Below are 115343 nucleotides of genomic sequence, written 5' to 3'. Positions count from 1 at the left end.
ATATTCAGAACAAACGCACCCCGTTTAGTCGCAGTAGTACTAGTCACCTTGATATGTTGGTTTCACACTATGCTAACCATGCTGAAGTCGAGCAGTTTTTATTATCCCCGCCGGAAGATGTCAATCTTTGGCACATTCAACCAAAACACGAACTCTCTTCGAAAGGGCTGTTGAGCCAAAAAGACCAAATATTGGAAGACTACGAACACGGCAGTGCTGTTGCTGCCGACTTTTTAGCACAGCATCATTTCACTCGCTCATAACGAACTCAGGCCGCCGTTGAATTGGATAGTAACCAAAACTAGTGAAAATTGAACGGCGATCCAAATACTTAACGTTACTCATATGATTTTAGTTGAGTATTTGTTTGCTGCGGCTTGGGTCACAGATATTCTTTTTCGCTTCTCATACACTCGCGATAAATTTCGAACGAGCATTAATTTGCTCGTTCGAGCGTTGTTGTTATATCGCTCAATAATGAGGTAGCTATGTTCGGAATATTTAAGCCCAAGGCACATATCGAACGTTTAGCGGGCGCCCAAGTCGACCGCACCTATTCACGTCTAAGATGGCAGTTGTTTCTCGGTATATTTGTTGGTTACGCCGGTTACTACCTAGTCCGTAAAAACTTTAGCTTGGCCATGCCATATTTGATCGACCAAGGGTATAGCCGTGGTGATCTTGGTGTGGCGTTGGCGGCCGTATCGATTGCCTACGGACTTTCTAAGTTTCTTATGGGCAGCGTATCAGATCGCTCAAATCCGAGATATTTCTTGAGTGCTGGCTTGTTGATGTCGGCGATCGTGATGTTCTGTTTCGGCTTTATGCCCTGGGCGACGGGCAGCATCACTGCCATGTTTATTCTGTTGTTCCTCAATGGCTGGTTTCAAGGCATGGGGTGGCCTGCTTGCGGGCGTACTATGGTGCACTGGTGGTCACGCAAAGAGCGGGGTGAAATCGTCTCGGTGTGGAATGTGGCGCATAATGTAGGCGGTGGATTAATTGGCCCACTGTTTATTCTTGGCCTATGGGCGTTTAACGATGACTGGCGCACCGCTTTTTATGTTCCTGCTTTTTTTGCCGCTCTCGTTGCTGTCTTTATCTGGTTTACCTTGCGTGATACGCCGCAGTCATGTGGCTTGCCGCCTATTGAAGAGTACAAGCAAGACTACCCGGATGACTATGACAATTCACACGAGAAGGAGATGACGGCGAAAGAAATCTTCTTTAAATATGTATTTTCTAACAAGCTTTTGTGGTCGATAGCGATTGCCAACGCCTTTGTCTATTTGATTCGCTACGGAGTGCTCGACTGGGCTCCGGTTTACCTGAAAGAAGCCAAAGACTTCTCGGTGGACAAATCATCTTGGGCGTATTTTTTGTATGAGTGGGCGGGTATCCCAGGAACACTTTTGTGTGGTTGGATATCGGATAAACTATTTAAAGGCCGACGTGCTCCAGCGGGCATCTTATTCATGGCACTCGTCACCGTTGCAGTCATGGTTTACTGGTTTAACCCAGCAGGAAATCCAGCGGTAGATATGATGGCGCTTGTTGCGATTGGATTTTTGATTTATGGCCCAGTAATGCTCATTGGTCTTTATGCTCTAGAACTGGCACCTAAAAAGGCAGCAGGCACGGCAGCAGGCCTGACAGGGCTATTCGGTTATCTAGGTGGCGCAGTGGCAGCCAATGCCGTGCTTGGTTATACCGTGGATCACTTCGGGTGGGATGGTGGTTTCATCTTGCTGATTGGCTCGTGCGTTGTTTCCATCATCTGCTTAACGTACGCATTATTGGGCGAAAAAGCGCACCATGAGGCTAAGCTTAAGGAGTCGCAGCAACAGGATGCAAAACTGGAAGAAAAACAGGCGCTGTCATAAGACTAAAAAGGAGTTTTGATGAAAACCAATACGTTTATTGTCTCTGCCGCTGCGCTTTGTTTCTCGATAAGCGCGGTGGCGAAACCTTTGGTGATCGCCCATCGAGGCGCATCAGGCTATTTGCCCGAGCATACGTTAGAAGCCAAGGCGCTCGCTTATGCGATGAAACCGGACTATATCGAACAAGACGTCGTGATGACCAAGGATGATCGTTTAGTGGTATTGCATGATCACTATTTAGATCGTGTCACCGATGTGGCCACTCGTTTTCCGGATCGGGCAAGAAGTGATGGGCGCTATTACGCGATAGACTTTACTCTGGCCGAGATCAAAACCTTGCGGGTTACAGAAGGTTTTAAGATTGATGAGCAAGGTAACAAAGTTGCGGGTTATCCGGATCGATTTCCAATGTGGAAGTCAGACTTTACCGTGCCAACGCTTGAAGAAGAAATTGAGCTGATTCAAGGGCTCAATAAAACCTTGGGCTACGACATTGGCATCTATCCTGAGATCAAAGCACCTTGGTTTCATCGCTATGAGGGTAAAGATATCTCAATAGCGGTGCTCAATGTACTCAAGCAATACGGTTATGACTCAGTCGACGACAAGGTGTACTTGCAGTGCTTTGATGCGTTAGAGCTTAAACGTATCAATGATCAATTACTTCCGAAGATGAACATGGATCTGAAACTGGTGCAGCTCATTGCTTACACCAACTGGAACGAAACCATGGTTTATCAAGGTGATGTGAAGCAGCCCTATAGCTATGATTGGATGTTCGAACCCGATGGGATGGAGCAGGTAGCCATTTATGCTGATGGGATTGGCCCTTGGAAGCCTATGCTGGTGGACTCGTCATCAACACGCGATAACATCATTGTTAAGCCATTGATGGCGAGTGCGAAAAAGGCCGGCTTAGAGGTGCATCCCTATACCTTTCGAGCCGATAAAGGACGTATTCCCGCCTATGCAAAAGACTTTAATGACATGATGGACATTTTCTATCATCAAGTGAAAGTCGATGGTTTGTTTACCGACTTTCCTGATAAAGCGGTAGAGTTTCTAAACCGCCATTGAGTGAGTTGGAAATGTAAGATCAAATGATGATAAAAAAGCGGTGCACCCGATGTCTCTTACTAGAGATAACTATGAGGTGCACCGCTTTTTCAGTTTATATTGGTCTTGGCTATTGGGAGTTAGCGCTTAGGCTGTGCGTCAATACACTGACCGTTGACATTCGTTACGCTTGGATCCATAAGGTGCAGATAAAGCGGCATAATATCCAGTGGCGTTTTCAGTGTGTTGGCATCCTCGCCAGGGTAGGCTTTTTCACGCATACGAGTACGTGTCGCACCAGGGTTAATCGCATTGACGCGAACAGCGGTATCGCTTAGTTCGTCAGCCAGGATTTGCATCATACCTTCGACCGCGAACTTGGAGATTGCATAGGTACCCCAGAACGCACGGCCTGAATGGCCAACGGTTGAAGAGGTAAAGACGATGCGAGCCGCGTCTGCTTTTTTCAGAATTGGTAGCAAAGCCTGCGTCATCAGAAATTCCGCCTTGACGTTGATTTGCATAACGTCATCAAACGTCTCTTCATCGATTTGGTCGAATGGGCTCAGCGTGCCAAGTACGCCAGCGTTGTGCAGAACGCCATCGAGTTGACCGAATTGACTTTCAATCGTTTCTGCCATATCGACATAGTTTTGTTTGGTTGCGCCTTTTAAATCGAGCGGGATGATAGCGGGTTGAGGGCAGCCACGCTTCTCGATTTCATCGTAAACCAACTCTAGGTTGTTAACGTTGCGGCCTAGCAAAATTACCGTGGCGCCATGTTCTGCATAGCTTAATGCGGCCTGGCGACCAATACCGGCACCCGCGCCGGTAACCAAAATCACTTTGCCTTGCAAAGCGTTAGGAGCGGTTGAATATTCCACGTGACACTTCCTTGGGTATAATTCTTGTTGGTAATCGTGACAAGTTGGTTACAATACACTAATTCGTCGTACAGGGGATAAGACATTGGAATTTTTATTAGACTACGGATTATTTTTAGCCAAGATCGTGACAGTGGTCGTCGCGATTGTGGCATTAATCATTGTTGCCAAATCAGTGGGTGGGCGTTCAGGCGCCGCGAAGGGCGAGCTTGAGGTTACTAACCTTACCGAGCAGCGTAAACACACCGTTGAACATCTAGAGCATCACCTTCACGATGACGCGTTCCTTAAAGCACGTAACAAAGCGGAAAAGAAAGCGCAAAAAGAGAAAGACAAGCAGCGTGAAAAAGAGGTGAAGAAAGCCGCAAAAGATGGCGAGCTTGAAAGCCAACGCGAACCGCATCTGTTTGTACTGGACTTTGTTGGCAGTATTGATGCCAAAGAAGTGGCTTCGCTACGTGAAGAAGTGAGTGCTATTTTGGCGGTTGCTAAAGAGGGTGATGAAGTACTGGTGCGCCTTGAGTCTGGTGGCGGTATGGTTCATGCCTACGGTTTAGCATCTTCTCAGCTCGATCGCATCAAAGCGGCGAATCTGCCACTGACCATTGCGGTGGATAAAGTGGCGGCGAGTGGTGGCTATATGATGGCTTGTATTGCCGATAAAATTGTCTCAGCACCGTTTGCGGTTGTTGGTTCTATTGGCGTGATTGCTCAACTACCAAACTTTAATAAGCTTCTGAAAAAGAATGATATTGAGTTTGAACAGCTAACCGCAGGTGAGTACAAGCGTACACTGACTATGTTTGGTGAAAACACCGATAAGGCGCGAGATAAATTTAAGCAGGAGCTGGAAGAGACTCACGGTTTGTTCAAAGACTTCATTCGTGAGCACAGACCTGAACTTGATCTTGATAAAGTGGCGACTGGCGAACACTGGTTCGGTACTCAAGCTAAAGAGCTTGGCCTTGTTGATGAGATCAAAGCATCAGATGACATCGTAATCGAAGCGTGCAAAGACAAAACCGTATTGGCTATTTCTTATGTTCAAAAGAAAAAGCTTACCGATAAGCTATCGGGTGTCGCGGGCGATGCGGCTGATAATGTACTGATGAAGCTGATTAACCGAGGTCAACGCCCGATTGTCTAACTAAGGCATGGCAGTACAATTGGTTAGCAATTGAAAGCGAGAATGAAAAACAGCGACGATGACGTCGCTGTTTTTGTTTGTGCTCTGAAATGAACGTGTTCTGGGGTTATCGTGTGTAGTTAGCATCCAAGCTGACAAACCAACGCGCCAGCTGTCCATTGCCTTTATCTGCCCATACATCGTTATGAAATTGATGAACACGACCACGCAGTGAAATATGGATTGTTTGACCGCCAGTGACCGTGACTTTAGCAAATTGATCTGAAGTGACCAAGAACGGCGCTTTCTCATCAACAGGGCGCTCTCCGGCGACAATGAAGTAGGCGAACTTGCTGTTGGCATCAGGATCGGTGGATAACACACGATAAGCCTGAACCGTAAACTCATCACTGAGTGTAACGATATTGGTTTGAGGACCAAGACGTTCATGGTTGGGAATGAAAACCCAGGCGAGTAGGGCGATAAGAGCAGCAAGTAGTGCTGTCACAGATAAAAATATTTTCTTCATACTAATCGTAAATGAGTGAACCTAGTTGTTACCTTCGCCTTTATATCACGTATACTTAAGCTCAGGCCGAAAAAATTAAGCGGATTACTGCAAGGCAGTAATCCGCTTAGGCTCAGGTCACGTCCTAAGGGGAATAAGGGGTTACCTGATTCGTTAAATACTGGCGTTATATGGCTCCCGTTTAGGGCATGTCGCCAATATTTCTCGTCGGCCTGAATCTTTCACTTCTTCCAAAATCACGTCAAAGCCCCACAAACGGTATAAGTGTTTCAACACCTCTTCGTGCCCCTTATCGAGAGGAATGCGGTTATGTGGAACGTGCTGTAAAGTGAGAGAACGGTCACCTCGAACATCGACATTGTAAACTTGGATGTTCGGCTCTAAGTTGCTTAAGTTGTATTGTGCAGCGAGTTTTTCTCGAATCTGTCGATAGCCCATTTCGTCATGAATCGCGGACACTTCAACGAAGTTTTTACGATCATCATCAAGTATCGAGAAGAACTTAAACTCACGCATCAAACGAGGTGATAGGTACTGGCTAATAAAACTCTCGTCTTTGAAGTTGTGCATCGCAAAGTGCACCGCCTCTAACCAGTCGCTTCCTGCGAGCTCTGGGAACCACTCTTTGTCTTCGTCAGTCGGATCTTCACAAATACGTTTAATGTCCTGGAACATGGCAAAGCCAAGCGCATAAGGGTTAATACCGCTAAAGTATGGACTGTTGTACGCAGGTTGTGCGACAACACTTGTGTGGCTATGCAGAAACTCTAGGATGAACTTATCCGAAACCAAACCTTCATCGTAGAGATGATTCAAAATGGTGTAATGCCAGAATGTCGCCCAGCCTTCGTTCATCACTTGGGTCTGCTTTTGTGGATAGAAGTATTGGCTTACCTTACGCACAATGCGTACGATTTCTCGTTGCCAAGGCTCCAGTAATGGTGCATTTTTTTCAATGAAATAGAGAATGTTTTCTTGAGGCTCTGAAGGGAAGCGTACCTTCTGTGTTTCCTCTTTGGTGCGATTTTTAGGTACGGTTTTCCAAAGCTCATTGACCTGAGATTGCAAGTAGGATTCGCGCTCTTCTTGACGGGCTTTCTCTTCCGCGATGGAGATCTTCTCAGGTCGCTTATAACGATCCACGCCAAAATTCATCAGAGCGTGACAAGAATCGAGAGTCTGTTCTACCTCTTCAACGCCATACTTTTGCTCGCAATCTGCAATGTACTTTTTGGCAAACAGCAAGTAGTCGATGATCGAACTGGCATCTGTCCAGGTTTGGAACAAGTAATTGCCTTTAAAGAATGAGTTATGCCCATAACAAGCGTGTGCCATAACGAGCGCTTGCATAGTGACCGAGTTTTCTTCCATTAGGTAGGCTATACAAGGGTCTGAGTTAATGACGATTTCATACGCCAGACCCATTTGACCGTGTTTGTAGCCTTGTTCGGTTTGGATAAACTTCTTACCAAACGACCAGTGATTGTAGTTAATGGGCATGCCTATGCTGGAATAGGCATCCATCATTTGCTCCGAGGTGATAACCTCGATTTGATTTGGATAGGTGTCCAATCTGTAATGCTTAGCAACACGTTTGATCTCAACGTGATAACGCTCAAGCATATCAAAGGTCCAATCTGGACCATCGGGCAGCACCTTAGAATTTGTCTTAGTCTCTGTGGTCATAGCACGTCTCCCTATGCTGTCTCTTTTTGAAACAACTCCCTAAACACAGGGAATATGTCGTCTACCGAACGAATATTCTTCATCGCAAAGTTGTCAAAATCATTTTCGAGCTTCTCGTACTCATGCCATAACGTTTGGTGAGTTCGACGAGTGATCTCGATGTATGAATAGTACTGACAAGCTGGCAGCAGTTTGTTGACCAGTAAGTCGCGACAACGCGGTGAATCGTCGGCCCAGTTATCGCCATCGGATGCCTGCGCAGCATAGATGTTCCACTCTCCGGTTGGGTAGCGGTCTTCTACGATTTCTTTCATGAGTTTTAATGCGCTAGAAACGATGGTGCCACCGGTTTCTTGGGAATAGAAAAACTCATGTTCGTCGACTTCTTTGGCTTGAGTATGGTGGCGAATGAACACCACTTCGACGTTTTCATAGGTTCGTGTTAAGAACAAGTACAGCAAGACATAGAAGCGTTTAGCGATGTCTTTTGTTGCTTGATCCATAGAGCCTGATACATCCATCAAACAGAACATAACTGCTTGGCTGGATGGGACAGGACGTTTTTCGTAGTTTTTGAAGCGTAGGTCGAAGGTGTCGATAAACGGCACACTGTCGATTTTTTTGCGAAGCGATGCGATCTCTTCTTTGAGTCGCTTCTCTTCCATGGGTTGAGCAGGCTCGCTGATTTTAATCTCATCAAGCTGCCTGTTGAGCTCATCAAGCATCTTACGCTTGCCAGCGGTCATCGCCGTTCGACGCGCGAGTGATTGCTGTAGTGAGCGCACAATAGCGATATTAGAGGGCATACCCGCTGTTTGGTAACCAGCGCGATGAGTTTTCCACTCTTTGATTTTGTTGATTTGGTTTTTCTTTAGATTAGGCAGAGCGAGATCTTCGAACAAAATATCGAGATATTCGTCTTTCGAAATCTGGAATACAAATTCGTCTTCACCCTCACCATCAGGACTGGCTTCGCCTTGACCCGCACCACCTCCTTGACCGCCTTTAGGTGGACGTTCAATTTTATCACCGGTAATAAATTGGTCGTTACCAGGATGGACGCGCTCTTTTACGCCTCCTTGCCCTTGATGAAAAATAGGCTCGTTGAGGTCTTTGCTTGGAATAGAAACGTCTTCACCCGTTTCCGTGTTCGTGATCGAGCGACGATTGACGGCATCGGTCACTGACTCTTTGATTTTCTGCTTATGTCTGCGCAGAAAACGCTGTCTGTTAACGGCGCTTTTGTTCTTGCCGTTTAAGCGTCTATCAATAAATTGTGCCATGAGTAACTCCCTGTCTTCCCCTCACCATACAGCACCCGAGCACGCGCTCGGGGCTGCAACTTATCAGTCAGGTGGGGCTATGAGGATTTACGAACTCTCAAGTACCACTCAGACAGCAATCTGACTTGCTTCTCGGTGTAGCCTTTTTCCATCATGCGATTGACGAAATCATCGTGTTTGCGCTGGTCTTCTGAAGACGTTTTCGCGTTGAACGAGATAACAGGAAGCAGCTCTTCAGTGTTCGAGAACATTTTCTTCTCGATAACGGTACGTAGCTTCTCATAGCTCGTCCAAACCGGGTTAGAGCCATTGTTATTCGCACGCGCACGTAGCACGAAGTTCACAATCTCATTACGGAAATCTTTCGGGTTACTGATCCCTGCTGTCTTCTCGATCTTCTCTAGCTCTTCGTTAAGAGAAGCACGATCAAATAGCTGGCCTGTTTCTGGATCTCGATACTCTTGGTCTTGGATCCAGAAGTCAGCGTAGGTGACGTAGCGGTCAAAGATGTTTTGGCCGTACTCAGAGTATGACTCTAAGTAAGCGGTCTGAATTTCTTTACCGATGAACTCAACATAGCGAGGTACTAAGTAACCTTTCAAGAACTCAAGGTATTTCTCACCCACTTCTTGTGGGAACTGTTCGCGTTCGATTTGTTGCTCAACGACATAGAACAGGTGAACCGGGTTTGCGGCAACTTCTGTTTGATCGAAGTTGAAGACGCGAGACAAGATCTTAAATGCGAAACGGGTAGAGAGACCGGACATGCCTTCATCCACACCCGCATAGTCGCGGTACTCTTGATAGCTCTTCGCTTTCGGATCGGTATCTTTCAGCGTTTCACCATCATAAACGCGCATTTTCGAGAATAATGATGAGTTTTCTGGCTCTTTCAAGCGAGAAAGGACACTGAACTGACCAAGTAACTCTAAAGTACTTGGTGAGCAAGGTGCTTTAGATAGCTCACTGTTTTCAAGGAGTTTTTGGTAGATTTTGACTTCTTCTGAGACTCGCAAACAATAAGGTACTTTAACGATGTAAACACGGTCTAAGAACGCCTCGTTGTTTTTGTTGTTACGGAACGTCTGCCACTCGGACTCATTCGAGTGAGCGAGGATCATGCCATCAAATGGTAGGGCAGATAGACCTTCGGTACCGTTGTAGTTGCCTTCTTGAGTCGCGGTTAGAAGCGGGTGTAATACTTTGATTGGCGCTTTGAACATCTCAACGAATTCCATCAAGCCTTGGTTGGCTCGACAAAGTGCACCGGAATAACTGTAGGCGTCTGGATCGTCTTGAGAGTAGTGCTCTAGTTGGCGAATATCGACTTTACCAACTAATGCTGAGATATCTTGGTTGTTTTCATCGCCCGGCTCAGTTTTGGCTATGGCGACTTGGTCTAGAATTGATGGTCGTACCTTCACTACTTTAAACTTAGTAATGTCACCACCGAATTCATGTAGACGTTTTGCTGCCCACGGCGACATGATAGAGCGCAAGTAGCGCTTCTCGATGCCATACTCGCTTTTCAGTAGGTCACCGTCTTCGTTTACATCGAATAGACAGAATGGGTGATCACTGACTGGACTGCGTTCTCCGTTTGCAGAAAGCACATAGATTGGCATCTTCTGCATGAGCGCTTTAAGTTTCTCGGCGAGAGATGATTTACCACCACCCACAGGGCCGAGTAAGTATAGAATTTGTTTGCGTTCTTCAAGACCTTGCGCAGCGTGTTTTAGATACGACACAATTTGCTCAATGGCGTCTTCCATGCCATAAAAGTCTTCAAAGGTTTTGTAACGAGAGATAATACGATTTGAGAAGATACGACTTAAGCGTGGATCTTGCGCCGTGTCGATGACTTCAGGCTCGCCGATAGCGAGTAGAAGACGTTCGGCAGCGTTGGCATAAGCACTTTTATCGTCTTTACATAGAGCTAAGAATTCCTGAATTGATAACTCTTCATCTTTTGCGGCTTCATAACGCGTTTGATAATGATCGAAAATACTCATAGCTGATTCCCCTTAACCTGCAAAGCTGACTGTCAACACATATACAATGCGACTCCATGTCAATTTAAAGACTAGTAGGGTTTTCAGATTAATGCTTAACAATTATGCATTTATTTACAAAGTCCCTTGGTAATTGCAGGAAAAATCACCCCAGTCTCACTAATAGTACGTAAGTCCTAACTATGGGAGATGACCGTGTGATTAGAAAAAAAATCTCAAAAAAATACCCGCTCATAATGGCGGGTATTTTTCATAAAATACGACTTAAGTCGCTTCAAAAACGTCTTAAGCGTTAAAAATCTGACGGAATTCTGCGCTTGATAGGTGATATTGACGTGGGCAGTTTCTCCACGTAACCAGCATACGACGGTATTTGTCGAGCATAGGAACATGGCTGTTAAAGTGGTGGTCACCCTTGTCGAACTGAGGGTATAGGCCTTCAGAGTCAACTAGGAATCGAACATAGTTCACTAGTTGTGCTTCTGTTGCGATATCGAAGCCTAAGAACTGCAGACGACGCTGGTCTACATCTTTACGGTCTTCTTCAGAAAGCATTTTGTTTGATTCTTGCATCGCGTGGTACATTTCCATGATGTCTATAACTTCACGACATTCATCTTCAACAAGGCAGCCGAACTCTTTGTTCATCTCGCGCATTTGCAGCTCATAGCCACGTTCTACAATGGTTTGAAGGCGATGGTACTTCGCCGCATTCTCAGGCGTTAGTTTCGCCATCAGGTAGTATTGGTTAGATAGGATTAGACGTTGAGCGTTTGTCATTTCCATGTTGAGAGCCTCACTAAATTCTTTCTAATAAGTTTATGTATGAATACGAATTATCGACAGATTAACAGTATATGTATGACTTATAACATGATCTCAACACATATTTATGACAAAAAACGCGCCTTCTAGCGCGTTTTTTTCGTGTCAAAGCCTTACAGGTAAACGCGTGGCGCGTTTGGGTTCAGATTAGTATTTGACGGTGTCTGTGTACTGAAGCAGGATACTTTGAATTTCATCCATCACTTCTTTTTTCGGTGGCTGTACACCTTCCAATGGGTAATCAAAACCAAGCGCTTCCCACTTGTGCGCACCGAGTTTATGGTACGGCAAAAGCTCAACCTTCTCGATGTTGTCCATGTCTTTGATGAATTCACCCAGCATGTGAGCCGCTTCAGGATCGTCGGTGTAGCCAGGTACAACCACATAACGGATCCACGTTTTTTGACCAATTTTGTGAAGGTAGCGAGCAAAGTCCAACACGCGGCGGTTTGATACGCCAATGAAATCTTGGTGGATTTCATCTTTCATGTGTTTTAGGTCAAGCATCACAAGATCGGTCGCTTCAAGGACTTCGTCTACGACATCGGTGTGTTTGCGGATATAGCCGTTAGTATCGAGACAGGTATGGATGCCTTCCGCTTGCGCTGCTCTAAAGAAGTCACGAACAAATTCTGGTTGAAGCATGGCTTCACCCCCAGAGCAAGTCACACCACCGCCAGATGCATTCATAAAGTGGCGGTAAGATTTCGCCTCTTTGATTAGCTCATCGACGTTGATTTCTTTGCCGTCATGCGTATCCCAAGTATCACGGTTATGGCAATACTTGCAGCGCATAAGACAGCCTTGCATAAAGACAATAAAACGAATACCCGGTCCATCGACAGTACCACAGGATTCGAATGAGTGAATGCGACCTGTTGTTGACATATGCTCTTCTCTACTAACTTATTTTTACCGGTCATTTTATTACAAAACCACACCCTACAACAGGAAAAGTGGACTCCCATTCATAGTCTGTATCGATCAATAAACGGCTTCTGTTGCTCATGGAGTGATAATGTTATAGCGTTGTTAATTATATTATTAATAAGTGGTACATAGATTGCTAGTTTGCTTAGTCTAGACCAATTTGATTGGTTGTGAATGCCGCCGTTTGTTTTGGTCGCTAGGCCAACACGCTTGTCGCTATAAGGGGTACACATGGAAGTTGCTTTATCACAAAAACAAAAAACCTTATTCTCGATGCTCACTCTGTGGTCAGGGTTCATCATTTTGGTGCTGTTTATCTTTAACTCGCTCGCCAGTTTAAATGACAAATTTACCACCAGTAGTGGAATGAATAGAGCCAGTGCACATCTTGCTTCGACTCAAGTTCTACTCATGGATACGGTCAATCGCCGCACGACCCTATCTGCTGAAGGAATGGACGCGTTTGAGAACAGTATGGATGAGCTAGAAACGAGTGCGGAGCAAGATTTAGCTGTGTTGCAAAGCGCGGGCTTACAAGCGGAAAGTGATACGATCTCTAGTTCGCTCGAGTCGTTTATCTTCAACTTGAGCCCTTGGTTAACCTTGAAGTCTGAGTTAGGTTTTTCGATTAATGATGGCTTGTTGGAACAGCTTCAGCAAAACAATGTCAAAATCGATGCGGCGATTAAAGAGACGGGCATGGTGACATTGACGTCGGACTTTCAAAAAGTCGTCACCAGTTTGCAAGAGTATCTAATCGACCCAAATGAGCAGAATGAGAAAGGTTTTAAGCGTGCATTGGCTGGGTTTGTTAACGCTTCAAATACCTATGCCATGCTTGAGTTGTACGAGAGAGAAGTCAAAGCCTTAGAGCTTGGCTTTACTCGAGTTGTTGAACTCTCGGGTACTTTAGTTGGCCTTGAAACTAAGCTCGATCAAGCACAAGCTACGACGTTAGCTGCATTTGACAGTGCCGCATTAGCGCTCAATCAACAAGCTCAGACGTTAAACCAAGAGGCGAACCAGGTTTCAAGCATGACCCAAATCTCGGTGGGTATTGCCTGTGCGCTCCTAGCACTATTTACTACAGCGATCTTTTTAACGATGAATGTATCTTTAGCTCGCTCTTTAAAGCAGACGTTGAATGCGCTCAAGAAGGTAGAGAAGGGCGACCTATCAACGCGACTTCCGGTCAGCAGTAATAGTCGCGATGAGTTTAATCAATTGAAGAAAGCGATTAACGTTAGCTGTGAAAATCTAGGTACCTTGGTCGATGGAGTGAAGGTCAATAGTCAGCAGTTGTCTAACAACTCGGGAGAGCTGGATACTGGCATTAATCAATTACGCCAGCATCAGAGCCAAGTTATTGAGCAAACCCAACTGCTTGCTTCTGCAACCGAAGAAGTGAGTGTCACAACGCAAGAAATCTCGGGGTCACTAGAATACGTGGCAAGCATTAGTAAAACGTCGGCTGAGTCCGCTCAGGCGGGTGGTGAGATTATCGTGGATACGATTGCCTCCTTTGAGCAAGTAGGCGCCATTTTAGAAGATGCGGCCACTCATATTGAGCAGCTAGAGCAGGCATCGCAAAAGATTGACTCAGTAATGGAAATCATTAATGGCATTGCAGAGCAAACCAACTTGCTGGCGTTGAATGCAGCGATAGAAGCGGCAAGGGCTGGGGAGCAAGGCCGTGGTTTTGCCGTTGTTGCGGATGAAGTGCGAAGTCTTGCTGTAAGAACGGTTCAAGCGGTGGAAGAGATATCTGGCACCATAGACACTATGAAGCAAGAGAGCACGCAGGTGATACAGTTCATTGCTCAATCCGATTCCTCGATGCAATCAGGAAGAGAGCAAGGCAACCAAGCGAAAGCTGCGCTTGAAGAGATCATGAATAAAGCGCAAGAAGCGAGCGCCCAGACGGAAGTGATTTTTTCCTCGGTGAAAGAGTTAGCGACTACATCTCAATCAATGGCGAGCAACATGTCTCAAATCAATGAGTCTATGGGTGAGCTGGAGACAAGTAGCCAAAGCCTAAAACAAACTAGTGATGGTGTTGATAAGCGATCGACGGAGCTTTATCAAGAGTGCGAACGCTTCAAGACTGTTTAGGTGAACATAAACAGCAAAAAGGGCATACATGTGGATGTATGCCCAACTGATGAGAATGACAAAACGGAGTGCATAAAGATATTAAGACTAACTTAAGTCTGTGGTCATACTAACGATTGAAAAAATAACACCCCAGCAAAGTAGATCATCACCCCACCTGCTAGTCGATTGACCCAGCGACCGAATCCCGAACTTTTGATATTACCGGTCATTTTTAAAACTATTCGTGAAAGCAGATAGAACCAAGTAAGTAGCATGAAACCATGTATGGCGACTAAGGTATACGCTTCAAGGTAAGAGAAGTTATCAAAATTTAGAAATTGAGGAAATGCTGCCAAATAAAACAGTATTCCTTTCGGGTTTGAAAACTGAGTGATAAACCCTTCGAAAAGCGACTTTCGCCTTTTCGGAGGCGCGTAATGTTTAAGGTGTGTTGGCAATTCGGTGTCAACGGTTCGAAAAGACCCGATAAGCATTTTTGAACCAATATATAGAAAGTACCCACCGCCGATATACCTTAACGTATCAAAGACGATGGGGGCGCTCATCAAAATGGCGGAAATCCCAAACACTCCCAAGCTCGCTTGCAAAGACATGGCTAAAATGAAGCCGAAAATAGTAAAAAGTGCTGGTTGTTGTCCATACAACGACGTTGTTCGGAGGATTAGTACACCGTTAGGGCCGGGTGACATCACTAACAGGGCAACGATCAACGTAAATGCTAAGATATCTGGCATGAACCCTCGTATTTCTTATTTTCTTGGGTTAACTCAGTGTAAAGTGTTTTTCATAACGATTACAAATGTTAAATAGTTGTTTTGCGTATGACACAGTTCTACTAATACCTAGTATCTGAGCATAAAATTTCCTGCAGTATTAAAAAAACGCAAACATTGAAATCCCACCGTTGCCATACAGTGATTTCGACGCTTCTTTGTACTCGGCGGATTTCGCTCCTGCAAAGACGTTTACCCCTACATAGGCGTTATACCATGTTGCACCTAACACAGCTTCGCTTTGAATTGGTTGAAGTGTCACGTCATAGGCATCACTTGGTTCTGGTATACCAGGACGGTCACCCTCGATAGTAATATCATTGAATCGATAACGGGCTTTCACGCCGAAGTAAGTAAACCAACCGCGGTTCGAAGCACCGATCATACCGGCTTTAAATGGGTTTTCTGTACCGATGTTTGCCGCACCGAAGTTGCCACCAAGCTCTGAACCAAATCGAACCATCATCCCAGTTGAAACATCGCTTCTAAAATTACCCAAGTTGGCTTCGGTGACATTCGAGACTTCCCAGCTAGTATTACCAAACAAAGGATCTCGCTTTAAGTTTAGGTGTGTTAGATAACCGACACTGCCAACGACTCTATCTTCAATTTGATATGCCCAACCTTTCGGCTCCTTCGAGCCTACAAGGGAGTGGACTAACTGCTGAGCTCTTCTTGCAAAAGAGCCTTCACCAGTACTACCTAAAGTCACGTTAAATCGCTGTGCCTGCTGCGGGTGCAAGCTAATGTAATTTAACTCACCATGAAAATAGCCAGCGTAAGGGCGGTCGTTAGCGATGGGAACCTCTGATTCTATATCGGAAGGTGTCCACATCTTGTGACCAAGCTGGAATTCAACTTTATCAAGTGAAGCAGCCCCCCAATAGGAGAGACTTAGGGGTTTAAAAATCGACCAGGGCGTGATGGCACCACTGGTATAGGAAAGGAAAATTCCGTTAGTGTAGTCTTCATCGGTACCCCAAATTCCATCGTTGTCTAGAGAAAATGAAAGGGTAGATCGCTCAGAAGCAAGCACACAGCTGCTGGCGAGAAGCACAGGCAAAGCGATTAAGATTTTCATGATGTGTCGACTCTCTTCAAATACGGCTAGTAGAGATGTAGTTATGTAAAGTAATTGTGACACGTTTAGAAATGAGACGTCAGTGATCTATGAGTCATAAAGGTCTAACAACGTCGATTATTTGTAACGAATTCTTAGTGGGTAAGAATGGATGTAAATGATATACGAGGGGCATAAAAAAACCTCGCCGAAGCGAGGTTTTTATCTCAATCAGTATAATCGGGGATTATAGAGATTCAGTGAACGTACGTGCGATTACGTCAGCTTGCTGCTCTGTAGTTAGAGAGTTAAAGCGTACAGCGTAACCAGATACACGGATTGTTAGCTGAGGGTACTTCTCAGGGTGCTTAACTGCGTCTTCTAGAGTTTCACGGTTAAGAACGTTCACGTTTAGGTGTTGACCACCTTCAACGCCAGTTTCGTGGTGGAAGTAACCATCCATTAGACCAGCAAGGTTAGAACGTTGTGAATCTTCTTCTTTACCTAGTGCGTTTGGAACGATAGAGAAGGTGTACGAGATACCATCTTTAGCGTCAGCAAACGGTAGTTTACCTACAGAAGTAAGAGAAGCTACAGCACCTTTCTCGTCGCGACCGTGCATTGGGTTTGCACCTGGAGCGAATGGAGCGCCTGCTTTACGACCGTCTGGAGTAGTACCAGTTTTCTTACCATAAACCACGTTTGAAGTGATAGTAAGGATAGACTGTGTAGGTACTGCGTCACGGTAAGTCTTAAGCTTACGGATCTTGTTCATGAAGCTAGTTACTAGCTCACAAGCCATGTCATCAACACGTGCGTCGTTGTTACCAAATTTAGGGTAGTCGCCAGAGATGTCGAAGTCGATTGCGATACCGTCTTCGTCACGGATAGGCTTAACTTGGCCGTATTTGATAGCAGATAGAGAGTCAGCTGCAACAGATAGACCAGCAATACCACATGCCATAGTACGACGTACGTCACGGTCATGAAGTGCCATTAGAGCTGCTTCGTAGCTGTACTTGTCGTGTGAGTAGTGGATAGCGTTCAGTGCAGTCACGTATTGTGTTGCTAGCCAATCCATGAAGTTGTCTAGACCAGCCCAAACTTTGTCGAAGTCTAGAACTTCGTCAGTCATTGCTTCAGTCTTAGGACCAACTTGGATCTTAAGCTTCTCATCTACACCGCCGTTGATAACGTATAGAAGAGTTTTAGCTAGGTTTGCACGAGCGCCAAAGAACTGCATGTGCTTACCGATAACCATTGGCGATACACAACAAGCGATAGCGTAGTCATCGTTGTCGAAATCTGGACGCATTAGGTCATCGTTCTCGTACTGGATAGAAGAAGTATCGATAGATACCTTCGCACAGAACTTCTTGAAGCCAACAGGCAGCTGCTCAGACCAAAGTACAGTGATGTTTGGCTCTGGAGAAGGACCCATAGTGTATAGCGTGTTTAGGAAACGGAAGTTTGTACGCGTAACAAGCGTACGACCGTCAACACCCATACCACCCATAGATTCTGTTGCCCAGATTGGGTCGCCAGAGAATAGCTCATCGTACTCAGGAGTACGTAGGAAGCGAACCATACGTAGCTTCATTACGAAGTGGTCGATCATTTCCTGAGCTTGTTCTTCAGTGATAAGACCTGCAGCGATATCACGCTCAACGTAAACGTCTAGGAAAGTCGAAGTACGACCTAGAGACATTGCCGCGCCGTTTTGAGATTTAACAGCAGCTAGGTAACCGAAGTAAGTCCACTGGATTGCTTCTTGTGCAGTCGTCGCAGGACCAGAAATGTCGAAGCCGTAAGAAGCTGCCATTTCTTTTAGTTGACCTAGTGCGCGGTGTTGCTCTTGAAGCTCTTCACGCAACTGCATAGTCATTTGTAGATCGTCGCCAGCTTCTAGTTTCTCTTGAGTAGAGTGGAACTGAGCAACTTTGTCCTTCATTAGGAAGTCTACACCGTACAGTGCTACACGACGGTAGTCACCGATGATACGACCACGGCCATATGCATCTGGAAGACCAGTCAAAACGCCAGACTTACGACATTTTAGGATGTCAGGAGAGTAAACATCGAAAACACCTTGGTTGTGTGTTTTACGGTACTCTGAGTAGATTTTAGATACTTGTGGGTCAAGCGTACGACCGTATGCTTTACAAGAACCTTCGATCATGCGCACGCCGCCGTTAGGCATGATTGCACGCTTAAGAGGCGCTTCAGTTTGTAGACCAACGATTGTTTCTAGGTCTTTGTTGATGTAGCCCGCATCATGTGAAGTGATGGTAGAGATAACAGAAGTATCAAAATCAACAGGAGCGTGAGTGCTGTTTTCCTGCTTGATACCTTCCATTACTTTAGCCCAAAGCGTGTTAGTCGCTTCAGTACCTTCAGAAACTAGGAAAGACTCGTCGCCTTCATAAGGAGCGTAGTTCTTCTGAATGAAGTCACGTACGTTTACTTCGTTTTGCCAGTCACCTGCAGCAAAACCTTCCCAAGCTTTAGCAAATTGCTCTGCCATGACATACCTACCTTTTTAGTAGAAAAAACACGTACTGTGCGTTTTATACGCATGCCCTTCAGAGGAAGAGCCAGTACCATTGAATAAAAATATCGTATAACCACTTATGGTTAGTATGGTTATAGATATTGTCATTCCTGACGTTAAAATCAAGCCTACACTAAAAATAAATTGTAAAACTTAAACTAAATCAATAAACCTTAAAAAACTGTGATAAAAATTTGGGCAGTGAATGTCACTGCCCAAATAATCAACTAGATATTATAGGAAAGCTGGAATACCGTACTGGCCTTCTAGCATACCTACAGCAAGCATTGCTACTAGACAGATTACAAATACACCGACTGGGATGACAATCTTATCTACAAAAGATAGACGAGAAGCACGCTCTTTGTCACCGATCAGGCCATTATTATCTAGGAACATGGTCAGAGCCCATGCTAGTACTGGGTTTGCAACTACCGATGCAAAGATACAGATACCCGCAGCTTGAGAATCTTTAGTCTCTTTAACCATCTGCATGCCCGCTTCTAGTAGCGGAAGGAATACACCTACCAGTAGAGCAATACGCATTACTGGTGGCCATACCGCAACGTCCATTGGGAAACCAAGGATTGCCACGATGATACATAGTGAACCAAGAAGGATCGCACCGCCTGGAATAGGACGCTTAGCGATAGCAGCTGGGATCATGTAAGTACCCCAAGAAGACGTGATGTTACCACCACCCACTGCCGTACCAACCATCTGACGCACAGAACACATAGTCATAGTGTCATCAACGTCCATAAGAACTTTTTCAGTCTTACGTGGGTAGTTCAGCTCTTGGAAGATACGGTGACCTAGGAAGTCAGGAGACCACATCGCTACAGCAAGAATCGCAAACGGTAGAGAGGCAATGAAGTGTTGTAGGTTAGGAAGACCTAGCATCCAACCTTCTTCTGTGCTGCCCCACCAGTAAACTGGGTTAAGGTTAGGTAGACCCATTTCCGTTTCAAACGTCAAGTCGAAGCCTGCACCTAAACCAAGTGCAAGAAGTAGACCTGTTACCGCACATACTGGGATTGCCAACCAACGCATGTTGATTTTTGCAAGGTATGCGTAAACAGCAATGTTGATGCCTAATACGATTAGACCAATGTAACCCATGCTGCCAGCTTCAATGTCCGCAGACTGAAGACTTACCGCCCACTCTTGGATTGAACCGATTTGGCTCATAGTACCGGTAAAGCCTAGGAAGATTAAGAGGCCACCTGCAGTACCTTGAGAGGTGAGGTTAACCAGCTTAGAACCACCTTTAAAGTAGCTAAGTAGCAGACCGAACACACCAAGAAGAATAGCAAGAGCAAGAGGGTGAGCACCGGCAAGCGCGATAGAACCGATAAGCGGAATCATCGGGCCATGGTTACCTGCAAGGTTGGCACGTGGGTTGATGAAACCTGATGCGAGAATACAGAACAATAACGCTGGGATTAGCATTTCAACACGAGCTACCTCGATGGCAAATTCTTTGCCAAGGTTTACGTGATCCCAAGCGGCGGTTAGACCGTCTGCCCATGACATCATTACCGCTGAGTACATTGCGATAATGCCGATAGTACCAGCTAGAGCAGGTACCAAATCTTCGAGTTCAAAGCGGAAGTCGCGGCCTGGTAGGTTAAGACCAAAGCGGCGCGGTTTCATGATTTGAAGTTCGTGGTCTAGGTATTCAGAGCGGCTGGCAAACTCAGATGCTGGACGGTGAAGCTCTTGATAGCTCTTAGTCTCGATATCCGAATCAGAATGCGCTTTGTTAACTGCGTCTGACATAGATTCCTCATTTATATATAAAGTTAGTCGTTTGGCTTGATATGCGAACTCAATTCACCGTTCGCCTCGGCTAGGAGGTGCACGTGGTTAACGTGCTAAGGATAGACAACATTCTAAAAGTCGGGTGAATAATTCGTGCTATATCAATGCTGCCGAGTCTAACAAGCAACACTAACGCCTTGATTGATCTTGATCACTTTAAGAAAAAATGTGAAAGAAAACTACAACAGTTGTTTGAATTGGCGCACTTTATTAACAATCTCCGTAACTGACTTTCAGTAACTTTCCCTACATTCCAATTACATTCATAAAGTGAATTGCACGTTTTATCGTCGCTAGAAAAACTTGGCACAGAGTTTGCGACACTGACAGCATATGAGAGAGAGTGGCAACACTTTGCCGCCAGGATATGAATTAGGAATGTAACTATGAAAAAAGCAGTAATGTTGCCACTCGTCGCAGCAATTTCAGGAGCCATGGTTGGCTGTGGTGGTGGCGGTGGTGGTGGTAGTTCAGCACCTGCTCCCACGGTCTATACGATATCTTTTGTAAAATTAGAGAGAGATCTAGGAAAAAACATCCCTTCTAATTGCGCAATCTATGGTGAATACGAGCAGCCGGGTATAGTGAGTAGTATGCTAACTGCGATGAACGCTGTTGATGAAAAAACTTATGTATACGGAGTGGTGGCCGATAGTAACTTCAATATCCTAATTCATGACGAAAATGGCAACATTACAGATTCAACAAGCTATCGCCCAAATGGTAATGGTCAAATTAGCTTAAACATGTCTAAAGTTCCCACCAATGGATTCCTTACAATTGAGGAAGAGAGTGGCACTACTGTAGAAGACCTGTCTGTCCACTCTTTATCAGTTCATAGAGACTTGCTGCAGAACATGACAATAGCGGTTCGCAATAATCAAGCTTCATCTAATCGATGTGTTACTGGTAGCGGTGATGATTTGTTCCGTTCAGCGGATCTAGATGATACAGCAGCAACCAGCGTGGTCGTTGTTGGAGCTACGCAAGGTTATTTAGCGAATGGTTCGCGCTTAGGCGAGATTACAAGCCATACAGATTCTGCTCGTGATATTCCTGTTGTATCTAAGAACCCAAACAGTCAAAAGGTTCTTTTGACCGCGTATGCGCAAAGTACACAATCTAGTTCTGGTAACGGGACTTCTTCAAGCTTGAAAGGTATGAATGGTTTTGCATTTGTTGATTCGAAATCTATTTATTTTAACGGTAACTCTTCTGGTGCAACTCCCGTAACATTAGATGAAGTAGGTGCTCCTAGTGTCAGCTTTAGTCACAGCGGTTTAACAGCTTTCGAAGGTGGTCAAGTCGTCGTTCAAAATGATGGTGACCTGTATAAGTGGCAACCAATCTACGGTGATTCTTCGTCGTATGCTTATGCTGATATCGCTCCTATTCAAAAATGGGCATTAGATGTCGAAGGCACTACAACGAGCAACTGGAACTTTAACGGACTTTACAATATTGATGGCACAGCAATTAATTTCAGTGCACCGTCACATGGAAGTAGTTCAGCACTTACAATAAGTTCATGTAGCAATACGGGATTTGGCTATTGTTTCTCCCAAGCTAGCTTTGATTCGACATACAAGTTGGCTAGATATCAAGTAAGAACATACACTACAACGTCTATCCCAAGGCCATTTTCACAGACTATCTACGCGATGGCAGGCACACAACAACCAATGATGAAGCCTTCTAATAATAATGTAGACATTAACTTCACTGCTGCTACGGATATCGTAGAGGTTTCATTGTTAGCTTCTACAGTTGACTCTAAAGACGCAGGTCAGTTCTTTATGACTAATCATTCTGACTACGCGAAAATGACTGATCTGTACGACTTCCAAGCTGATGAGTTCGTAGATTACACGGGGGTAGTTCCTGTGTTTAGCCGGGTTGTACAGTCATATTCAAATGTTATGGGTGGAAATGTAAGTCAAGTTCAAGGCAGTACACGCTAAACAAAGTTAATAAAGCGACAAGCCCTCTCACCACGAGAGGGCTTTTTTTGATCTAACTATCAAAAAACTCAACTAGACCATTCTATGTGCTAATGGTCTATTAGTTAGGCTAATAAACTACTTGGCTTCACTTAGTTGGATGATCCATCTGTTTTAGGCTTCTTGTCCGTAACAAAGATGCAATAAAACGCACAAAAGAACAAAAAATCACCAGTGACTAAATGTGCAGCATTCAGTAAACTTTATTCACATTTTCCAGCGATAAAAACTTCAATTTGCATAATTTGTCAGATACAATGCCTGCGTAGTCAACAAATACAGGTTAATAGTTTGTTGCAAGTTATACTTTCTAGTGCTAGCTTGTATCGAATAAATAAAAGGTCGGAGTACCTTTGCCTAGCAAATAGGCTTAGCAGTCAATAATATACAGGGAGCACAAGCGCATGAATGAAGTACCCGCGCTGGACATAAAAGAACTGCACAAGACCTTTGGTCAAAATGAAGTTTTAAAAGGGATTTCCCTTGCTGCACATAAAGGTGATGTCATCTCAATTATTGGCTCATCAGGCTCCGGGAAGAGCACCTTTCTACGTTGTATCAACCTACTGGAAACGCCAACAGAGGGTGAAATTTGGGTTAATGGTGAATTGATCCAAATGAAGAAAAACCGTCAGGGCGAGTCACTTCCTGCTAATGAAAAACAAGTTCAGCGAATCCGTTCTCGCTTGGCGATGGTTTTTCAGGGTTTCAATCTTTGGTCGCACATGACCGTTCTTGAGAACATCATTGAAGCGCCAATCCACGTTTTGGGTGTACCAAAAGCGCAAGCTATCGAAAATGCAGAACTACTTCTGAAGAAAGTAGGGCTTTATGAGCGCCGTGATTACTATCCAGGACACCTTTCAGGCGGTCAGCAGCAACGTGCAGCGATTGCGCGCGCATTGGCGGTGGAGCCAGAAGTAATGCTGTTCGATGAGCCAACCTCGGCTCTTGACCCTGAATTGGTCGGTGAAGTCTTAGGCGTTATGCAAGATCTGGCGGAAGAAGGCAGAACCATGCTCGTAGTAACACACGAAATGGCGTTTGCTCGTGACGTATCTAACCACGTGATGTTCTTGCACCAAGGCCGAGTAGAAGAGCAGGGCGACCCAGCAAAACTGTTCACCAACCCAGAATCAGAGCGTCTACAACAATTTATTTCATCTATCTACTAATATAGAAGATGGCCTTCTGGGCTAAGACCCAGAAAAATCGATAAAAACACAACACAAAAACAAAAATTTCAATCACAGGAGTATGGAAATGAAAAAGTGGTTAATGGTAGCAGCACTGGCTGCAACAGCTGCAACTGGAGTAGCACAAGCTAAGGAATGGAAAACTGTGCGCTTTGGTATCGAAGGTGCGTATCCTCCATTTAGCTGGACTGAAGCCGATGGTTCTTTAAAAGGTTTCGACGTTGATATGGCTAACGCGCTTTGTGAAGAGCTAAAAGCGAAGTGTGTTATCGTTCCTCAAGATTGGGATGGCATCATTCCTTCACTACTTGCTCGTAAATACGACGCAATCATTGCTGCGATGTCTATTACTGAAGAGCGTAAGAAGAAAATTGACTTCACTGGTAAATACGCTCAAATCCCGAACAAATTCATTGCTAAAAAAGGCGCAGGTCTTAACTTCGACAACCTTAGCGGCGCGAAAATTGGTGTACAACGTGCAACAACGCACGACAAGTACCTAACAGACAACTATGGCGATCAAGTAGAAATCGTACGTTACGGTTCATTTGACGAAGCTTACCTAGACCTTGCTAACGGTCGTATCGTCGCGGTACTGGGTGACGCCTCTGCTCTAGAAGAAGGCGTGATCAACAAAGATGGCGGTGAAGCTTATGAGTTCGTAGGTCCATCTCTAACTGACGCTAAGTGGTTCGGTGAAGGTATGGGTATTGCGGTACGTAAGCAAGACAAAGACCTAACGAAGCAACTTGACGCTGCAATCACTTCTCTACGCGCTAGCGGTAAGTACGACGAGATTGCATCTAAGTACTTCAACTACGATGTTTACGGTCAATAATCAGACTGTTTAACAAAAGACGAGGGCTTGAGCTAGTCTCAAGCCCTTTTTACTAAAGGGCGAGTCACAGGCCTTTTGGTAAGACTGACCAACAATTTTGCTGTGCTGTTGGAAGGAACTATGCTCGATTTACAAGGATATGAAGCCTCAATACTAAAAGGGGCCGTACTCACCATAGAAGTGGCATTATTGTCACTGATTCTCGCTATGGTGCTGGGTATGTTAGGTGCGCTTGCTAAGATGGCACCTTACAAATGGGCGCGTGCGATTGCGACCCTTTACACGACTATCATCCGAGGCATTCCAGACCTCGTACTTATGATGCTGATTTTCTTCGGCGGACAAATTCTTCTCAACAACAGTTTGTATGCGACAAACGAGTGGTTGAATGAGTGGTTTGCTTCAAGCGACCCTAACCATGAGTGGACATCGTATCTTCCAGATTATATTGATGTGTCGCCTTTCATCGCCGGCGTTCTGACTATTGGCTTCATTTTTGGCGCCTACATGGCAGAAACCTTCCGCGGTGCGATCATGGCTGTGGACAAAGGTGAACTGGAAGCAGCAAAAGCCTATGGCATGAGCTCCACACTGGCCTTTCGACGCATTCTACTGCCGCAGATGATTCGCCATGCCTTACCAGGTTTTGGTAACAACTGGCTGGTACTACTTAAAACCACAGCGCTAGTCTCGATCATTGGTCTTGAAGACATGGTGCGTGTGAGTTCGCTCGCGGCCGGTACCACGAAGATGCCGTTTACGTTCTACATGGCCGTTGCCATCATCTTCTTAATCTTCACAAGTGTCTCTACCGGATTTCTAAAATTGGTTGAGCGCAAATTTAGTATTCACGTGAGGTAGGCTATGGACTTTTCTCTGATTATCGACAGCTTGCCTATCTATTTTGATGGCCTTTGGACCACAGTTTGGCTGGTGCTATCAGCACTTGTCATTGGCTTGTGTGTTGCCATCCCACTTGCGATAGCACGTAACAGCGACAATTACTTGTTAAGTTTGCCTTCATGGGGCTTTATCTACTTCTTCCGTGGCACGCCGCTGCTGGTTCAGCTTTACCTGATTTATTATGGTATGGACCAATTCTTCCCAGTGAAAGATACCCTTTGGGAACATGCTTGGTTCTGTGCGCTGGTGGCATTTGTTCTTAATACCTCTGCTTACACGGCGGAAATTATCCGTGGTGCCATTAACGGCTTACCACGTGGTGAAGTTGAAGCGGCAAAAGCGTATGGCATGAGCAGTTGGAAAACATATCGCCGCATCATTTTGCCATCGGCATTAAGACGTGCACTTCCTGCTTACAGTAACGAAGTGATCTTCATGCTTCACGGCTCGGCCGTGGCGGGTATTGTGACAATCATGGATCTTACCGGCGCTGCTCGCTTGGTAAACTCTCGTTACTACGCGCCATTTGAGTCGTTCTTGGCGGCGGGAATGTTCTACATGGCACTGACGTTTATTATTCTTTGGTGCTTTAAGAAAGCAGAGAAGCGTTTTTTAGCGTACTTGAGACCGCTTTCGTCTTAATGACTGAACATGGAATATGTTGGCATCGTAGAACCCTCAGTGGGTGCTAACGCAATAACTAGTTTTTTTTGTGCCATCAACCTAGCATTAGGTTTATAGGCTAGAGAAAGAAAGAGCGCCTTTTAGGCGCTCTTTACGTTTAACAAATCTAGTTAGGCAATTCCAAAATCGCCGTCAAACGAAGCGTCTGTGTAGATGATCACCTCTTTACCTCCCCCCTTGGTAAAGGTGTACGCGGTAATCGCTTCAGTTCCATCTAACCCGAGCTTTTCGAGCATGTCATCATCTAGCGAGGCCGCTACTCCGACACCAACTTGACTATAACCTTGATTATGTAAATTTATATTCTCGACACCAATCGCATAGAACTCAGCTTGATTATCACTACCTTTTGCTCGTTCACCTTCTAAATCCCAGTTCTGATTAAAGGTTTTTCCAAGTGATAGGGACAATGTGTCTTCGCCTGTGGTTCCTATGACAGCCTCAATGCCATTGATACTTTCTCCTTTGGTCATATCAATGTTGACGCCCTCAGGCTCGGCATCGCTAGGGTCTCCGAGCATATCTTTGTCACTGGCGACGAGAACGTCAAATCCCTTGCCACCATGAATTAGGGTATCGTTCGCATCATAAGCGATAGTGTCGTTGCCAGCACCGCCGCGGATTTCATCTGCGCCACCACCGCCAACAATGACGTCGTCACCCTTACCACCTTTGAGAACATCGGCACCATCGCCACCATCTAACCAATCGTCGCCTTTGCCGCCTTTTAGAAGCTCTTGTGCTGGGGAGGATGTGATTTTAACTAACACATCATTAAAGTCTTGGTCTGTGTAGCCTGAGCCTGGATGGGAGTTGTCATTCCAGAATTGGTGTACGACGTTTTCGTTGGCTCCGCTAGTTGCTTTGACTGTACCATCATCAAGGTGGCGGACGGAGTCGGAGATTTTACCAATAGCCGCACTAACACCCGCTGTGGTTGTATCGATTAGTCCATCGTTATTGTCACCATTGGTAGTAAAAGTATCCACATCTCCGACCAAAAGATCCCCTTGTTGGACAGCGTTGTTATTTCCACCGTCCGGAATAATGAAGAACCCGATGGTATGATCGCCGCAGCCAGAGTCGACATTGATCGTCGCATCGCTTACTCCATTGTCTTGAGCGGTTTTTACGCTCTTAACAAGCACCTCTGCTTTTATTAAGTTACCGTCACTGTCTAAGCTAAAGTAACCAAATGAGCTATCCCAGCCAGCAGAAGCGTTTGTGCCATCAAGGGTGTTGACGATATCTAAATCCAACGTGCCAGTAAAACCACTGACATCATAGGTACCATTCCCTGAGTTGTAGGTAATGTGATCGTTGTTGTCACCGCCCAAAATAACATCGTCTCCGCGGCCGCCATAAAGCATATCGGTGCCGTCGCCGGTTAATCCATCAGTTGTAACGGAAGTCACGTAATAGTCGCTGGAGTCGGCGTTTTCGTTCCCTCCTTTGTCATATGCCGGACCAACAGCAGTAAATTGAAGCTCATCAAATGCTTTAAAGCCAGTATCATTCGGGCCTATGTTCAGATAGCCACTGTTGTTGTCATTATCCAACAAATCACTAGCGGTAAAATCACCCTCAGCGACCAGTATGCCTTCTCTAAATGCTGCCCAATGACCGGTCTCATCGACACCATTATCACCCTCATTCAAGTACAGATTAGAAATACCAACCTTAGCCACCATTGAGTGTTCATCTAAGCAAACAGAGAACATCTCCGATGAACCTTGGCCAGTATTGCTGTCATAACTGAAGCCTATCTGGGCAAGAACTCCACTTTCCCCAGCCCCTTCTACGCCATAGCCAGTGCCTCCCGATTTGGCATTGCCAGTATCAACGTCGCCGAAACTACCATCTGGATTGTAGGCGGTCGAATCTGTTGATAGATCGACGGAGGTTGTTGGCTCTGCTAATTCAAATTGACCATCGTCTTCATTGAACGAAAGCGCCTCAAAGTTATCACCTATGATAACGTCTGCGCCTTTCCCTCCACGAATGATGTCATTCCCGGCAGACTCCGGGTCTGGACCATTATCGCCGATCAAGACATCGTTGGTTAAATATTGTTTGAGCGAAACGTTATCAATTAATGCACCAAAGGTATCTTGGTCTCCTGTTGCCTTAAAACTTAGAACGTGGTCGCCTTCACCAAGGTCTAGGGTGAGGGATGCGGTTTCCCAGCTGGTAGAAGTATTGTCGCTGTCATAAACAACTTCATCGTCAATAAGAACTTGGAATGGACTTGTGTCGTTAGTTTCACCTTTAAGTCTATTAGCAAAGCTGAACGCTAAAAGAAAAGTTCCGGCCTCTGATAGGGTTACCGTTTGTGAAACGGTCGAATTAGAATTGGCGCCATGAGAGTCAAGTTCTAGAAAATTGCCATCTGCAACTTCCCCCCCATATCCATCGGAGGGCACGCCTCCGTGTAATTGTTCCTGTATTTCGATGCTTCCCACTTCGGCTTCCCAGCCATCGATAGCACTGTACGTTGCCCATGAGCCTGGACCGTCAGCAGGAGCACTAAAATCGCCATTTTGAATCAGCTCATCGCCGAACTCATGTTGCCCCTTTGCTCTATCACCATAAATGATGTCGTTGTTCGCTCCGCCTTCGACGTAATCATTGCCAGCTCCGGCGACAACAATATCGTCAACACAGTCTTCACCGAGGGCATCGACATCTTTTTGTCTCGCTGCGCTTGTATCACGATTTGTACCTACTTCATCTCCGGCATCAAGTGTATGATTCCAAGCTTCGATTACATCATTACCTGCGCCAGCTTTGATGGTGTCAGAGCCGCGACCGGCGGCAATAAAATCGTCACCAGAGCCAACTTCGACTATGTCGTCACCTTTACCTGCTCGAACTTCTAGATTATTCGTGCCGATTTCCGTTAGATTATTATCTACGTCTCGTGAACCATTGCTTTGGGTAGGTCCATCAACAAGTGTGCCCGCGGTATCAGCAGTGGTGTTTGTTACATTTACGTCTGCCATTATTTTTTCCTCATATATCATTCGATACATAGAGGTAGCCCAGCCATCTCTGGATCATCCATGAGACCTGCAGCTTTCCGTCCTTACCTCACGATAAGTTTGGCTTTGTCATCCAAAGATTGTTGCTAACTGTGTCGTTGTTAATAACGTTCCTATTTCTTTATCTGTCTCCTATCGTTAACCTACATTTCGCGCATAGCGTTGTATGAAGTTACCGCCAACGGATTGACTAAATAATCCAAGGGGGTTTGTTCTGATAGCAAGATCATGACCTCAGCGGGCATGCCGGGGTAGAGCACGACATCGGCACTTAGTCTTTCCAAGTCGGACTGATTCAAGGTGACTCTTGCTAAATAAGCAGAGGAGCCCGTTGCTTGATCACTAATGCGATCCGCAGAAATATGAATGAGTTTCCCTGAAATTGGAGGCGTTTTTCTAAAACTATACGCAGTGAGTCTGATTTGCGTATCGAGACCGATGTGTAACGCTTCTATATCTTCAGGTTTCACGAGAGCCTCGACGATTAACTCGTCTTCCTGTGGAACGATTTCCATCAGAGTTTCACCAGCTGGGACAATAGCGTTGTTGGAGACGACGGTTAGTCCAACGACAACGCCGCCCTGAGGCGCCCGTATTTCTACCCGCTCTAATACATCTTGGGCATTGATCATTGCCTCTCTGGTTTCATTAAGCTTTTGCTGCAGATCTTGTATTTCTTCGCCGAGAGTTTTGGCATAGGTATAGTCAAAGTTGGTCAGTTCCATACTTGCCTCAGAAATCCGCCTGTTTGAGCGTCCAATCTGAGAGCGTAACTCCGCTGTTTGTCCTTTTAATTGAGACAGCTCTCTCTGTAAGTCAAGGTAGCGAGATTTTGAAGTGTTACCTGACTCGAGTAGTTGTTGGTGCATGGTAACTTGTTCGGTTAAATAGACGAGACTAGAGCGCCCGGCCTGGTAACGCTGTTCCAAACCTTGCTTTTCTAATTTGGCTTGCTCCACCTTTTCTTGAAGAATATCTATTTCACCTTGTCGTAGGGCGAGGCGCTTTTCAAATAGACGGATTTGGGTCTGGAGTATGGTTGCTATTTCATCGGTTTGAGCCCTGGAAAGCAGTCTTTGGTCGAACTGGATTTCAGGATGGGACGCAAGCTCTGATTGTAAACGGTTGAGACGGGCTAGATCGCTCTGCCACTGAGCTCGTAGTCGATAAAGGGATGCTTCTGCTCGTGTTGGGCTTAACGTAATGAGTAAATCGCCAGTTTTTACTGAATCCCCATCTCGCACGTGGACTTCTTCAACGATTCCGCCTTCGAAGTGCTGCACTGGCTTTCGCTTTGATTCAACAATAACCACGCCCGGTGCGATGGCAGCTGAACTTAAAGGTGACAAGGCTGCCCAAGCAAAAAAACCACCGAGCATAACAACAAGGGTGAGTGTGGCGAGGCTGATGATTGTTGAAGTGCTTAATGACAGAGAGCGACCGTCTTCATAGGTAATGCGATGTTGAGTGAATGGCGTGTTAGACATTGGACGCCTCCTGTTTTTTAGCCGTGTTCACGTTCATCATCGAACGCAGTGCTTTGCTTGCTTCTGAGGCGCTAGCAATTTGTCCATTGTTTAGCTCAACAACCCAGTCAACATGGCGCAGTAAATGGGGCTGATGCGTAACCATTACCACGGCAACGTCATTTTCAGGGCAGCGTGAAAGGGTGTGAACCAAGAACTCTTCACCCTCTTTGTCCATATGTGAATTAGGTTCGTCAAGCACTAAAAGCTTAGGATTGAAACATAGGGCTCTAGCCAAGGCCAATTTTTGAGCTTGGCCACCAGACAATGCATGCCCATTATCTCCAATGACTGTTTCATAACTGTTTGGCATTTTGAGAATGCTATCGTGTATGCCTGCTTTCATGGCAGCCTTGACGACCTGTGTGTCTGTGGCGTTGGCATCAAAGTGGGCGATGTTCTGTTTGATAGTACCGCGTAAGAACTGGATCTGCTGTGGTAGGTATCCGACCGTGTGTTTAAATTGGTCACTGTTCCAATGCAGAACGTTTAAGTTGTCGATGCAAACTCGCCCGGAAATAGGTTCATGAATGGCAGCGATAAGCTGACACAATGTGGTTTTCCCTGAACCACTAGGCCCTATGATAGCGACACGGTTACCTGGCTCTAATCGTAGTTTTATCTGTTTTAAAAGAGGCTCTCCGTGATGCTGAGCAGGTGCCCAACTTACGTTGTCGAATTGTAACTGTCCTGTGATGTTCGGAAGCGTTGTGCGCTCCAGCGCTTGAGTTGAATGAATGAATACGTCTTTAAGTCTTTTGTTCGCGGCGAGTCCAGTTTTCCAACCAAGTAAACCAGAGGTTAGCTGTTCAATAGGTTGTAATGCTCTTGCCATTAAAATCGAACCAGCGATCATTCCACCAGCGCTCATAGCATTGTTAATAACGAGCGCTGCACCAATACCCATAATCGCAAGTTGAAGGGCCATGCGAACCAGTTTCGTAATGGATGTTAGGTTGATGGCGGTTTGGTCAAGCTTGTTTCGAAACCAGAGCTTTTCTGCCAACACTGGTAGAAAGACGCTTTCAAGACCTGAACCAGCGTGTTGAGAGAGAATGGTGTTTTGTTTGACGACCATTTCGTCCACTTTTTGATTGGTCGCTAATTGCGTTAAGTGAGCATTGTCGAAGTGTTTCTTCTTTAACCAATAAGACAACAACGCTACACACAGAATGGTGATAACTGCAACGAGGCCAACCAACCCTATGACGGGGTGGAGGAAAAACATAACCAGTAAAAATAGAGGTGTCCAAGGCAAATCAAAAATTACAAAATAGGCAGGAGACATAAGAAGAGCCCTGACTTCAGCAATGTCGTTGAACGTATATCGCGACATGCTTTGTCGAGTTCCGACCCCTGACGAATACAAAAGCTGGGTGCTTTCACTTTCAAAAATGAGTGCTTTTTTTTGCGAGTATTTTTGTCGGAGTGCGTCCAGTAAAGCTTGGGATACAAGTAGAAATATGGCGATACCAGTGAGGAGGATGAGCGTATCGACACTCCTACTTGAGAGTACGCGATCAAATACTTGTAGGCTGTATATAGGTACGACCAGCATAAGTACGTTTATCGCGGCGCTGACGATTGTCATGGGCCCCAAAATTCGAACCGAAAAGGGGCTGATCGACTTCCATGTTTTAGTTCGTTCCATTGCTTACTGCTGACTGAATTGATTGAATTGTCAGTATAGGCGACGAGACGAAACCCGATGTCTCATCAATGAGACATCGGGTTTAAGTTTAGATTATGAGATACTAATGTAGTCTAGTAATAAACCGCTCAATATCCAAGTTAATGACTAAAATCAACAATATTCAGCAGTTAGAAAGGGGGTCACTTAAACGTAGACCAAATCGGCGCGTGATCAGACGGCTTTTCAATGCCGCGTAGCTCGTAATCGATGTCCGCTTCCACACACTTTGCTGCAAGGCTTGGTGTTGCTAAAACTACATCAATGCGAAGACCGCGATTGTCATCAAAGCCGCGAGAGCGGTAATCAAACCATGAGAACTTGTCGTCTGCATCTGGGTGAAGTTGACGGAAGGTGTCCACGAAGCCCCAATCAAGTAGCGTTTTTAGCCACTCACGCTCTTCCGGTTGGAATGAACACTTGCCTGTTTTCAGCCAACGCTTACGGTTAGGCTCACCGATACCAATATCAAGGTCGATTGGGCTGATGTTAATGTCACCCATCACGATGACTTGCTCATCGTTGTTGTGGTACTCGTTCAGGTATTTCATAAGATCTTGGTAGAACTCACGCTTGTAAGGGTACTTAGTCTCGTGAGCGATGTTATCGCCTTGAGGGAAGTAGCCGTTAAGTACCGTGACTTTCTCACCATTCTCATCCTCAAACGTCGCCATGATCATACGCTTCTGATGGTCTTCGTTATCGGTTGGAAAACCTTTTTGCACCGAAATAGGCTCTTTCTTGCAAAGCATAGCCACACCGTAGTGTGCTTTTTGACCGTGAAAGTAAACTTTGTAGCCCATCTCTTCAACGGCTTCGACTGGGAAGGCTTCATCGTGAACTTTGATTTCTTGAAGACCGATGACATCTGGCTGATGCTTGTCAATTAGGGCTTGCAGTTGATGCAGTCTTGCGCGCAGACCATTGATATTAAAGCTGATGACTTTCATTTCTCACTAATCCTGTGATTTTTGAATCGAAAGCAAAATACTAGCATTCTGGCTCAAACACATCCATCGAATTACTTTAAAGACAGCAATATCTAGGTTGAGCTAAAGATGTAAAAATGATGTAATAAAACGCTCAATAAATAAGACCGTTGGTCGATATAAAAACAATACATGCCCCCCGTTTGCAAAAAGGATGTACTATGCGAACTCTCTCCGTGCAGTGGAAAATCACGGTACTAGCAGGCTTATGCTTGCTGTTCACCTCTATCGCCTTAATTGGCTTTTCACTTTATAACGCCGTTAATAGCCAGCAGTCGATTCAAGCTATGAGCTCACAGTCAGTTTCTGAGAAATCGCAGGCACTGTTAGAAGCGCAAGCTGAGATCAACGCTCGCGAGGTTAAAGCCTACTTCGATGAAGCGGTCTACCGAGCCGAAATGCTCATTGCGAACGCCAAGTTTCAAAAGTTCAACGCTGAAGAGAACTTCTTGCCAAGTGAAGACTTGCGAGTGGCACTGGATGAGATGGTACGTCAGGCCGTGATTCAGTTTTCCTCCATACAAGGCGCGTACTTGGTATTTAAGCCAAATCAACTCGACGGCGAGGACAGCAACTATGAGGGAGCCGATTACGTAGGTTCCAACGAAATCGGTCAGTTTGCGACGTATTGGCAAATTGCTGCAACGGGTGAAAACGCAGTCCGTACGGTGCTAACTAAACAGATTCAAAACGCGATGGAAAATGCCGAGCGTTTTTACTGCCCATTAGCAAGTGGCGCTGCGTGTGTGAGCACACCTAGGCTTACCCAAGTGGGTGAAGCCCAGCATCTGACTTCTTCTTTGTCACTGCCTATTGACGTTGATAACCAAGTGATTGGCTTTTTGGGTATTGATTTGCAGCTAACACAGCTGGCGAAAACGGTGCTTGATTCGGATTCTAGCCTGTTCAATGGCAGTGGGCATGTCAACATTATCAGTTTGGATGAAAGCGTCATTGCCAGTGATAATACGGATGTAGCCGTAGGCTCGCGTTACCAAAGCCAGGTGCTAAGCGCAGATCAAATTACTGACCTAATGTTTGGTGAGCAAGCTGAGACACTGTGGAGTGCGGACAATCAATGGTTGACCGTATTTAGCCCGGTGAGTATTGCCAACCAAACTTGGGGCGTTTTCTTTGATATGCCACGTGATAGTGTGCTTTACGATGCGATTACACTCGATAGTATTATTTCTCAGCAGTTAAGTGATGGCATTGTATTTGAGGTCATAGTAGGGGCAGGTTTCGTCCTCATCGGTCTTATTATCATCAGCGTGATGTCATCGCGTCTGGTGAAACCGATCCGCGAAGTGGTTACTCGTCTAGAGGATATTGCCAGCGGTGAAGGCGATCTTACCCAACGTTTGGATGTGAAATCACAAGACGAAATTGGCCAACTAGCGAAACAATTCAATGCGTTTCTAGCCAAACTGCAAACCACAATCCAGCAAGTGGCCGTGACCACGGAGAAAATCAGTGGCACTGCTGAATCAGCGAACCAAACCGCAATCGCAACAAGAGAGAGCAGCGAAGCTCAGTTCCGCGAAGTAGACCTAGTCGCAACCGCATCAGAAGAGATGACGCAAACAGCCGCGTTGGTGGTCCAAAATGCGGAAGTGGCGGTAGAAGCGGCATCAACAGCCAACGAATCGGCAAGTCAAGGTCAAGAAGTGGCGGAGCTATCAGCGAGCGAAATGGTTCGTTTGGTTGAGCAGATGAAAGTGACTGTGCCAGTAGTGGAAGAGCTTGCCAAAAATAACGCCAATATCACCGAGATTTTGGCGGTGATTGAAGGCATTTCTGAACAAACCAACCTACTTGCACTTAATGCTGCTATCGAAGCTGCACGTGCTGGTGAGCAGGGGCGTGGTTTTGCTGTTGTTGCTGATGAGGTTCGTAGCCTTGCAAGTCGTACCCAAGACTCGGTAGGCGAAATTCAGCAAGTCATCGAGCGCGTTCAAAAAGGCACGGCAGATGTGGTTGCTGCGATGCAAGAGAGCTCCAACCTTGCTGACTCAACATCCAATCATGTACAGCAAGCGGTATCTGCACTGAGCCGCATTTTCGAGTCGATCTCTGCCATCAACGACATGAACTCACAAATCGTTCGCGCTGCGGAAGAGCAGCAATCGGTATCGAGTGAGGTTAACCAAAACGTAAGTAACATTCGTGATTTGAGTGCTAAGATCCTTGAAAACGCCGGTGAAGCGGAAAAGGTTGGACAAGAGATCAATACGCTGTCGGATACACAGCAATCATTGATGAATCAGTTCAAAGTGTAAATACAGCCTGTGACAGGATAATCTGTCTCGTCCTAAAATAAGCAAAACATAAAAGGCGCACTTCTTTAGGAGTGCGCCTTTTTTATGATTGAGAGTAGGGGCGTCAATTAGCTTGTTGTGGTTATGCCGCTTTCTCTGCTTGGGTGTTCACCTTGCCAAATCGTTCACGCATACGCTGAAGCATGACCCACACAACAGGCACAACCAAGCAGCCTAGTACCGTTGCCGCCAGCATGCCGCCAAAAGTACTGTAGCCGACCGCACGGCGAGCACCGTCACCAGCGCCTGTCGCAATCACCAAAGGCACGACACCTAAAATGAATGAGAAGGCTGTCATCAACACCGCACGAAAACGCAGTTTAGTCGCAGAGACGGCAGCATGGACAATCGATACTCCCTTAGTTTCACGTAGCTCTTTGGCAAATTCGACAATCAATATCGCATTTCGACTTGCCATACCAACCATGAGTACTAAGCCTACTTGGGTGTAGATATTGATGTCACCGCCCATAATCCAAGTGTGGAACAGAGCGCCAAAAACGGCGGTCGGCACACAAAGAATAATCGCGAGTGGCGTCACCCACGACTCATATTGCGCCACCAAGAACAGGAAGGTAAACAGCATCGCCATACCAAACATAATCGGTGCTGCGTTGCCTGCTTTTTGCTCTTGATAGGTTAAGCCGGACCAATCGTACTTGTAACCACTAGGTAAGGAGCTATCCGCAATACTTGCCATTGCCGCCACTGCCTGACCTGAGCTGTATCCTGGCGCTGCGACGCCATTAATCATCATTGAACTGTAGAGGTTGAAACGCTCTACCGCTTCAGCACCTAGCACATTGCTGATCTCGATAAGCGAGTTGAGCGGCACCATTTTTCCATCGTTTGAGCGCACGTAGTAGCTAGAGATGTCACTGCTGTCTGAGCGGCTTTGTGCTTCCGACTGCAAGAACACCTTATAGTTACGACCAAACTCAGTGAAATCGTTCACATACAAACCACCAAGGTAGGTTTGAAGCGTCATGTAGACTGATTGCAAATCCACATTGGTCGATTTGATTTTGTCTCGTTTCAGCTTTACCTCAACTTGTGGCGTGTTAGCGCGGAACATGGTGTAAGTAAAATCAATAGCTGGATGTGCCATCGCTTTCGCCATTAATTCATCGCCTACAGCGGCAAGCTCTGCAGGAGAGCGCCCCAAGGTATCTTCAAGGCGCATTTCGAAGCCAGAGTTCATACCAAGCGCGGGAATTGGCGGCGCGAAGAAGCTAATGATATCGGCATTTTTGATTTGGTTGAGCTTGTCCTGTACTCGTCCCATGATGGCTTTCATGTGCAAGTTGGCATCGGTACGCTCAGACCAGTGGTCGAGGTTAACGATCATCATTGCAGAGTTCGAAGCCGCTGCGTTGCCAAGCAAGCTAAAGCCCGGCGCAGATACCACGCTTGCTACGCCTTGTTCTTGAAGAACCATCTCAATGGCATCACGGGTGATCTGCTCGGTACGCGCCAGTGAAGCTGCTTGAGGCAGCTCAATATTGACAAAGAAGTTGCCGGAGTCCTCATCGGGTAAGAAGCCGCTTGGCATCTTATAGCCCATAAGCACAATGGCAATGATCATTACGCCAAAGCCAATCATGCTAAGTGTGAGTCGCTTAATCATCAGCGTGACGCTGTTACCAAGCCCTGTCGTTGCCTTATCTAAATATTTGTTGAAGGCTTGCAACCATTTGCCCGGTTTAGGACCGCCCGGACGCATCAAAATTGCGGCAAGTGCAGGCGTCAACGTAAGAGCGTTGACAGTAGAAATCGCAATCGAGACCGAAAGCGTAATACCAAACTGCTGATAAAGCTGACCAGTCAGTCCTGGCATCATAGTCACGGGACCAAATACCGCGAACAGCACTAAGGCAGAGGCCAGGATAGGCCCTGTGACTTCTTGCATCGCTTTGATAGTGGCATCCATGGCAGAAAGATCTTCTTCTGCCATCAAGCGCTCAACGTTTTCCACGACGATGATCGCAGCATCCACCACTGCACCAATAGAAAGTACCAAGCCCAGCAGTGTTAGCATGTTCATTGACATGCCCATCGCTTGCATAACCGCAAATGTCGCAATAACCGAAACAGGAATGGCAATCACAGGGATGATAGTCGTACGCCAATCTTGTAGAAAAATGTAAGTCACTGCGGTCACCAAGATAATGGCAATCACAAGCGTTTCCATAACTTCGGCGATGGATACTTTAACAAACTCGGTTTGGTTATATGGAATTTGGTAATCAATACCTTGGGGGAAGCGCGATTTGAGCTCTTCCATCTTGGCGTAAATGCCTTCCGATATCTCTAGTGCGTTGGCGCCAGGCGCTTGATAGATGGCGAGTAAGGCAGCATCTGACTGGTCGTACATGGCTTTTACAATGTACTGCTGTGAGCCAAGCTCTACGCGTCCAAGGTCGGAGATGCGAACCAGCTTACCTGAGGTATCGGCTTTGACGACAATGTCTTCAAATTGCTGTTTATGGCGAAGGCGGCCTTCTGTGCGCACCACCATTTGGAACGGTGAAGTTTCAGTGGCGTAAGGCGCTGCGCCAACGCTACCTGCAGGGCGAATCACGTTTTGCTCACCAATCGCACTAGCGACGTCTTCTGGCACAATGCCAAGACTTGCCATCTTCATTGGATCGAGCCAAATACGCATTGCGTATTCCATGTCACCAATATTGCGAACCTTAGACACGCCATTAACACGTGCCAGCTCGTCTTTGATGTTCATGTTGGCGTAGTTGTTGAGGAACAGGCCATCTTTGGATTGGTCAGGTGAGTGCACCATCACAGCCATCATGATGTTAGACGCGGTCTTTTCAACTTTAACACCAGAGCGTTTCACTTCCTCCGGAAGTTTTGCCATAGCGCGGTTAACGCGGTTCTGAACTAGAATTTGCGCTTTGTCAGCATCAAAGCCCACTTCGAACGCAACTGTGAGAATGTAGTTTCCATCACTGGCAGATTTAGAGCGCATGTATATCATGCCCTCTACACCGTTGACTTCTTTCTCAATTTCAGTTGCAACCGTGTCACGCAGTACTTCGGCGTTTGCTCCGGTAAATTCGGTGGAGACTTCGATCTCCGGTGGGGCAACGTTAGGGTACTGTTCGACCGGTGCCTTGAGCAGCGCAATTAGACCAATAATGGTCATGATGATGCTCAGTACAATGGCAAACTTAGGGCGACGAATGAAATACTCAACCATGCGTTAGCCCTCAGTTGTTGCGCTAGCTACAGTCGAGCTATCAGTAATGTTGGTAGATACGCTTGAGCCAGGTTTTATTTTTTGCAAACCTTCGCTTACAACCTGCTCTCCCGCTTCGACACCAGATTCTACAAGGAAAACTGCGTCTAGTTGCTGGTACCACTTGATATAGCGCTTTTCGATAAGGTTTTTGCTATCGACAACATAGACAAAGTGACCTCCTTGGTCGAACTGAACCGATTCGCTTGGTACGGACAGTGGCGTGAGTGAGTCATCGACGACTTCAACAGTGACGTATTGGCCTGGCAGTAGCAGTAAGTCCGGGTTCGGGAAATTAAGGCGAACCGTGATGGTGCCGGTTTCAACGTCCACACGGTTATCGACGAAGCCGACTTGGCCAAGGTATGGATAGGTTGCACCGTTCGCGAGTTTCAAGTGCACTTCAAAGTCGCTAGCGTGTTTTTCATCAAGTAGCATGGCTTCTTGAAACTCAGCAAGACCCGAGGTTTCGTTTACTGCGATATTCACCCAAGTGGTATCGAGCTTAACCACGGTCGTCAGTGGTTGGCCTTCTGGTGTCACAATGTCACCGATGCTGTAAACAGAATTGCTGACACGGCCATCGATAGGGCTGTAGATCTTGGTCCAGTTCAGTTCAAGCTGCGCGTTATCGAACTCAGATTTAGCGATCTCAAATGCAGCAATGGAAGTGGTTTCTTCTAGCTCGACTTCTTCGAACTCAAGAGGAGAAAGAGAGCCTTCTTTATAAAGCTTGACGGCGCGCTGCAGTGTGCGCTGCGCCTGGAGCATTTTCGCTTTTGTTATAGCAAGTTCGGCTTTGGCGGCATTTAAACGTACTTGAAATGGCTGTGGGTCGAGTTCGTATAAAAGCTCACCTTTTTTCACGTCCGCACCTTCCGCGACCGCTTTTGTGATCAATCGACCAGAAACCAATGGGCGAATTTGTACATCTTCAGGAGCACGAGTTCGGCCAACATATTCAGTCGTTGGAAACACATCGCTGTGAGTGACAGCGACGGTGCTGACTTCAACAGAAGACGGCAGTAAATCGGTATTTTGTTCAGCACCACATCCAGAAAGAAAAAGAAGTGAAAGCGAGAGGGCGGTGCTTATTGCGGTTTTGGTCATAAAGATCTCCGACGTGCAAACCCGGGGCAGTAAAAGTGGGCGATTGATGAGCACCGCTTTTGGCTATAGCCCCCGAAGTTTGCGAAACAGTGATGGTTTTATTGCATCATTTAGGCGCGAGCATCCTAGACGCAAAGACCTAAGCCACTGAGTGAAATGATACAAATATCAATTTATATCGAAAAAACGTCACGACACGGATGTTAAGGAGATACGCAGTACTAAAACAGTCTAATTGTTAGTTAAGTATCTGAATTGTCGTGGTAATGTCGTTGCGATGAGAGGTTTTATAAAAGCTGGAATTGAAGTGGTGAATGTGAATGGTTTTGGTATTTTTGACTTAATTTGGCTAACTAACTGAATTCATTGATTTATATTTCTATTTGAATTGTTTGGAATAGTTTTGAGGGGGCGAATAGAAAGTGTGAGCTTGATCGCCAGGGTTTAGAAGTGGCTAATGTTTTAGGACAAGGTTTTTGATAGCACTTTATAGAAAAAACAAAGCGCTCAGGGTGAGGAGCGCTTTGTAGATGCTTTCAGATTGACGAGCAGATTGACGAGTTCGTTTAAGCGTCTTCGGCGTGACCGAACATTTTCGCTGCGTACTCGACACGTTCTTCTGGACTAGGATATTCAAAGGGATTTGGCGTACCCAATGACTCGATGTGCTGTAGCCTTGGCAAAATACCACAGCCGTTAGCAATTTGAATCGCAAGTCCTGGACGCGCGTTAAGCTCAAGTACCATTGGACCTTCTTCTTTATCGAGAACCATGTCCGTTCCCATGTAACCTAGGCCTGTCATTTCATACGCGCTAGAGGCAAGCGTGAGCAGTCGTTTCCAATGAGGAACGGCGAGTGTTGCAAGCTCTTTGCCTGTATCAGGGTGAAGGGTGACAGGGCGGTCAAACTGTACCGCACGCACTGCTTTACCGGTCGCAATGTCGATACCTACACCGACAGCGCCTTGGTGAAGGTTCGCTTTGCCGTCAGAGGCTGAAGTAGACAAACGCATCATCGCCATAACAGGGTAGCCCTGGAATACAATAATACGAACGTCTGGCACACCTTCATAACTAAAGCCATCAAAGCAGTCGTCAAACTTAATCAGGTTTTCAACCACGGCAACATCGTTCTTACCACCAAGTGAGAACAGACCTGCAAGAGTGTTACTGATATGACGCTCTACATCTTCTTTGTTAATAGTCGCACCAGAGGGCTTAGTGTAAACGCCATCCTTGTGGCTCACTATCACCAAAATGCCTTTACCACCACTGCCTTGCGCTGGCTTAATCACAAAGCCGGGCCAATCTTTAACCATAGCATGGATGTGTTTTGCTTCCGCTTGGTTGTTAACGACGCCGATTAGAGCTGGCGTTGTCGCGCCAGCTTTCTCTGCAATGATTTTGGTTTTTAGCTTGTCATCCACAAGTGGATACTTTGAGCGGTCGTTGTATTTACCGATATAACCATGGTTACGTTGGTTCATACCCATGATGCCGCGATCACGAAGCTTAAAAGGACTGGTTAGCTTTCCAAGCATAGATTAGTCCTCCGTCAGTGGTTTAAAGCGACGCAGTTCAGTGAGTCGGTAACCTGTGTAAGTACCTAGTAGCAAGATACCGCCAAGGATAACCAGCTGCAGACCGATAAAGTTAAACGTTAGGTGCTGAATGTAAGGGTTGGTCATCGCTAGGTAGACAAGTACCGCTGTGAGTAGCGAACCACCACCTTGCAACACAACTTCCTTCGCTCCCTCTTCTTCCCAAAGGATAGACATACGTTCGATTGTCCAAGAAAGGATAATCATTGGGAAGAAGGTAATGGATAGACCTTCTGTCAGACCAATCTTAAATGCGACAACCGTAAAGACAGAGATAATCAAGATTACGGTAATGATTACCGCGGATATCCGAGCGACGAGCAACAGATTGAGCTTGGATAGATAGCTACGAATTACCAGACCCGTACCGACAATCAATAGGAAACCAACAATACCGGTTACTAGCTGAGTTTGTACGAACGCCACCGCAATCAGTACCGGCATGAAGGTACCAGAGGTCTTTAGACCAATCAGAATACGTAGGAACACGACAATCAGCGCGCCGATTGGAATCAGCATGATGGTTTTAAACATGGCTTGCTCTTCAAGAGGCAGGCTATGAATTGAGAAGTTCAACAGACCGTCAGAATCCACTTTACTGTTCGTTGCTTCTTGAGGAGATACCTCTTGAGCGATCATAGTGAAGTGAACTTTACTGTCTTTACCGCCAACAACATCAAGTAGCGATACGTTAGATTCGTCCCAAACAAGCAGATTGGCTTGTTTTTTACCTTCTGTGGATTCTGGAGAGAAGATTTGCCACTTAGCACCGTCCCACACACTCAACATTTGTTGAATAGATTGACGTCGACGACCATCTTCCAGTTCGATAACGCCCACAACCTTGCTTGGTACTTCAGCAAACGCCAGCAGTTTTGCAGCGGCTTGAAGTTTGGTCATGTTGTTAAGAATAAGTGCAGAGTTTTGGCTATCACCATCGTTCAGTGCTTTGATAAGCTCGCGTGTGAAGGTGATGTTGTCAGAGGAGCGAGATTGAGCGCGATCCATCAGGGCAACAGCTGCAGCTTCTTCTGGGCCATCAAAGGTTGGCTTAATCACGTCTTCCGCTGGAGGAGTAGAGCTTGCCAGCGCTTGGTCGTCCACAAGAAATTGGGTTTTGTAGTAGATGGTTTGCGGACCTTGTGCCTCGCGGATTGACCACTCTGCACGGCGACCTGCATCAGAATCGACATAAGAGACACCGTAACCTGGAGAAGAGGCTGATTCACCAATAAGTGTGAATCCTTCTTGAGTGTATGGTGCCGCGAGTGAAACCTTGGCCGGTTTACCAATTGCATTAAACTCGACACGAGCCTCAATGTCCCAAACTTGGCGAGTTTCGCCTGGAGTCCATGGTACGCCGTAGGTATCGTGTCTGATGACACTCAGCGCGATACCCGCTGCAATGAGTAATCCTACAGATAGGAAAAATGGAATACGTGAAGTCATAAACAACCTTATTATTGTAATTGCTTCCCTGAAGGAGGTGTTATTTTAAAGAAAACTACTTGTTAGATGAAAGTATATATTGCTGACTTACATCAACTAAAGCAATATCTTTGATAAATTCTCTTCCTAGTAATATAGGGTGGGTCATTTGTGAGCGATCTGCCAGTGTAAATTGAGCTTTTTCATGGATTTTTCCAACACGGATCCAAAGTTCAACCACCGCTCTACGTTCCATTTTCTCACTGGTTGACTGACGAATTTTCACATATCGAATTACTGGCGCTTCTATCCAGCGATCATTTTCTTTGCGGGACTTATCATCAAGAAGTTTGAATTTTACCCACTGCTTACCATCTCTTTCGAATGCTTGAATATCCGATGCACTGAGTGAAGAAGTCACCGCGCCGGTATCCACACGCGCATCAAAACTGCGGTCGAGTATATCGAGGTGGACTTGTTCGACGGAGCCTAAAACAACAGGAGTAGAAGAGGAGGATTTAGGAGCGATAATTGGCAGTGGCTTATTTTGCTTTTCAGCTTGGTCTTCGCCAAGTTGTGCTTGCTTCAAAGCTTCGACTTCTTTAGTGAGTGCGATGACTTCGGTTTCTAAGCTATCAATGTAGTCAGCGTTGTTGCTTAACTGCAGTGTAAGGTTAGTCAGTTTGTTGTCGAGGCGCGCTTCAGATTCTTGAATTGCGCTGATGGTGTTTTGATGAAGTTCTTGGTGATTGACTGTAGAACAACCCGAAAGTAGGCCGATGGCGACAAGAGATGCCAAGCGTTTATACATCTTAAACCCTAAAAAACAATAAAATGGAACTGGAAGGCTAGGGATTTTATCGTAACCAATAGGGAGTGCGATACTCCCTATTGTCAGAGCTGCGTCAGACTTATAAAAGCTCGGTCAAAGTTGCTGTATTTGGCAACAATTTCTCAAAGATTGAGACTATTTGTTTGGGTTTTCAGCGACTAACACAGCACGTCTAGGTGCTGGATACCCTTCGACAGTTTTGCTTGGGTCGTTAGGATCTAAGTATTCAGGGAGTGAATTATGTGTCATCCAACCTGTGGTGCGTTGCTCCTCTGTAGAGGTAACGTTTTCATCTACAATACGAACATTCACAAAGCCAACTTTTTCTAACCATACTTTTAGCGCGCGCGCAGATGGGAAGAAGTACACATTACGCATTTGCGCGTAGCGATCGACGGGGACAAGCACGGCATTTTCATCACCGTCGATAACTAAGGTCTCTAATACGAGCTCACCGCCCGCGACCAACTGGTTCTTCAATTGGATCAGATGATCAAGAGGAGAGCGGCGGTGGTACAAAACACCCATGCTAAATACCGTATCAAAGGCTTGAAGTTCCGGAAGCTGCTCGATACCTAATGGTAAAAGGTGCGCACGCTGGTCGTCGCCCATCAGCTTACGAATTGCTTCAAATTGCACTAGGAATAGATGTGAAGGGTCGATACCCACACAAAGACGCGCGCCTTCACCTAGCATGCGCCACATGTGGTAACCATTGCCGCAGCCTACATCCAATACTGAACGGTTTTTAAGTGGGGAAATGTGCGGTAATACGCGATCCCACTTCCAGTCAGAGCGCCACTCGGTGTCGATATGAATATCGTGAACGCGATACGGGCCTTTACGCCACGGGTGGAAGGTGCGCAGCAGGTTTTCTAGCTTCTTCATTTCACCCATCGCAAGCGGTTCATTGTTCGCGAGTGACACTTCCGATTTCAGTTCAACATTATCAGGTTGACCGGTTGGAATCTTCGCGAGCGCACGCAACCAGCGGTCAAAATCACCGTGCTCGGCATTCTGCCAGTCGGTGAGTTGCTGTGGCAGGATGTTAAGCCAAGGCTGAAGTTTGGTATCTTGAGCGATGAGCTGATAAAAGTTAGCAAAGTTAAACATGAAACTCTCAACAATAATGGGTGACAATAGCTAGGGTAAAAATAGTATGCAGGTTATTTATAGATTGCAGACTACTTAATGGCGAACATAGATCCGAAGTTAAAGCATTGGAACCAGACTTCGTAGCTGGTGAAACCGATCTCTTTAAAGCGCTCTTTGTGCATTGTGATTGAATCAGGACGCATCACATTTTCAATCGCACTGCGTTTTTGACTGATTTCCAGTTCGCTGTAGCCGTTGGCGCGTTTGAAGTCATGATGCAGGTCGATAAGGAGCTCGTTTGAGTTCTCATCTTCAAACACATACTTCTCAGACAGAATTAGAATGCCGCCCGGGCGCAAACCGGCGTAGATTTTTTCAAGCAGCGTCCGGCGATCGTCTGGCGATAGAAACTGTAGGGTAAAGTTAAGTACCACAACAGAGGCATCTTTGATTTCAATATCGCGAATGTCTGCCTCGACAACAGCAACTGGCGTGTCTGAGCGGTAGGCGTTGACGTGCAACTTACAGCGCTCAACCATCGCTGATGAGTTATCAACGGCAATGATCTGGCAGCCTTCTTGGCTGATATTACGGCGCATGGATAGCGTTGCCGCGCCAAGTGAACAACCCAAATCGTAAATAGTGGAGTGTGGCTTAGCAAAGCGCTCTGCCAACATACCAATTGCAGAAATAATGTTGCTGTAGCCAGGTACGCTACGCTGGATCATATCTGGAAAGACTTCTGCTACTCGCTCATCAAAGGTGAAATCACCAATTCTGTCGATAGGAGCAGAGAAAATAGTATCTTTATTCTGCATGTTAAGATTCCCCATTGCCGATTCGGACGGACGCAATAAAAAAGGCGCGCATTTTACGTCATTTAACCTGAAATGTCATTATTGCTTTTACAGGCGGTGTCGTAGGGTTTTAGAGCGACTAAAACATGGAGATTTGATGATCATCTCGAAGACAAGGAAAGGTCGGTTTATCGCTTAAAGTAATGTTGCCGGCTAGTGATGCTTTGAGCTCCTTATATAGCTTGATTGCCAGTTCCGGTGCTTCCACATTGTCAGGCGTGTGGATCATCAAATAGGGCTGCTTACCTTGTTCAATCCACTGTTCCAGTTTCTTCTCCCAGGGTTTAAAAAACGCTAAGTTAGCTTCCATATCAGGGTGGCCAATAAAGCGGATCATTGGATGATCCGCTGTGGCAATGGCATGCACTGGTACTTTGGGCTTTTTGTCGTGAGCATCAATAACCGCTGCGGTGGTAGGCGCCGCGGCAAAAACGGGGCGAGAGTCCATAATAATGCGGTCGATGTGATGCTCCATGAGCCATTGGTTGAAGACTCGCTCTTGTTCGGATTTATTGAAAAAGCCTAAATGCCTCACTTCAACCCCAAGTTTCATCTCAGATGGAAACTTGGCGCAGAACGCTTGCAGGGCAGGGAGATCGGCAGGTGAAAACTTACTTGGCAGTTGAATGGTCCACATACCCACTTTGTGGTGCAAAGGTGCCATGACCTGCAAGAACGCAGTAAGCTCATCTTGGCATTGGTTGAGCATTCGTTCATGAGTAATCGATTTAGGAAGTTTAAAGGTAAAGCGGAAAGCATCAGAGGTAGAATCATTCCAACTGGTGACAGTCTTCGCGCTTGGTGTGGCGTAAAACGTTGTGTTGCCTTCGACCGTATCAAATACAGACGCGTAGCGCTCTAAGCGTTCCCCAGGTTTAGTACCTTTTCCGTAGAAAGAGTGCTGCCAGTCATTGTGAGACCACATGGTTAATCCAAGTCGCAATGTCGGTTCACTCATTTCTCATCCTTTCTATGCAAGTCAACAAAAGCCAATAAGGAATAGGATTTGTTGATATTTTGTCCGTTTCAAGTGTTCTAGCTTAGCAACAGGCAATTAAACACAACAATTCTATCAAATTAGGTCGATTTTAGACGATTTTCCGAGTATAAATGAACCTTTGATTTTGTGGGTGGATTTAGTATTGGCGACTTTTCATGCCATCACCCACAATATAGATTTCATATAAACGTTTTCATATAAACAATCGGAAATTGGGAAATTCATTATGCGTAGCCATTACTGTGGTCACCTGAACAAGTCCCTTGCAGGACAAACTGTAGAACTGTGCGGCTGGGTAAACCGTCGTCGTGATTTAGGCGGTCTTATCTTTATCGATATGCGAGATCGTGAAGGTATCGTTCAGGTTGTTGTTGATCCAGATATGGCGGATGCTTATGAAGTAGCGAACCAACTTCGTAACGAATTCTGCATCAAGCTAACTGGTGAAGTTCGTGTACGTCCAGAGAGCCAAGTAAACAAAGACATGGCAACAGGTGAAGTTGAGATCCTTGCAAAAGGTCTTGAAATCATCAACCGTAGCGACGTGCTACCTCTAGACTTCAACCAAACGAACACTGAAGAGCAACGTCTGAAGTACCGTTATATCGATCTACGTCGCCCAGAGATGAGCGATCGTATTAAACTGCGCGCTAAAGCATCAAGCTTTGTTCGTCGTTTCCTAGATGACAACGGCTTCCTAGACATCGAAACGCCAGTACTAACGAAAGCGACGCCAGAAGGTGCTCGTGACTACCTAGTACCAAGCCGCGTGCACAAAGGTTCGTTCTACGCACTTCCACAGTCTCCACAGCTATTCAAACAGCTGCTGATGATGTCTGGCTTTGATCGTTACTACCAAATCGTTAAGTGTTTCCGTGATGAAGACTTGCGTGCTGACCGTCAACCAGAATTCACTCAGATCGATATCGAAACATCATTCATGTCGGCTGACCAAGTACGTGAAGTAACTGAAAAAATGGTTCGCGACATGTGGCAAGAGCTACTGAACGTAGACCTAGGTCAGTTCCCAGTGATGCCATTCTCTGAAGCGATTCGTCGTTTCGGTAGCGACAAGCCAGATCTACGTAACCCACTAGAGCTAGTGGACGTTGCTGATCTTTTGAAAGACGTTGAGTTCAAAGTGTTCTCAGGTCCTGCAAACGACGAGAAAGGTCGCGTAGCGGTTATCCGTGTACCAGGCGGCGCTAAACTGACTCGTAAGCAAATCGACAGCTATGCTGAGTACGTAGGTATCTACGGCGCGAAAGGTCTAGCATGGATGAAGGTTAACGACCGTGCTGCTGGCATGGAAGGTATCCAATCTCCAGTCGCTAAGTTCCTAAACATCGATGTGATCAATGGTATTCTTGAGCGTACGGACGCAGAATCTGGCGACATCATCCTATTCGGTGCAGACAAAGCAAACACAGTTGCAGAAGCAATGGGCGCGCTACGTCTTAAGATTGGTAAAGATCTTGAGCTTACGGACGAGTCTATGTGGGCTCCACTATGGGTTGTTGACTTCCCAATGTTCGAAGAAGATGGCGAGGGTAACCTGCACGCAATGCACCACCCATTCACGTCTCCTCTTGGCATGACGGCGGAAGAGCTAAAAGCGAATCCAGCAGCTGCAAACTCTAACGCATACGACATGGTTCTAAACGGCTATGAAGTCGGCGGCGGCAGCGTTCGTATCCACAACGCAGAAATGCAAGCAGCGGTATTCGAGATTCTTGGTATCGATGTAGAAGAGCAACGTGAGAAGTTCGGATTCCTACTAGACGCACTGAAGTTCGGTACACCACCGCACGCAGGTCTAGCATTTGGTCTTGACCGTCTAGTGATGCTACTTTGTGGTACAGAGAACATCCGTGACGTTATCGCATTCCCGAAAACAACCGCAGCAGCATGTCTACTAACAGACGCACCAAGCGCAGCAAACCCAGCAGCACTTGAAGAGCTAGCGATTGCAGTAACGGCAGCGAAAGAGAAGAAAGACGCTTAATCTTTCTCGTGTGTTGCGGCGATGCGCAGCGAGCCTTTAGCTCCTCCCCTTTATAAGGGGAGGCTGGGAGGGGTGCTCTTTTCTTGCTTATTGATTGAAATAAAGCAAGAAGATCAAGAGCACCCCCTCTAACTCCCCCTTATTAAGGGGGAGAACATCAGGCTCGTTACTACGTAACATCGCCGAGCGACGCGCAGCGAGCTTTTTAGCTCCTCCCCTTTATAAGGGGAGGCTGGGAGGGGTGCTCTTTTTCCTGCTAATCAATTGAAATAAAGCAGTAAGATCAAGAGCACCCCCTCTAACTCCCCCTTATTAAGGGGGAGAACAAAACAGGCTCGTTACTGCGTAACATCGCAAAGCCCAACACACAACAAAAACTCCCGCATTCGCGGGAGTTTTTGTTTCTAAATTCTGTATAGTTATACCACCCTATAAAAGTCCAAATTCATAGAACTCAAAGGATTAACCATGGCAGGTCACAGTAAATGGGCGAACATTCGTCATCGTAAAGCCGCGCAGGACGCTAAGCGTGGCAAAATCTTCACTAAGCTAATTCGCGAAATCGTCGTTGCCGCAAAAGAGGGTGGAGGCGATATTGACAACAATCCAAGACTTCGCGCCGCAATCGATAAAGCACTGTCTAACAACATGACTCGCGACACAGTAAACCGCGCGGTGTCTCGTGGTGCTGGTGGTGAAGGTGATGACAACATGGAGACCGTCATCTACGAAGGTTACGGGCCTGGTGGCACAGCTGTGATGGTGGAGTGTATGACGGACAACCGCAATCGTACCGTTTCTGGTGTTCGTCACGCGTTCTCAAAAGCGGGTGGTAACCTAGGTACTGATGGCAGTGTTAACTATCTGTTCGATAAGAAAGGGGTTATCTCATACGCACCGGGTCTAGATGAAGACGAGGTTATGGAAGTCGCTCTCGAAGGCGGTGCCGATGATATCGAAACCGGTGAAGATGGCGCGATCGATGTATACACCGATCCTACCGAATTTGGCTCGGTTAAAGACGCACTGGACGAAGCTGGGTTTGACGCGTCAAACGCGGAAGTAACCCTAGTGCCTTCAACGAAAGCAGATCTAGATGAGTCTACAGCACCAAAATTGTTGCGACTTATTGACGCATTGGAAGATCTCGATGACGTCCAAGAGGTATACCACAACGGTGATATCTCTGATGAAGTTGCAGCGACGTTAGAGTAAATAGCGAGAAACAATGTCTATTATTTTAGGAATTGACCCAGGCTCACGAATCACAGGCTACGGCGTGATTCGTCAGCAGGGTCGACATTTGCAGTATTTGGGGAGCGGCTGTATCCGCACCTCAGAAAAAGAATTACCCGGTCGACTAAAACAGATATACGCTGGTGTCAGTGAAATCATTACTCAGTTTCAGCCGGATGTGTTCGCTATTGAGCAGGTCTTCATGGCCAAAAATGCCGACTCAGCGCTGAAGTTGGGTCAAGCAAGAGGCAGTGCGATTGTCGCTGCGGTAAACCACGATTTACCCGTTTACGAGTATGCGGCAAGGCTTATTAAGCAGGCAGTCGTGGGTACCGGCGCCGCAGACAAAGCCCAGGTGCAGCACATGGTGATGGCGATGTTGAAGTTGCCTTCTAAGCCACAAGCAGACGCAGCCGATGCGCTCGGCGTTGCTATCTGTCATGCCAACACCAACAAAACGCTCGTCGCGCTTGCTGGTAAAGCGAGTGGTGCAAAGAAAGGGCGCTATCGTTAATCTTGAGGATCGTCTCTTTAAGGCGTTACCGTCTTGGATACCGATAGTTTTAACGATAACCAGCCCACAGTTTTAGAGCTTTTTACCTAGTGCGCCTTGTTAATTATTTGTTAACTTTCTAAGATTGGTCTGATGAGTGAGTCAAAGGACCAATAATAAGGAAAACAAAGGCATGTGGCACAACTTAATAAATAACGCTCAAAGTCTCTCCCGTAATACTCTTCGCAAAGCTGAAATCACCGCTGTATTTACTGTTGTCGCGCTGATCGTTGGTCTGTACAGCGCTATTAAGTGGCAATCTAACGGACATGCATTGCTGTTTTTAACGTCGGTACTGCTTATTGCAATCGAAGTTATTGGCTTGGTGGTGTTGCGATTTACCAAGCAAATCACGCTAGCGCTCAATATCGGCTTCCTTGGGATGGTGGTTCATGCAGTGAACATCATTTATCAAAGCGGCGGCATCGTAGATTCTACTCAGGCATTTTGGGCCCCTTTGCTCATTGTCGCTTTCTACCTCTCGGCTTCTAGAGCGATGGCGCTGACTTGGAGTGTCGGTATTCTGCTGGTCGCGGGCGTTATGACTTACCTTCACACTAGTGGCTTTTCATTCCCAACGATTTCACTATCGGCCTCTAAGCAAAATGTAGAAATTTGGTCTGGCATGCTGCTGCCACTTTGCGTGATTTGTTTTGCCCAGAGCTTTACCGCGAAGCAAAAAGAGAGTGCAATTCATCGTGCAGAAAAAGCGATGAAAGAGAGCAAACTGCAAGCCGAAAAAGCCTCGCAAGGTGAAAAGCGCATGGATGGCATGTTAGTGACCGTAAACGCCAGTGTGAAAGAGCTCGATGAAGTGATACATCAGGTAAATACGCAATCGTCGCAGCTAAACTCAAACGTACAGTCGCTTGGCATGAACAGTGCTTCACAGGCGAGCGCTGCAGAAGAAATGAGCCAGCAACTAGAACAGTTGTCTTCGTTTACTCAAGAGTCTGTGAACTTCATGGAGCAAGTTATTGGTCAAACCGACGCAATCAAGCAGCAAGCGGAAAGCAGCTCGGAAATGCTTAGTGCGTCCACTGAGGCGATTGCCAATATCGATAGTAGTAACCAAAAAGTCGTGTCTGTCATTGAGCTAATCACCTCAGTGGCTGAACAAACCAATTTGCTGGCACTCAATGCAGCCATTGAAGCTGCGCGAGCGGGTGACCATGGCCGCGGCTTTGCGGTCGTTGCTGAGCAGGTGAGGGAGCTCTCTTCGAAAACCAGTAACTCAGTTGAGGAAATTCGCACCCTAATCAGCAACAGTCAGCAGCAGATTGACTCAGGGCAACAGACAATCCAGACCACAGTGAAAGAGCTCAGCCAGATGATTGAGCAAGTCCAAGTCATTTCAACTGAAATCACCGACCTCAGTCACTTAGTTACCCAGCAAAACCAAGCAATAGGCGAGCTAGATCAAGCGAGTAGCGATGTGGCACGCTCGGTAACAGGGAGCAAAGCAATTGCTGAGGATATTCAAACCATCAGTGACGAGCTCAATCAACAGATAGCAGAAGGCACTGAGCTCTCCGAGCGACTGCGCTCGGCTATGAGCTAAAATGTGAAGAGAATAACTGGATACCCATCCAGTTATTCTATATCCTAAGCCCTATTGCAACGAACAATGAGACATAGACTGTGATAGGACGACTGCGTGGCACGCTAATCGAAAAACAACCTCCTGAACTACTGATTGAAGTTGGTGGCGTAGGGTACGAAGTTCAAATGCCAATGAGCTGTTTTTACGAGCTGCCAGAAATTGGTCAAGAAGCCATTATTTACACCCATTTTGTCGTTCGTGAAGACGCACAGCTTCTTTACGGATTCAATACCGTGCGAGAGCGCGCTTTGTTCCGCGAAGTGATCAAAGCCAACGGTGTCGGTCCTAAGTTGGGTTTGGGTATCCTATCTGGTATGTCTGCCAGCCAATTTGTCTCGTGCGTTGAGCGCGAAGATATCTCCACCCTTGTTAAACTGCCTGGCGTGGGTAAGAAAACCGCTGAACGTCTCGTCGTTGAAATGAAGGATCGCCTTAAAGGTTGGGGCGCTGGTGACCTGTTTACGCCAGCGACGGACGCTGCGCCGATGGACAGTGCTGGTGCGATGTCTAGCGAAAGTGCCGAAGAAGAAGCGGTAAGCGCGCTGCTTGCACTGGGTTACAAACCAACGCAAGCATCGAAAGTGGTTTCTCAAGTAGCGAAGCCAGACATGACCAGTGAAGCGCTGATCCGTGAAGCACTGCGTACTATGGTTTAATGACCAAGCGGTATTTTTAGAGAGACAGTTAGATGATTGAAGCCGATCGCTTAATCGCCCCAGAAAACCCAGTTTTCCGTGATGAAGACGTCATCGATAGAGCTATTCGTCCTAAGAAGTTGGCTGACTATGAAGGTCAGGATCACGTTAGTGACCAGATGGAAATTTTCATCAAGGCCGCACAGCTACGTAACGAAGCGCTCGATCATTTATTGATATTCGGACCTCCTGGTTTGGGTAAGACCACGTTGGCGAATATCGTTGCCAACGAGATGGAAGTAAACATCCGTACCACTTCTGGCCCAGTGCTTGAAAAAGCTGGCGACCTTGCTGCGCTGTTGACCAATCTTGAAGAAAACGATGTTCTGTTCATCGACGAGATCCACCGTTTAAGCCCAATGGTGGAAGAGGTGCTGTATCCGGCGATGGAAGATTATCAGCTGGATATCATGATTGGTGAAGGGCCTGCGGCTCGCTCAATCAAGATTGATTTGCCGCCGTTTACGCTCATTGGTGCAACGACGCGCGCGGGCTCATTGACGTCACCGCTTCGTGACCGATTTGGTATCGTCCAGCGTCTTGAGTACTACAAGATTGCCGACCTTCAAAATATCGTGCAGCGCAGTGCTCGTTGCTTGGGCTTGTCGATGGATCCAGAAGGGGCGCTAGAAATTGCCCGTCGAGCTCGTGGTACACCTCGTATTGCTAACCGACTGCTACGCCGTGTGCGTGACTATGCAGAGGTGAAAGGTAACGGGCATATCTGTGCTGACATTGCAGACAAAGCTCTGAACATGCTAGATGTCGATAACCAAGGTTTCGATTACATGGATAGAAAACTGCTGCTCGCCATCATGGAGAAGTTCTCTGGTGGCCCTGTCGGGTTAGATAACCTAGCGGCAGCGATAGGTGAAGAGAAAGACACTATCGAAGATGTCATTGAACCTTATTTGATTCAGCAAGGCTATCTGCAACGAACCCCGCGTGGGCGTATTGCCTCAGATAGAGCCTACTTACACTTTGGAATCGATAAAGTTTAAAGCCGCGATGTAGGACTGTAATACGCAACTCATGTTCTACATCACAGTAATGAAATTTGCCAGACCAATTATTGAGCTGCATATTTGTAAAGTAATATTGCGAATATGCAGCTTTCTTTTATTTACATTTTCTATCACTAAAATCTATCAATTTCGTGATTTTCGTTCACACGGTTACGCACATTGTTTATAATCCCTTGCCACTAAAGGGGTATTAGCGGCTGCTAATTTTCTTTTTTTGCACACCACATCAAACTCTCTTTCCAAATAAATTTGATCTGAATCAGTGTGATTAAAGATCGTACAATTCACTTCTTCTATTTATTGACTTACATCAAAGCATTTTCCTGAATAAACCTTTTGAAACCGATTCAATTTCCCAGTAATATTAGCTCCAGCTATATTAGCGCAAGCTTAACAATTAACTAACCATTGAGGTACATTTTTGCAACAAGGATGCTGATTTGCTCAACAAGTTTAATTTCCATTAAACAAGTATCCTCGGCGCATAATGTAGAACGTGTCGTTCAGCCGACACAAAAGGAGTTATCATGATAGACGTTGTTGATCTGTCGAGATTGCAATTCGCAATTACGGCAATGTATCACTTCTTGTTCGTTCCATTGACTCTAGGTATGGCATTCTTACTTGCCATCATGGAGTCCCTCTACGTAATGACCAACAAGCAAATCTACAAGGACATGACCAAGTTCTGGGGTAAGCTATTTGGTATTAACTTCGCCCTAGGTGTGGCTACCGGCCTTACCATGGAATTCCAGTTTGGTACGAACTGGTCCTACTATTCCCATTACGTGGGTGATATTTTCGGTGCGCCGCTGGCGATCGAAGCCCTCGTTGCCTTCTTCCTCGAATCCACCTTTGTCGGACTCTTCTTCTTCGGATGGGATAGGCTTTCAAAACGTCAACACTTAGCCGTTACCTGGTTGGTTGCACTTGGTTCTAATTTCTCAGCACTTTGGATCCTAGTTGCGAACGGTTGGATGCAGCACCCTGTGGGCGCAGAGTTCAACTTCGAAACCATGCGTATGGAAATGGTTAGCTTCGCAGAAGTGGTACTCAACCCAGTTGCTCAAGTTAAGTTTGTTCACACAGTAGCGTCAGGCTATACCACAGGTGCGATGTTCGTTCTGGGTATCAGTGCGTACTACCTACTGAAAGGCCGTGATGTAGCGTTTGCTCGTCGTTCATTCGCGATTGCAGCGTCGTTCGGTATGGCTTCTATCCTTTCTGTTATCGTTCTTGGTGACGAATCTGGTTACGAGCTTGGTGACGTACAGAAAGTGAAACTTGCGGCTATCGAAGCAGAGTGGCATACAGAGCCAGCTCCAGCAGCGTTCACTGTGTTTGGTCTTCCAAACCAAGACAAGATGGAAACTGACTTTGCGCTTAAGATCCCATACGTAATGGGTATCATCGCAACACGTTCTATCGATACACCAGTTCAAGGTCTTCGTGACCTACGTGAAGAGCACGTGGATCGTATCCGTAACGGTATGTACGCTTACGAACTTCTAGAAAAACTGCGTGCAGGTGAACGTACAGACGCAAACATAGAAGCGTTTGATGATGTGAAGCAAGACCTTGGTTACGGTCTACTGCTTAAACGTTACACCGACAAAGTTGTTGATGCGACAGAAGATCAAATCCAAGCGGCTGCGGATGACTCTATCCCAACAGTTTGGCCACTATTCTGGTCGTTCCGTATCATGGTTGCGTGTGGCTTCATCATGCTATTCGTCTTCGGTGCGGCATTTATTCAGACATGTCGTCAGAAAATTGAACAGAAAAAATGGATCCTTAAAGCGGCACTATTTAGCATTCCACTACCATGGATTGCAGTAGAAGCCGGTTGGTTTGTTGCTGAATTTGGTCGTCAGCCATGGGCCGTAGGTGAAATCCTGCCTGTACACGTGGCAGCATCAGCACTGACAGCAAGTCAGATCTGGACATCACTATTCGCAATCATCGCTCTATACACGGTGTTCCTAATTGCAGAAGTTTACCTAATGGTGAAATTTGCACGCAAAGGCCCGAGTAGCTTGAAGACAGGTCGCTACCACTTCGAACAAAACGTCGAAACGGTAGAGAACAAAGTTAGTCGTCAAGTAGAAGCGTAAGCAAGGAGAAAAAGAATGTTTGATTACGAAGTCTTACGATTCATCTGGTGGATACTGATCGGCGTACTGTTTGCTGGTTTCGCTATCACCGATGGTTTTGATATGGGGGTAGGTGCACTTGTACCTATCCTAGGTAAAACGGACACTCAGCGCCGTGTAATGATTAACTCTATCGCCCCACACTGGGACGGTAACCAGGTTTGGCTAATCACCGCTGGTGGTGCGTTATTTGCTGCTTGGCCGCTAGTGTACGCAACGTCGTTCTCGGGTTTCTACCTAGCAATGATCCTTACTCTAGCAGCGCTTTGGCTACGTCCAATCGGTCTAGATTACCGCTCTAAGCTAGAAGACAAACAGTGGCGTAACGCTTGGGATATCGGTATCTCAATCAGTGGTTTCGTACCACCACTTATCTTTGGTGTGGCGTTTGGTAACCTACTACAAGGTGTACCATTCCAGTTAAGCGACTTTATGATGCCGACTTACCACGGTTCATTCTTCGGCCTGCTTAACCCATTCGCACTATTGTGTGGTCTGGTAAGCCTGTTCATGATCCTGCTTCAAGGTTCAACATGGCTACAAATGAAGACGACAGGTGATATCCATACTCGCGCTCGCAACACAGCGCAAATCATGGGTCTACTCACAGTAGTGGCATTTGTAGGTGCAGGTTTCTGGATCCAAGGTATCGATGGTTACCTAGTAGTAAGCAGTATCGATGGCAACGCGGCTTCAAACCCACTAGTTAAAGAAGTGGTTCGCGAAGCCGGTGCGTGGATGACGAACTTCGAGAAGTACCCACTACTATGGATTGCGCCAGCACTAGGTGTGGTTATGCCTCTACTAGCGGTTCTAGCGTCTCGTCTTGAGAAGTGCGCAATTTCATTTATTGCTTCTTCTCTGGCCAACGGTGGCATCATCTTTACTGCTGGTTTTGCAATGTTCCCATTCGTAATGCCAAGCAGCCTGAATCCAAACCACAGCTTGACTATGTGGGATGCGACGTCAAGTGAATTGACTCTGAATCTAATGACAGCGGTAGCGTTTGTTATGGTTCCAGTAATTCTTAGCTACACAGCTTGGACTTACTACAAAATGTTTGGTCGTCTTGATGACAAGTTCATCGAAGAAAACAAGAATTCACTTTACTAAGGAGCATTTAACATGTGGTATTTCGCTTGGATTTTAGGTGTTCTTTTGGCTTGTGCATTCGGTATCATCAATGCACTTTGGCTTGAACACAGTGAGATGATGGACGAAGACAGTGAGTAAGCTTAACCAACAGTTAGAGCAGATTCACAAGCCTATGGATAAGGTGCTACTTCGCGCCTTATCACTGGTGCTTGGTTTTGCCAACGCAGGTCTGTTTATGTGGAGTCCAGAGGGCTACGACGCAGCCATCGGTGGCTTTGCACCATGGTTAGGACTTGCGTTTGTATTGTCTCTCTGTTCAAGTATGGTCTACGGCATCGGCTTCAAACCTAGGTTTTGGCTGTGGCAACTGGTGTTTAGCCCGTACTTGTCACTAACTGTGTTGAGTTACTTAACGTTAATGTACGTTTTTTAGAATAAACCCGAGCCATTGCTCGGGTTTTTTACTTTTTGAAACAATGAAAAGCGAGTAATCGCTAATATCTTCATCAATTAAGTGTAAATTTTGGCACTTTAATCAAAAATTCTTGTCAGCACTTATAACAATCACAATGAGTTGCGTTATATTAATGCGTAGTTTTATTTAGGAAGTGATCAGTTTGTCTCAGTTATCATCGTATTTCGAATTTCCTGTGACCGTTTATTACGAAGACACGGACGCGGGAGGTGTCGTTTACCACTCGAACTACCTCAATTTCTTTGAACGTGCCCGCACCGAGCTACTTAGAAGCAAAGGTGTCAATCAGCGTGTGTTGCTAGAAGAGCATACTGGCTTTGTGGTTCGTCATATGGATATCGACTTTATCCGTGGTGCACGCTTGGATGACCAGCTCACCGTAAAAACCTATATTGAAGAATTTAAGAAAGCGTCGCTAACCTTTGCTCAAGAAATTGTCGACCAACAAGGTGTGACAATAGCGAAAGCACTGGTTAAAGTGGCATGTATAGATAATGTTAAAATGAAGCCGAAGGCCATTCCTTCGTCTATCGTAGTGGAGTTAAAACACAGTGACGGCTGATATTTCATTTGTAGACCTCATACTCGAGGCAAGCCTACTTGTTCAATTGGTCATGCTGATTCTGATGGGCATGTCAGTCGTATCTTGGGCGATGATCATCAAGCGCAGCAAAGTGCTAAAAGAAGCCACCAAAGAATCTGAGGCGTTTGAAGACCGTTTTTGGTCAGGCGCTGATCTTTCTCATATCTACCAAGATGTGAAAAAGCGCAAAGATGAGCTTTCAGGTACAGAAGAGATTTTCTACTCTGGTTTTTCCGAGTTTTTGCGCCTTCGTAAATCGAACGCCGACTCGCCAGCTTTCATTATGGAAGGGACTGGTCGCTCAATGCGCGTTGCTGTTTCCCGTGAAGTGGAAGAGCTAGAAACTAACTTACCATTCCTAGCGACCGTTGGCTCTATCAGCCCTTACATCGGTCTGTTTGGTACGGTTTGGGGTATCATGCATGCGTTTATCGCGCTTGGCGAAGTAAAACAAGCCACACTTGCTATGGTAGCGCCAGGTATCGCGGAAGCGTTGATTGCAACGGCGATGGGTCTATTTGCGGCAATTCCAGCCGTTATGGCATTTAACCGTTTGAGCAACAAAGTGAGTAAGCTAGAACATAATTACGCTACCTTCTCAGAAGAGTTCCACAGCATTTTGCACCGTCAAGCGATGGCCGCTAGGGAGCAATAATGGCTGGCTACCAACCGAAAAAACGCAAGCTGACCTGTGAGATTAACGTCGTACCTTATATCGACGTTATGCTGGTGTTACTTATTATTTTCATGGTGACGTCGCCTTTTGTTACTCAAGGGGTGGATGTTGAGCTGCCAAAGACCTCAACGGCACAACCCGCGTCTGAACTTGCCGGTGATACCGATGCGAGTTTTATCATTGTTGAAGTAGACCGTGACGGGAACTTAGGGCTAAGCGTTAACAATGAGGACGTGAAACGAGGTTTGAGTCTGCAAGACATTATTGTACGAGTTAAAGCTGAGCTTTCGATTAATCCTAACTCTCCAGTCGCAGTGGGTGGTGATGCGTCCACGCCATACGCAGAGGTGGTGTTACTGTTGGACGAGCTTAGCCAAGCCGGTATTCCAAAGGTTGGCCTACTCACGGATCTAAGGGAATAGTTGTCGCAGCCGTATGAAAAGCAATAAGCACACTAAAAACAGCTACGGAAAGCCAATTGCGATCTCTTTGCTTGCTCACGCATTGCTTGTCGCCGCATTACTGTGGGGTACCGACTTTAACATGGATAAAGCGGAGCCAACCGGAATGGTGCAAGCCGTGGTGATCGATCCAGCGCGCGTTCGTCAGCAAGCGGCAGAAATCCGCAAGCAGCGTGAAACCGCGGCTAAAAAAGAGCAAGACCGTCTTGATAAATTGCGTCGTGAAAGTGAACAGCTAGAACGTAACCGCAAAGCTGAGGAAGAGCGCATACGTAAGCTGAAAGAGCAGCAAGCGAAAGATGCTCAAGCCGCTCGCGAATCAGAAAAGCGTCGTAAGGTAGAAAAAGAGCGTGCCGAAAAAGCCGAAGCTGAGCGTAAAGCCAAAGAAGAGGCGATTCGCATAGCTGAGAAAAAACGCATAGCTGAAGAAGCCGCGATTGCTTTAGCCGCGCAGGAGCGTCTAGAACAAGAGCGAGCTGTAAAAGAAGCGCAAGAAAAAGCTCAGCGTGAACGTGAAGCCGCAGAGCGTGCCGAGCAAGAACGTATAGCCCAGGAAAAAGCCGCGGCTGAAGCAGCCGAAAAAGCGCGTATCGAGAAAGAGCGACTTGAGCAAATAGAGCGCGATCGAAAAGAGCAAGAGGCGGCGCTGAACGATATTTTTTCAGGACTAGAAAGTGAAGCCGCGAGTAACTCCGCGGCTCGTTCCAGTCAGGTCGATATCGAACTTGCCAAAATGGGTGAGATCTACAAGCAGCTTATCCAGCAGCACATTCTCACCGACTCCAGCTTTCGCGGTAAAGAATGCCGTGTAAACCTGCAATTGATTCCCGCTGGTAGCGGTGCGATTGCAGGGACAGTAAAAGTATTAGAGGGCGATGCTCGCTTGTGTAATGCCACCAAAAGTGCCATTTCACAGGTTCGTTCGTTTCCTCTCTCCGAATTTCCTGAAGTTAATGCTCAGCTAAAGAACATTAACTTGACATATAAGCCACAGTTATAAGGAAAAACCTGTGATTAAGCGAATATTACTAGGAATGGCAATGGTCATGAGTTTTGCTACTCAAACTGCCAACGCCGCGTTAGAACTTGTTATCACCGATGGTATTGACTCAGCAAGACCGATTGCCATTGTGCCTTTCAAATGGGAAGGTGAGGGCAAATTACCGCATGATGTCTCGGCGGTGATTGCTTCTGACTTGCAGCGCAGTGGTAAATTTAGCCCTGTTGCAACCAGCAAAATGCCGCAAACGCCTTATGATGCATCGGCAATTAATTTTGAAGCGTGGACTGGCCTTGGCGTTGATTCACTTCTTACCGGCACTATCGTTAAAAATGCTGAAGGCAATTATGAAGTGAGCTATCAGCTCGTTGATGTAGTTCGTGGTCAGCTCACCGGTGGACAGTCAAAAGCACTGAGCGACGATGGCCAATTAGTGCTATCTAACGACCATATTCTATTCAAGAAGAAAGCGACCGTTCCCGGTCCACGTCTTCGTGAATATGCACACCGCATTTCGGATCTTGTCTACGAAGAGCTTACAGGCGAGCGCGGTGCGTTTTTAACTCGCATCGCTTACGTAGTGGTTAACGACAAAGACGCGTACCCATACCAAATGCGTATCGCGGATTACGACGGCTACAACGAGAAGATGGTACTTCGCTCAAAGCAGCCGTTGATGTCTCCAGCTTGGTCACCAGATGGTAAGCAATTGGCTTACGTTAGCTTCCAAAATGGCCAAGCAGAAATCTTCATCATGAATATCTACACAGGTAAGCGTGAGAAGGTAACGTCATTCCCTCGTCACAATGGTGCGCCAAGATTCTCTCCGGATGGGAAGTCTCTCGCAATCACCTTGTCGAAGACTGGGCAACTGCATGTATATACGCTAAATCTGGAAACCAGAAAACTGCGCCAAATTACCCGCGGCCGATCAAATAATACAGAACCGTTCTGGAAACCAGACGGTAATTCCCTTATTTTTACGTCGGATAGGGGTGGTAACCCTCAGATTTATGAAGTAAATTTGTCTGATGGTAAAACCAATCGTATCACGTGGCAGGGTAGCCAAAACCTCGGTGGGCAGATCACCCCTGATGGTCGTTACCTCGTGATGGTGAATCGTTCCAACTCTGGATTCAATCTTGCAAAACAAGATCTAGAAACAGGCTCGGTACAGATCCTCACCAAAACACTGCTTGATGAATCACCAAGCATCGCACCAAATGGTGGCATGGTGATATACAGTTCCATCTATAACAAAACTAACGTCCTTTCGATGGTATCTATTGATGGGCGATTTAAAGCTAGATTACCGGCTACAAACGGGCGCGTAAGAGCTCCTGCATGGTCACCGTTTTTATAGCAATTAAATTTTTTAGGTTAAGGAAATAACAATGCAATTAAACAAAGTTTTTAAGGGGTTGCTAATCGCACTGCCAGTTCTTGCAATGACGGCGTGTAGCTCAAGCGACGACGCTGCGTCATCAACAGGTGCAGAGACGAACAACCAAACGCAACAAGAAACAACAACTGTTGCGACACCAATTGATGAGAATGCACAGCTAACTGAACAAGAGCTAAAAGAAAAAGCACTTCGTGAAAACCAAACGATTTACTTTGCATTCGATAACTCTACTATCGCTGGTGACTACGAAGATATGCTTGCAGCACACGCAGCATACCTAAGCAAAGATGCATCACTACAAGTGACTATCGAAGGTCACGCAGATGAGCGCGGTACACCTGAGTACAACATCGCACTAGGCGAGCGTCGTGCACAAGCTGTTGCTAAGTACATCCAAGCTCTTGGCGTACAAGCAGACCAAATCTCTATCGTTAGCTACGGTGAAGAGAAACCACTAGTACTAGGTCAATCTGAAGACGCGTACGCGAAAAACCGTCGCGCAGTGCTAGTTTACTAATCCAATCTGCCCAAGATTGAACATGTTGCAGCGTTCGCGCTGCAACATTGTCGTTTTAGGGCTCGGCTATTAAGGATCCTACCTTTATGACAAGTAACATTAAGCGCGCTGTTACGCTTACGTTACTAGCCGGAATGGCAAGCTCAGCGCTTGCTGCGAAAGCACCGGTTACCGACTTGAGCGCAACATCTTCTTCGGCAACTGCTGCCTCTATTACAGCGGCATCTGCTGCTAACGAAACCGACGTTCAGCGCCTAGAGCGCCTATTGCAAAACCGCAACCGAGTGCAACTGCAAATGCAGCAGCAGCTCGATGAAATGACGCAAGAGATTGCCACCCTTCGCGGCCAGCTAGAACGCAATACTTATGACATGAACCAGATGGTTCAGCGTCAACGTGAACTGTTTATTGAAATCGACAAGCTTCGCTCACAACAAGGCGCAGCCGCCGTCGCAGTTCCTGTCGCGACAGACAAGGCGAAACCAGAAGGCAAGTTCACCACCAATGTCGACGAACAAACGGCATACCAAAATGCAGTCGACTTGATTTTGAAAAAGCGCGACTACACAGGCGCAATCACAGCCTTCAAACAGTTCCAGGCTGATTTCCCAGAATCGACTTTCATGCCAAACAGCCACTACTGGCTAGGCCAGCTTTATTTTGCTAAGCGCCAAGACGCAGAAGCAGAAAAGAGCTTTAAGGCTGTAATTGGTTTTGCAAAATCCAACAAACGAGCGGACGCTCTAGTGAAGTTGGGTGACATTGCCAAACGTGGCAACAAAACTGATGAAGCAAAGAAGTACTATGAACAAGTGATTAGCGAATACCCAGGCAGTTCTTCTGCCAAGGTTGCTAAGTCTAATTTACAGTAAAGCGATTTCGTGAGGCTAGGCGATGTGCTTAGCTCTCAACACGCTTTCAGTAGACCCCTGCCTGCGCAGGGGTGACGACTTCTTTGGATGAGAGGTCGCTAAAAGGTGATTTCAACACAACTGAAAGCCTCAAAAAGCCCGTTATTCCACTGGCCGAACGCCTACGCAGGCAGGAGTCTACTCATCACTAACTCAAAACCCAATTCAGAAACCAAACCCAGTTAAAATACAAATCGATTAATGCCACTTTAACCACGAATGCCAACCCAAAAGCTGTTATTCCACTGGCCGTGCGCCTACGCAGACAAGAATCCACTCACCGCAAGCAACAATCCCAAAAAACGCAAACTATCTCCTCGATAGCCTGTTCAGGCCACTTTCTATTCAACTTTGGTCGATTCCTGCCCTAGTGCCTTTGTTCTATCAATAATATCCGTGTACAATGCTCGGACTATTTGGAAGTAGCATAGAGCAACCGCTATGAGCCACATCTTAGACTCAATTGATACGGTATATCCGTTTCCCCCTAAGCCTGTTCCGTTATCTGATAACGAGAAGCAGCAGTACATCGCAAGTATCAAATCGCTACTAAAACAAAAAGACGCGGTTCTGATTGCACACTATTACACCGATCCAGAGATCCAAGCTCTTGCAGAAGAGACGGGTGGATTTGTGGGTGACTCGCTAGAAATGGCGAAATTCGGTAACCGTCACGACGCATCAACGCTGATCATTGCTGGCGTTCGCTTCATGGGTGAATCTGCGAAGATCTTAACGCCAGAAAAGCGCATCCTAATGCCAACACTGGAAGCAGAGTGCTCGCTTGATCTTGGCTGCCCAGCAGACAAGTTCTCAGAGTTCTGTGACGCGCACCCAGACCACACAGTTGTGGTTTATGCCAATACATCGGCAGCGGTGAAAGCACGCGCTGATTGGGTAGTAACATCAAGTATCGCGCTTGAAATTGTTGAAAGCCTAGATGCTGAAGACAAACCGATTATTTGGGGGCCAGACCGCCACCTAGGTTCGTACATTGCGAACCAAACCGGTGCCGACATGTTACTGTGGCAAGGTGAGTGTATCGTTCATGACGAATTCTCATCAAAAGCACTGAAAGACATGAGATCGGTTTACCCAGATGCAGCCATTCTGGTTCACCCGGAATCGCCAGCAAGCGTTGTTGACCTCGCTGATGCAGTAGGCTCAACCAGCCAACTTATCAAAGCGGCGAAAGAGCTACCGAATAAGCAGCTTATCGTGGCCACAGACAAAGGCATCTTCTTCAAGATGCAGCAGTTAGTGCCAGAAAAAGAGCTAATCGAAGCACCAACGGCAGGCAATGGCGCGACATGTCGCAGCTGTGCACACTGCCCTTGGATGGCAATGAACGGTCTTAAAGCGATTGAGAAAGCGCTACGTGATGGTGGCGAAGAGCACGAAATCTTTGTTGATGAAGCACTTCGCGTGAAATCACTGATCCCGCTAAACCGCATGCTTGATTTTGCTGAGCAGCTACAAATTAAAGTGAAAGGCAACGCGTAACTCGCTGATTCATTCACATTAATGATCAAAAACCAGTCTTCGGACTGGTTTTTTCGTATATGCTTATTACAAAACGTTCACAAGGAATCACGTGGTTATCTGGATCCAGCTTCGCAAGTGGTTACACAGCCATTTGTTTGAACTTAAATTTCGAACTTTGATGATGGCGTTGCTGCTTTATGTTGTCGCGTCCTGGGCGCTGTTGTCGCTCAGCGGCGAAACAGAGCTCACAACGCCTATATCACAGTTTATCTATTTTATTGTCGTGACGGCATCGACCGTGGGCTATGGCGATCTCTCGCCAACCACAGAGGCCGGCCGATGGGTTGCTATATTATTTATTATCCCTGGTGGGTTAATGTTGTTTGCAGCGCTGCTTGGCCGAATGGCAGCGTTAGGCTTGGAATCTTGGCGCGCAGGTCAGTTGGGAAAAAGGAAGGTAAGAGTGGATAACCATATTTTGATGTTAGGCTGGAATGGTCAGCGAACAATTCACCTTATTCGTATGCTACAACATGAAGAGACGGGTAGAAGACCCATTGTGTTGTGTAGCCGCTCTGATATTGAAAATCCGTTGCCGGGCGAAATTGCGTTCGTTAAAGTAAACAGCTATACCGATGGCCGCGAGATGGAAAAGACCAACATTGAGTCTGCTAGCTGTATTCTTATCGACAATCCAGAGGACGACATCACCTTGTCCGCCGCGCTCTATTGTGCAAACCGCAATCCAGAGGCGCATTTATTGGTGTATTTTAAAGACGAAGCACTGAGCGATCTACTTCACCAACACTGTCCGAACTCTGAGTGTATTCCTGCCGTGGGCGCAGAAATGCTTGCCAAAGCCGCAGTCGACCCAGGTTCGAGTGCGCTTCATCAAGAGCTACTGAGCTCCACTCGTGGGATGACCCAATATTCCGTCCGCTACCCAAGCTCTGCCAAAGCAACTAAGGTGAACGCACTGTTTCAATGGATGAAAGCGGAATACCAAGCCACGTTGATCGCTGTGGACGTAGGGCAAGGGATAGTCCTCAATCCCGAGTTGGATTTGGATATTGAACCGGGTACCAAACTTTTTTACATCGCCGATGAGCGAATTGATTCTTTCCATTGGGAGTCGAGATAGCCCGCCAATACAGGCTTTGTTTGCAGGCTTATTCTTACGACAAGATAACGTAATCGATACCATACAAAATATTTATTGATACAAAAATACATACTGTATATTATGCGCGCGTTTTATGAATTTAGTGAATGAACGTTCATTCACTAAATGTCATTTTGTTGATTAAGGTGTCCTTGTCCATGCGTGTTCGTTTGTTGTCGGTTTCTTTGGTTGCTGCACTAGTGTCCAGCTCGGCGGCTTATGCTGCTAACCTAGAAACTTCCAATGCTCCCCACTCTCTGCCAACCTCGAAACAGGACATGGTGTTCGAGAGCGATATCGATAAAGCCAATGCGCGAGTCGATGAGTACCAAAACGCCATCGACTATCTCAAGTCCCAAGACAATGGGGATGATCAAGCGAAACAAGATGCCAACAGCCAAGTCTCCAACAAACAGGCCGTGAGCGATTTGAAGTACGCTAAAAAGTACTATCAAGAAATTAATGGCCTGCCTATGTTTAGTTTTCTTGGCGGTCCGGCTTATACCCCAGAACAAGGACTATTGGTCGCTTTGGGCGGATTGTATTCGTTCAAGACTGATCGCGTGCAAAGTGCGCTGCAGCGCTCGAGTTTATCGGCGTTCTTGATTGGCAACTATGGTGATTCCGAAGTGGGCTATGGCCTAAGTGGCCATCATGAGCTGTATTGGAACAACAACGATGTTCAGTTCAAAGGCAACTTTAATCTTGGCTCTCAGAGCAAGCATTATTGGGGTATTGGTTATGACGCAGCGAACGACTTTGAGTTCGGTGAGGTAACAAAATACTCAGCTATCGAGAACAACTACAAAGGCAACCTCATCTATCGCTTAACCGGCAACTGGTTCGCAGGGCCTGCTGTAAAACTGAACTACTACAGCCCGACCTCTGAGCCTGAAGCGGCCTTTATGGATGAAAACTTTAACACCTTTAAAGACAAGCCATTTACTTGGGGTTTGGGTGCGAGTCTGCAATATGACAGCCGTGACGTGGCCGTGAACCCATGGAGTGGTTCGCTGTTTCGCAGTGAAGTGCTGCTATACAGTGAGGCACTGGGCAGTCAGGCGGAATACCAAAAACTCGATATGGAGTACCGTACTTTCCATAGCGTCGCCGAAGGTAGAGTGATTGCACTGCTTGCTCATTATCAGCAAGCATTTGGTGATGTGCCGTATTACGACATGCCGGAAATCGGTGGTGCGAGTTCAATGCGCGGTTATTACCAAGGACAGTATCGAGACAAAGTAACGGCGGAAGTCACCGCGGAGTACCGCCATACGTTTCGTCGTGACTCTGGCGTACTATCAAACCATGGTATGACAGCGTGGGCGGGTGTTGGCTCTGTAGGCAATTCTATGGATGACTTGACTGGGCATGCCATCGTCTCTTATGGGGTAGGATATCGTTATGAACTCCAGCCTCGAATGAACATCAGACTCGATCTCGGTATGGGTCGACACGGCTCAGCGTTCTACTTCAACTTTACTGAGGCCTTCTGATACAAAAACGCCCTCACTATCGTGAGGGCGTTTGACTAGCAATACTGTTGGTAACCATAGCTGTTCAACCAACTATTGATTTTCTGCTACTTACTGGTTCTCTGCTAAAACAGCGCCTTTTTGCGTAATACCACATAGCATCACTGGCATGGCTGCATAGATTTCATTGAACTGTTCGAGACCTTCAATGCCTTGCGCTTGCAATGTCGCAATCGAGGTTTCTGGATCGTACAGCATGCTTAGTGAAAGCAATACGCCGCCAAGTAGTGCATTATCTTCACTGTTTTCCGGCATCAGCGTTTCCCAGTCATCACGAGCCAGTTGCCATCCTTGTAATACGCCTTCACAAAAGTCTTTGGCTTCTTGAGTAACGATCTCTTCTTCATCCAAATCGCAACCTTCTGGCCATTGCCATTCGCCATCTAAAAGCGCTGGACGGTATTGATTCCAAAGCGTAATCACCGCTTGAGCGTAGTCTTCTAGCTGCTCGCCCGAAGTAAAGGGTGCAACTTCTTCACCGCCCCACAAAAACGGTAGCCATTCTTCTGGTGGCAAGGTGTGTGGAGCCGATGCCATAGAAGTGACGAAGCCTTGAGTTTGCGCGTTGTTGAGTAGTTTTCCTTCTAGCTCAGGAAGGGAAAGTATGTCTTTTAGTTCCAAAATGCTTTACCGTTAGGGCTAAATTATGAATATCTTGAGTATAGTAGCAAGCTAGGCTTCAATTACCTATAGCTATACTAAAGTAACGAGACATCTCAAGAAGATGCAGTTCATGCACACGAAGAAAGGAAGTCTTCTCTCGCTATGGTTATCAAAGAGTCGCTTAAAAAGAAAAGCATTATTGCACTCGCCGTATACCTGGCCGTGTTTATTGCCATCTTTGGCACTATCACTTATTGGGTGGTAGAGTCGCCCGTTCGTGCCAAGCTAGAACAAAACCTTGATATTCGAAGTGAATTCCTTGCCGCTGAGATCTCAGCACCTTTACATAGCTCCCTTGGCGTTTTAAAAAGCATCGTGGCCATGGGGGAGACCATTAGTGATCGCCAATCACTCGACAAAGCCCTATGCCAAGTCTTTAAACTGAATGATGGCATTGCCGTGAGCGGCGGTATATGGCCTGAGCCGTATTCCGTTGACCCCGATGTTAAGCTCTCCAGCTTGTTTTACAACCGTACCAGCACAGGCGAAGTCGATAAAATCGACTTGTGGAATAATCCTCAAACTGCGGGGTACCATATAGAGCCTTGGTATACCTCGGTAAAAGACACGCCAAGCAATACCATCAGTTGGTCTGAGGTTTATGTTGACCCTTATACCCACGTTCAGATGATCACCGCCTCCGCGCCTTACTATATCGACGGTGTGTTCGCCGGTGTCGCCACCGTGGATCTTTCGCTAGAAAATTTGATTGGCTTTGTAAAAAGTAAAGCGAGAGAGCACGATCTCGGCGTGATTGTTCGAGATGCCAATCAGCAAGTTATCACTGAACACAACTTTAGAGTTGAGCGCGGTATCTACATTAGCCAGCTGAGTTTCGGCGACTTTAACTGGAGTCTGGAAGTGGTCAACGCCAGAAGGCTGGTGGCCGATGAAGTGGCAGACATCGTTAAGAGTGTTGAGTTGGGTATTGTTCCTGTCATGCTGCTGTGCTTAATGTTTGGCTATTACCTTATCAACCAATACCTCATCAAGCCGATTGCGATCATTGCTAAAGAGGTGGATGAATCGCGCCATGGCGGCAGTATCGATATTAATTATCGCAGTCCAGACGAGATCCGTTATCTGATAGACAGTTTTAATCAAAAAACGGTGTACCTAGACCAGGAGCGTATGAAGGCGCAAGCCTCCACCAAAGCCAAAACCGCGTTCCTTGCAACACTGTCTCATGAGATCCGCACCCCAATGAATGGTGTACTCGGTACCGCGCAGATCTTGCTTAAAACCGATCTTTCAGTAGAGCAAAGAAAGCACCTCAAAACGCTGTATGATTCAGGCGATCATATGATGTCGCTACTCAATGAGATCCTCGATTACTCCAAAATTGAGCAAGGCCATATTGAGCTTGATAGCCACCCGTTTCCACTCAACTCCATTATTGGCAGTATACACAGCGTCTACCACACCTTGTGTAACGAGAAAGGCCTAAAGTTTAGCGTCTATTCCGATATTGAGGATGAGCGTTGGTACCAGGGTGATAAAGCGCGCCTGCGACAGATCCTGTTTAACCTGCTTAATAATGCCGTTAAGTTTACCTCTCAGGGCAACATTGAAGTGTTCTTGTCAGAGAAAATTGGAGTGGAGAAAAACACCCTAACGATTCGGGTAAAAGACACAGGTATTGGCATTGCGCCAGAAGCGCAAGCACGTATTTTCAAACCTTTTGAACAAGCCGAGTCGAGCACTACCCGCCGTTTTGGCGGAACAGGGTTAGGTCTTGCTATTGTGAAAGAGATTGCGCTGGTCATGGGTGGTGATATTAAACTGACCAGCCAAGAGGGTATTGGCTCTGAGTTTGAAGTCACGGTGAGGCTCGCAAGCTGTAAACCAAAACCGCTGGATGTACACATAGAGCGCAACCTCGACTATCGTGGTCTTAAAGCACTGATTGTTGAAGACAACCGCACCAACACCATCATTATAGAAACCTTTATGAAGCGGAAAGGCTTCATTACTTATTCCGTAGTCAATGGCGAAGAAGCGTTAAAAGCCGTTGCCACCCAAAACTACGACTTAATCTTAATGGATAACCACATGCCAGTGATGGACGGTGTGGAAGCCATCGCTGGTATCCGCAATATACCAGGCAAAGAAAAAGACACTCTTATCTTCGGCTGCACCGCCGATGTATTCAAAGAGACTCGTGAACGCATGATGGGTGCAGGCGCAGACTTTATTGTCGGCAAGCCTATTGATGAACGGATTCTCGACGACGCGCTTTATCAGTTCGCCAATAAACTGTTCCAGTTCAGCGGCCGAAAAGGCAGCAACGTGACGTCTCTAGGCGTTTCCAAATAAGGCGCTTCTAAATAGCCCACCTAACCGGTCGCCTAACTGGCGACTGGATTGCAAAAAGACCCCCTCTCAACCTTATCTACCCGCTAAGTAGCGATAGTGATCGCTAAACCGTTCACATATCAGTCCCTCTTATGTCATTAACCTACGAAAACATAACGCTAACTCCCTGATGAAAGGGGGTTTAGCGTTATGTTTGTAATTAAACTACAACAAATAGCGAGTTTGACTACTTTGAACGCCAAAATTGGTGATAAATTTACCTTTGAGTTTGAAATACGGTAGGTAAATCTGCCAAATTGGTGTTCTAATAGCGCCGTTATCTGGATGGTGGTAAATATCCAGTCATATGAGTCGATATTCGATTTTATGTTAGTTTATTGTCCTGTGAGATTGTAAGTGAAACCGAAAGCTCCTTTCTGTATTCGTAACGCGGCCGCTGATACCTTTGCAATGGTCGTGTTCTGTTTTGTGTCTGGTATGTTGATTGAAGTGCTTGTCTCAGGCATGACCTTCGAACAGTCATTGGCATCACGTTTGTTGTCTATCCCTGTGAACATCGCCATCGCATGGCCATATGGTGTATTCCGTGACTGGGCACTACGCCAAGGCGCGAAAGTATCGCCTTCTGGTCCTATGAAAGCGTTCTCGGATCTGGTCGCGTACGTCGCGTTCCAATCGCCAGTCTACGCAGCGATTTTGTTTACGGTAGGTGCATCAACAGACCAAATCATTACCGCAGTGTCGAGTAATGCGATTGTGTCTTGCGGAATGGGCGTCCTATACGGCTACTTCCTAGATCTATGTCGCCGCTGGTTCCGAGTACCGGGCTACTACCAAAGCGTATGATTTGCCGATCATTTGATCGAATTAATCACAAAGTAAGCAAACAATTAAAAAAGCGCAGCTTTTTTCCCTTTTAGGGTTGACCAAGCGGGGCGGAATCATTAAATTACCACCCCGTTAGCCAAGAGCGCTAACCAAATCAAAATACGGTGAGTTGTCCGAGTGGCTGAAGGAGCACGCCTGGAAAGTGTGTATACGGCAACGTATCGAGAGTTCGAATCTCTCACTCACCGCCAAATTCGAAGCCCCAGCAGAAATGCTGGGGCTTTTTAGTTCTCGCCGCTTGATACCCCCCTCAAGGGTTTTTACCAATCACCTGCTTCAACCTAGCCAACGTCTTCATAGACTCATTCGCCAACATCAAATCATAATCAGGATTATTCGCTTTCAACCAATACTGGCCTTGCTTGTCCTTCTGAACCACTCGTAGCAAATACTGGTTGTCACCTGACTCATCTTGAACTTCTACAGCCATCGTCTTACCAGTAATCGAGCCGGCTGAAGTCGACGTTACAAATTCAAAAAGAAGCAGGTCACCATCTAGAATCGGCGTTTTACCCCCATTCATTGAGTTGCCCGATGCACGCGCTAAAAAGTGCTTTTCTGGATTGAGGTTGGGAAGATCGATAGCCATCGACTCCATCTCATCGTGGGTGCCGGTTTTGAAGTGACCGCAGGCGATTTTTAGGTTTGGGAAATAGGGGAGTAGAGTCCCTTCATTGGCCGCTGGAGGTAGAGGTTCGGTTTGAACCGTAACTTGTTCGTCCTTTTGTAGAGCACGTTCGGCGTATTTTGCTAAATGGAAATCGATGAGTTCCTTGGTGAAGTCATGAAATGCGTCTCGAAGTGACGGCTCCACTGAGAAATTAGCTGTTAGCTTTCCGTCAACCTCTGCAAACCAGGTTTCGGCTTTGTTGCTGTTACCGCCAACGAAAGCGTTTATGGGGTTGTCACGCCAATACTTTATCCACGTTGCAGAGTTTGGCGCTAATTGTTGATTTGTCATGGAAAGATCTACCGCTTTTAAGTGCGGGTACCTTGCGAGCACGTGCCAGCTTTTTTCTGCTAGAACTTCGACTGTTGGAGGGTTGTTAAAGCCATCTAGTTCCAAATAGGCTTCGAGCAGTATCGCTTTAAAGCACTTGCTCATGCTCATTTTCTGGATGGCATCGAAAAAGAACTTTCCGTGTGGCTCGATTAACTGTTGAAGGCTTGAGTCATCCTCGACATTTGCGACGAGTTCGAGCCAACTACCATGTTGTTTGTTGACCTTTGAAAAGTCATACCCAGCTCGAAAGTACTCTACCGCTCTTGGTCGGAGGCCGAGGTGGTTGGTGAGTCGGTCGAACTCTTCTTTTGCGCTGAGGCGCATTTGTTTAGATATCTGTTGCCAGAAGTCGATGATTTCCGGGTCTAGGTTGACAAAGCAGCCTTTACCTAGGCTAGGTGTTTGCACAGTCTTTCCTCCTTGCCCTTCGATAGACTGTGGGGAAGCAATGCCTAACACTTCTTGTTTGTTTAAAAACGAGCGGTGATTTCCAATAAAGTCGAGCACAACTAGGTGACTTTTATTTTCGTGACGGCGAAGGCCGCGTCCTAGCTGTTGAAGAAAGATAATGTTTGACTCAGTCGGACGCAGCATTAAGACGGTGTCAATTGAAGGTAGATCCGTCCCCTCATTGAATAGATCGACCGAGAATAGGACTTGAACTTCCCCTTTATCGAGTTGAGTTAATGCTTCATTGCGTCGCACGGGGGAGTCGCTGTGTACAGAGAGTGCTTTTAGACCTTGGGATTCGTAGGTTTTGTTAAACTGCTCAGCCATGAAATCAGCATGTTTTTTCGAGACGCAGAATGCCAGCGTTCGCGATTGCTGCTTTTGTTGCCAGTGATTGAAAACGTGTTTTGCTCTTTGTGCGGTAGCAAACTGGGCATCGAGAGCGGCGGGGTCAAACTTACCATTTCGCCAAGGGATTTCCTGGTAGTCGACCGAATCATCCCAAATTCCGTAGTAGTGGAATGGGGTTAGAATTCCACTATCAATCCCGTGCACCAAATTGCGTTCAAATACCAAGTTGTCGTGACATAGAGAGAGTATGTTAGCTTGGTCGGTACGCTCCGGCGTTGCAGTCAATCCAAGCAGAAACTTAGGGTCAAAGTAATTGAGGATGTTTAAGTAAGTCTTTGCGCTCGCATGATGAAATTCATCCACCACGATGTAGTCAAAATAGTCCGGCGCAAAGTTCTTTAGGTGTTGTTGTTTACCCAAGCTTTGTACCGAGGCAAACAGCATCTCCTTGGACTTATCTTTGCTTTTGCCATGATAGTAGCCAGCGGATTTTTCTGGCCATAGCTTAGCAAAGGTATTGAATGCTTGAGTTAAGATCTCTTCTCGGTGCGCGACGAAAAGTATTCGCGTTGCCTCAATTTGTTTGGCATCGAAGGCAGAAAGCCATGTTTTACCCATGCCTGTACCCATAACAACAAGTCCGCGAATGTTTCCTTGCTTTCGTGTCTCACTGAGTGCGGCAAGCGCTTCTAATTGCGCTGAGTTGGGCGAGTAGTTGTCCTCGTCCAACAGAGTTGAATCGCCGACGGCGGATAGCTTAGGTGGCTGTCTGCGTTTTATGTAGGTATCAATCCACTCATCGTTGAGTAGCATGGCTGAGCGGTGGTGAAATAGCTTATCGAACTCATTGCGAATGTTTTGAAACTGTTTCGCTTGAGTGGATTCTTCAGGTTGCTGATAGTCGAACCTTAAACACCATTCATGGGCATCGGTCAGTGCCGACTTGCTGATGTTGTTGGAGCCAACAAAGGCTGTACCTTGGAACTCCGATTGATCCTCATCGCCCCGAACAAAGATGTATGACTTTAAGTGAAAACTGCGGTTTTGAGCCTCAAAAATCTTAACTTGTACGCCTTCTCCTTCCAACTCAACCAATGATCGTAAAGCGATAGGGTGGGTGATATGAAGGTAATCTGACGTTAAGATCCGTAGCTTTAATGGGCGTTCTTGGAGCAGACCTCGTTCAATGGCCTCATAGATACTCGGCAGTAGTAAATCTAACCCAGATGGCTGAATGAAAGACACTGCGATTTCAATCTCTGTCGCGTGGTTTATCGCATGAATGAGTTGCGGCAGTAGAGGGTCATCGCCTCCGGTGGTCAGAAGGTTGTCTTTGAGTATCAGTGATTGATGAGGCATGTTTGGTCTCCGAGCTCGAGGTTAAGCTTTAATCAGAATGGCATTTAACCACTTTTCCGATTCTCTACCTGGTCTCGCGTCAGAAGTTTTCCACGTTTTATCTATGACTAGTCCGGTTTGCGATAGCACGTCTTCGAGCTTTTTCTCGTTCATATCCGTGAAGTAGCGGCCATTGCGAACGAGTGCGGATTCGCCGTATTTGAATGAGCAATAAAAAACGCCATTGGCCTTGAGCAACTTACCAAGGTGGATAAAGGCGCTTGGTAGACTCTCAGCCTCGACATGCAAAAGAGAAGCGCACGCCCATATTCCATCAAAGCTATTAGGTTCGCCTGCGAAGGTATCAAATCTGGCGAGGGTGACAGGTTGTCCTAGATGACTCGATGCAAGACTCACCAGCGCCTCATTGGCATCAAATGCACTAACCTTAAAGCCAAGTTCGAGAAAGTGTTTACTGTCTCGGCCAGAGCCACAACCGGCATCGAGAATATTACCTTTCTGCTTGATAGTTGGCAGAAAATGCTCATACAGCTTTTGAACGTCAACACCAACAGTTGAATCAAAGAAATCTTGTGCGTGTTCGGTGTAGTAGTGGTTGGTAATGTTCATGGAGATGCTCGATTGTTGCTATTAGTCATAGTGTGCATCATCTATGTTTTTAGGTCTACTGTTGTAAGCTTTCGTCGTGATGTTAACTATCTGATTTTGTTAGTCTCAGAGTCGACTCTACACGTTAAGGCTAATCACCCCCACAACCATAGGCCACCACTAAGACCCCTCATAAGAATGAGTATCATGACGAATGTAATCTTTGGCCAAATCTTCTGTTCGGGTACTGGTGATCCAACATTTTACTTCCTTGATGTCGCCGTCGTCTTCTTTTGTGTACATATCAGACACTGCAAACGGCGGGATGACAGCGACAGAATCGATGGCAACGGCTTGTTCGCTTTCATCAAATGCGACGCAACGAACCTTAACGGCTTCAGCGTACGAGACTTTAATTCGCCAGTGAGTATCCGAGAGTGGTTGAATCTCATCACCAGTGATCACGAATGGTTTGTTTGGCCGCTTTGCTTCTGTATCAGGCGTAGCGGTCTCTTTTGCAAGTGCATGGGTGCAGGTGAGTGCAGCAAGCAAAACTAGGATTTTGTTAAATGTCATATTAACAACCCTCAATGGTTGGCCGTGTAAGTAACTGGAACATTACATGGATTTTCTAAAGAGATTAACTAGGACTTTCCCTAGTCCGAGCTTTACCCATTTACGCGGGGTTGATCGGTTTCAGTCGGTACTTCGCACGCCACTCTTGTCTTATTTCATTCGTTAACACCCATACCACCATGCTGCGCTTTAACCGCCAGTGACCTTGTTTGTCGGTGTAGACGCCGTTTTTCAGTGTCGGGTAATGGTTTAGGTCATGAATGCCACGATGATCCAGCCAGTGATAGAGTGCTTGCCGAGAACGTTTGTTTGTACCCATAGCAACCCAAAAAATGGTTGTTAGGCGCTGCACTGCAGAAGAGTGAATGGCAGTTTGAATCTGCACTTTTAACGCTTTCCACAAGTGAGAGAACCTAAAACGTAAACGCCATAAGCCAATCACAAGTAACACGCTTACAATGAGATTTTTGCGTTGTGCGTCCAGCCACTGCTTTGTATTTGAAGTCCAAAGCTCAATGCGCTGATCCAAAGGTAAAGGAGGTGCCGAGTTGACCATCACCGTAATGGCTGGCAGCGTAATGTCTTCTGCTGCATTTGTTGTTGTGTTCCACCACTGGAATGACAGTTCGGGTAGAGTGTATTGCCCTTTGTGAACAAAACGATAGTGAATATCAGTGCTGCGGGTTCCCGTCATATCTGCGCGGAATGATTGGGTTGTCGTTTGGCTGTTGCCGGTGCGAATTTCAACGCCTTCAATCTGGTTGATAAACGGCAGTTCTGAAATATATCGCCCCGGTAGATCAGTCACATTGAGCGAGACCGAACGGGTTACCGCGCCACCTTCGGTGATTTCTACGTCACTGACAGTTTGGTTTGCCGTGACCTTAGGAGAGGCAATCTTACCTTTTGCCGCCTCAGGAAGTGCGTTCACCGTGATCGCTAAGGGCTGTGTTGGAATAGTTATTATGTTGTCACCGCGGCCAAGGGTGATGTTGATGCTTGGCAAAGTGAACTCTCCAGGTTTGGCTGGAAATAATTCCAACTTTAATGCCGCTTTTTCAACGCGTTTGCCATTTTCTATAGGTCTGGTGTATTGCCAAAATGTGGTGGTTTGTTCAAAAAAGAGATCTTTGGCTGAAACAGCGTCAACGTTGATAACATCAGTAATCGCTGTGTCACTCACAAGCTCCAAGAAAACGGTATGGCGTTGCCTCTCTGTTAAGGTCTCTTTACCCAGCGTCCAGCGGGCATGATACTGTGTGTTCACAGTGCTTAGCTGCTGTGCGGGGGTAATAGAGAGGGGATCATCTGTCGTGATTGATGCTTTCGCATTGAAACTTGCCATGAGTACCATGCTAAATACAATGGCGCTACCTAGTTGACTGATGAGGCGTGTATTGCGAAATAACGTGCTCATTATTTCACCTCCTGTGGAGAGTGTTCGCTGTGAAGCTCTGGTTCCGCCATTTGCTGAAGTTGGATGGAGAATTTATTGCGTAGGAACACTTCAGGGTTGGATTTCACTTGTTCCAGCCAAATTTTTGTTAAATGCTCTTCCGCCATTAAATCTGCACTATTGATGACTTCAATTTTGTCTTCAGGCTCTTCAATTCCCATATCTTCTTCTAGGGTGGAAATAACATCGGCGGTCATGTCTTCGCCTGCAGTGCCTTGGCCTTGCGCACGATCAGCCATGAGGTCGAAAATCTCTTGAAGTAGAGCGAGGTTATGCAGCGCTTGTGGGTGCTGCGGTTCTAATTCCAGCACTTGTTCGAACCAACGCTCTGATGAACGAAAGCGGTCGATATGCAAATAGCTCAGAGCCACCTTGAAGCGTTTTTCGACAGAGTCTGGCTGATTGTTGAGCATAGTCAGCGCCCATTCCCACTGCTGATTGCGCATGAGGGATTCAATTTTCCAATCAGGATCGATAAAGGCTTGCGCCGCGCATGCATAATTGCCTTGATTAAAAAACCATTGTCCTTGCTGATCTGGAGTGAGGAAGAGCCTCATCGACAGAGAATCACAGGTAGCGAGATCCGTTGACGTATTTGCGAAAGCGGGCTTTGGTTGAAAAGCACTGAGTGCAACAACGCTGACCAAAACGCTAGGAGCCCAACGGATACTCCAGCCTCGGCGAAACCAAAGTAAGCTAAACAGCAGTGCAGGGAACACGAGATAAAATCCGGCTTCTTGCCATTGAATATCTTCATCCATTGGGTCGAAGTAACTGAAGCTGTCGATCCAGCGGGTAATGCTTTGAACGTCGCTGCTGTCTGGCGTGTTTTGAATCAGGCGGACACCCGAAGGGGAATCGACGGTTTCGTTGTAACCAAACTTCCAAACGATCATTTGATCACTGTAGGTACGCTCATAATTCTCTATGGCTTGAACCGCACTGTTATCAAGGCTGTCTGTGACAACGACAATGCTTGCAGGGATGCGATTCTCAGTGTGTTGCTGAGCAATCTGATCCAAGACAGCAGGCAGGTTTTTCCCTTGTCTAGGAACAAGGTTTGTTGATAAAGAAGAGAGATACAGCTCCAGCACTTCTCGGTCTTCTGTCGGTGGAATGAGCATATGAGCGCTGCCAGCATAGACATACGCACCAATAATCCCATCAGATTTGTACTCTAGGAGATCGGATAACTTCAGTTTGGCGTTTTCAAGGCGATTTGGCGCGATGTCGGATTCACCCATTGAACGAGATAGATCAACCACAAATAGAATCGGTGATTGGTTTTTTGCATGGGTATCCGGCTCCGGCTGCCATGTTGGACCAGCCACAGTGATAATCAACAGACCTAGGAAAAGTGGTAACAAGTTCTGAGGAGAAAACCAGCGTGTTTGGCTTCCTCCTGTATTAAGAAATGGCAACAAATGAGCGGCGATAGGAAGCTGCTCACTGTTGTCTGCTTTTCGCTTGAGGATATAGACCAAAATGCCTAAAGGAATGGCCAACAAGAGTAACCATGGTCGAATGAAATGAAATTCAGCCATTTAGGTCTCCTTTATTTGTATTACTTTGCCCGCGCAGTGCAGCAACAACTAGCGCTAAGATGTTGAGGATTAAACTGACAATAAGTGGCCAGTAATAGAGTTCTACTTTTGGTCGAATGGTATAGCTATCGAAAAGGGTTTCTTCGAGCTCGTTAAGTGCCTTGTACACGTCTACTAAATCTTGTCCGTTTAGTGCTTCAAATACCTGACCGCCAGTGTAATTAGCGATACGCTCCAACATATCCAAATCAATGCCATCCTCACCCACGTTGGTTGCGTCACCAATGGCGATGGGGTAGATAGTAATGTCGTTTTCACCGGCAAAATGAGCGGCGTCAATGGGAGGGTAATTGCTGGTGGTATCGCGCCCATCCGTCATTAGAATGAGGACTTTATTGGTACTTTCTGAATGCTCAAAGTGATTAACGGCAACGCCAATAGCATCACCGAGTGCCGTTCCAGACCCAGCCATGCGAACGTCCATTTCACTGAGTAACTGGGTAATAATAGAGAAATCATCAGTAAATGGGGCTTGTAAATACGCATCGTCACCAAAAGCAATAAGGCCGATCCGGTTGCCTTCACGCTGCACGAGGAAATCGTCGAGCAATAGTTTTACACCATCAACACGGCGAACATGGATGCCATCTGGGTCGACAAAGTCACGAGCCTCCATTGAGCCAGACAGATCAACGGCCACCATCATTTCACGACCACTTTTTTCTATTGAAACGGGCTCACCGAGCCAAACCGGCTTTGTTGCAGCGATAACCAAACATAGGTATGTCACGACAATAAGAAGACGTTGCCACCAAATAGGTGAAATCACCACAGCGCCAGAAGTAGGTTTAGAGCCTGTGACTTTAACTAATTTATCAAAGTGGCTAAAACGCAGTGCGGCGTGACGAGTGAAGTGTTTGGGGCTTAGAAACATCACCAACGGTAGCAAAATCAGTAGACCGAATAGAGGGTAAGAGAAGGTTAACATGTCACCTCCTTAAACCACTGTTTGATCGCTTGTCTATCGCCGGCAGTGAGATTAGGCGATGCGCGATAGCTGCTCTCCATTAATTGAGATACCTGTACTGAATGCAAAGTGGTCGCGCTGCTTTGACAGATGAATTGAGCAAACTCGTGGTTGGTCATTGTGCCGACATTGGATTTAGGCCAGTGTTGGTGTGCCAATTGCTTCATCAAATGCGCGATGGCGGCAATGTTCTGCTCGTAATCGTATTGTTGAAACAGCGCCCAAGCTTCGCGTAAGTAGGTGCGTTTAAGATACTGGTGATAGCGATGAGCAATATAGCCAAAGACCACGGTGATGGTGGCGAGCCCAATAAGCTGCCACATCAGCGTTTGTGGAAACCATGAAATAGCTTGAGGTGGAGAAATCCATTCAGCCCGTTTTACGAGGTGACTACCAAATTCGACAATTTGGCCTTGTGTAGAATTGCCCATAAAGTGCCTATTGTTTGGTCAGTGAAAGTAATTGTGTCCAAGTATCGTGTTGCGTGGTCATATCAAGCAATGCTAAGCGATGGCGCATAAAGTGCTCAGACAGTGAATGCTTTTGCTCTTGGACGTACTGCTCATAACGATCTCTGGTGGAGTGATCGCTTGTCTTTAGTTCGACTTGATGGCTTTCATTACCGATGACGAGATTCTGGTTCGGGAACTGTTCCTCCAGCGGGTCGGTAATTCGGATACCCACTAGGCTATTTCGACGAGCCAATCTATCAATCATTACGCTCGAATGTCGTGGGTCGTAGTCGCTAAAGTCACTAAAAATAAAACACTGGCTCTCTTTTAATCCAAGATCGACCAAGTGCTTTAATGCTTGCTCTAAATCTGGGGCATTTGGGGACACTATCCAATTTGGGAGTTTGTTTGATTGCTCTACGATTGCAGACAAAAGAGCCATGAGTGCTTTTTCACCACGTCGAAAGGGTAGCGTGACTATGTCACTGTCGGTGAGAAGGACCGCACCGACGCGATCACCATGATGACAAGCTGCACCCGCGGCGATGGCTGCGGCTTCGCAAGCAATGGCAGATTTCATGTGGCCGTCAGAGGCAAAAAACATACGAGTTCTAAGGTCGATGAGCAGAGCGATATTTTTGTCGTTTTCTTCCGCGTAAACGCGCAAATAGGGTTGACCCGTCCGTTGAGTCACTTTCCAGTCAATACAACGAACATCATCACCTGCGTAGTAGTGACGAAGTTCGATAAAATCCAACCCTCTGCCACGTTGCTGACTGCGATGCTTACCTGTGAGAGGCGTTAACTTTTGATAGGGTGGCTGCCATGAAATCTTACGCCCCAGCAATGATAGCTCGGCAAGTCTTTCTGAAGTCGGATAGATACGAAGGTCGACGGTCATAAGGCCTCCTCGCAATTAAGAAAATGCAACGCTATGTAGAAGTCGATCGATGACTTGTTCAGCATCCACGCCGTGATTTTGAGAAGTAAAACTCAAAACGAGACGGTGGCGAAGCACTGAATGAGCCACCGCTCTGACGTTGTCTGGCGTCACGTAATCTTGGCCGTTTAACCATGCGTGAGCACGTGAACATTTGTCTAGTGCGATGGTTGCACGCGGGCTAGCCCCTAACTCAATCCACTGGCTAAGCTGTTCGTCACAGTTCTCTGGGTAGCGAGTCGTATCGATAAGGTCGACAATGTACTGGTCTACATGTTCTGCGACATGAACCTTGTCAATCTGACGACGAGCCTCTAACACTTGTTCGATGGTCATGAGCGGTTCGCTGTCGTTGGAGCCTTGGTTCTCAATGCGCAACAGTTTAAGCATGTTCTTCTCGGCGTCTTTGCTTGGATAATCAATCAAGATCTGCATTAAGAAGCGATCCATCTGTGCTTCCGGTAATGGATAGGTTCCTTCTTGTTCCACCGGGTTTTGTGTGGCGAGAACCATGAAGAGTTCGGGTAATGGGTGTGTTTCGCCTGCTATGGAAACTTGGCTTTCTGCCATCGCTTCAAGCAGCGCTGATTGCACTTTAGCCGGCGCACGGTTGATTTCATCGGCCAGCAAAAGGTGAGTAAATACCGGACCTTTTTTGAATGTCAGTGACTGAGTGTTGCTGTCGTAGACTTCGCTACCAGTGATATCAGTAGGAAGCATATCTGGCGTAAATTGAATCCGATGGATCTGCGAATCCAGTTGCTTGGCCAAAACGGTGACACTGCGAGTCTTGGCAAGTCCAGGCAAGCCTTGTAAGAGAACATGGCCATTCGCAAGCAGGGCAATAATCAGTTGCTCTACAGATTTTTCTTGCCCTAATACTTGTTGGTTTATCTGTTTCTGAAGTTCGATAAATTCTTGCATTGTATTGCCCATATCGTTACCGGTTGCTGCCAAGGATTTGAAGTTAGGATATGAAAAGGGAGCGAACTTGATAACTAGGACTATTACTAAACAGGGTTGAGTTTCGATACTTGGAATAAAGAAAAGGTGTGCCATGCACACCTTTTGAGTTTTCCCAGACTGAAGAAGTTAATTATTTGGCTTCACGGTATGGTAACGAAGACAGTACACGGTCTAAGTTGAATGCAGTTGGCTCTTGACGCAGTGGGAATTCATTAAACGTCTGTAGTAGGCCAGCCACTTCAACTTGGATTGGAACGAAGTGGAACATACGTTCAGCATACCAACGTAGGTATAGACCTGAGTGTTCTGGCGCTTCTTCGTATGGGTCTGCACGTAGGTCAACCAATTCTGGCCAAGTCGAGGCTAGACGCGGAGCAAACCAACTCTCTTCTGTTGGATGGATAAATGTTGCTTTGATTTTACCAACTCGTACCGCTTCTAGGTTGCCGGTTTCAGCAAAGTAGAAAATCTCGTTACGCTCAGTGTCTTCGTTGTTGAACCACGCGTTAGTATGGTCGTAGCCATCAATGTAAACGTCATGTTTTTTCTTGAACGACTCATGAACATCTTTAACACCAGCAATGGTTGCTAGAGTCGTGAACAAGTCTTCGTGAGACTGGATACCGTTGTTACGAGAACCTTCTGGGATGTGACCAGGCCAGCTAACCATAAATGGTACACGTACACCACCTTCAGACGTTAGACCTTTCTCACCTTTGAATGGTGTATTACCACCATCTGGCCAGGACATTTTCTCGGCACCGTTGTCGGTAGTGAAGATGACAACGGTGTTATCACGTTGCCCCGTTTCGTCTAGCTTGTCTAGAATTTCACCCACGTAGTGGTCTAGTTCAGCCATACCATCTGCGTATAAACCGTAGCCGGTCTTACCTTGCCACTCTTCGCTTAGATGTGTCCAGACGTGCATACGTGATGGGTTATACCACATAAAGAATGGGTCATCTGTCTTTGCGAAGTCGTCTAGGTAATCTAGAGCCATGTCAGTTAGTTCACGGTCAATGGTCTCCATGCGTTTCTTAGTGAGAGGTCCCGCTGATTCTGTAGGGCCATCGGCTGTTCCAGTGACAATACCACGAGGACCAAAGCGTTCGAAAAACTCTGGATCTTGCGGGTAATCAGGGTGCTCTGGCTCTTCTTCAGCATTTAGGTGGTAGAGGTTGCCGTAGAAGAAATCAAAACCACGGCGATGAGGCATCATGTGTTCGCGATCCCCCAAGTGGTTTTTACCAAGTTGGACATTGAAGTAACCTTGCTCTTTGAGAACCTCCGCCAGCGTTGGATCGTCTGGGTGAATACCTACTGGAGATCCAGGCAGACCCACATTTAGTAGTCCTGTACGAATAGGAAGCTGGCCAGTTAGGAATGCAGCACGACCCGCAGTAGAGCTTGGTTGGCCATAGTGGTCAGTGAAAAGCATACCTTCATTTGCAATACGGTCGATGTTTGGCGTTTTGTAGCCCATCATGCCTAGGTTGTAGGCTGAGGTGTTTGACCAACCAATGTCGTCTGCCATGATGACGAGTATATTCGGTTTTTCAGAGGTGTTTTTTGCCACTGCTGGTGCAGCAGCAACGGTCGCTAAAGCAGCAGTGCTTAGCACGGTTTTCTTTAGTAAGCTTTTAGAAAAGGTTTTCATAACATGCTCCTGGAATAAGACGAGCACAGTATGTTTTTTTTCCAAAATTAACTGAACTAGGATAATTCCTAAACCCATTAAAGCTGAGCTACTGGCTTTAAAAACTACTAGGCATTTGGCGAATTGCTGTTTATGGTAATGACGTTCATCAATGAAAAGGGGTTTGAAAATGCTCTCTGATTCAATCACGTCAGCATTAATCTCAATGTCTAGCCGGTTATTAAATTCTCCAACAGCACAAATGGAAGAAACCATCATTGAGACTCTCCATGAATGTCGAAATGCTTTAAAAGTCGACCGTGTTTCATGCCTGCCTATTGAACAAACCAGAATGCGTGACTGGCGATTTTATGAGGCTGCGGGAGAAGGTGTCCCCAGAGTTAAATCCGAGCTGCCAGCATCGTTGATATTAGAGTATCGTCGGCATATCCAAGCGGGAGTCGTTGTATCAAGTGATGAGTCTCCAGAACTGCTTGATCTCGCGAGCCACTTACAGGATGAAAAACCGCTGCGTCATATACTGGTTCCGATAACTGCAATGGGGAAACCATGGGGCTTATTGGCCTGTGCAAACTTCAGTGAGGTGGACAGTTATTCCGAAGAGTTTGTCGATGCGGCGACTGTACTGGGCAATATGATTGCATCCAGTATCGAGCGTGTAAGACATTATGAGCAGCTGATAAAAAGTCGCCAAGACGTCGTTGAGAGAAACAAACGTATCATTGGTGAACGAGAAAGAGAACGACAGAATATTGCGCGCGATCTGCATGACGATTTCAGCCAACGCCTCGCTTCTTTGGGGATTGAGCTCAGTCTTGCTTCTAGTATTTGTGATGACGTAACAAGACCTGCGCTCATGAAGTGTGCCAATGAACTCGCATCAATTACCAAAGATGTTCAACATTTGTCTCGTCATCTGCATCCAGTGGTCATCGAAAAAGTGGGGCTTAATACCGCCATCCAATCTCATGCTGAACAAGTTGCCGAACGTTTAGGGTTACACTTATCGATTGAGCTTGATGACGATATCTCTTTTACTAATGATGTTTCATTGCATGTCTATCGCATTATCCAAGAAGCGTTATCCAATATCGTGAAACATGCGAATGCTTCGGCGGTCACCATCACATTGCAGCAGGTTAGTGGTGGCGGGATGGAACTATCTATTCGAGACGACGGCATAGGAATTGCCCAAGAACAAGCATACACACAGTCACCCTCGCTAGGTCTTCAATCCATGGTTGAGCGAGGGGAATTGATTGGCGGGGAATTGGTCATTAAACGCAATGATCCAAAAGCAGGAACTACAGTTAAATTATCAATAACAACAAGTGAGGCATAAATGGCAACCGTCGTAATTGCAGATGATCACCAGATAGTCAGTGAAGGTATTGCCCGCTTAGTGGACTTAACCCACCAAGTTGTAGGGATTGGCGTTGACGCAACAGAGTTACTTCAGCTAGTAAAGAAACATCAGCCCGACTTAATCATTACCGATATTTCTATGCCAGGTATGCAGCTAAATACTACGCTTTCACTGCTTAAGCGGACTTCGCCCAACAGTAAACTGGTTTGCCTATCGATGCATGATGAACCCGAGATCGTTAAGGCAGCGTACCAGTATGGTGCTGACGGATATGTACTTAAACATCAAGCAGGCTTTGAGCTCGCAACGACGATGACCAAGGTACTCGCAGGAGAACGCTACATACCCGATGAGCTGAAAAGTATTATTGAGCAAAAGACAGATTTGACGGCGAGGCAAGTTGATATTCTCAAGCTGTTGGCGCAGGGCCTTTCTGCTAAGAAAGTGGCTTTGGAGCTCAATATTTCTTCTAAAACAGTCGAGTATCATAAATACAAAATGATTGAACAACTTGAACTGGCTAGTGCATCCGAGCTGATTGCCTGGGCGCATAGTCGAAAGCTCATTTAACTTACCTTCCGCTTTCTAATCCATATCTCCTCTCGTTAGGAAATGTCCTAGTGGTCTAATTTAGGCCACCTAAGGATAATTATCCTAAATCCAACGGGAGCGCAGATATGACGATGACATCACCACACCCATTCCACCTATTGGTTAAGCCTGTTGGCTCAAAGTGTAACTTAGACTGTCACTATTGTTACTACTTGAGAAAAGAAGAGCGCTATCAGCCAGGGGCGACAATGCAGATGTCGGATGCTCTTTTGGAAACGTATGTACAGCAATACATCGCAGCCCAGCCAAAACACATTAAGTTTGTCGATTTCAGTTGGCAAGGTGGTGAGCCTGCACTGCGCGGTCTTGAGTTTTACGAAAAAGCGGTCGCTTTACAAAAAAAATATGCTCGCTCAGGGATGACGATCTCCAATACTTTCCAAAGTAATGGAACGTTGATCAATGAGAAATGGGCGAAATTCTTCAAAAAGAACAACTTCTTGATCGGACTTAGCATCGATGGCGATGAACTTAATCACAACTTAGGCCGACCAGACGTGAAAGGAAATGGCAGTTACTCACGTGTCTTACGTGGTCTCGCCATGCTGCAAAAACACAAAGTACAGTTCAACACCCTGACCGTTGTGCATAACGGCAACGCCCACCTTGGTAAGCAGACCTACCAGACGCTAAAAGAGTTAGGGTCTAACGTGATTCAGTTTCAGCCCTGCGTTGAGCACTCCCTCGATCGTCGCGGGGAAAAAGACTGGTCTTTGACTCCACATCAGTGGGGGCACTTTTTGTGTGATGTATTCGAAGAGTGGCGCAAAGAAGACGTGGGAAAAGTACACATTCAGTTTTTTGAGAACACGCTCGGCATTCTTGCGGGTCAACCAAGCCAAATGTGTTTCCATTCGGAAACGTGTGGTCAACAAATGATGCTAGAGCATGATGGCAGCATCTACTCTTGTGATCACTATAGCTATGAGAATCACCGAGTTGGCGATATCGAATCGGTAGATTTAGGCGCTGTAGCATCCGCTTCAAAACAAGTTGAATTTGGATTAAACAAATGGAAATCCCTGCCTAAACAGTGTCGAGAGTGTCATTTCAGACCGATGTGTAATGGCGGTTGCCCAAAAGAACGCACTTCATTTACAGAAGACCTTGAGCCGGGTCTGAATCATCTGTGTTTTGGATACAAAAAATTCTTTGTGCATGCGATGCCTTACTTCGCCGCAATGTTAGAGGCGATCAAGCTAGGACACCCGGCTTCCGTTTATCCGATGTTCGTACAGCGGAGCAAGGCGTAGTTTTGTGTAGGCAATAATTTTCAATCATTAAGGAACGAAGTCAATGAAAAATAAACTCACCACGGCAGCAGGCTGTCCTGTTGCACATAACCAAAATGTAATGACTGCGGGCAAGCGAGGTCCAATGTTGCTGCAGGATGTTTGGTTTTTGGAAAAGCTTGCACATTTTGATCGCGAAGTGATCCCTGAGCGTCGAATGCATGCGAAAGGCTCTGGGGCTTATGGAAAGTTCACGGTAACTAACGATATTACTCAGTACTCGAAGGCGGCCATCTTCTCTGAAATTGGAAAAACAACCCAACTGTTTGCTCGATTTACCACGGTTGCTGGTGAGCGAGGAGCCGCCGATGCTGAGCGTGATATTCGTGGTTTTGCACTTAAGTTTTATACCGAAGAGGGAAACTGGGATTTAGTGGGTAACAACACGCCGGTATTCTTTTTACGAGATCCACTCAAGTTTCCGGACTTGAACCATGCGGTAAAACGCGATCCGCGAACCAATCTTCGCAGCGCAGAGAACAATTGGGATTTTTGGACGTCACTTCCTGAAGCATTTCATCAAGTGACGATTGTGATGAGCGATCGCGGCCTCCCTGCCACTTACCGTCATATGAATGGTTACGGTAGCCACACCTTCAGTATGATTAATTCAGACAACGAACGTGTTTGGGTGAAGTTCCACTTCAAAACACAGCAAGGAATTAAGAACCTGACGGATCAAGAAGCAGAGAAACTGATTGGGCAAGACCGCGAAAGCCACCAACGTGATCTCTACGATAGCATCGAAAATGGAGAGTTCCCGAAATGGACGATGCAAATTCAGGTGATGACGGAGTCAGAAGCGGACGAAGTTGAGTTTAATCCATTCGATCTCACAAAAGTATGGCCTCACGCGCGCTTTCCGCTGATTGAAGTCGGTGAGTTTGAATTAAACCGTAATCCTGAAAACTTCTTTGCCGAGGTTGAGCAATCCGCGTTTAACCCAGCAGCTATCGTACCGGGAATTGGCTTCTCTCCAGACCGCATGTTGCAAGGTCGCTTATTTGCTTACGGTGATGCGCAGCGCTATCGTCTGGGCGTTAATCACCATCAAATTCCAGTGAATGCGCCACGTTGTCCGGTTCACAGTTATCACAGAGATGGGGCAATGCGTGTTGATGGCAATTTTGGTTCAACCAAAGGCTACGAGCCGAACCAGTACGGTGAGTGGGCACAGCAATCCGAGCATGCTGAACCAGCACTAGAGCTAGAAGGTGCTGCGAACCACTGGGATCACCGTGAAGATACGGATTACTTTACGCAAGCGGGTAACCTGTTCCGAATCATGACGCCTAATGAGCAGAAGAGGTTGTTTGAAAACACCGCACGTTCAATTGGTTCTGCATCTAGGAAAGTCCAGTTAAAACATGTTCAACATGCACTTCTCGCCGATCGTCACTACGCGCAAGGTTTAGCTGAATTACTTGGTATTGAAATGACAGAAGTGGAGGTCGGAAATGTCTCTGACAAAAGTACTGTGGAAGTTTGAGGGGTGGTTTTTTAGTTTTCCAGCACCATTAAGCACGACATTCGCACAACCTCTGTATGTGTGATGGTTTAATCTATCTGGTGTCATTTCTAGCGCCTCAACGCTGAGGCGCTAACAGGAAGGTATATATGTTCTTAACCACCATGATTCCTCACTTGGTGCTCGGTGCTACGGTCATAAACTTGGCATTCACAGGCACTTTGCAATTTGAGGGATTCGATCTTTAGAGATTCCAAACTGGAATTAGGTTCTAAGTCAGTTGCCCGACTGATAGTTATGGGGTGATCCAGCATCTCACAAGGTTAGATTTCTTTAAAACTAAAGCCACATTGCCCTCGGTGCTTATTTAGCGTTGAAGTAAGGTAAATGTATGAGGGAGCGCCGGATATCTTCTGATGTACAAGCACTGGCGCTCCTTCATTTTAATACTTAGCGCATTATTAAGCGGCGATGGGTTTCTTTAAAAGCAAACGAAATCCCAACTCATGTTTTTCAACTTTACCTTCTGCAATCGCTTTGCTCATATAGCTACCGACAGTATTTCTGGACATATTAAGTAGTGAAGCGAGAGTGAGAATATTAAGTGGAATAGATCCATCGTAGGTTGCTGCACTGATAGTTTCCATCGCTAGACGAATCTTCAAGTCGGTATTTTTTTCACCGCGCAGGCGAAACATGGTTAGGCAAAAGCGCTGCTTTTTCGCTAAAGATACGTTTACCATTTTTGAAAAGCTACAACAAGAACTCATCAATTCTTGAGCGTCTTTAAAGGGCAAAAGTATAACGGTACTGTCGGTCACGGCTTGTACATCGGACTGCGCGCTTTCACCTAAAATCAACGGCACATCATTGATTAGAATACCTGGCGTAATCAGATCGTACTTTAAGTTAGTACCCTCATCGATCGTGGGATAGAAACCTAATATGCCCTGTAAAGGTATAACGATATCGTTGACGTTCTGATGCTGAAATAATAGGAACTTGCCTTTAGAGATGGTAATGATTGAGGCAAGTTGGACGAGTTGATCGGCAAGCTCATCACTAGTGCGGTATATCTTTTTTAGCATGCTCTGGACTGACATTTTTGGTCTCTCAAAAAAGAATGAGCGCTAGTCCTTAGCAACTTGGGATTGTGATTCTGCCATTATAATAGGGAGCATACGCTGAATACATAAGTCGTTGGTTATATAAAACATAAACGTTGCTTATGCTTTGCATCTTCTTTTAGGATTCGACTTGCTATGGGTGCTTGTTTACATCGCCGTTTGTTAATACCCATTACCATGCACTCAGAGTGCACTTCAGTGTCACTTATTTGATTATGATTTGCATCCCTCAATCCGTGAGTAGCAAACGATGAACAAAAAACTATTGGTAGTCTGCTTGGCTGTGACCTTCTCTTCGCCCACTTTTGCTGGTGGTATCTTACTGCACGAAGTCGCTACCTTTGATAGCGTATCTTCTGCTGGAGTAGGAAATTCATCCAACCGTACCGATGCGAGTGCTGTGATAACTAGCCCAGCAGGTTTAACGATGATCGAGGACAATAGTTTTTCTATTGGTATTCAATATTTAAATGCTGAAACTGTGCATAATGGCAAAATGGGTACCGAGGTTTCTACGCGTGGTACTGCTGACTCTTTCGTGCCTAGTTTGGCTTATGCTCAGCGCGTGAATGACAGTTGGGTATTGGGCGCATCTCTTCATGGTGATGGTGGTTTAGGCTTAAACTACAGCAATGGGCTTATTGGCCTAGGAGCGATAGACGCTATATCTCAGGAAGCACTCAATCTTCAATTGGCAGCAGGTTATCAAGTTAATGAGAGTTTCTCATTGGGTGGAGCGTTGGTTATCCAGCACTTGATGACGTCAATTGATACAAATGGTGCTCCGCAGCTTATTGCGAACGATGGCAATTCTACCGCGGCTAGTTTTGTACTCTCAGCGATGTATGACATTTCAGATTCGACCTTCCTATCAGCAAACTACAAACACCAAGTGAAGCATGACTTAAGTGATATCGGCATAAAGGGAACCGATCTATATCTAGATTCTGCAACTTGGCCTTCTCGTGCGGATTTTGGTCTTCAACATAAAATCTCCGATGAATTGACCTTCAAAGCGATGACGGGTGTTGAATTTTGGTCACAGTTTGATGATGCAGCAAACGACGTTTATAGCTTAGGTACAGCGCTCGAGTACTCTCAAAATGATTGGGTCTACCAAGGTGGTATCCGTTATGACTCTAAAATGTACGACACTGACAATATGACTCCCGCGCTGCCAATCGGTGCCAACTGGTCGGTAGGTCTGGGTGCAGAAAAAGAGCGCTCAAATGGACATCGAATCGGTATTGCATACCAATATCGAAATATAGGCACTCAAGATGTGACTTACTCTGGTCCTTTTGAATTAGTCCCTTATTTTATCGGCAGTGTAGATTCCAATCGCATTCATATCTTAAGTATCAGCTACGCATACTAACTTAGTGAGCTATCCGTACTTGGCCTCTCACTGTTGTGGGAGGCATTTTTATTTTTAATGAGAAAGAAAGTGTTATGAAAAAGAATGGTCTATTTTCATCGATGGTCAGAGCTTTTGGCTTTGTGACGGTCGTCGGTTTGTTGCTAGTAACTGGAGTTTCTGCTGAAGAAAAGCATCATGAAGACCCAACTAAGATTGTGACAAAAATAGGAGCAGGCTATTCTGACTCTGCGTTTGTTTCAGGATCCATTGGCCTTGATGAAGCGAGGATGATCAACGCGCGATACAATGACACCGGAGAGTGGCGCTTGGGCGGGTCATGGTTATTTGATCTAGGTATCCTGAATTTCAATTTTAGTCGCACCGACTATGAAAATGATAGCTATCGCAACAATTACAGTATCGGTACTTATATCCCTCTAAGTTATTTTGATGTTTCGCCAGCAGGGTGGATGCTATTTCCCATGGCGGGCTACAGTTACAACGATGGAAAAATGGCGATGCATTCAGAAGAAGTTGATAACGAATACGTATTGATGCGAAGCCAAAGTCATGGTGGTTATTTGGGAATGTTTGGTGTTCGTCCAATCGATGGTTCGGATTGGAGCGTGCTCGGATTTGCTGGCGGCTCGATTGGTTCGGATAATTACAGCGGTTACTGGGGCGGACTTGGCTTCAGTTACAAGATAAACAAAAATGCATCGTTTAATTTCTTCGGTATGCTTTCTGAAGACGATTATGGAAGCAATAATAAACTTGCTGGTTCAGTCAGTTATGAGTTTTAAGATATTTTAAAGTTCACGAGAACAAAGTAGTTAGAAGACGGTATCTGTTTCTAACTACCTTCACAACTAAATCAATTCTAAAACTCACTATCAACCTGAAACACCAATCGCTCCTTACTATAAGGATATCAAGCTCCAACCGCTCCGCATGCAAATGCAGTCGATCAGCCTTCTCACCATACAACGCGTCGCCAACCATCACCATGTTCAAACGAAGATGATGGGCTAAGTATTCGTCTCAATGTAACTTAACCCTCTATAGCTTTATCCGGAATGTTCTATCAACGATCGCCCAATTGAGGTAAATGAGTAAGGTAATCCATGATCAGACTTGGACTATATTGACGTTTAATTAAAGAAGCCATGAAGTCCATATATGGCGCCACATGGCCGAAAAATGCCTTGTACCCTTCACATAGAAAGTTATGCTGATCACTGCCCATTGGAACTCGATGTTTTGGACAGCCCCCTTGGCAAGCAAACTTATATAGGCACTTTTGACACTTTTCACCAAGGTTAGGCTTTAACTTGTTAAAAGCGATGCGCTTTTCATTTAATTCCAGGCAGGTCTCTAAGTTAGAGATAGAACCAAGCCGATATTCGGGGTAGACAAAATGATCACAATTGTAGATATCACCATTACTTTCCATAATGAGAGAGTCACCGCAGCTTGGTTGCATTACACACATTGAGGGTACATCACCAACCCATGCTGCTAAAGTGCTATCAAAGATCTGAACAAAAACTGTACCAACATCCCGTTTTATCCAGCAGTTGAAAACATCTTTCAAAAATTCCCCGTAGCACTTGCTCGGCACTGACCAGCTCGTTACTTCAGATAATGATTTTGAGCAGGGTACTATCAACTCACCAGTCATCACATGCTTGTGTTCTACAATTGGTATGAATTGAAGATGTTTTACCTTCAAATCTTCAACGAAGTATTGATAGATTTCATTACCATATTTACACGAATAGTCTGTCACCACGCACAAGAGATTAAATTCTACACCGTACTTTTTAAGAAGATGGATTGTTGCAATGACTTGCTTATGAGTTCCTGAACTACCAGACTTGTTCTTACGGTATCTATCATGAATATGTTCAGGTCCATCACAAGATAAACCAACAAGGAAGTTGTGTTCTTTAAGGAACATTGCCCAGCTTTCATTAATTATTAGGCCATTTGTTTGCAGACTATTTCTAATCACTTTATTGACAGAGTATTGATTCTGTATCTCAACCACTCTTTTAAAGAATTCTAGTCCAGCGAGCGTAGGTTCTCCTCCTTGCCAAGTAAACTCGACCGTATTGGATGGAGTTTGTTCTATATAGTTCTTTATATATACCCTGAGTGTTTCGTCGGTCATCAATTTATTACAATTAGATAGGGTTGTTTCACCTTTTTGTAAATAAAAACAATAGTCACAAGATATATTGCAAATGTGACTTGTTGGTTTTGCCATAATATGTATATTTTTATTCACAAACTCTTACCTTCAATGCTAACGATAGTATTTGCTATAAAGAGGGACTCAATCCGTAAATCAGTCCCTCTGTTTTTTATTTGATTGATTTATTACTTGCCGAAGTTATGATTTCTGTTCGTTGGAAGTTCTGGCTTAGCAAGTGACTGGGGCAAGCTGTGATCCCACTCATCAAACTTGGCTTGTAACTCTTCCTTCTTTTCTGGGTAACGAGCAGAGAGATCACTGCGTTCATACATGTCAGAGGAAAGATTGAATAACTCCGCTTCCCCAGTTTGCTCATAAGTATTGTACGCAAGCTTCCAATCTCCGATTCGAATCGCGTAATCGTCAGCCCTGCGCCAGTACATTGTGTCGTGGGGGCGCTCGCCATTTCGCTCGCCATTAACAAAAGGTACAAGGTCCACACCATCAAATTCATGACCCTTAGGTGGGTTCTCAATACCAAGATATGTCGTCACCGTTTTTGCTACATCAAGCGTACTTACCGGGAGATCGTAGGTTATATTGGCAGGTACAACATTTGGCCAACTCATGATATACGGTACACGAATACCACCTTCATAGTTGGTTCCTTTATAACCTCGCAAGCCTCCTGTGTTCGATAAATTGGAGTCTCTTTCCAATGCCTTTGGGTTTGGACGAGGGGAACCATTATCGCTAATAACAAATATAGCGGTATTCTCTAGTTTGCCTTGCTCTTCGAGTGAATCAACAATTTGGCCAATTCCCTCATCTAGAGCGAGTACCATCCCCCCAAACTTTCTGCGATTTTCTTCCTCGATATGATCCATTTTATCGATATAAGGTTGAGGTACTTCCCAAGGGTAGTGAACGGCATTGTAGGCAACATAAAGGAAGAATGGTTGGTCATCTTTACTTGTTTCAATAAAGTTCACTGCTTCTTGGCTAAATACTTCAGTCGTATAGCCTTCAAATTCAACCATTTCCGTGTTTCTAAAGATTGGCCAGTATTCATGGTTGTCACCAAATTCAAAGCCACTTTTGTAGTAGGAGTGTGAGCCATTAAGGAAACCATAGAAATAATCGAACCCTCGGTTGTTCGGGCGCTTTTCTTCCGCTAAGCCAACATGCCATTTACCGATTGCACCGGTGCGATAGCCTTGCTCTTTGAGAATTTCCTGGAGCATAGGTTGTGAAAGTGGAATACCGGCTCTGTTGCCTTCTTTAGTGGGGTAGTGGTCTTCGGGAATATTCTCGGCACTACCTAAGCGCTGTTGGTAAACTCCGGTTAAGAGTCCTGCTCTTGACGGACCACAAATGGAAGAAGTCACATAGCCTTGAGTGAAATTAACCCCATTCGCAGCAATTTTGTCCATGTTTGGTGTTCTTAGGTCAGTAGCCCCAAGGAAACCGGGATCTCCCCAACCTAAATCATCAACGAAAATTAGTACTACATTGGGTTTTTCGACAGCTACTTCTGCTTGGACTGGCATAGAAATAGTGGATAAAAGTAGTGGTGTTGCTACTACACCCATTATAGACTTTGTTAGCTTTGAATATTTGTGTTTCCCATATTCCATTAGTTTAAATTCCCCAGAATTGTTTAAGTTTGTTGCTTTTAGTGCAAAGTTTCTAGCTTGGTACTGCTGTTTGGTCGTTTGAACTTTTCCAATTGACTCTAAAGTTCATTTTTAATCAATAACGATTAATGAAATAAACATTAATATATTAGAGTTAATTAGGTATCTAGATAATCAATAGGGTAAGCATTTAGTTAGAAGTTCACATTGGCACGGAAAAATAACTTATTGGTATCGTTTACCGCACCCTTGTATTCAGTAACGAGCTCGATGTTTTTGTTTAAGTGGTATGCCAGTCCAAGAGTAAACCATTTGTCGTTCTCTGGTATTTGGCATGTGCTTTTGTTCGTGTTGACTTCGTTGTAGGTGGTAGCAACGTTTAGGTTTTGAGTGAAGTCATAAGCAACACCCAACGCGTATCCATCCGTTTTGCAACTCTCTTTTGCTGCATTATCTGTTTGGTGCTTAGCAATGGAATACTTGGCTGCTGTTGTTAATTGGTTCGCACGCCAAATAACACCGACGGTGCCCGCTTTTTTGTCATTCTCATCATAGTCTACGATGACGTCCTCACCATATGAGTTCGTTTTGCGTATATCAGCATAAGCACCGCCAAAGACAAATTGCCCAAGTGTGATTGAGCCTCCGAGGCCCCAAGAGTTAGTTTCTCTATCGTAGGAACCACCAATATCAAAATTGTCATAGGCATACATATGGTTCCAAATGTTTTCTTTACATGCCAATTCGTCCATTTCGGCTTCTAGACCATGCTCTTTTGCTATGTCACCAAATCCTATATAGGCGTCGACGGTTCCACATTGTTTACCATAGGTAGTGATACCGAGATCCGACCTAACACCAAATTGGAAGCGATCGACGTCGGTGTTTGAGTTACCAAAAGCAGGTCCGTCAAACGTATCAACGCCCCCCCAACCGTATCTAGCTTCACCACCGATTAAAAATGAGAAGTACTCACTCAACATAAATTCGAAGTCTGCACCCATCTTAAAAAGGTTCCACCAGGCAACATTACCAATGTCATCGTTGAAGAGGAGGTCACCGCCGAGTCGTGCACTGGCATAGGCGGAACCTTTGACCACACCTTCGTCTAGCAAAGGGTAGTAATTGTTAGGTAGTGGTGCTGTGGACGACAGGTCTGATAAGTCGCCTTCTATAGATGTGATTTCACTTGGTGTCATTGGAACATTTGTTTGATTGTTCTCCTCTGCGATAGTAAGTGGAGAAACAATAAGATAGATAGGAATAATGCTTAAGAACTTCAGTTTCATGCTCGACCTGTACGTTAATGGTTGTTGATATGTTCGCACTAAAGGTTAATGACATGTGGTTGGTGTTAGATATACACAATGTATCGAAATAAGATTTATAAGGAGAAAATATTATTTCATTTTCGATTGTTTCGATTTTAATTGAAACTGATGTGATAAAAGTCGAGGTTAAAGTTTCAGTCTTTTTTGTAAATGCAATATAAGAATTAATTGGAAACGAACAGCAATGCTTTGTAACACTGGTTTATTGTTTTAAATATATTGACGGGGTGTGTTTTATATAGTTGCTCTTTGAATGTGATCTTGATCGATGTATTAATTATCGCAAATCGAAAAAGTCGAAACGATCACGAATTTATTCGATTCTACCCCGTACAATTGCGCCATCAACATTGAGTGAAAACTAACTAAGAATAACAATCCCAGACGGTAAGATTAGTCATAACTGAGAGATTTCTAAATGGCCAGTGTAACGCTAGAAAGAATTAATAAAGTTTATGAGAATGGATTTCACGCGATTCATGACGTATCCATCGACATTGAAGATGGTGAGTTCATGGTGTTGGTAGGTCCATCTGGGTGCGCTAAATCCACGATGCTGAGAATGGTTGCTGGGCTTGAGGAGATCAGCGATGGGAACCTTTCTATTGGTGGCACTGTGTGTAATGACCTCGCTCCAAAAGATCGTGGTATCGCCATGGTATTCCAAAACTATGCTTTGTACCCTCATATGACGGCATATGAAAATATGGCATTTGGTCTTGAGACCGCGAGGAAGCCAAAGGATGAAATTGAAAGACGAGTAAAAGAGGCAGCTCAGCTTCTTGAAATCTCAGAGCTCTTAGACCGTAAGCCTAGTCAAATGTCGGGAGGGCAGTGTCAACGAGTTGCCGTTGGCCGAGCTATGGTTCGAAAGCCAGAAGTGTTCTTATTTGATGAGCCGCTATCTAACCTAGATGCTAAGCTTCGTGTCGCTATGCGTATGAGGATTACAAAGCTGCATCAACAGTTAAAAGACAGTGGCCGACCAGCAACGATGATCTACGTAACACATGATCAGGTTGAAGCCATGACGATGGGTGATCGAGTATGCATTTTAAATCGCGGTCGAGTGATGCAGATTGATAGCCCAATGAAACTTTATCACAACCCTAAGAATAGATTCGTTGCCGAATTTATAGGCTCGCCGGCAATGAATGTTATTGAAGGCGCACTAAGCTTTGACTCTGGTAAATGTTACTTCACTCATAGTGGTTATGCTATCGCGCTAGATGCAAGAGCTGAGAAAGTTTTGCAACCGGCAGTAGATAGTAATCAAGGTGTCGCTTTTGGTATTAGACCAGAAGATATCTATTTATCAGAAGCGAAATCTGAGACACACCAATACCCTGCAGAAATTAAAGCGATAGAACGACTAGGTTCAGAGTTGCTTTATCACATTGAAGTGTTCGGAGAAGAAATCGTTTGTAAGATGCCATTCTCTACAAACGAGTTCAATGTGGAAGATAGAGTGTTTGTTTATTTTGATGTGGAAAAAAGCCACTTATTTAAAAATGATGACATTGAAAACGAAAACCTATACTTCCAACAAAACAAAGATCTACTAGAGAGTTAATTATGAATGCGCCAATTAGGAATAATGTTTGTCTGGAAGAAGGCAAGGTTTCCGTTCAACTAAATCGTGAGAATACAATTAAAAGTATTTTCGTTCGTGATATTCAACTGTCGTTATTTAATACACCAGATGGTGAAAGATCACTGACCAGCATCTTCGTACGAATTAAAAATGAAGATGGAACTTACAAGTTATTGGATTTGTTCAATGATCCCTCGACCAAGTTTGCACGTTTGACTGAATCACTTGTATGGGTATCTGACTTTGAAGGTTTGCAAGTCCAAACTGTGCTTAACTTGGACGGTGAAACTACGACGGGTTTCTTTGCAGTAGAGCTTTTCAATTGTTCAGGCACTTCGATAGAGTGCGATATTACTTATGGGCAAGATATTGGGCTTGCTGACCCCGAGCAAGTGAAAACCAATGAAGCATATTGCAGCCAATATTTAGACCAGCAATCGATCATGACGGAGCTGGGGTGGGTGATCAGTTGTCGTCAGAACATCAGTCAGGAAGGAAAGAACCCTGCTATCCAGGTGGGGTGTTCTTCCAAGGCTGAAAGCTTCAGTACCGATGCATTTCAGTTTTTTGGCACTGAGTATAAGCAGACTGGTATTCCGGTGGCACTTGAGAAACCGCAGCTTGCCAATGAAGTGTATCAATATGAGATGGCCTATGCTGCGTTGCAAACGCCTTCTTTCACACTAGAAGCAGAGCAGCGAAAACAAACGCAGTTTTATTTTAGTTTTGTTGATGATTTGCCCGTTCAGAATCGTTCTCAGCCTTCTGAGCTTGCTCCGATTACATTTGCAGAGTCGCCTGTCGTTGTGGACAACAACGCTCTACAGGCTTCATGCATGAAGACCATACCATCATTGGTTGGTGAGGAGATGACAGAAGCGGATTTGGCCGAATGGTTTGATTCTCGTGAGCTTGAGGAATATGAAGCGGGAGAGTTACTGTCGTTCTTCGAAGCTTCAGGTACTTATGTGACATTGCAAGCCAAGGAGACCAAACAAGAGCGTCCAACTGGACACATTATATTGACGGGAAGCGATTTTGATCATTCAAAAGAAGTGATGTGCTCGACCAATTATATGTTTGGTGTGTTCAATTCTCAGCTTTGTGTTGGGAATACTTCTTTCCAAAAAATGATGAGCGTTAACCGAAACGCACTGAACTACCACAAAAACACCGGTCAACGTATTCGAGTGAAGCTCAATGGACAGCGTTACGTTTTAGACCTTTGTTCTGCGTTTGCGGTATCACGTACTTGCGCTACTTGGTTCTATAAAGTGGTTGGTGGGATGATTGTCGTTCGCTCTTTTGCTTGCAGTAGTGACACTAAGGTTCAATTGGACATCGAAGCTTATGGATTCGACGACGCTCTAGATATTGAAGTTACGCATCACCTAGTCCATGGAAACCATGAATCAGAGTCAGTGGTATCGGTAGCCAAAAATGATAATTTGCAGACGGTTGTGTCTGGCAGTAACGAACTACTGGATGAGATTAACCCGAATTTGACGTTTAAGATCTCTGCAACGTCGGGCTTTAATTATGTCGATACCGTGGTTAATAGCGAAAATCAAAGTGAAGAGTACTTAATCTACCAGGGGAGTGTGGCACAAAAAGAAAGCTTACTTATTGAAGCAAACCAGCCTTTAGATGAGCCAGCAGACTTCTTGTTCCATGCGACAGAAACAGCCTGTTCGGAGCAAGCTCTGGACGAGCTGACAAATCATTTCGATGTTCTTATCGAAAACGAAGAAGCGAAGGGTAAGAAGCTAAACCAAGCGGTGCACTGGTTTACTCATAACGCGCTTGTTCACTACAGCTCTCCTCACGGCTTAGAGCAATACTCTGGTGCTGCATGGGGAACGCGTGATGCATCTCAGGGGCCGTTCGAGTTCTTTATGAGCCTTGGTAAATTTGAGAAGGCGAAGAGTGTGCTTTGTAAAATATACGCGCATCAGTATCTCGAAACAGGGACATGGCCACAGTGGTTTATGTTTGATGCGTTTAAGTCAATTCAGCATGATGAATCTCATGGGGATGTTGTTGTTTGGCCGCTGAAAGCACTTGCAGATTATATTGCCGCGACGGGTGATGCTGATATCTTAAAAATGAAGGTGCCTTATAGTACCGAAGCCGCTGGACACAGCTATATCGCAAGTGATGCTACTCTCTACGATCACGTGGTCAAGCAGATCGATCATATTGAAGCAAACCTAATCGAAGGGAGCTTTTTATCAAGTTACGGCGATGGTGACTGGGATGATACTTTACAGCCTGCTAATCAAAGCTTGCGAGAAAAGATGGTAAGTGGTTGGACGATTCCTCTTACATTACAGACCTTTAAGACATTTGTTTCTAATGAAGCTGTGAAAGGTGAGTTCTCTGAGCTTTGCCAAAGAATCAATGAGCTAGCATCGGGAATGCACGATGACTATCAGCGATACCTTCTAAAAGATGACATCGTTGCGGGCTTTATCCATGTCGAAGATTTCAATGAGAACAAAATAAACTACTTGCTTCACCCTGCGGACCAAACAACGGGTATTGAGTATCGGCTACTACCGGCTAACCGTTCTATTATTGCCGAGCTGTTCTCTAAAGAACAAGCCGAATATAACCTAGAGCTTATTAAAGAAAAGCTCTTGTACCCAGATGGTGTTCGCTTGATGGATAAATTAGCGAAATACGAAGGTGGTAAGCAAACGTACTTTAAACGAGCGGAGTTGGCGGCAAACTTAGGTAGAGAGATCGGCCTTAACTATGTTCATGCGCATATCCGTTTTATTGAAGCTTTGTGCAAGCTTGGTAATGCTAAAGACCTTTATGACAATGTGTTCAAGTTAATTCCTATGGGGATTAAAGATGAAGTGGAAAATGCGATGCTGCGTCAAGCAAATAGCTATTTTTCCAGTTCTGATGCTGCTTTCAATAATCGATACGAAGCCTATGAAGGTTACGGAGATTTAAAAGCGGGCAAAGTGGGCGTAAAAGGCGGTTGGAGAATCTATTCTAGTGGGCCAGGTATCTATATCAACCAAATCATTTCAAATGTATTGGGGATACGCTACGAGAATGGAAACCTAGTGTTAGATCCGGTGGTCAGCCGTGACCTAGGTAACGTTGCAATACGGTTCGATCTGTTTGGTAAACCTGTTTCTATAAAGATCGTGGCGGAGCGAGGGGAGCATACACCGAGAAGAATTACACTCAACGGATCAGATGTAGAGTTTTCATTAACAAGCAATAGATACAGAAAGGGCGGGGCAATCATTGATAGTGCTATCAAAGATAAGCTTTCTGATGTTAGCAATCAACTAACCATAGTTCTTTAGTTTTATTTGGGGCTGAATAAGCCCCAACTTGAGGTTTGCAATGAAAGCTACAATTAAAGATGTCGCGAAGAATGCCAACGTATCTATCTCTACTGTGTCGTATGCTCTAAATGGTGGCGAAAAAGTTAGAAAGGATACACGAGCAAGAATAATTGATGTCGCGAATGAACTTGGTTATTACCCAGAAAGGGTAAAGAAGTTAACACAGAGCAATAACAATAAGTGTGTAGGTCTATTTTTTAATTCTTGGTACGGCCCAGTCTACAGTAAGGTCGTAAAAGGCATTGAGAAACAACTGCATGCTAAAGGTTATGATGTCATGGCACTAAGCTTGTCGAACCAAGAACCGGGTACATTAGAACGATACCTGAACAATGAGTATATCGATGGTGCAATTATTCTCTCTAGTGAAATACCTGATGAAGTAATAATCAATAAAGCATCGGAGCTACTTCCCTTTGTTGTTCTCGATAGAGAAATTCATTCCGACAACGTTTACTCACTGCTTATTGATAACTTTGGGGGTTCTTTCTTAGCGGTTAAAGAGCTTATTAATAGTGGTGAAAGTGAAGTGTATTTTTTCTCTGGTCCAGAGAATAGTTACGATAGTCAAAAGAGGTTGGCAGGGTATTTGTCTGCTCTAGGGTATTTCAATATTAGCATTAAAAAGGAGTGCATTATTAATGCTGAATTTGAAGATGAAATAGCCTATGAGAAAGCAGACCAACTTTTTAAAAGGACAACACCTAAAGCGATCTTTTCGAGTAACGATGAAATGGCAATTGGAATCATTAGAGCTGCAAATAAGCACAACATTTCGATTCCAACAGATATGCGTTTAGTGGGATTTGATGACATTCAAATGGCCAACCTGATTGTGCCAAGGCTTACAACCGTATGTCACGACAAATACAAAATGGGTGTTCAGGCCGCAACCCTTGTTCTCGATGCCATCAATGGCGAAAAGGGGTTAGATAGCATGCGAATGTTACAAGCGGAACTAATTAGACGAGAAACATTTTAAGGTGAATATTATGACGAAGTGGCTTACCTCCCTACTTATGTTCGCTAGTTTAACAGCAACAGCAACAGCAACAGCAACAGCAACAAACGAGCGAACCAAGATCGATATTATGGTGCCGCCTGCAGGAGACTACATTAGTTTCTTTAATGAAATAGCAATCCCAGAGTTCAATCATCGTTATCCTAATGTCGAGGTCGTTGTATCTAACGATATGAACATCGATACGAGGATCGCAGCGGGTGATACGCCAAATCTTTATGCTGGGGTTTTTGGATACCAACCTGCCAAACTCGCGAAATTGGGTCTACTGGTATCGTATCAATCGTTTGACGATTTCAAGCAGCTGGAGAGCAAAATTGCGCCTAACTTTCTAGTAAAGAACTTCGGTCGAAACTTCTATGTTCCATGGAATGCAACGACTCAGTTGATGATATACAACAAAGAGTTATTTGTTGAAGCGGGTCTTGATCCAGACTCTCCGCCTACCACTTGGGATGAGTATATAGAAGCATCGCAAGCCATCTCTCAATTACCGCGAAGAAAGGACGGAACACCTGTTTATGGTTCGGTCATGTGGAATGAGCAGCTTTCCGCAGGGAACTGGTACTGGGGAATGTTAGCTCAGCTTTATTACAACTTTAACTCTGGTGATTATGGTTTGCTTAATAAATACGGCACGTCCATCGAGTTTGACAAGCAAGGTGCTAACTTCGAGTTGTTTTTGACAATGATGAAGGATGTCCAAGCGAACTCGCCAGTGACAATGGAGAAAAACTTTTTCTCTCGCTCAATTGGTATGTGGCCACAGTACGGATTTGGTTGGAAAAACTTATTGGATTCAGCGGCGGGCAGGCCAATGGTTGTTGGAGAGGACGTTGCGTTAGCACCAATCCCAACGTTTAAGGAAGGTGAGCCGAGCTATTCAACACTTGATGGTAGAGCTTTGATGATTTTTAAAGGAACGCGAATGCAAGAAGACTATTCCTGGAAGATGGTTCAAATGCTGATGGAAGATGACATGAACCACAAAGCGAATATGTACCTTGGTCAACTTCCGGTCTTAACCACACTAGTGGATAAGCCTTACTATCAAAGCCCAGGCGTGAAACCTTTTGTCGAGCAACTGAACACCACGAAAATTAGCGAACCATTTTTGCAAGCTGGAGATGTTGCGGGCGTCATCTTAGATACCTACACCAAGGTTGTTTTAAATAACCAAATGACGCCTGAGCAGGGGCTCGAGAGTGCGGTAAGAAATGCCAATCAAGTATTGGGTAAGGGGAAGAACTAATGATCAATCATATGAGAACCAATTTTTGGAGCTACGTTTTCTTGTTGCCTTGGCTACTGTTTTTTGTTGTGTTCTTGGTATACCCACTATTTCTATCTTTTGAAAGTAGCTTTCTGAGTATCAATATTCTCAACCCGGAAGAGACGAAGTTCATTGGGTTTGGGAATTGGATAAACATTGCTTTGGATTGGATGTTTTGGAAGTCGTTATTGAATGTTCTGTTCAATCAAGTGATTTTCGTATCCTTGAGCTTTGTTATCGCGTTATCGCTAGCACTACTGCTTAACGAAGTGAAGTTTCTAGGAGGACTGTTCCGCACGGTCATGTTTATCCCAGTAATTACTTCGATCACTGTGGCGATGATCGCCTTTGACTTTATCTCAGGCCCATCCGGCCCAGTTCAAACGGGGATGGCTCAGCTTGGTGTCATTGATGAGCCGGTGTTTTGGAAGTTTGACCAGTGGCTACCAATGCCAATCATTGCTGTGTTCAGTTCATGGAAGTGGTTTGGTGTACAAATGATTATTTTTCTGGGCGGCATTGCAAGCATCAATAAGTCGCTTTATGAAGCCGCCGATATTGATGGTGCTTCATGGTGGAGAAAAGTTACCAAGATAACGATTCCTATGATTAAGAATCAGATCATATTTGTTATGACTATTAATATTATTAATGGCCTTCAGATGTTTACAGAAATATTCATGAACTTTGACCTTAAAGGGGGAGCGTATCAGTCGGCACTAACGCCAGTTGTATATCTATATGACACGGGTTTTGCACAGATGGAAATGGGCGCGGCTTCTACTATCGGTCTATTACTTGCGGCAATTATCTACATGCTGACAATGCTTCAACTAAAGATTACCACTAAGGACTCTAATTCATGAAAGTAAACAATAATCAAATTCTAATATTAGGTTTGCTAAGCTTTGCTAGTATTATCGTGCTTTATCCATTTTTCTATATGATCATGAATTCATTTAAGGATGGAAGTGACATTCTTCACTACCCAACGGCTTTGCCAAAGGCAATCTCATTGACAGGGTATATTGATGTCATTAAGTCTGTGAATCTGGGTCGTATATTTTTTAATACTATCTTTATCTCTGTCACTGTAACTATCATGAACACACTGTTTTCAGCGATGGTTGCCTTTGCGATAGTAAAAACGAACTTACCAAGTAGAGAGTTCTGGCTGAAAATCATCTTGGCATCAATGATGATTCCAGCAATCCTATTTACTATCCCAACCTATATGATGATGTATGACTGGGGCTGGATAAATACCTATCGAGTGCTAATTATTCCATCCGCAATTAGTGCATATAATGTGTTTCTTATGGTGCAGTTTATGAAGCAAATTGATAATGCATACTTAGAGGCTGCAAGAATCGACGGTGCGTCTGAATTTAGAATTTTCTGGAAAATTATTCTTCCTATGATTAAGCCGGCGCTTTCAACTGTTGGCGTGCTGACCTTTATGAATACCTGGAACGACTTTATGAATCCTTTACTCTATGTAAGAGACGATTCGCTCATGACGTTACAGCTTGCTTTATATAACTTCCAAACCGAGGTCCCAGCGGCCAACGTGGAACAATTGTGGGCAATGACCACTATGATAGCGTTGCCTGTTGTTATTGTGTTCTTCTTCTTACAAAAGAACTTTGTAAAAGCATTTACTGGTGTGGGTATTAAGTAGGTTTATTATGAAGAAACTCATTTTATTAACTCTGTTTGTTGCCGTTACTTATATTAGTGCTTATGCAAAAGTGTACCAGCAGACGGCTAATTACTTTCATCATGCGCAAGCTCAAGAACATGATGGCAATTATATTGAGGCATTAAAAGGTCTAGACAAAATCGAGCTGAGGATTGATGAAGACTATGTCGGTGGTTATCAGCAAGTAATCGAAGCGTGGGAACAAAGTGGCATGAAGCCTAAGCCTAGCTTTTATTATGAATCACAGCCAAAGCCGAAAGAGATTATCGGCAAAATGACCAACGAACAACTTGATAGCTTTATCGATGTTTATCTTGAGTTAGACAACAAGTATGTTCTTGAAGCCGCAAAGTTGAGATATAACCGCGCCATTGCTAAAGCGGACACCTCTGTTGCAGAAAGTACCGCTGAGTTATTGACAGAAGCATTTGACTATCAGTTAAAGTAAGATTTGAGAAGATGATGACACTAAATTACAACAACCCTGATTTATCCACTGAAGAGCGTGTTAGCTCGTTACTTTCTCTGATGTCACTGGAGGAGAAAATTGGTCAACTCTGTCAATCGCCTATGCTGGAGTATGACAGTAAGAAACAAGAATATTTGAGCCAAGTCCGCAGTGGTTTGGTTGGATCGCGAATTCTTGCTGATACAGCATGGGCTGGCAACGCTCCAGGGGAAACCGTCGACCCAGAGCAAATCAATGAGATCCAAAGAGTTGCCGTGGAGCAGAGCCGTCTAGGTATTCCGGTTATCTTTGCCCGTGATGTTATCTATGGTCAGTCTACCGTTTTGCCTATTCCGTTGGCTCAGTCTTGTTCTTGGAATGCATCGTTGGTAACCGATGCATACCGCGATGTTGCTCTAGAAGCCTCTTCTCTTGGCATCAATTGGACTTTTGCGCCGATGATGGATGTTGTACGAGACCCTCGCTGGGGCCGAGTGATTGAAAGCTTTGGTGAAGACCCACTTTTGAATGGTGCTATGGCCGCTGCTGTTGTTAAAGGCTTCCAAGGGGATGATTTGGCATCCCCTAGCAGCCTAGTTAGCTGTGCCAAACACTTTGTTGGTTATGGGGCTTCTGAAAGCGGGTGCGACTACGATACAACTGAAATATCAGAAAACACCCTAGCTAATGTTTACCTTCCTCCTTTTAAAGCCGCTATTAATGCTGGCGTAAAGACCTTTATGTCGGGATTCAATGACTTAGGTGGAACTCCGGTGACATCATCTAAGGACTTGATCAACGGTTGGCTAAAGAAAGATCATGGATTTGACGGGTTTGTGGTGAGTGATTGGGGCTCTATTTCAGATTTACATCATTTCCGCGTGGCGAGGGATGAGGTTCATGCGGCTGCAATGGCGCTGGACGCTGGCGTCGATATGGCCATGACATCGGAAGCATACCAAGACCATCTGCACACAGCGTTAGAGGCGGGTTTGGTGACTATACAGCAGATTGATGATGCGGTTAGTCGCGTCTTGACGGTAAAATTTGAAGCTGGTCTGTTTGAGCATCCTTATGTGGACGCAGAGAAAGCTCAGCTGTGTCAACGTGCACCTGAACATACTAATAGAGCAAAGGAACTTGCTCAACAGAGTATGGTGCTGTTGAAAAACCGCGATAACTTGTTGCCGCTTGTCCAAAATGAAACCAAAGTCGCTGTCGTTGGACCTCATGCACATACTCAGCGACAGCATTTAGGCTCTTGGTGTTTAGACGGCAAGTCTGATGACGTGGTGTCCATTTACCAAGGAATCAAAGACCTTATCGGCGAGCAAAACGTGTTGACCGAATACAGTGCGCTTACCGATGAGTGGGTGGAGTGTGCTCATCGTGCGGACGTTGTGGTGCTATGTGTTGGTGAAAGCCATCGTAGCTCGGGTGAAGCGAGAAACATTGCTGAGTTGAAGCTACCATCTGGCCAAGAAGAAGCAATTGAGGCCATTGCTAACACGGGCAAGCCATTCGTTGTCGTGCAATGCGGCGGTAGACCGATGCCTTCACAGGCGATCTCTCGCCATGCTGATGCGCATTTGATGGCTTGGCAATGTGGTACTGAAACAGGCGCGGCGGTTGCTGACCTTCTCTTTGGTAGGGCTTGTCCTAGTGGTAAGTTAACCATGACTTTCCCTAAGTCTACGGGTCAGATCCCTATTTACTACAATAAGAAACCACTGGGTAAAATGCGAGATTTTGCCGATTATCGCGGCTATAAGGATGTTGATAGAGTACCGTTGTACCCATTTGGATATGGCTTGAGCTATGCGAAGTTTCGTTATAGCGATGTAGAGTTGATGTCTATTGCTGGTGGTAAAGTGAAAATTGGATTTACTCTTTCAAATTTATCACCGATAAAGGCAACGGAAATCTGCCAGCTCTATTTTTCTAGAGCATATTCAAGCTGTACTCGCCCAGAGAAAGAGCTGATTGGTTTTGAACGTGTTGATATCGAAGCGTGCAGCAGCCGTCATGTTGAATTTGAAGTGGATATTGATGGATTGGGCTACTTTGAAACCATCGCTGATTATGTCAATCCAAAATCGGCGGTCACGTTCTTGGTTGGGCCGAATTCCGATGATTTATTACCACTAGAGTGTACAAGCTCTCAACTTTACCAAACTGAGGTTAACTAGACGATGACAACAAACCGAAAACCTAACATTCTGGTATTTCTTAGTGACCAACATAACGGTATGTACTTGGGCTCTAGTCCTCAGGTAGAGCAAGAGAGAGTAGAGACCCCTGTTTTGGACACTATGGCGCAAGAAGGAGTCAATTTCACAAGCGCTTATACGCCAAATCCTCTTTGCGTGCCTGCACGTCTATCATTGATGACGGGCAAGCATTCAAGTCAAACTGGGACATTTACCAATCTTTGTACGATTGCAGATGATCAGGCCACATTCGCTCATTCACTGGGAGCGGAGGGGTATGAAACCGTACTGTGTGGAAGAATGCACTTTTTGGGCTATAACCAAAGGCACGGTTTTACGAAAAGAATTCTAGGCGATTTCCTTCCATCTATGTGGGCGTGGTCGCGTGAAGATTGGATAGAGAGTGAGATTGGAGACTTTGCAGACTCATTGACGATTCCAGGTTCGTTAGAAGTGGCGAAAGGGGGCATATCACCGATCCTTGAGTATGACAAAAAAGTGGTTAGAACAGCCATCGAGTACATGCAGCAAGATCATGAAAAACCCCAGCTGATTGTTGTCGGCACTTATGGTCCTCACTGTACTTACGTCTGTCCGGAAGCGCTTTTTGATAAATACCGCCCGCGCGTTAAGTTGCCGCATAGCTTCCATAATCAGCCTGATGATTTGGAGAATATGACAGACCACTTTAAGAATACGGTTGAGGAGTCCAAAGTGCTCGACATTCGCGCTGCTTATTGTGGAATGGTAGAACAAATTGATACTCAGGTTGGTATGGTCAAATCCGCATTTGAAGCCTATTGTGAGCGTCAAGACCGCGATAATGTATTCATTTATACCTCTGATCATGGTGACCAGATGGGCGAGCGTGAAATCTATGGAAAGCATACCTTCTTTGAAGGCTCGGCGAGGATCCCGATGCTTGTCACTGGTACCAACATTACTCCCAAAGAGGTGACGTCACCGAGCAGTTTGATAGACATTGGTCCGACGCTGTGTGAGTTAGCAGGAGCGCAACCTCCAAGTCGTCAAGACGGTCAGAGTTTGGTCTCAGAGATCTATCGTGGAGAGGTTGATAGTGAAAGGTACGTGATTAGCGAACTTATCGATAACGAAAGTGATGGCACGCCAATCATTGCACGAATGATCCGTAAAGGGCCTTTGAAATTAATTCGCTACCATGGAAAGGAATCCCAAGACTTACTTTTCGATGTAGAGTCTGACCCCTATGAGCTCACCAACATCATTGGAGAAGTGTCAGAAACGACAGTGCAGGCGTTGCTTGACTTGATATACCAAGGTTGGGATTTAGAGCGTGCCGTTGACCTGCATACGGCAAAAATGGCGGACAATGAGCTATTAACGCGCTGGGGTAAAGAGCAGAATTTTAAATGCTCAGATGATGAAGACTATGTCATGGTGCCGGAGTTTGCGAAAACACTATAAGTTGTCTCGCTGAACTACTGCGATAAGTAAAAAAATAGGGTAACGAACGTTACCCTATTTTTGTTTTTATGCTTTAGATTGGGTTTTAATGCCGGGTACAACATCGCTTGTATTTTTTACCACTGCCACAAGGACACTCGCTATTTCGGCCGATACTTCTCCTTTCTGCTTCAGGCTTTGTATCGGTGCGCTGACGGAAGTAGCGCATAATATCGGATGCCGGTCGGCCTTGTCTTAGCAAGTGAGCCATAGCGGTCATCGATTTTTCAGTATGCTTAAAATGTTCGTAGTAGGCGTGACATAAATAGTTGTGGTCGGGTTTTCCATTTGAACCTAATTCAAAGCGATGCTTTGGGCACCCTCCGTTGCATGCAAAACGGTAACGACAGCTCAGGCATTTCTGATTCAATGTTTCATACTTGTCTTTACCAAACTGAATTGCTGCGGGTGAATTGTTCATTGCAAATATGGTGGAGTCGTGGATGTTACCCAGTTTGTATTCTGGATAAACGTAGTGGTCACATTGGTAGAGATCACCGTTGGCCTCTAGGGCAAAAGCGTGCCCGCAGCGAGGTGAAAAAACGCATATGCCTGCCGGCTCTCCAAGCCAGGATGCCAGCATAGAATCAAAGCTTTGAACAAAGGTTTGTCCGACATCGTGTCGCACCCAGTAATCAAATATGGTGTTAAGAAACTTAGCGTAAGCTTCCGGATCCACTGACCACGGTGTAACAGGGGAAAAGGTATCACCCGGTTTGGCGAGTGTTAGACTTTCTTCGCTTCGACTAACTTCTCGTTCAACCAATGGAATGAACTGAATGTATGTTGAGCCAATGTCTTTGAGAAACTGATAGACGCGAAGCGGCTCATGTACATTTTTAGCATTGATAACAGTGAGTGTGTTGAACTCTACAGCGTGTTTATTGAGTAACGTTATCGCTGCCATCACTTTACTATGTGTGCCGCGTTTTGAACGAGTTACGCGGTAATGATCGTGCAGATCTTCTGGGCCATCGATAGATACGCCAATGAGAAAGTTGTGCTGTTTAAAAAAACGGCACCAATCATCATTAATTTGCAAACCATTAGTTTGAAACGCGTGCCGAATCGACTTGCCCTCACCATACTTGTCACACAGTGCTACTACTTTTTGGTAGAACTCTAGCCCTAGAAGAGTCGGTTCACCTCCTTGCCATGCGAAGTCAACAAACTCACCTTGTTGGGCCTCGATGTGTTGTTGGATAAACAGCTCTAATGTTTCATCAGTCATCCGCCAGTTTTGCTGCCTTTCTGGATAAAGTTTGTCTTTTTCAAGATAAAAGCAGTACTTGCAATCGATATTGCAAACGGATCCCGAGGGTTTGGCCATTACGTGGCAGGAGGTTATCTTTTGCATAGTGTTTCATCGTGTGTGCTAAACAATAGACTTTCTAAAGTCCGCTAAAATGTCCAAATCGACTGGGCTAGGTTTTCTGCTTTCTTTGAGTAACACTCCGGATGCCTTTAGGGCTTTGCAGTATCGGATAACAGTCGTGATATCTGTGCCGCTATACTCGCCGATTTCCCGATATGTCCAGGGGTATTCTGGGTACATTTCAAAGAAGTGAGTGAGGGTATCAAGGATGCGCTTTTTGGCGCTAAAAGCGTTGTACTGCATCAGCCTTTTTTCTGCTTCACCTAGCTCAGTGCAGACTTCTTTCATCAGGTACTGTGCTAAGTCTGGAGCCAATTCATCAAGAGACTGAAAATCATTAACGTCAATTCTTATAATGTCGCTATCCAACATGGCTCGTGCAGTCGATGGATAGTTTTGGTTGGTAAACAGTGAGCGATACCCAAAGTAACTGCCTGGTCCGTAGATTCGGAGTAGCGATTCCTTACCGCTTTCAGTTACTTGATATAAGCCAACCTGACCACTCTTAACGCAATAAAGCCCTCTAGCAGAGTTACCGCCTCTGTAAACCACTTGTTTTCGAGTGTAACTAGCGAGTGCGGCCTGTGATTCCACCGTGAGCGTTGGGTCAATGAGCATGAGAGTAAACCATTATGAAAATCTGGCTTCAAGATACTCGATATTTCAATGCTGAAATATGACCATCGCCATAAAATTTTCAGAAACAATGGGGATAAAGTGATACCAAATGAAACCGTGTAAAACGGATGGCTAACTTTGGAGTTGTTGTAGTGGAACTGAGTGGTTTTTTGTTTGAATTGTTGTTCTCTGAAGCCTCGATTTTAAAAATTTTACTTGGCACTGTTTTTGGCTTATGTCTCGGTCTTACGGGGGTTGGAGGGGGAGTATTACTTATCCCAATGCTGCAATTTTTCTGCGAGATGCCTCCAGTATTAGCGGTGGGAACCGCAAGTATGATTTCTGCGATGGTGAAGGTTAACGCTTCCTTTTTCCATCTAAAAGCTAACAATGTATCTTGGCGTCAGATGGCGCTGCTTTTTCTCGGAGCGCTACCATTAACCTTGTTGGTGACGCAGTGCATTGTTTTTCTAAATGAACATCCCGTTCATAGCGAGATCACTCAGAGTTTGGTTTCGTTTCTTGTTTTATTAGTGATGTTTGGGTCATTAGTATCTGTGTTAATCAAGTATTTTAGCCATCGCGCGGGTACGAATCAGGCTGAGTGTAGTAAGCCCAAAAAAAGTACCGCGGTGTTGTCCGGGATGTTTTGCGGCACAGTACTGGGTTCCACGGGGGTTGGAGGAGGGGTTTTGCTGCTGCCTATCTTCACCAACCTTTTGAATGTAGACATTAAAAAAGCGGTAGGTTCTTCCGTGGTTGTGGCTCTGTTGTTATCGTCGGTTGCGGCTTTCGGTTACGCGAAAGGGGGGCAATCAGACTTCGATACGGCCTTGCTATTTTTAATTGGCTCTTTCGCTGGTGTTCCGATAGCTTCGATATTCATGTCTCGACTGTCCGAAAGTTCTATCTATTTAATAACGTTAGTGATAATTGGTATTAGCTGTGGACTGTATTTATTTACTTAAGCTTTTTTATGACACTTTAAAGGTGGACCGCGTAGATTGCGTAGCTCAAGGCATTTGAGCTACGCTGGTAGGTTCGCCTCGGAATACAAGTTTCAGTCAACATCATTAATTGGTGTTGTGCACGCACAACGTAACTTAAAACTCACTATCAACCTGAAACACCAATCGCTCCTTACTATAAGGATGATCAAGCTCCAACCGCTCCGCATGCAAATGCAATCGATCTGCCTTCTCGCCATACAAGGTGTCGCCAACCATCGCCATATTCAAGCCAAGATGATGAGCACTGTGGACGCGTAGCTGGTGGGTTCGGCCTGTTTTCGGGTACATGTACACCTTGCTTCGGCCATCCCGCACTTCAATCAACTCCCAATGAGTTTGCGCTGGCTTGCCATGTTCATAGCACACTAGTTGTCTTGGGCGATCATCAGGGTCGCCGCGCATGGGTAGCGAAATATCGCCCTCGCTCTGGGTAAGTTCACCTTCGAGCAATGCAACATAGCGCTTTTGTACAACACGGGTAATGAACTGCTTTTGTAGGCTTTTGTTGGCGCGCTTGGTTAGAGCGAAAACGAGCAATCCAGATGTCGCCATGTCTAGGCGGTGAATCACATAGGGGCCTTCAACATCTGGGAACAGGGCTTGCAGGCGCGTATAGGCCGAATCTTTAATGGTTTTGCCTGGCACAGATAACAAACCTGATGGTTTATTGATGACTACCATTGCTTCATCTTGGAAAACAATTTCCAGCTTTTTGTCTTGCGCCCAGTTTTGCTCTAGCGGGTTAGGCTCTACGTTTAGGCCTTGCAGCATGTGTCCTAAGATAGGTTGGCATTTGTTGTTGCATGATGGGTAAAAACTGCCGTGCTTACGGATTTCTGACTTGGGCGATACCCCCCACCAAAACTCGGCCAAAGCCAAAGGCGTAAAGCCGTGCTTGTAGGCGTAGTGCAGCAGTTTTGGTGCGGCGCATTCGCCGGCACCGGCTGGTGGAATCGGGGTTGTCGTTGCCGCGAAGATATCAACTAAATCGCTGGTTTCACCACGTTGATTCAAAAAGCGATACTGCTTATGAAGTTTGTGCTGCAATGCGTTGGATAGCGCTTTATGGTGCTCTCTAAGCTCTGCAAGATGGATTTCTAGTTCTGCTAGTCGCTGTTCTTTAACAGCGAGCTTATCTTCCCACTTGAGCTTTAGATATTTGAGCGTGTTTTTTTCTGCAACGCTTTGTTTGCCAAGCTCGTCAAGTAAGGACTGAAGAGCATCGCCACTGAGTGTTTGTTGCGCTTCTTTTCGCTGCAGTTTGCGAGCAGCACGGCCTTGAATCATGGTGTCGCGATGCGCTTGTTCTTCTTGTTGGTACGCGGCACGCTCTGTTGCGATTTGCTCTTTGAGTTCTGTGATTTCAGGTGCGTTGGCGAAGGTTTTGTATGTCGCAAGCGCTTTGGTGATGGCGTCGGTGTCTTCTCGGAAGAAGCCGTCTTCAGTAAGCATATCGAAGACTGGTGGGACGAATCCTGGCAGGAGGTTTTGGTCTGCAATCTTGCCAGAAAAGGCACTCAAAAAGCCGATTTGGCCTTGTGGGTTTTGCACCAGTAAAACACCGAACATCTTACCTCGACCTTGGCTCTCGTCTTTTATGCCAAAGTCATAAATGAAGTCAGTTTGCGTTTCTAGATACTGCTGGAGCTGATTCGCCGCTAACACGCACAGCGGGTGAGGCGTGTAGTAGAACGGAAACGTAAATTGTTCTGGTAACTCGTAGCCTTCGATAGCAACATCAAATTGGTTAAAGCAGTGTTGGGGTGAGTGCATATTAAAGGCCGTGGGTCATAGAAAATTGAGCACGGATTGTACCTTGTTTGGACAGAATTTCCATGAGTAGTGTTTGTTGGCTTTTGAGCTCTTTGAGGGTTGCTCGGTGTGTCTTTTATTTTCTAGCTAATCGGGTAACATAACTGTCTGATTAACATAAAGGTAGGCATCTATGTCAGCAACCAAGTCAGAAGCATATGGTTTAGGGTTTATTAGCGATGAGCAGCTATTTGAGCATGTGAAAGATACGGTTCTTAAGTACCGATTCAAAATCAACCTGTCGCAGTTTAATAAGAACTTACTTGACCCAATCAAACTTACCTTTGATTCAAAGATTTATGGCAAGACGATACCTGAAATCATTGAATCTGAGTCTATTCGTCAGATTGACAAGTCAAACACCAATCACATCGGCTATTTTCATCAAAATATATTTAAATTTTTTGATGGCTGGGAAGTGCCAGAGCAAGGCTTTGATACGATTAACTCAGAGCTAAATATCTATGCGGAGCTAAAAAATAAGCATAACACCATGAACTCGGCTTCATCACAGAAGACCTACATGAAAATGCAAAACAAAATTGTCCGCGATGATAAGGCTGTCTGTTACTTAGTTGAAGTTATTGCTAAGAATAGCCAAGATATTCCTTGGGCTATCAGTTTGGATGGTGAAAAGATCAGTCATAAAAACATTCGAAGAGTATCAATGGACAAGTTCTATGAGATCGCTACGGGTGATGCTCATGCCTTCAAGAAACTATGTCAGGTATTACCTAGGGTGATTGACGATGTCGTCGCTGAAGCCAAGCTTGGAAAAATCGAGAATACGGTTTTCACTGAATTGGAAAACATTTCTGACGATGTGCTAAAAAGTATCTATCTGCTTCCATTTGAGCAATATGAAGGCTTTGACGAGCTTAATTTTTCTTGAGCAAAAAAAAACACCAGCCGAAGCTGGTGTTTCTCGTGTTATTGAAACTGAATTACTCAGCAGCAACAACTTGTAGTGCGATAGTTGCGAAAACTTCAGAGTGAAGTTGAACGCTGATCTCGAACTCGCCAGTTGTACGTAGAGCGCCTTCAGGAAGACGAACTTCGCTTTTAGCAACTTCAACGCCTGCCGCAGTGATTGCGTCAGCGATGTCACGAGTACCGATAGAACCGAATAGTTTGCCTTCGTCACCCGCTTTAGAAGCGATAACAACAGCTTCAAGAGCGTTAACTTTCTCAGCACGAGCTTCAGCAGCAGTTAGTTGCTCAGCAACTTTCGCTTCTAGTTCAGCGCGACGAGCTTCAAACATTTCAACGTTGTTCTTAGTTGCCATTACAGCCTTACCTTGTGGGATAAGGAAGTTACGAGC

92 protein-coding genes, 1 tRNA gene and 1 riboswitch (1 of these 94 running past the window's edge) are annotated in these 115343 nt (G+C 45.6%); of the genes, 51 read left to right on the top strand and 42 right to left on the bottom strand.

Features of this window, described 5'->3' with window-relative positions; translation table 11 throughout:
• The 3 genes from ACVA6Q_RS13270 to glpQ all read left to right on the top strand — a co-directional run.
• Positions 1-263, top strand: the 3' portion of a protein-coding gene (locus ACVA6Q_RS13270; RefSeq protein ID WP_446647834.1) for a patatin-like phospholipase family protein. 883 nt of this gene lie to the left of the window's left edge; only the last 263 of its 1146 coding nucleotides appear in the window; the start codon falls outside the window, past its left edge; the stop codon is at positions 261-263.
• A 225-nt stretch (positions 264-488) separates the two neighbouring features.
• A complete protein-coding gene (gene glpT / locus ACVA6Q_RS13265; protein WP_418642077.1) occupies positions 489-1883 on the top strand; it encodes a glycerol-3-phosphate transporter in 1395 nt (464 codons plus the stop codon).
• A gap of 18 nt (positions 1884-1901) precedes the next feature.
• Complete coding sequence (gene glpQ, locus ACVA6Q_RS13260; RefSeq protein WP_353496579.1) at positions 1902-2960, top strand: glycerophosphodiester phosphodiesterase; 1059 nt, start codon at positions 1902-1904, stop codon at positions 2958-2960.
• Between the two features lie 119 nt (positions 2961-3079).
• Here the strand turns inward: glpQ and ACVA6Q_RS13255 are convergent, their stop codons facing one another.
• Positions 3080-3823: a YciK family oxidoreductase gene (locus ACVA6Q_RS13255; RefSeq protein ID WP_446647833.1), complete on the bottom strand. Its 744-nt coding sequence runs from the start codon at positions 3821-3823 to the stop codon at positions 3080-3082.
• An 85-nt stretch (positions 3824-3908) separates the two neighbouring features.
• Here ACVA6Q_RS13255 and sohB point away from each other — a divergent pair, with 85 nt between their 5' ends.
• Entirely contained in the window at positions 3909-4970 is a 1062-nt protein-coding gene (gene sohB, locus ACVA6Q_RS13250; RefSeq protein ID WP_446647832.1) for a protease SohB, read from the top strand.
• A gap of 106 nt (positions 4971-5076) precedes the next feature.
• Here the strand turns inward: sohB and ACVA6Q_RS13245 are convergent, their stop codons facing one another.
• The 6 genes from ACVA6Q_RS13245 to pflA form a co-directional block, all read right to left on the bottom strand.
• Positions 5077-5478 (bottom strand): hypothetical protein, encoded by a 402-nt coding sequence (locus tag ACVA6Q_RS13245; protein WP_446647831.1) that lies wholly within the window; start codon positions 5476-5478, stop codon positions 5077-5079.
• 153 nt (positions 5479-5631) lie between these two features.
• Positions 5632-7164, bottom strand: a complete 1533-nt coding sequence (locus ACVA6Q_RS13240; protein WP_446647830.1) for a SpoVR family protein — start codon at positions 7162-7164, stop codon at positions 5632-5634.
• A gap of 11 nt (positions 7165-7175) precedes the next feature.
• Positions 7176-8447: a YeaH/YhbH family protein gene (locus tag ACVA6Q_RS13235; RefSeq protein ID WP_353496575.1), complete on the bottom strand. Its 1272-nt coding sequence runs from the start codon at positions 8445-8447 to the stop codon at positions 7176-7178.
• A 77-nt stretch (positions 8448-8524) separates the two neighbouring features.
• Positions 8525-10459: a PrkA family serine protein kinase gene (locus ACVA6Q_RS13230; RefSeq protein WP_353496574.1), complete on the bottom strand. Its 1935-nt coding sequence runs from the start codon at positions 10457-10459 to the stop codon at positions 8525-8527.
• 285 nt (positions 10460-10744) lie between these two features.
• Positions 10745-11245, bottom strand: coding sequence for a YfbU family protein (locus ACVA6Q_RS13225; RefSeq protein ID WP_446647829.1), 501 nt, complete (start codon positions 11243-11245; stop codon positions 10745-10747).
• 186 nt (positions 11246-11431) lie between these two features.
• A complete protein-coding gene (gene pflA / locus ACVA6Q_RS13220; protein ID WP_353496572.1) occupies positions 11432-12172 on the bottom strand; it encodes a pyruvate formate lyase 1-activating protein in 741 nt (246 codons plus the stop codon).
• A gap of 273 nt (positions 12173-12445) precedes the next feature.
• Between pflA and ACVA6Q_RS13215 the strand changes: the two genes are divergently transcribed.
• Positions 12446-14326 carry a methyl-accepting chemotaxis protein gene (locus tag ACVA6Q_RS13215; protein ID WP_446647828.1) on the top strand — a complete coding sequence of 627 codons (1881 nt, stop codon included), beginning with the start codon at positions 12446-12448 and terminating at the stop codon, positions 14324-14326.
• Between the two features lie 104 nt (positions 14327-14430).
• Here the strand turns inward: ACVA6Q_RS13215 and ACVA6Q_RS13210 are convergent, their stop codons facing one another.
• The 4 genes from ACVA6Q_RS13210 to ACVA6Q_RS13195 all read right to left on the bottom strand — a co-directional run bounded on the left by ACVA6Q_RS13210 (position 14431) and on the right by ACVA6Q_RS13195 (position 20495).
• Positions 14431-15063, bottom strand: coding sequence for a LysE family translocator (locus tag ACVA6Q_RS13210; RefSeq protein WP_446647827.1), 633 nt, complete (start codon positions 15061-15063; stop codon positions 14431-14433).
• 139 nt (positions 15064-15202) lie between these two features.
• Complete coding sequence (locus tag ACVA6Q_RS13205) at positions 15203-16183, bottom strand: lipid A deacylase LpxR family protein (RefSeq protein ID WP_446647826.1); 981 nt, start codon at positions 16181-16183, stop codon at positions 15203-15205.
• Positions 16184-16409: 226 nt separating this feature from the next.
• A complete protein-coding gene (gene pflB, locus ACVA6Q_RS13200) occupies positions 16410-18686 on the bottom strand; it encodes a formate C-acetyltransferase (protein ID WP_446647825.1) in 2277 nt (758 codons plus the stop codon).
• Positions 18687-18947: 261 nt separating this feature from the next.
• Entirely contained in the window at positions 18948-20495 is a 1548-nt protein-coding gene (locus ACVA6Q_RS13195; protein ID WP_353496568.1) for a DUF3360 family protein, read from the bottom strand.
• Positions 20496-20923: 428 nt separating this feature from the next.
• Here ACVA6Q_RS13195 and ACVA6Q_RS13190 point away from each other — a divergent pair, with 428 nt between their 5' ends.
• From ACVA6Q_RS13190 to ACVA6Q_RS13170, 5 genes are all read left to right on the top strand, one after another.
• Positions 20924-22498 carry a hypothetical protein gene (locus tag ACVA6Q_RS13190; RefSeq protein ID WP_446647824.1) on the top strand — a complete coding sequence of 525 codons (1575 nt, stop codon included), beginning with the start codon at positions 20924-20926 and terminating at the stop codon, positions 22496-22498.
• A 443-nt stretch (positions 22499-22941) separates the two neighbouring features.
• Entirely contained in the window at positions 22942-23712 is a 771-nt protein-coding gene (locus ACVA6Q_RS13185) for an ABC transporter ATP-binding protein (protein WP_042501899.1), read from the top strand.
• An 88-nt stretch (positions 23713-23800) separates the two neighbouring features.
• Positions 23801-24571, top strand: a complete 771-nt coding sequence (locus ACVA6Q_RS13180; protein ID WP_353496565.1) for an ABC transporter substrate-binding protein — start codon at positions 23801-23803, stop codon at positions 24569-24571.
• A gap of 120 nt (positions 24572-24691) precedes the next feature.
• A complete protein-coding gene (locus ACVA6Q_RS13175; RefSeq protein ID WP_353496564.1) occupies positions 24692-25432 on the top strand; it encodes an ABC transporter permease in 741 nt (246 codons plus the stop codon).
• 3 nt (positions 25433-25435) lie between these two features.
• Positions 25436-26116 carry an ABC transporter permease gene (locus ACVA6Q_RS13170; protein WP_446647823.1) on the top strand — a complete coding sequence of 227 codons (681 nt, stop codon included), beginning with the start codon at positions 25436-25438 and terminating at the stop codon, positions 26114-26116.
• A 152-nt stretch (positions 26117-26268) separates the two neighbouring features.
• On the opposite strand, the gene ACVA6Q_RS13165 is transcribed toward ACVA6Q_RS13170, so the two are convergent.
• The 4 genes from ACVA6Q_RS13165 to xthA form a co-directional block, all read right to left on the bottom strand.
• On the bottom strand, positions 26269-29160 hold the full coding sequence (locus ACVA6Q_RS13165; protein ID WP_446647822.1) for a hypothetical protein: 2892 nt from the start codon (positions 29158-29160) through the stop codon (positions 26269-26271).
• Between the two features lie 30 nt (positions 29161-29190).
• Positions 29191-29274, bottom strand: a riboswitch (cyclic di-GMP riboswitch).
• A 68-nt stretch (positions 29275-29342) separates the two neighbouring features.
• Complete coding sequence (locus tag ACVA6Q_RS13160; protein WP_446647821.1) at positions 29343-30686, bottom strand: HlyD family type I secretion periplasmic adaptor subunit; 1344 nt, start codon at positions 30684-30686, stop codon at positions 29343-29345.
• A complete protein-coding gene (locus tag ACVA6Q_RS13155; protein WP_446647820.1) occupies positions 30679-32376 on the bottom strand; it encodes a type I secretion system permease/ATPase in 1698 nt (565 codons plus the stop codon). Before ACVA6Q_RS13155 ends, ACVA6Q_RS13160 begins: the two co-directional genes overlap by 8 nt.
• A 182-nt stretch (positions 32377-32558) precedes the next feature.
• On the bottom strand, positions 32559-33365 hold the full coding sequence (gene xthA, locus ACVA6Q_RS13150) for an exodeoxyribonuclease III (RefSeq protein ID WP_446647819.1): 807 nt from the start codon (positions 33363-33365) through the stop codon (positions 32559-32561).
• Positions 33366-33565: 200 nt separating this feature from the next.
• Between xthA and ACVA6Q_RS13145 the strand changes: the two genes are divergently transcribed.
• A complete protein-coding gene (locus tag ACVA6Q_RS13145; RefSeq protein WP_446647818.1) occupies positions 33566-35683 on the top strand; it encodes a methyl-accepting chemotaxis protein in 2118 nt (705 codons plus the stop codon).
• A gap of 121 nt (positions 35684-35804) precedes the next feature.
• Here the strand turns inward: ACVA6Q_RS13145 and ACVA6Q_RS13140 are convergent, their stop codons facing one another.
• From ACVA6Q_RS13140 to ACVA6Q_RS13105, 8 genes are all read right to left on the bottom strand, one after another.
• A complete protein-coding gene (locus ACVA6Q_RS13140) occupies positions 35805-38939 on the bottom strand; it encodes an efflux RND transporter permease subunit (protein WP_446647817.1) in 3135 nt (1044 codons plus the stop codon).
• A gap of 3 nt (positions 38940-38942) precedes the next feature.
• Positions 38943-40088 (bottom strand): efflux RND transporter periplasmic adaptor subunit, encoded by a 1146-nt coding sequence (locus tag ACVA6Q_RS13135; protein ID WP_446647816.1) that lies wholly within the window; start codon positions 40086-40088, stop codon positions 38943-38945.
• Between the two features lie 566 nt (positions 40089-40654).
• Complete coding sequence (locus tag ACVA6Q_RS13130; protein WP_353496558.1) at positions 40655-41629, bottom strand: alpha-L-glutamate ligase-like protein; 975 nt, start codon at positions 41627-41629, stop codon at positions 40655-40657.
• Positions 41630-41632: 3 nt separating this feature from the next.
• Positions 41633-43138 (bottom strand): inactive transglutaminase family protein, encoded by a 1506-nt coding sequence (locus ACVA6Q_RS13125; protein WP_353496557.1) that lies wholly within the window; start codon positions 43136-43138, stop codon positions 41633-41635.
• 55 nt (positions 43139-43193) lie between these two features.
• Positions 43194-43928, bottom strand: coding sequence for an ATP-dependent zinc protease family protein (locus ACVA6Q_RS13120; protein WP_446647815.1), 735 nt, complete (start codon positions 43926-43928; stop codon positions 43194-43196).
• A 156-nt stretch (positions 43929-44084) separates the two neighbouring features.
• Positions 44085-45062 (bottom strand): tRNA 5-methoxyuridine(34)/uridine 5-oxyacetic acid(34) synthase CmoB, encoded by a 978-nt coding sequence (gene cmoB / locus ACVA6Q_RS13115; protein WP_446647814.1) that lies wholly within the window; start codon positions 45060-45062, stop codon positions 44085-44087.
• 71 nt (positions 45063-45133) lie between these two features.
• A complete protein-coding gene (gene cmoA / locus ACVA6Q_RS13110) occupies positions 45134-45862 on the bottom strand; it encodes a carboxy-S-adenosyl-L-methionine synthase CmoA (RefSeq protein WP_353496554.1) in 729 nt (242 codons plus the stop codon).
• Between the two features lie 118 nt (positions 45863-45980).
• Complete coding sequence (locus tag ACVA6Q_RS13105) at positions 45981-46859, bottom strand: DUF72 domain-containing protein (protein ID WP_446647813.1); 879 nt, start codon at positions 46857-46859, stop codon at positions 45981-45983.
• Positions 46860-47127: 268 nt separating this feature from the next.
• On the opposite strand from ACVA6Q_RS13105, the gene aspS reads away from it, so the two are divergent.
• From aspS to ACVA6Q_RS13005, 20 genes are all read left to right on the top strand, one after another.
• Positions 47128-48906: an aspartate--tRNA ligase gene (aspS, locus tag ACVA6Q_RS13100; protein WP_446647812.1), complete on the top strand. Its 1779-nt coding sequence runs from the start codon at positions 47128-47130 to the stop codon at positions 48904-48906.
• Positions 48907-49374: 468 nt separating this feature from the next.
• The gene (locus ACVA6Q_RS13095) at positions 49375-50121 is read left to right on the top strand and encodes a YebC/PmpR family DNA-binding transcriptional regulator (protein ID WP_446647811.1); all 747 of its coding nucleotides are present in this window, start codon (positions 49375-49377) and stop codon (positions 50119-50121) included.
• A 13-nt stretch (positions 50122-50134) separates the two neighbouring features.
• A complete protein-coding gene (gene ruvC, locus ACVA6Q_RS13090; protein WP_353496550.1) occupies positions 50135-50656 on the top strand; it encodes a crossover junction endodeoxyribonuclease RuvC in 522 nt (173 codons plus the stop codon).
• Positions 50657-50828: 172 nt separating this feature from the next.
• Positions 50829-52256 (top strand): methyl-accepting chemotaxis protein, encoded by a 1428-nt coding sequence (locus ACVA6Q_RS13085; RefSeq protein WP_353496549.1) that lies wholly within the window; start codon positions 50829-50831, stop codon positions 52254-52256.
• Positions 52257-52336: 80 nt separating this feature from the next.
• A complete protein-coding gene (gene ruvA, locus ACVA6Q_RS13080; RefSeq protein ID WP_353496548.1) occupies positions 52337-52954 on the top strand; it encodes a Holliday junction branch migration protein RuvA in 618 nt (205 codons plus the stop codon).
• A gap of 32 nt (positions 52955-52986) precedes the next feature.
• Positions 52987-53994 (top strand): Holliday junction branch migration DNA helicase RuvB, encoded by a 1008-nt coding sequence (gene ruvB, locus ACVA6Q_RS13075; RefSeq protein ID WP_446647810.1) that lies wholly within the window; start codon positions 52987-52989, stop codon positions 53992-53994.
• Between the two features lie 551 nt (positions 53995-54545).
• Positions 54546-56132, top strand: coding sequence for a cytochrome ubiquinol oxidase subunit I (cydA, locus tag ACVA6Q_RS13070; protein WP_353496546.1), 1587 nt, complete (start codon positions 54546-54548; stop codon positions 56130-56132).
• A 15-nt stretch (positions 56133-56147) separates the two neighbouring features.
• Positions 56148-57284 (top strand): cytochrome d ubiquinol oxidase subunit II, encoded by a 1137-nt coding sequence (gene cydB / locus ACVA6Q_RS13065; protein ID WP_353496545.1) that lies wholly within the window; start codon positions 56148-56150, stop codon positions 57282-57284.
• A gap of 12 nt (positions 57285-57296) precedes the next feature.
• A complete protein-coding gene (gene cydX, locus ACVA6Q_RS13060; RefSeq protein ID WP_006075291.1) occupies positions 57297-57404 on the top strand; it encodes a cytochrome bd-I oxidase subunit CydX in 108 nt (35 codons plus the stop codon).
• Complete coding sequence (gene ybgE / locus ACVA6Q_RS13055) at positions 57397-57699, top strand: cyd operon protein YbgE (RefSeq protein ID WP_353496544.1); 303 nt, start codon at positions 57397-57399, stop codon at positions 57697-57699. The genes cydX and ybgE overlap by 8 nt, the downstream gene beginning before the upstream one ends.
• Before the next feature lie 184 nt (positions 57700-57883).
• On the top strand, positions 57884-58303 hold the full coding sequence (gene ybgC, locus ACVA6Q_RS13050; protein ID WP_446647809.1) for a tol-pal system-associated acyl-CoA thioesterase: 420 nt from the start codon (positions 57884-57886) through the stop codon (positions 58301-58303).
• Positions 58293-58979, top strand: coding sequence for a protein TolQ (gene tolQ / locus ACVA6Q_RS13045; RefSeq protein WP_353496543.1), 687 nt, complete (start codon positions 58293-58295; stop codon positions 58977-58979). Before ybgC ends, tolQ begins: the two co-directional genes overlap by 11 nt.
• Positions 58979-59422 (top strand): protein TolR, encoded by a 444-nt coding sequence (gene tolR / locus ACVA6Q_RS13040; protein WP_112460498.1) that lies wholly within the window; start codon positions 58979-58981, stop codon positions 59420-59422. The genes tolQ and tolR overlap by 1 nt, the downstream gene beginning before the upstream one ends.
• A gap of 13 nt (positions 59423-59435) precedes the next feature.
• Complete coding sequence (tolA, locus tag ACVA6Q_RS13035; protein WP_353496542.1) at positions 59436-60461, top strand: cell envelope integrity protein TolA; 1026 nt, start codon at positions 59436-59438, stop codon at positions 60459-60461.
• Positions 60462-60495: 34 nt separating this feature from the next.
• A complete protein-coding gene (gene tolB, locus ACVA6Q_RS13030) occupies positions 60496-61824 on the top strand; it encodes a Tol-Pal system beta propeller repeat protein TolB (protein WP_420884622.1) in 1329 nt (442 codons plus the stop codon).
• Positions 61825-61855: 31 nt separating this feature from the next.
• Entirely contained in the window at positions 61856-62383 is a 528-nt protein-coding gene (pal, locus tag ACVA6Q_RS13025; protein WP_112460501.1) for a peptidoglycan-associated lipoprotein Pal, read from the top strand.
• An 86-nt stretch (positions 62384-62469) separates the two neighbouring features.
• Positions 62470-63255 carry a tol-pal system protein YbgF gene (gene ybgF, locus ACVA6Q_RS13020; protein WP_446647808.1) on the top strand — a complete coding sequence of 262 codons (786 nt, stop codon included), beginning with the start codon at positions 62470-62472 and terminating at the stop codon, positions 63253-63255.
• A gap of 480 nt (positions 63256-63735) precedes the next feature.
• The gene (nadA, locus tag ACVA6Q_RS13015) at positions 63736-64797 is read left to right on the top strand and encodes a quinolinate synthase NadA (RefSeq protein WP_353496539.1); all 1062 of its coding nucleotides are present in this window, start codon (positions 63736-63738) and stop codon (positions 64795-64797) included.
• 133 nt (positions 64798-64930) lie between these two features.
• Positions 64931-65920 carry a potassium channel protein gene (locus ACVA6Q_RS13010; RefSeq protein WP_418642270.1) on the top strand — a complete coding sequence of 330 codons (990 nt, stop codon included), beginning with the start codon at positions 64931-64933 and terminating at the stop codon, positions 65918-65920.
• A gap of 179 nt (positions 65921-66099) precedes the next feature.
• A complete protein-coding gene (locus ACVA6Q_RS13005) occupies positions 66100-67437 on the top strand; it encodes a BamA/TamA family outer membrane protein (protein ID WP_446647807.1) in 1338 nt (445 codons plus the stop codon).
• 90 nt (positions 67438-67527) lie between these two features.
• On the opposite strand, the gene ACVA6Q_RS13000 is transcribed toward ACVA6Q_RS13005, so the two are convergent.
• On the bottom strand, positions 67528-68097 hold the full coding sequence (locus ACVA6Q_RS13000; RefSeq protein WP_353496536.1) for a UPF0149 family protein: 570 nt from the start codon (positions 68095-68097) through the stop codon (positions 67528-67530).
• A 144-nt stretch (positions 68098-68241) separates the two neighbouring features.
• Between ACVA6Q_RS13000 and ACVA6Q_RS12995 the strand changes: the two genes are divergently transcribed.
• The 3 genes from ACVA6Q_RS12995 (at position 68242) to ACVA6Q_RS12985 (ending at position 71534) form a co-directional block, all read left to right on the top strand.
• Positions 68242-70455 carry an ATP-binding protein gene (locus ACVA6Q_RS12995; RefSeq protein WP_446647806.1) on the top strand — a complete coding sequence of 738 codons (2214 nt, stop codon included), beginning with the start codon at positions 68242-68244 and terminating at the stop codon, positions 70453-70455.
• A gap of 396 nt (positions 70456-70851) precedes the next feature.
• Entirely contained in the window at positions 70852-71301 is a 450-nt protein-coding gene (locus tag ACVA6Q_RS12990) for an L-alanine exporter AlaE (protein WP_042501949.1), read from the top strand.
• Positions 71302-71446: 145 nt separating this feature from the next.
• A tRNA-Ser gene (locus tag ACVA6Q_RS12985) sits at positions 71447-71534 on the top strand.
• A gap of 59 nt (positions 71535-71593) precedes the next feature.
• On the opposite strand, the gene ACVA6Q_RS12980 is transcribed toward ACVA6Q_RS12985, so the two are convergent.
• From ACVA6Q_RS12980 to ACVA6Q_RS12935, 10 genes are all read right to left on the bottom strand, one after another.
• Entirely contained in the window at positions 71594-74506 is a 2913-nt protein-coding gene (locus ACVA6Q_RS12980; protein ID WP_446647805.1) for a DEAD/DEAH box helicase family protein, read from the bottom strand.
• Positions 74507-74527: 21 nt separating this feature from the next.
• Positions 74528-75109, bottom strand: coding sequence for a class I SAM-dependent DNA methyltransferase (locus ACVA6Q_RS12975; RefSeq protein ID WP_446647899.1), 582 nt, complete (start codon positions 75107-75109; stop codon positions 74528-74530).
• A 165-nt stretch (positions 75110-75274) separates the two neighbouring features.
• Entirely contained in the window at positions 75275-75670 is a 396-nt protein-coding gene (locus tag ACVA6Q_RS12970; RefSeq protein ID WP_446647804.1) for a hypothetical protein, read from the bottom strand.
• A gap of 100 nt (positions 75671-75770) precedes the next feature.
• Positions 75771-77087, bottom strand: coding sequence for a hypothetical protein (locus ACVA6Q_RS12965; protein ID WP_446647803.1), 1317 nt, complete (start codon positions 77085-77087; stop codon positions 75771-75773).
• On the bottom strand, positions 77087-78670 hold the full coding sequence (locus tag ACVA6Q_RS12960; protein ID WP_446647802.1) for a vWA domain-containing protein: 1584 nt from the start codon (positions 78668-78670) through the stop codon (positions 77087-77089). The genes ACVA6Q_RS12965 and ACVA6Q_RS12960 overlap by 1 nt, the downstream gene beginning before the upstream one ends.
• Positions 78663-79658 carry a VWA domain-containing protein gene (locus ACVA6Q_RS12955; RefSeq protein WP_446647801.1) on the bottom strand — a complete coding sequence of 332 codons (996 nt, stop codon included), beginning with the start codon at positions 79656-79658 and terminating at the stop codon, positions 78663-78665. The genes ACVA6Q_RS12960 and ACVA6Q_RS12955 overlap by 8 nt, the downstream gene beginning before the upstream one ends.
• Positions 79652-80128, bottom strand: coding sequence for a DUF4381 domain-containing protein (locus tag ACVA6Q_RS12950; protein WP_446647800.1), 477 nt, complete (start codon positions 80126-80128; stop codon positions 79652-79654). The genes ACVA6Q_RS12955 and ACVA6Q_RS12950 overlap by 7 nt, the downstream gene beginning before the upstream one ends.
• 7 nt (positions 80129-80135) lie before the next feature.
• Positions 80136-81050 carry a DUF58 domain-containing protein gene (locus ACVA6Q_RS12945; RefSeq protein WP_446647799.1) on the bottom strand — a complete coding sequence of 305 codons (915 nt, stop codon included), beginning with the start codon at positions 81048-81050 and terminating at the stop codon, positions 80136-80138.
• Positions 81051-81065: 15 nt separating this feature from the next.
• Positions 81066-82025 (bottom strand): AAA family ATPase, encoded by a 960-nt coding sequence (locus ACVA6Q_RS12940; protein WP_446647798.1) that lies wholly within the window; start codon positions 82023-82025, stop codon positions 81066-81068.
• Positions 82026-82185: 160 nt separating this feature from the next.
• Positions 82186-83712 (bottom strand): arylsulfatase, encoded by a 1527-nt coding sequence (locus ACVA6Q_RS12935; protein ID WP_446647797.1) that lies wholly within the window; start codon positions 83710-83712, stop codon positions 82186-82188.
• A gap of 169 nt (positions 83713-83881) precedes the next feature.
• Here ACVA6Q_RS12935 and ACVA6Q_RS12930 point away from each other — a divergent pair, with 169 nt between their 5' ends.
• The 4 genes from ACVA6Q_RS12930 (at position 83882) to ACVA6Q_RS12915 (ending at position 88471) form a co-directional block, all read left to right on the top strand.
• Complete coding sequence (locus tag ACVA6Q_RS12930; protein WP_446647796.1) at positions 83882-85054, top strand: GAF domain-containing sensor histidine kinase; 1173 nt, start codon at positions 83882-83884, stop codon at positions 85052-85054.
• The gene (locus tag ACVA6Q_RS12925) at positions 85055-85648 is read left to right on the top strand and encodes a response regulator (protein ID WP_446647795.1); all 594 of its coding nucleotides are present in this window, start codon (positions 85055-85057) and stop codon (positions 85646-85648) included.
• A gap of 107 nt (positions 85649-85755) precedes the next feature.
• Positions 85756-86943 (top strand): anaerobic sulfatase maturase, encoded by a 1188-nt coding sequence (locus ACVA6Q_RS12920; RefSeq protein ID WP_446647794.1) that lies wholly within the window; start codon positions 85756-85758, stop codon positions 86941-86943.
• Positions 86944-86986: 43 nt separating this feature from the next.
• Positions 86987-88471 carry a catalase gene (locus tag ACVA6Q_RS12915; protein ID WP_446647793.1) on the top strand — a complete coding sequence of 495 codons (1485 nt, stop codon included), beginning with the start codon at positions 86987-86989 and terminating at the stop codon, positions 88469-88471.
• A 440-nt stretch (positions 88472-88911) separates the two neighbouring features.
• On the opposite strand, the gene ACVA6Q_RS12910 is transcribed toward ACVA6Q_RS12915, so the two are convergent.
• Entirely contained in the window at positions 88912-89553 is a 642-nt protein-coding gene (locus ACVA6Q_RS12910) for a Crp/Fnr family transcriptional regulator (protein ID WP_446647792.1), read from the bottom strand.
• A gap of 274 nt (positions 89554-89827) precedes the next feature.
• Between ACVA6Q_RS12910 and ACVA6Q_RS12905 the strand changes: the two genes are divergently transcribed.
• The gene (locus ACVA6Q_RS12905; protein WP_446647791.1) at positions 89828-90955 is read left to right on the top strand and encodes an OmpP1/FadL family transporter; all 1128 of its coding nucleotides are present in this window, start codon (positions 89828-89830) and stop codon (positions 90953-90955) included.
• Positions 90956-91056: 101 nt separating this feature from the next.
• Positions 91057-91740 carry a hypothetical protein gene (locus tag ACVA6Q_RS12900; protein ID WP_446647898.1) on the top strand — a complete coding sequence of 228 codons (684 nt, stop codon included), beginning with the start codon at positions 91057-91059 and terminating at the stop codon, positions 91738-91740.
• Positions 91741-92021: 281 nt separating this feature from the next.
• Here the strand turns inward: ACVA6Q_RS12900 and ACVA6Q_RS12895 are convergent, their stop codons facing one another.
• The 3 genes from ACVA6Q_RS12895 to ACVA6Q_RS12885 all read right to left on the bottom strand — a co-directional run bounded on the left by ACVA6Q_RS12895 (position 92022) and on the right by ACVA6Q_RS12885 (position 96060).
• Positions 92022-93227, bottom strand: a complete 1206-nt coding sequence (locus ACVA6Q_RS12895) for an anaerobic sulfatase maturase (protein ID WP_446647790.1) — start codon at positions 93225-93227, stop codon at positions 92022-92024.
• A gap of 92 nt (positions 93228-93319) precedes the next feature.
• Positions 93320-94726 (bottom strand): sulfatase family protein, encoded by a 1407-nt coding sequence (locus tag ACVA6Q_RS12890; protein ID WP_353496531.1) that lies wholly within the window; start codon positions 94724-94726, stop codon positions 93320-93322.
• Between the two features lie 239 nt (positions 94727-94965).
• Complete coding sequence (locus tag ACVA6Q_RS12885) at positions 94966-96060, bottom strand: porin (RefSeq protein ID WP_446647789.1); 1095 nt, start codon at positions 96058-96060, stop codon at positions 94966-94968.
• Between the two features lie 460 nt (positions 96061-96520).
• On the opposite strand from ACVA6Q_RS12885, the gene ACVA6Q_RS12880 reads away from it, so the two are divergent.
• From ACVA6Q_RS12880 to ACVA6Q_RS12840, 9 genes are read left to right on the top strand one after another with little or no spacing between them, the layout of a single operon-like run.
• A complete protein-coding gene (locus ACVA6Q_RS12880) occupies positions 96521-97675 on the top strand; it encodes an ABC transporter ATP-binding protein (protein WP_446647788.1) in 1155 nt (384 codons plus the stop codon).
• A gap of 2 nt (positions 97676-97677) precedes the next feature.
• Positions 97678-101025: a GH36-type glycosyl hydrolase domain-containing protein gene (locus ACVA6Q_RS12875; RefSeq protein WP_446647787.1), complete on the top strand. Its 3348-nt coding sequence runs from the start codon at positions 97678-97680 to the stop codon at positions 101023-101025.
• Positions 101026-101065: 40 nt separating this feature from the next.
• A complete protein-coding gene (locus ACVA6Q_RS12870) occupies positions 101066-102049 on the top strand; it encodes a LacI family DNA-binding transcriptional regulator (protein ID WP_446647786.1) in 984 nt (327 codons plus the stop codon).
• A gap of 10 nt (positions 102050-102059) precedes the next feature.
• The gene (locus ACVA6Q_RS12865) at positions 102060-103340 is read left to right on the top strand and encodes an extracellular solute-binding protein (protein ID WP_446647785.1); all 1281 of its coding nucleotides are present in this window, start codon (positions 102060-102062) and stop codon (positions 103338-103340) included.
• A gap of 11 nt (positions 103341-103351) precedes the next feature.
• Complete coding sequence (locus ACVA6Q_RS12860) at positions 103352-104227, top strand: carbohydrate ABC transporter permease (RefSeq protein ID WP_446647784.1); 876 nt, start codon at positions 103352-103354, stop codon at positions 104225-104227.
• Positions 104224-105042 (top strand): carbohydrate ABC transporter permease, encoded by an 819-nt coding sequence (locus ACVA6Q_RS12855; RefSeq protein ID WP_353496524.1) that lies wholly within the window; start codon positions 104224-104226, stop codon positions 105040-105042. Before ACVA6Q_RS12860 ends, ACVA6Q_RS12855 begins: the two co-directional genes overlap by 4 nt.
• 7 nt (positions 105043-105049) lie before the next feature.
• Entirely contained in the window at positions 105050-105511 is a 462-nt protein-coding gene (locus ACVA6Q_RS12850) for a hypothetical protein (protein WP_353496523.1), read from the top strand.
• A gap of 11 nt (positions 105512-105522) precedes the next feature.
• A complete protein-coding gene (locus ACVA6Q_RS12845; RefSeq protein WP_446647783.1) occupies positions 105523-107700 on the top strand; it encodes a glycoside hydrolase family 3 N-terminal domain-containing protein in 2178 nt (725 codons plus the stop codon).
• A gap of 3 nt (positions 107701-107703) precedes the next feature.
• Positions 107704-109167 carry a sulfatase-like hydrolase/transferase gene (locus ACVA6Q_RS12840; RefSeq protein WP_446647782.1) on the top strand — a complete coding sequence of 488 codons (1464 nt, stop codon included), beginning with the start codon at positions 107704-107706 and terminating at the stop codon, positions 109165-109167.
• Positions 109168-109252: 85 nt separating this feature from the next.
• On the opposite strand, the gene ACVA6Q_RS12835 is transcribed toward ACVA6Q_RS12840, so the two are convergent.
• Together ACVA6Q_RS12835 and ACVA6Q_RS12830 are read right to left on the bottom strand one after the other, a co-directional pair.
• On the bottom strand, positions 109253-110563 hold the full coding sequence (locus tag ACVA6Q_RS12835) for an anaerobic sulfatase maturase (RefSeq protein ID WP_446647781.1): 1311 nt from the start codon (positions 110561-110563) through the stop codon (positions 109253-109255).
• An 18-nt stretch (positions 110564-110581) separates the two neighbouring features.
• Positions 110582-111199: a Crp/Fnr family transcriptional regulator gene (locus ACVA6Q_RS12830; protein ID WP_446647780.1), complete on the bottom strand. Its 618-nt coding sequence runs from the start codon at positions 111197-111199 to the stop codon at positions 110582-110584.
• Between the two features lie 152 nt (positions 111200-111351).
• Between ACVA6Q_RS12830 and ACVA6Q_RS12825 the strand changes: the two genes are divergently transcribed.
• Complete coding sequence (locus ACVA6Q_RS12825) at positions 111352-112167, top strand: sulfite exporter TauE/SafE family protein (protein ID WP_353496518.1); 816 nt, start codon at positions 111352-111354, stop codon at positions 112165-112167.
• A gap of 135 nt (positions 112168-112302) precedes the next feature.
• Here ACVA6Q_RS12825 and ACVA6Q_RS12820 read toward each other — a convergent pair whose 3' ends face one another.
• Positions 112303-113982, bottom strand: coding sequence for a pseudouridine synthase (locus ACVA6Q_RS12820; protein WP_446647779.1), 1680 nt, complete (start codon positions 113980-113982; stop codon positions 112303-112305).
• Positions 113983-114154: 172 nt separating this feature from the next.
• Here ACVA6Q_RS12820 and ACVA6Q_RS12815 point away from each other — a divergent pair, with 172 nt between their 5' ends.
• A complete protein-coding gene (locus ACVA6Q_RS12815) occupies positions 114155-114913 on the top strand; it encodes an Eco47II family restriction endonuclease (protein WP_446647778.1) in 759 nt (252 codons plus the stop codon).
• Positions 114914-114965: 52 nt separating this feature from the next.
• Here ACVA6Q_RS12815 and rplI read toward each other — a convergent pair.
• Positions 114966-115343, bottom strand: a 378-nt coding sequence (gene rplI / locus ACVA6Q_RS12810; protein ID WP_446647777.1) for a 50S ribosomal protein L9, incomplete at its 5' end; no start/stop codon positions are given.

The organism is Vibrio sp. DNB22_10_4 (assembly GCF_052879755.1).
Note: the sequence above shows the minus strand (reverse complement) of the source record. Positions and strands in the feature narration are given on the sequence as shown.

Coding starts and splice junctions, on each gene's coding strand:
- glpT (WP_418642077.1), top strand. CDS start 489: ATGTTCGGAATATTTAAGCCCAAGGCACATATCGAACGTTTAGCGGGC.
- glpQ (WP_353496579.1), top strand. CDS start 1,902: ATGAAAACCAATACGTTTATTGTCTCTGCCGCTGCGCTTTGTTTCTCG.
- ACVA6Q_RS13245 (WP_446647831.1), bottom strand. CDS start 5,478: ATGAAGAAAATATTTTTATCTGTGACAGCACTACTTGCTGCTCTTATC.
- ACVA6Q_RS13240 (WP_446647830.1), bottom strand. CDS start 7,164: ATGACCACAGAGACTAAGACAAATTCTAAGGTGCTGCCCGATGGTCCA.
- ACVA6Q_RS13235 (WP_353496575.1), bottom strand. CDS start 8,447: ATGGCACAATTTATTGATAGACGCTTAAACGGCAAGAACAAAAGCGCC.
- ACVA6Q_RS13230 (WP_353496574.1), bottom strand. CDS start 10,459: ATGAGTATTTTCGATCATTATCAAACGCGTTATGAAGCCGCAAAAGAT.
- ACVA6Q_RS13225 (WP_446647829.1), bottom strand. CDS start 11,245: ATGGAAATGACAAACGCTCAACGTCTAATCCTATCTAACCAATACTAC.
- pflA (WP_353496572.1), bottom strand. CDS start 12,172: ATGTCAACAACAGGTCGCATTCACTCATTCGAATCCTGTGGTACTGTC.
- ACVA6Q_RS13215 (WP_446647828.1), top strand. CDS start 12,446: ATGGAAGTTGCTTTATCACAAAAACAAAAAACCTTATTCTCGATGCTC.
- ACVA6Q_RS13210 (WP_446647827.1), bottom strand. CDS start 15,063: ATGCCAGATATCTTAGCATTTACGTTGATCGTTGCCCTGTTAGTGATG.
- ACVA6Q_RS13205 (WP_446647826.1), bottom strand. CDS start 16,183: ATGAAAATCTTAATCGCTTTGCCTGTGCTTCTCGCCAGCAGCTGTGTG.
- pflB (WP_446647825.1), bottom strand. CDS start 18,686: ATGGCAGAGCAATTTGCTAAAGCTTGGGAAGGTTTTGCTGCAGGTGAC.
- ACVA6Q_RS13195 (WP_353496568.1), bottom strand. CDS start 20,495: ATGTCAGACGCAGTTAACAAAGCGCATTCTGATTCGGATATCGAGACT.
- ACVA6Q_RS13190 (WP_446647824.1), top strand. CDS start 20,924: ATGAAAAAAGCAGTAATGTTGCCACTCGTCGCAGCAATTTCAGGAGCC.
- ACVA6Q_RS13185 (WP_042501899.1), top strand. CDS start 22,942: ATGAATGAAGTACCCGCGCTGGACATAAAAGAACTGCACAAGACCTTT.
- ACVA6Q_RS13180 (WP_353496565.1), top strand. CDS start 23,801: ATGAAAAAGTGGTTAATGGTAGCAGCACTGGCTGCAACAGCTGCAACT.
- ACVA6Q_RS13175 (WP_353496564.1), top strand. CDS start 24,692: ATGCTCGATTTACAAGGATATGAAGCCTCAATACTAAAAGGGGCCGTA.
- ACVA6Q_RS13170 (WP_446647823.1), top strand. CDS start 25,436: ATGGACTTTTCTCTGATTATCGACAGCTTGCCTATCTATTTTGATGGC.
- ACVA6Q_RS13165 (WP_446647822.1), bottom strand. CDS start 29,160: ATGGCAGACGTAAATGTAACAAACACCACTGCTGATACCGCGGGCACA.
- ACVA6Q_RS13160 (WP_446647821.1), bottom strand. CDS start 30,686: ATGTCTAACACGCCATTCACTCAACATCGCATTACCTATGAAGACGGT.
- ACVA6Q_RS13155 (WP_446647820.1), bottom strand. CDS start 32,376: ATGGAACGAACTAAAACATGGAAGTCGATCAGCCCCTTTTCGGTTCGA.
- xthA (WP_446647819.1), bottom strand. CDS start 33,365: ATGAAAGTCATCAGCTTTAATATCAATGGTCTGCGCGCAAGACTGCAT.
- ACVA6Q_RS13145 (WP_446647818.1), top strand. CDS start 33,566: ATGCGAACTCTCTCCGTGCAGTGGAAAATCACGGTACTAGCAGGCTTA.
- ACVA6Q_RS13140 (WP_446647817.1), bottom strand. CDS start 38,939: ATGGTTGAGTATTTCATTCGTCGCCCTAAGTTTGCCATTGTACTGAGC.
- ACVA6Q_RS13135 (WP_446647816.1), bottom strand. CDS start 40,088: ATGACCAAAACCGCAATAAGCACCGCCCTCTCGCTTTCACTTCTTTTT.
- ACVA6Q_RS13130 (WP_353496558.1), bottom strand. CDS start 41,629: ATGCTTGGAAAGCTAACCAGTCCTTTTAAGCTTCGTGATCGCGGCATC.
- ACVA6Q_RS13125 (WP_353496557.1), bottom strand. CDS start 43,138: ATGACTTCACGTATTCCATTTTTCCTATCTGTAGGATTACTCATTGCA.
- ACVA6Q_RS13120 (WP_446647815.1), bottom strand. CDS start 43,928: ATGTATAAACGCTTGGCATCTCTTGTCGCCATCGGCCTACTTTCGGGT.
- cmoB (WP_446647814.1), bottom strand. CDS start 45,062: ATGTTTAACTTTGCTAACTTTTATCAGCTCATCGCTCAAGATACCAAA.
- cmoA (WP_353496554.1), bottom strand. CDS start 45,862: ATGCAGAATAAAGATACTATTTTCTCTGCTCCTATCGACAGAATTGGT.
- ACVA6Q_RS13105 (WP_446647813.1), bottom strand. CDS start 46,859: ATGAGTGAACCGACATTGCGACTTGGATTAACCATGTGGTCTCACAAT.
- aspS (WP_446647812.1), top strand. CDS start 47,128: ATGCGTAGCCATTACTGTGGTCACCTGAACAAGTCCCTTGCAGGACAA.
- ACVA6Q_RS13095 (WP_446647811.1), top strand. CDS start 49,375: ATGGCAGGTCACAGTAAATGGGCGAACATTCGTCATCGTAAAGCCGCG.
- ruvC (WP_353496550.1), top strand. CDS start 50,135: ATGTCTATTATTTTAGGAATTGACCCAGGCTCACGAATCACAGGCTAC.
- ACVA6Q_RS13085 (WP_353496549.1), top strand. CDS start 50,829: ATGTGGCACAACTTAATAAATAACGCTCAAAGTCTCTCCCGTAATACT.
- ruvB (WP_446647810.1), top strand. CDS start 52,987: ATGATTGAAGCCGATCGCTTAATCGCCCCAGAAAACCCAGTTTTCCGT.
- cydA (WP_353496546.1), top strand. CDS start 54,546: ATGATAGACGTTGTTGATCTGTCGAGATTGCAATTCGCAATTACGGCA.
- cydB (WP_353496545.1), top strand. CDS start 56,148: ATGTTTGATTACGAAGTCTTACGATTCATCTGGTGGATACTGATCGGC.
- cydX (WP_006075291.1), top strand. CDS start 57,297: ATGTGGTATTTCGCTTGGATTTTAGGTGTTCTTTTGGCTTGTGCATTC.
- tolR (WP_112460498.1), top strand. CDS start 58,979: ATGGCTGGCTACCAACCGAAAAAACGCAAGCTGACCTGTGAGATTAAC.
- tolA (WP_353496542.1), top strand. CDS start 59,436: ATGAAAAGCAATAAGCACACTAAAAACAGCTACGGAAAGCCAATTGCG.
- tolB (WP_420884622.1), top strand. CDS start 60,496: ATGGCAATGGTCATGAGTTTTGCTACTCAAACTGCCAACGCCGCGTTA.
- pal (WP_112460501.1), top strand. CDS start 61,856: ATGCAATTAAACAAAGTTTTTAAGGGGTTGCTAATCGCACTGCCAGTT.
- ybgF (WP_446647808.1), top strand. CDS start 62,470: ATGACAAGTAACATTAAGCGCGCTGTTACGCTTACGTTACTAGCCGGA.
- nadA (WP_353496539.1), top strand. CDS start 63,736: ATGAGCCACATCTTAGACTCAATTGATACGGTATATCCGTTTCCCCCT.
- ACVA6Q_RS13005 (WP_446647807.1), top strand. CDS start 66,100: ATGCGTGTTCGTTTGTTGTCGGTTTCTTTGGTTGCTGCACTAGTGTCC.
- ACVA6Q_RS12995 (WP_446647806.1), top strand. CDS start 68,242: ATGGTTATCAAAGAGTCGCTTAAAAAGAAAAGCATTATTGCACTCGCC.
- ACVA6Q_RS12980 (WP_446647805.1), bottom strand. CDS start 74,506: ATGCCTCATCAATCACTGATACTCAAAGACAACCTTCTGACCACCGGA.
- ACVA6Q_RS12970 (WP_446647804.1), bottom strand. CDS start 75,670: ATGACATTTAACAAAATCCTAGTTTTGCTTGCTGCACTCACCTGCACC.
- ACVA6Q_RS12965 (WP_446647803.1), bottom strand. CDS start 77,087: ATGAGCACGTTATTTCGCAATACACGCCTCATCAGTCAACTAGGTAGC.
- ACVA6Q_RS12960 (WP_446647802.1), bottom strand. CDS start 78,670: ATGGCTGAATTTCATTTCATTCGACCATGGTTACTCTTGTTGGCCATT.
- ACVA6Q_RS12955 (WP_446647801.1), bottom strand. CDS start 79,658: ATGTTAACCTTCTCTTACCCTCTATTCGGTCTACTGATTTTGCTACCG.
- ACVA6Q_RS12950 (WP_446647800.1), bottom strand. CDS start 80,128: ATGGGCAATTCTACACAAGGCCAAATTGTCGAATTTGGTAGTCACCTC.
- ACVA6Q_RS12945 (WP_446647799.1), bottom strand. CDS start 81,050: ATGACCGTCGACCTTCGTATCTATCCGACTTCAGAAAGACTTGCCGAG.
- ACVA6Q_RS12940 (WP_446647798.1), bottom strand. CDS start 82,025: ATGGGCAATACAATGCAAGAATTTATCGAACTTCAGAAACAGATAAAC.
- ACVA6Q_RS12935 (WP_446647797.1), bottom strand. CDS start 83,712: ATGAAAACCTTTTCTAAAAGCTTACTAAAGAAAACCGTGCTAAGCACT.
- ACVA6Q_RS12930 (WP_446647796.1), top strand. CDS start 83,882: ATGCTCTCTGATTCAATCACGTCAGCATTAATCTCAATGTCTAGCCGG.
- ACVA6Q_RS12925 (WP_446647795.1), top strand. CDS start 85,055: ATGGCAACCGTCGTAATTGCAGATGATCACCAGATAGTCAGTGAAGGT.
- ACVA6Q_RS12920 (WP_446647794.1), top strand. CDS start 85,756: ATGACGATGACATCACCACACCCATTCCACCTATTGGTTAAGCCTGTT.
- ACVA6Q_RS12915 (WP_446647793.1), top strand. CDS start 86,987: ATGAAAAATAAACTCACCACGGCAGCAGGCTGTCCTGTTGCACATAAC.
- ACVA6Q_RS12910 (WP_446647792.1), bottom strand. CDS start 89,553: ATGTCAGTCCAGAGCATGCTAAAAAAGATATACCGCACTAGTGATGAG.
- ACVA6Q_RS12905 (WP_446647791.1), top strand. CDS start 89,828: ATGAACAAAAAACTATTGGTAGTCTGCTTGGCTGTGACCTTCTCTTCG.
- ACVA6Q_RS12900 (WP_446647898.1), top strand. CDS start 91,057: ATGGTCAGAGCTTTTGGCTTTGTGACGGTCGTCGGTTTGTTGCTAGTA.
- ACVA6Q_RS12890 (WP_353496531.1), bottom strand. CDS start 94,726: ATGGGTGTAGTAGCAACACCACTACTTTTATCCACTATTTCTATGCCA.
- ACVA6Q_RS12885 (WP_446647789.1), bottom strand. CDS start 96,060: ATGAAACTGAAGTTCTTAAGCATTATTCCTATCTATCTTATTGTTTCT.
- ACVA6Q_RS12880 (WP_446647788.1), top strand. CDS start 96,521: ATGGCCAGTGTAACGCTAGAAAGAATTAATAAAGTTTATGAGAATGGA.
- ACVA6Q_RS12875 (WP_446647787.1), top strand. CDS start 97,678: ATGAATGCGCCAATTAGGAATAATGTTTGTCTGGAAGAAGGCAAGGTT.
- ACVA6Q_RS12870 (WP_446647786.1), top strand. CDS start 101,066: ATGAAAGCTACAATTAAAGATGTCGCGAAGAATGCCAACGTATCTATC.
- ACVA6Q_RS12865 (WP_446647785.1), top strand. CDS start 102,060: ATGACGAAGTGGCTTACCTCCCTACTTATGTTCGCTAGTTTAACAGCA.
- ACVA6Q_RS12860 (WP_446647784.1), top strand. CDS start 103,352: ATGAGAACCAATTTTTGGAGCTACGTTTTCTTGTTGCCTTGGCTACTG.
- ACVA6Q_RS12855 (WP_353496524.1), top strand. CDS start 104,224: ATGAAAGTAAACAATAATCAAATTCTAATATTAGGTTTGCTAAGCTTT.
- ACVA6Q_RS12850 (WP_353496523.1), top strand. CDS start 105,050: ATGAAGAAACTCATTTTATTAACTCTGTTTGTTGCCGTTACTTATATT.
- ACVA6Q_RS12845 (WP_446647783.1), top strand. CDS start 105,523: ATGATGACACTAAATTACAACAACCCTGATTTATCCACTGAAGAGCGT.
- ACVA6Q_RS12840 (WP_446647782.1), top strand. CDS start 107,704: ATGACAACAAACCGAAAACCTAACATTCTGGTATTTCTTAGTGACCAA.
- ACVA6Q_RS12835 (WP_446647781.1), bottom strand. CDS start 110,563: ATGCAAAAGATAACCTCCTGCCACGTAATGGCCAAACCCTCGGGATCC.
- ACVA6Q_RS12830 (WP_446647780.1), bottom strand. CDS start 111,199: ATGCTCATTGACCCAACGCTCACGGTGGAATCACAGGCCGCACTCGCT.
- ACVA6Q_RS12820 (WP_446647779.1), bottom strand. CDS start 113,982: ATGCACTCACCCCAACACTGCTTTAACCAATTTGATGTTGCTATCGAA.
- ACVA6Q_RS12815 (WP_446647778.1), top strand. CDS start 114,155: ATGTCAGCAACCAAGTCAGAAGCATATGGTTTAGGGTTTATTAGCGAT.